The sequence below is a fragment of the Pseudomonas sp. RT4P38 genome, from assembly GCF_054897765.1.
In genome coordinates this window covers 6,053,675-6,165,769 of the sequence record NZ_CM142703.1, presented here as the reverse complement: position 1 = coordinate 6,165,769, position 112,095 = coordinate 6,053,675, and the positions used below count along the sequence as shown (strand labels likewise).

Annotated in this window: 111 protein-coding genes and 2 pseudogenes (2 of these 113 only partly in view); 61 read left to right on the top strand and 52 right to left on the bottom strand. The window is 59.7% G+C overall.

Features of this window, described 5'->3' with window-relative positions; translation table 11 throughout:
• From ACYZT7_RS28695 to exaC, 7 genes are all read right to left on the bottom strand, one after another.
• Positions 1-40, bottom strand: partial view of a M90 family metallopeptidase gene (locus ACYZT7_RS28695; RefSeq protein ID WP_462039130.1) — the 5' end (the start) only. Its footprint begins 773 nt before the window's first position; 40 of the gene's 813 nt are visible here — the first part of the coding sequence; it begins with the start codon at positions 38-40; the stop codon falls past the left edge of the window.
• Between the two features lie 6 nt (positions 41-46).
• The gene (locus ACYZT7_RS28690) at positions 47-703 is read right to left on the bottom strand and encodes a DedA family protein (RefSeq protein WP_462039129.1); all 657 of its coding nucleotides are present in this window, start codon (positions 701-703) and stop codon (positions 47-49) included.
• Positions 704-997: 294 nt separating this feature from the next.
• A complete protein-coding gene (locus ACYZT7_RS28685) occupies positions 998-1,459 on the bottom strand; it encodes a GNAT family N-acetyltransferase (protein WP_095130795.1) in 462 nt (153 codons plus the stop codon).
• Between the two features lie 118 nt (positions 1,460-1,577).
• Entirely contained in the window at positions 1,578-2,402 is an 825-nt protein-coding gene (gene eutC, locus ACYZT7_RS28680) for an ethanolamine ammonia-lyase subunit EutC (protein WP_462039128.1), read from the bottom strand.
• Between the two features lie 8 nt (positions 2,403-2,410).
• A complete protein-coding gene (locus tag ACYZT7_RS28675) occupies positions 2,411-3,805 on the bottom strand; it encodes an ethanolamine ammonia-lyase subunit EutB (protein WP_462039127.1) in 1,395 nt (464 codons plus the stop codon).
• A 51-nt stretch (positions 3,806-3,856) separates the two neighbouring features.
• Positions 3,857-5,305 carry an ethanolamine permease gene (gene eat / locus ACYZT7_RS28670; RefSeq protein WP_462039126.1) on the bottom strand — a complete coding sequence of 483 codons (1,449 nt, stop codon included), beginning with the start codon at positions 5,303-5,305 and terminating at the stop codon, positions 3,857-3,859.
• A 117-nt stretch (positions 5,306-5,422) separates the two neighbouring features.
• Positions 5,423-6,943 (bottom strand): acetaldehyde dehydrogenase ExaC, encoded by a 1,521-nt coding sequence (gene exaC / locus ACYZT7_RS28665; RefSeq protein ID WP_059402117.1) that lies wholly within the window; start codon positions 6,941-6,943, stop codon positions 5,423-5,425.
• 302 nt (positions 6,944-7,245) lie between these two features.
• On the opposite strand from exaC, the gene ACYZT7_RS28660 reads away from it, so the two are divergent.
• The 4 genes from ACYZT7_RS28660 (at position 7,246) to ACYZT7_RS28645 (ending at position 11,683) form a co-directional block, all read left to right on the top strand.
• Entirely contained in the window at positions 7,246-9,159 is a 1,914-nt protein-coding gene (locus ACYZT7_RS28660) for a sigma-54-dependent Fis family transcriptional regulator (protein ID WP_462039125.1), read from the top strand.
• 268 nt (positions 9,160-9,427) lie between these two features.
• Positions 9,428-10,777, top strand: a complete 1,350-nt coding sequence (mpl, locus tag ACYZT7_RS28655) for a UDP-N-acetylmuramate:L-alanyl-gamma-D-glutamyl-meso-diaminopimelate ligase (protein ID WP_462039124.1) — start codon at positions 9,428-9,430, stop codon at positions 10,775-10,777.
• Positions 10,774-11,406, top strand: coding sequence for a flavin prenyltransferase UbiX (gene ubiX / locus ACYZT7_RS28650; RefSeq protein ID WP_462039123.1), 633 nt, complete (start codon positions 10,774-10,776; stop codon positions 11,404-11,406). Before mpl ends, ubiX begins: the two co-directional genes overlap by 4 nt.
• Positions 11,399-11,683 (top strand): YceK/YidQ family lipoprotein, encoded by a 285-nt coding sequence (locus ACYZT7_RS28645; protein ID WP_282379122.1) that lies wholly within the window; start codon positions 11,399-11,401, stop codon positions 11,681-11,683. Before ubiX ends, ACYZT7_RS28645 begins: the two co-directional genes overlap by 8 nt.
• Before the next feature lie 122 nt (positions 11,684-11,805).
• On the opposite strand, the gene ACYZT7_RS28640 is transcribed toward ACYZT7_RS28645, so the two are convergent.
• From ACYZT7_RS28640 to ACYZT7_RS28630, 3 genes are all read right to left on the bottom strand, one after another.
• Positions 11,806-12,447 (bottom strand): oxidoreductase, encoded by a 642-nt coding sequence (locus ACYZT7_RS28640; protein WP_462039122.1) that lies wholly within the window; start codon positions 12,445-12,447, stop codon positions 11,806-11,808.
• Positions 12,448-12,474: 27 nt separating this feature from the next.
• Entirely contained in the window at positions 12,475-14,193 is a 1,719-nt protein-coding gene (locus ACYZT7_RS28635) for a C13 family peptidase (RefSeq protein ID WP_462039121.1), read from the bottom strand.
• Between the two features lie 112 nt (positions 14,194-14,305).
• Positions 14,306-14,761, bottom strand: coding sequence for a MaoC family dehydratase (locus tag ACYZT7_RS28630; protein ID WP_084319697.1), 456 nt, complete (start codon positions 14,759-14,761; stop codon positions 14,306-14,308).
• A gap of 195 nt (positions 14,762-14,956) precedes the next feature.
• Here ACYZT7_RS28630 and ACYZT7_RS28625 point away from each other — a divergent pair, with 195 nt between their 5' ends.
• From ACYZT7_RS28625 to ACYZT7_RS28615, 3 genes are read left to right on the top strand one after another with little or no spacing between them, the layout of a single operon-like run.
• Positions 14,957-15,319 (top strand): CidA/LrgA family protein, encoded by a 363-nt coding sequence (locus tag ACYZT7_RS28625; RefSeq protein ID WP_449645711.1) that lies wholly within the window; start codon positions 14,957-14,959, stop codon positions 15,317-15,319.
• Entirely contained in the window at positions 15,316-16,032 is a 717-nt protein-coding gene (locus ACYZT7_RS28620) for an LrgB family protein (protein ID WP_462039120.1), read from the top strand. Before ACYZT7_RS28625 ends, ACYZT7_RS28620 begins: the two co-directional genes overlap by 4 nt.
• Before the next feature lie 10 nt (positions 16,033-16,042).
• On the top strand, positions 16,043-16,633 hold the full coding sequence (locus ACYZT7_RS28615) for an LON peptidase substrate-binding domain-containing protein (protein WP_462039119.1): 591 nt from the start codon (positions 16,043-16,045) through the stop codon (positions 16,631-16,633).
• Here ACYZT7_RS28615 and ACYZT7_RS28610 read toward each other — a convergent pair whose 3' ends face one another.
• Together ACYZT7_RS28610 and ACYZT7_RS28605 are read right to left on the bottom strand one after the other, a co-directional pair.
• Positions 16,634-17,950, bottom strand: coding sequence for a bifunctional DedA family/phosphatase PAP2 family protein (locus tag ACYZT7_RS28610; RefSeq protein WP_462039118.1), 1,317 nt, complete (start codon positions 17,948-17,950; stop codon positions 16,634-16,636).
• A 103-nt stretch (positions 17,951-18,053) separates the two neighbouring features.
• The gene (locus ACYZT7_RS28605; protein ID WP_462039117.1) at positions 18,054-18,749 is read right to left on the bottom strand and encodes a DNA-3-methyladenine glycosylase; all 696 of its coding nucleotides are present in this window, start codon (positions 18,747-18,749) and stop codon (positions 18,054-18,056) included.
• Between the two features lie 189 nt (positions 18,750-18,938).
• Between ACYZT7_RS28605 and ACYZT7_RS28600 the strand changes: the two genes are divergently transcribed.
• From ACYZT7_RS28600 to ACYZT7_RS28540, 13 genes are all read left to right on the top strand, one after another.
• Positions 18,939-20,210, top strand: coding sequence for a glutamate-5-semialdehyde dehydrogenase (locus tag ACYZT7_RS28600; RefSeq protein ID WP_462039116.1), 1,272 nt, complete (start codon positions 18,939-18,941; stop codon positions 20,208-20,210).
• A 1-nt stretch (position 20,211) separates the two neighbouring features.
• On the top strand, positions 20,212-20,901 hold the full coding sequence (nadD, locus tag ACYZT7_RS28595; RefSeq protein ID WP_462039115.1) for a nicotinate-nucleotide adenylyltransferase: 690 nt from the start codon (positions 20,212-20,214) through the stop codon (positions 20,899-20,901).
• 71 nt (positions 20,902-20,972) lie between these two features.
• On the top strand, positions 20,973-21,467 hold the full coding sequence (rsfS, locus tag ACYZT7_RS28590) for a ribosome silencing factor (RefSeq protein WP_449645717.1): 495 nt from the start codon (positions 20,973-20,975) through the stop codon (positions 21,465-21,467).
• Between the two features lie 9 nt (positions 21,468-21,476).
• The gene (gene rlmH, locus ACYZT7_RS28585; protein ID WP_007937439.1) at positions 21,477-21,944 is read left to right on the top strand and encodes a 23S rRNA (pseudouridine(1915)-N(3))-methyltransferase RlmH; all 468 of its coding nucleotides are present in this window, start codon (positions 21,477-21,479) and stop codon (positions 21,942-21,944) included.
• Positions 21,945-21,954: 10 nt separating this feature from the next.
• Positions 21,955-23,850: a penicillin-binding protein 2 gene (mrdA, locus tag ACYZT7_RS28580; RefSeq protein WP_462039114.1), complete on the top strand. Its 1,896-nt coding sequence runs from the start codon at positions 21,955-21,957 to the stop codon at positions 23,848-23,850.
• A gap of 31 nt (positions 23,851-23,881) precedes the next feature.
• Entirely contained in the window at positions 23,882-24,985 is a 1,104-nt protein-coding gene (rodA, locus tag ACYZT7_RS28575) for a rod shape-determining protein RodA (RefSeq protein ID WP_282379335.1), read from the top strand.
• Positions 24,986-25,002: 17 nt separating this feature from the next.
• On the top strand, positions 25,003-26,013 hold the full coding sequence (gene mltB / locus ACYZT7_RS28570; RefSeq protein WP_462039113.1) for a lytic murein transglycosylase B: 1,011 nt from the start codon (positions 25,003-25,005) through the stop codon (positions 26,011-26,013).
• Complete coding sequence (locus ACYZT7_RS28565) at positions 26,013-27,023, top strand: septal ring lytic transglycosylase RlpA family protein (protein WP_462039112.1); 1,011 nt, start codon at positions 26,013-26,015, stop codon at positions 27,021-27,023. Before mltB ends, ACYZT7_RS28565 begins: the two co-directional genes overlap by 1 nt.
• Before the next feature lie 182 nt (positions 27,024-27,205).
• Positions 27,206-28,363 (top strand): D-alanyl-D-alanine carboxypeptidase family protein, encoded by a 1,158-nt coding sequence (locus ACYZT7_RS28560; protein WP_283181799.1) that lies wholly within the window; start codon positions 27,206-27,208, stop codon positions 28,361-28,363.
• Between the two features lie 80 nt (positions 28,364-28,443).
• On the top strand, positions 28,444-28,719 hold the full coding sequence (locus ACYZT7_RS28555; RefSeq protein ID WP_462039111.1) for a DUF493 domain-containing protein: 276 nt from the start codon (positions 28,444-28,446) through the stop codon (positions 28,717-28,719).
• Complete coding sequence (gene lipB, locus ACYZT7_RS28550; RefSeq protein WP_462039110.1) at positions 28,719-29,366, top strand: lipoyl(octanoyl) transferase LipB; 648 nt, start codon at positions 28,719-28,721, stop codon at positions 29,364-29,366. The genes ACYZT7_RS28555 and lipB overlap by 1 nt, the downstream gene beginning before the upstream one ends.
• A 1-nt stretch (position 29,367) precedes the next feature.
• Positions 29,368-30,393: a lipoyl synthase gene (gene lipA / locus ACYZT7_RS28545; protein ID WP_462039109.1), complete on the top strand. Its 1,026-nt coding sequence runs from the start codon at positions 29,368-29,370 to the stop codon at positions 30,391-30,393.
• Between the two features lie 162 nt (positions 30,394-30,555).
• Complete coding sequence (locus ACYZT7_RS28540) at positions 30,556-31,506, top strand: S66 peptidase family protein (RefSeq protein ID WP_462039108.1); 951 nt, start codon at positions 30,556-30,558, stop codon at positions 31,504-31,506.
• Between the two features lie 124 nt (positions 31,507-31,630).
• Here ACYZT7_RS28540 and ACYZT7_RS28535 read toward each other — a convergent pair whose 3' ends face one another.
• The 5 genes from ACYZT7_RS28535 to leuS form a co-directional block, all read right to left on the bottom strand.
• Positions 31,631-32,953 (bottom strand): lytic murein transglycosylase, encoded by a 1,323-nt coding sequence (locus tag ACYZT7_RS28535; protein ID WP_462039107.1) that lies wholly within the window; start codon positions 32,951-32,953, stop codon positions 31,631-31,633.
• Positions 32,954-33,015: 62 nt separating this feature from the next.
• Positions 33,016-33,180, bottom strand: coding sequence for an alternative ribosome rescue factor ArfA (gene arfA, locus ACYZT7_RS28530; RefSeq protein ID WP_056744572.1), 165 nt, complete (start codon positions 33,178-33,180; stop codon positions 33,016-33,018).
• A 104-nt stretch (positions 33,181-33,284) separates the two neighbouring features.
• Positions 33,285-34,322, bottom strand: coding sequence for a DNA polymerase III subunit delta (holA, locus tag ACYZT7_RS28525; protein WP_462039106.1), 1,038 nt, complete (start codon positions 34,320-34,322; stop codon positions 33,285-33,287).
• A gap of 39 nt (positions 34,323-34,361) precedes the next feature.
• Positions 34,362-34,967, bottom strand: coding sequence for an LPS-assembly lipoprotein LptE (locus tag ACYZT7_RS28520; RefSeq protein WP_462039105.1), 606 nt, complete (start codon positions 34,965-34,967; stop codon positions 34,362-34,364).
• An 87-nt stretch (positions 34,968-35,054) separates the two neighbouring features.
• Positions 35,055-37,661 carry a leucine--tRNA ligase gene (leuS, locus tag ACYZT7_RS28515; protein WP_462039104.1) on the bottom strand — a complete coding sequence of 869 codons (2,607 nt, stop codon included), beginning with the start codon at positions 37,659-37,661 and terminating at the stop codon, positions 35,055-35,057.
• A 279-nt stretch (positions 37,662-37,940) separates the two neighbouring features.
• On the opposite strand from leuS, the gene ACYZT7_RS28510 reads away from it, so the two are divergent.
• Positions 37,941-38,261: a hypothetical protein gene (locus ACYZT7_RS28510; protein ID WP_449645728.1), complete on the top strand. Its 321-nt coding sequence runs from the start codon at positions 37,941-37,943 to the stop codon at positions 38,259-38,261.
• A 107-nt stretch (positions 38,262-38,368) separates the two neighbouring features.
• Positions 38,369-39,130, top strand: a complete 762-nt coding sequence (locus ACYZT7_RS28505; RefSeq protein WP_462039103.1) for a YdcF family protein — start codon at positions 38,369-38,371, stop codon at positions 39,128-39,130.
• A 103-nt stretch (positions 39,131-39,233) separates the two neighbouring features.
• Here the strand turns inward: ACYZT7_RS28505 and lnt are convergent, their stop codons facing one another.
• The 5 genes from lnt to miaB all read right to left on the bottom strand — a co-directional run bounded on the left by lnt (position 39,234) and on the right by miaB (position 44,612).
• Positions 39,234-40,757 carry an apolipoprotein N-acyltransferase gene (gene lnt, locus ACYZT7_RS28500; RefSeq protein WP_462039102.1) on the bottom strand — a complete coding sequence of 508 codons (1,524 nt, stop codon included), beginning with the start codon at positions 40,755-40,757 and terminating at the stop codon, positions 39,234-39,236.
• 8 nt (positions 40,758-40,765) lie between these two features.
• Positions 40,766-41,605 (bottom strand): HlyC/CorC family transporter, encoded by an 840-nt coding sequence (locus tag ACYZT7_RS28495; protein WP_462039101.1) that lies wholly within the window; start codon positions 41,603-41,605, stop codon positions 40,766-40,768.
• Between the two features lie 5 nt (positions 41,606-41,610).
• Positions 41,611-42,105, bottom strand: coding sequence for an rRNA maturation RNase YbeY (ybeY, locus tag ACYZT7_RS28490; RefSeq protein WP_462039100.1), 495 nt, complete (start codon positions 42,103-42,105; stop codon positions 41,611-41,613).
• A complete protein-coding gene (locus tag ACYZT7_RS28485; protein ID WP_283181791.1) occupies positions 42,098-43,102 on the bottom strand; it encodes a PhoH family protein in 1,005 nt (334 codons plus the stop codon). Before ACYZT7_RS28485 ends, ybeY begins: the two co-directional genes overlap by 8 nt.
• A 184-nt stretch (positions 43,103-43,286) precedes the next feature.
• The gene (gene miaB, locus ACYZT7_RS28480) at positions 43,287-44,612 is read right to left on the bottom strand and encodes a tRNA (N6-isopentenyl adenosine(37)-C2)-methylthiotransferase MiaB (protein ID WP_282381347.1); all 1,326 of its coding nucleotides are present in this window, start codon (positions 44,610-44,612) and stop codon (positions 43,287-43,289) included.
• Positions 44,613-44,747: 135 nt separating this feature from the next.
• Between miaB and ACYZT7_RS28475 the strand changes: the two genes are divergently transcribed.
• Entirely contained in the window at positions 44,748-45,077 is a 330-nt protein-coding gene (locus ACYZT7_RS28475) for a DUF1820 family protein (protein WP_007894425.1), read from the top strand.
• A gap of 155 nt (positions 45,078-45,232) precedes the next feature.
• Here ACYZT7_RS28475 and ACYZT7_RS28470 read toward each other — a convergent pair whose 3' ends face one another.
• From ACYZT7_RS28470 to ACYZT7_RS28455, 4 genes are all read right to left on the bottom strand, one after another.
• Complete coding sequence (locus ACYZT7_RS28470; protein ID WP_056744588.1) at positions 45,233-45,787, bottom strand: tetratricopeptide repeat protein; 555 nt, start codon at positions 45,785-45,787, stop codon at positions 45,233-45,235.
• A gap of 224 nt (positions 45,788-46,011) precedes the next feature.
• Positions 46,012-47,295 (bottom strand): glutamate-1-semialdehyde 2,1-aminomutase, encoded by a 1,284-nt coding sequence (gene hemL, locus ACYZT7_RS28465; protein WP_462039099.1) that lies wholly within the window; start codon positions 47,293-47,295, stop codon positions 46,012-46,014.
• Between the two features lie 29 nt (positions 47,296-47,324).
• On the bottom strand, positions 47,325-47,948 hold the full coding sequence (thiE, locus tag ACYZT7_RS28460) for a thiamine phosphate synthase (RefSeq protein ID WP_462039098.1): 624 nt from the start codon (positions 47,946-47,948) through the stop codon (positions 47,325-47,327).
• Positions 47,949-47,980: 32 nt separating this feature from the next.
• Positions 47,981-48,778 (bottom strand): hydroxymethylpyrimidine/phosphomethylpyrimidine kinase, encoded by a 798-nt coding sequence (locus ACYZT7_RS28455; RefSeq protein ID WP_449645737.1) that lies wholly within the window; start codon positions 48,776-48,778, stop codon positions 47,981-47,983.
• Positions 48,779-49,081: 303 nt separating this feature from the next.
• On the opposite strand from ACYZT7_RS28455, the gene ACYZT7_RS28450 reads away from it, so the two are divergent.
• From ACYZT7_RS28450 to ACYZT7_RS28435, 4 genes are all read left to right on the top strand, one after another.
• Positions 49,082-51,466, top strand: a complete 2,385-nt coding sequence (locus tag ACYZT7_RS28450) for a 7TM diverse intracellular signaling domain-containing protein (RefSeq protein WP_462039097.1) — start codon at positions 49,082-49,084, stop codon at positions 51,464-51,466.
• A 74-nt stretch (positions 51,467-51,540) separates the two neighbouring features.
• Entirely contained in the window at positions 51,541-53,187 is a 1,647-nt protein-coding gene (locus ACYZT7_RS28445) for an acyl-CoA dehydrogenase family protein (RefSeq protein WP_462039096.1), read from the top strand.
• Between the two features lie 175 nt (positions 53,188-53,362).
• Entirely contained in the window at positions 53,363-54,862 is a 1,500-nt protein-coding gene (amn, locus tag ACYZT7_RS28440; RefSeq protein ID WP_282381334.1) for an AMP nucleosidase, read from the top strand.
• A 72-nt stretch (positions 54,863-54,934) separates the two neighbouring features.
• On the top strand, positions 54,935-55,570 hold the full coding sequence (locus ACYZT7_RS28435) for a pseudouridine synthase (RefSeq protein WP_462039095.1): 636 nt from the start codon (positions 54,935-54,937) through the stop codon (positions 55,568-55,570).
• Here the strand turns inward: ACYZT7_RS28435 and ACYZT7_RS28430 are convergent.
• A complete protein-coding gene (locus tag ACYZT7_RS28430) occupies positions 55,565-55,774 on the bottom strand; it encodes a DUF2788 domain-containing protein (RefSeq protein ID WP_283181783.1) in 210 nt (69 codons plus the stop codon). The genes ACYZT7_RS28435 and ACYZT7_RS28430 overlap by 6 nt on opposite strands.
• Before the next feature lie 199 nt (positions 55,775-55,973).
• Positions 55,974-56,453 carry an Lrp/AsnC family transcriptional regulator gene (locus ACYZT7_RS28425; RefSeq protein WP_054052470.1) on the bottom strand — a complete coding sequence of 160 codons (480 nt, stop codon included), beginning with the start codon at positions 56,451-56,453 and terminating at the stop codon, positions 55,974-55,976.
• Positions 56,454-56,888: 435 nt separating this feature from the next.
• Here ACYZT7_RS28425 and ACYZT7_RS28420 point away from each other — a divergent pair, with 435 nt between their 5' ends.
• Positions 56,889-57,923 carry a DUF6515 family protein gene (locus tag ACYZT7_RS28420; protein ID WP_462039094.1) on the top strand — a complete coding sequence of 345 codons (1,035 nt, stop codon included), beginning with the start codon at positions 56,889-56,891 and terminating at the stop codon, positions 57,921-57,923.
• Here ACYZT7_RS28420 and ACYZT7_RS28415 read toward each other — a convergent pair.
• Positions 57,908-58,813, bottom strand: coding sequence for a cation diffusion facilitator family transporter (locus ACYZT7_RS28415; protein ID WP_462039093.1), 906 nt, complete (start codon positions 58,811-58,813; stop codon positions 57,908-57,910). The two genes, ACYZT7_RS28420 and ACYZT7_RS28415, sit on opposite strands and share 16 nt — an antisense overlap.
• A 41-nt stretch (positions 58,814-58,854) precedes the next feature.
• Positions 58,855-59,274: a polyribonucleotide nucleotidyltransferase gene (locus ACYZT7_RS28410; protein ID WP_462039092.1), complete on the bottom strand. Its 420-nt coding sequence runs from the start codon at positions 59,272-59,274 to the stop codon at positions 58,855-58,857.
• Between the two features lie 109 nt (positions 59,275-59,383).
• On the opposite strand from ACYZT7_RS28410, the pseudogene ACYZT7_RS28405 reads away from it, so the two are divergent.
• The 4 genes and pseudogenes from ACYZT7_RS28405 to hrpB form a co-directional block, all read left to right on the top strand.
• Positions 59,384-59,455: pseudogene (locus ACYZT7_RS28405) on the top strand (DEAD/DEAH box helicase); the annotation flags it as partial.
• A gap of 95 nt (positions 59,456-59,550) precedes the next feature.
• A complete protein-coding gene (locus ACYZT7_RS28400) occupies positions 59,551-60,552 on the top strand; it encodes a hypothetical protein (protein WP_462039091.1) in 1,002 nt (333 codons plus the stop codon).
• A complete protein-coding gene (locus ACYZT7_RS28395) occupies positions 60,546-61,298 on the top strand; it encodes a hypothetical protein (protein ID WP_462039090.1) in 753 nt (250 codons plus the stop codon). The genes ACYZT7_RS28400 and ACYZT7_RS28395 overlap by 7 nt, the downstream gene beginning before the upstream one ends.
• Before the next feature lie 70 nt (positions 61,299-61,368).
• Positions 61,369-63,885: an ATP-dependent helicase HrpB gene (gene hrpB, locus ACYZT7_RS28390; protein ID WP_462039089.1), complete on the top strand. Its 2,517-nt coding sequence runs from the start codon at positions 61,369-61,371 to the stop codon at positions 63,883-63,885.
• Between the two features lie 3 nt (positions 63,886-63,888).
• On the opposite strand, the gene ACYZT7_RS28385 is transcribed toward hrpB, so the two are convergent.
• The gene (locus ACYZT7_RS28385; protein ID WP_282381354.1) at positions 63,889-64,809 is read right to left on the bottom strand and encodes a LysR substrate-binding domain-containing protein; all 921 of its coding nucleotides are present in this window, start codon (positions 64,807-64,809) and stop codon (positions 63,889-63,891) included.
• Between the two features lie 225 nt (positions 64,810-65,034).
• Between ACYZT7_RS28385 and ACYZT7_RS28380 the strand changes: the two genes are divergently transcribed.
• The 5 genes from ACYZT7_RS28380 to ACYZT7_RS28360 all read left to right on the top strand — a co-directional run bounded on the left by ACYZT7_RS28380 (position 65,035) and on the right by ACYZT7_RS28360 (position 70,934).
• Positions 65,035-66,528, top strand: coding sequence for an aldehyde dehydrogenase (locus tag ACYZT7_RS28380; protein WP_462041876.1), 1,494 nt, complete (start codon positions 65,035-65,037; stop codon positions 66,526-66,528).
• 31 nt (positions 66,529-66,559) lie between these two features.
• Complete coding sequence (locus ACYZT7_RS28375) at positions 66,560-67,930, top strand: aspartate aminotransferase family protein (protein WP_462039088.1); 1,371 nt, start codon at positions 66,560-66,562, stop codon at positions 67,928-67,930.
• A gap of 380 nt (positions 67,931-68,310) precedes the next feature.
• Positions 68,311-69,297 (top strand): ABC transporter substrate-binding protein, encoded by a 987-nt coding sequence (locus tag ACYZT7_RS28370; RefSeq protein WP_462039087.1) that lies wholly within the window; start codon positions 68,311-68,313, stop codon positions 69,295-69,297.
• A gap of 9 nt (positions 69,298-69,306) precedes the next feature.
• Complete coding sequence (locus ACYZT7_RS28365; protein ID WP_462039086.1) at positions 69,307-70,110, top strand: ABC transporter permease; 804 nt, start codon at positions 69,307-69,309, stop codon at positions 70,108-70,110.
• Entirely contained in the window at positions 70,098-70,934 is an 837-nt protein-coding gene (locus ACYZT7_RS28360; protein ID WP_462039085.1) for an ABC transporter ATP-binding protein, read from the top strand. The genes ACYZT7_RS28365 and ACYZT7_RS28360 overlap by 13 nt, the downstream gene beginning before the upstream one ends.
• Positions 70,935-70,941: 7 nt before the next feature.
• Here the strand turns inward: ACYZT7_RS28360 and ACYZT7_RS28355 are convergent, their stop codons facing one another.
• Positions 70,942-72,021 carry an endonuclease/exonuclease/phosphatase family protein gene (locus ACYZT7_RS28355; RefSeq protein ID WP_462039084.1) on the bottom strand — a complete coding sequence of 360 codons (1,080 nt, stop codon included), beginning with the start codon at positions 72,019-72,021 and terminating at the stop codon, positions 70,942-70,944.
• A gap of 75 nt (positions 72,022-72,096) precedes the next feature.
• Entirely contained in the window at positions 72,097-72,771 is a 675-nt protein-coding gene (locus ACYZT7_RS28350; RefSeq protein WP_462039083.1) for a YciC family protein, read from the bottom strand.
• A 175-nt stretch (positions 72,772-72,946) separates the two neighbouring features.
• Here ACYZT7_RS28350 and ACYZT7_RS28345 point away from each other — a divergent pair, with 175 nt between their 5' ends.
• The 3 genes from ACYZT7_RS28345 to ACYZT7_RS28335 all read left to right on the top strand — a co-directional run bounded on the left by ACYZT7_RS28345 (position 72,947) and on the right by ACYZT7_RS28335 (position 74,913).
• The gene (locus ACYZT7_RS28345) at positions 72,947-73,669 is read left to right on the top strand and encodes a DUF2076 domain-containing protein (protein WP_462039082.1); all 723 of its coding nucleotides are present in this window, start codon (positions 72,947-72,949) and stop codon (positions 73,667-73,669) included.
• A gap of 130 nt (positions 73,670-73,799) precedes the next feature.
• The gene (locus ACYZT7_RS28340) at positions 73,800-74,279 is read left to right on the top strand and encodes a LabA-like NYN domain-containing protein (RefSeq protein WP_236483033.1); all 480 of its coding nucleotides are present in this window, start codon (positions 73,800-73,802) and stop codon (positions 74,277-74,279) included.
• A gap of 22 nt (positions 74,280-74,301) precedes the next feature.
• Positions 74,302-74,913 carry a 3'-5' exonuclease gene (locus ACYZT7_RS28335; protein WP_449645752.1) on the top strand — a complete coding sequence of 204 codons (612 nt, stop codon included), beginning with the start codon at positions 74,302-74,304 and terminating at the stop codon, positions 74,911-74,913.
• A gap of 57 nt (positions 74,914-74,970) precedes the next feature.
• On the opposite strand, the gene ACYZT7_RS28330 is transcribed toward ACYZT7_RS28335, so the two are convergent.
• Complete coding sequence (locus tag ACYZT7_RS28330) at positions 74,971-75,423, bottom strand: Lrp/AsnC family transcriptional regulator (RefSeq protein ID WP_462039081.1); 453 nt, start codon at positions 75,421-75,423, stop codon at positions 74,971-74,973.
• 163 nt (positions 75,424-75,586) lie between these two features.
• Between ACYZT7_RS28330 and yedA the strand changes: the two genes are divergently transcribed.
• Both yedA and ACYZT7_RS28320 read left to right on the top strand, forming a co-directional pair.
• Positions 75,587-76,513 (top strand): drug/metabolite exporter YedA, encoded by a 927-nt coding sequence (yedA, locus tag ACYZT7_RS28325; RefSeq protein WP_462039080.1) that lies wholly within the window; start codon positions 75,587-75,589, stop codon positions 76,511-76,513.
• Positions 76,514-76,591: 78 nt separating this feature from the next.
• Positions 76,592-77,926, top strand: coding sequence for a DEAD/DEAH box helicase (locus tag ACYZT7_RS28320; protein WP_462039079.1), 1,335 nt, complete (start codon positions 76,592-76,594; stop codon positions 77,924-77,926).
• A gap of 221 nt (positions 77,927-78,147) precedes the next feature.
• On the opposite strand, the gene ACYZT7_RS28315 is transcribed toward ACYZT7_RS28320, so the two are convergent.
• Both ACYZT7_RS28315 and ACYZT7_RS28310 read right to left on the bottom strand, forming a co-directional pair.
• On the bottom strand, positions 78,148-79,389 hold the full coding sequence (locus tag ACYZT7_RS28315) for a TIGR03862 family flavoprotein (protein ID WP_462039078.1): 1,242 nt from the start codon (positions 79,387-79,389) through the stop codon (positions 78,148-78,150).
• Positions 79,390-79,608: 219 nt separating this feature from the next.
• Positions 79,609-80,529: a histone deacetylase family protein gene (locus ACYZT7_RS28310; protein ID WP_462039077.1), complete on the bottom strand. Its 921-nt coding sequence runs from the start codon at positions 80,527-80,529 to the stop codon at positions 79,609-79,611.
• Positions 80,530-80,602: 73 nt separating this feature from the next.
• On the opposite strand from ACYZT7_RS28310, the gene ACYZT7_RS28305 reads away from it, so the two are divergent.
• The 3 genes from ACYZT7_RS28305 to ACYZT7_RS28295 all read left to right on the top strand — a co-directional run bounded on the left by ACYZT7_RS28305 (position 80,603) and on the right by ACYZT7_RS28295 (position 82,735).
• A complete protein-coding gene (locus tag ACYZT7_RS28305; protein ID WP_462039076.1) occupies positions 80,603-81,172 on the top strand; it encodes a GNAT family N-acetyltransferase in 570 nt (189 codons plus the stop codon).
• A gap of 103 nt (positions 81,173-81,275) precedes the next feature.
• Positions 81,276-82,145, top strand: coding sequence for an acyl-CoA thioesterase II (gene tesB, locus ACYZT7_RS28300; RefSeq protein ID WP_462031017.1), 870 nt, complete (start codon positions 81,276-81,278; stop codon positions 82,143-82,145).
• Positions 82,142-82,735 (top strand): HAD family hydrolase, encoded by a 594-nt coding sequence (locus tag ACYZT7_RS28295; RefSeq protein WP_462039075.1) that lies wholly within the window; start codon positions 82,142-82,144, stop codon positions 82,733-82,735. Before tesB ends, ACYZT7_RS28295 begins: the two co-directional genes overlap by 4 nt.
• 108 nt (positions 82,736-82,843) lie before the next feature.
• Here ACYZT7_RS28295 and ACYZT7_RS28290 read toward each other — a convergent pair whose 3' ends face one another.
• Positions 82,844-83,803: an alpha/beta hydrolase gene (locus ACYZT7_RS28290; protein ID WP_462039074.1), complete on the bottom strand. Its 960-nt coding sequence runs from the start codon at positions 83,801-83,803 to the stop codon at positions 82,844-82,846.
• Positions 83,804-84,697 carry a KPN_02809 family neutral zinc metallopeptidase gene (ypfJ, locus tag ACYZT7_RS28285; RefSeq protein WP_462039073.1) on the bottom strand — a complete coding sequence of 298 codons (894 nt, stop codon included), beginning with the start codon at positions 84,695-84,697 and terminating at the stop codon, positions 83,804-83,806.
• Positions 84,698-84,949: 252 nt separating this feature from the next.
• On the opposite strand from ypfJ, the gene ACYZT7_RS28280 reads away from it, so the two are divergent.
• Together ACYZT7_RS28280 and ACYZT7_RS28275 are read left to right on the top strand one after the other, a co-directional pair.
• Positions 84,950-85,726: an IclR family transcriptional regulator gene (locus ACYZT7_RS28280; RefSeq protein ID WP_462039072.1), complete on the top strand. Its 777-nt coding sequence runs from the start codon at positions 84,950-84,952 to the stop codon at positions 85,724-85,726.
• Positions 85,727-85,890: 164 nt separating this feature from the next.
• Complete coding sequence (locus tag ACYZT7_RS28275) at positions 85,891-86,769, top strand: DMT family transporter (protein ID WP_462039071.1); 879 nt, start codon at positions 85,891-85,893, stop codon at positions 86,767-86,769.
• Between the two features lie 46 nt (positions 86,770-86,815).
• Here the strand turns inward: ACYZT7_RS28275 and ACYZT7_RS28270 are convergent, their stop codons facing one another.
• A complete protein-coding gene (locus ACYZT7_RS28270; RefSeq protein WP_462039070.1) occupies positions 86,816-88,132 on the bottom strand; it encodes an MFS transporter in 1,317 nt (438 codons plus the stop codon).
• Positions 88,133-88,425: 293 nt separating this feature from the next.
• On the opposite strand from ACYZT7_RS28270, the gene quiC reads away from it, so the two are divergent.
• Together quiC and ACYZT7_RS28260 are read left to right on the top strand one after the other, a co-directional pair.
• Positions 88,426-90,327, top strand: coding sequence for a 3-dehydroshikimate dehydratase QuiC (gene quiC / locus ACYZT7_RS28265; protein ID WP_462039069.1), 1,902 nt, complete (start codon positions 88,426-88,428; stop codon positions 90,325-90,327).
• A gap of 102 nt (positions 90,328-90,429) precedes the next feature.
• On the top strand, positions 90,430-91,107 hold the full coding sequence (locus tag ACYZT7_RS28260) for a TetR/AcrR family transcriptional regulator (RefSeq protein ID WP_462039068.1): 678 nt from the start codon (positions 90,430-90,432) through the stop codon (positions 91,105-91,107).
• A gap of 36 nt (positions 91,108-91,143) precedes the next feature.
• Here ACYZT7_RS28260 and ACYZT7_RS28255 read toward each other — a convergent pair whose 3' ends face one another.
• From ACYZT7_RS28255 to ACYZT7_RS28245, 3 genes are all read right to left on the bottom strand, one after another.
• On the bottom strand, positions 91,144-91,998 hold the full coding sequence (locus ACYZT7_RS28255; protein ID WP_462039067.1) for a shikimate dehydrogenase: 855 nt from the start codon (positions 91,996-91,998) through the stop codon (positions 91,144-91,146).
• 5 nt (positions 91,999-92,003) lie between these two features.
• A complete protein-coding gene (gene aroQ, locus ACYZT7_RS28250) occupies positions 92,004-92,444 on the bottom strand; it encodes a type II 3-dehydroquinate dehydratase (protein WP_462039066.1) in 441 nt (146 codons plus the stop codon).
• 141 nt (positions 92,445-92,585) lie between these two features.
• Positions 92,586-93,497 (bottom strand): LysR family transcriptional regulator, encoded by a 912-nt coding sequence (locus ACYZT7_RS28245; protein WP_462039065.1) that lies wholly within the window; start codon positions 93,495-93,497, stop codon positions 92,586-92,588.
• 276 nt (positions 93,498-93,773) lie between these two features.
• Here ACYZT7_RS28245 and ACYZT7_RS28240 point away from each other — a divergent pair, with 276 nt between their 5' ends.
• Both ACYZT7_RS28240 and ACYZT7_RS28235 read left to right on the top strand, forming a co-directional pair.
• Entirely contained in the window at positions 93,774-94,202 is a 429-nt protein-coding gene (locus ACYZT7_RS28240; RefSeq protein ID WP_056744643.1) for a hypothetical protein, read from the top strand.
• Complete coding sequence (locus tag ACYZT7_RS28235; protein ID WP_462039064.1) at positions 94,199-94,645, top strand: DUF2442 domain-containing protein; 447 nt, start codon at positions 94,199-94,201, stop codon at positions 94,643-94,645. The genes ACYZT7_RS28240 and ACYZT7_RS28235 overlap by 4 nt, the downstream gene beginning before the upstream one ends.
• Positions 94,646-94,699: 54 nt before the next feature.
• On the opposite strand, the gene trmA is transcribed toward ACYZT7_RS28235, so the two are convergent.
• A complete protein-coding gene (gene trmA, locus ACYZT7_RS28230; protein ID WP_462039063.1) occupies positions 94,700-95,779 on the bottom strand; it encodes a tRNA (uridine(54)-C5)-methyltransferase TrmA in 1,080 nt (359 codons plus the stop codon).
• Positions 95,776-97,071, bottom strand: coding sequence for an NCS2 family permease (locus ACYZT7_RS28225; protein ID WP_462039062.1), 1,296 nt, complete (start codon positions 97,069-97,071; stop codon positions 95,776-95,778). Before ACYZT7_RS28225 ends, trmA begins: the two co-directional genes overlap by 4 nt.
• Positions 97,072-97,285: 214 nt before the next feature.
• Here ACYZT7_RS28225 and ACYZT7_RS28220 point away from each other — a divergent pair, with 214 nt between their 5' ends.
• Together ACYZT7_RS28220 and ACYZT7_RS28215 are read left to right on the top strand one after the other, a co-directional pair.
• Positions 97,286-97,741, top strand: a complete 456-nt coding sequence (locus ACYZT7_RS28220; RefSeq protein ID WP_462039061.1) for a DUF4879 domain-containing protein — start codon at positions 97,286-97,288, stop codon at positions 97,739-97,741.
• A gap of 66 nt (positions 97,742-97,807) precedes the next feature.
• A complete protein-coding gene (locus ACYZT7_RS28215) occupies positions 97,808-98,359 on the top strand; it encodes a DJ-1 family glyoxalase III (protein ID WP_462039060.1) in 552 nt (183 codons plus the stop codon).
• Between the two features lie 6 nt (positions 98,360-98,365).
• Here ACYZT7_RS28215 and ACYZT7_RS28210 read toward each other — a convergent pair whose 3' ends face one another.
• The 3 genes and pseudogenes from ACYZT7_RS28210 to ACYZT7_RS28200 all read right to left on the bottom strand — a co-directional run.
• The gene (locus ACYZT7_RS28210; RefSeq protein WP_462039059.1) at positions 98,366-98,653 is read right to left on the bottom strand and encodes a HigA family addiction module antitoxin; all 288 of its coding nucleotides are present in this window, start codon (positions 98,651-98,653) and stop codon (positions 98,366-98,368) included.
• A 13-nt stretch (positions 98,654-98,666) separates the two neighbouring features.
• The gene (locus tag ACYZT7_RS28205) at positions 98,667-98,945 is read right to left on the bottom strand and encodes a type II toxin-antitoxin system RelE/ParE family toxin (protein WP_462039058.1); all 279 of its coding nucleotides are present in this window, start codon (positions 98,943-98,945) and stop codon (positions 98,667-98,669) included.
• A gap of 84 nt (positions 98,946-99,029) precedes the next feature.
• Positions 99,030-99,161 (bottom strand): annotated as a pseudogene (locus ACYZT7_RS28200) (MFS transporter); the annotation flags it as partial.
• A gap of 408 nt (positions 99,162-99,569) precedes the next feature.
• Between ACYZT7_RS28200 and ACYZT7_RS28195 the strand changes: the two are divergent.
• From ACYZT7_RS28195 to ACYZT7_RS28185, 3 genes are read left to right on the top strand one after another with little or no spacing between them, the layout of a single operon-like run.
• Positions 99,570-101,009: a cytochrome ubiquinol oxidase subunit I gene (locus tag ACYZT7_RS28195; RefSeq protein ID WP_462039057.1), complete on the top strand. Its 1,440-nt coding sequence runs from the start codon at positions 99,570-99,572 to the stop codon at positions 101,007-101,009.
• Positions 101,010-101,012: 3 nt separating this feature from the next.
• On the top strand, positions 101,013-102,020 hold the full coding sequence (gene cydB, locus ACYZT7_RS28190; protein ID WP_462039056.1) for a cytochrome d ubiquinol oxidase subunit II: 1,008 nt from the start codon (positions 101,013-101,015) through the stop codon (positions 102,018-102,020).
• A gap of 57 nt (positions 102,021-102,077) precedes the next feature.
• Positions 102,078-102,245 carry a DUF2474 domain-containing protein gene (locus tag ACYZT7_RS28185; RefSeq protein ID WP_074880353.1) on the top strand — a complete coding sequence of 56 codons (168 nt, stop codon included), beginning with the start codon at positions 102,078-102,080 and terminating at the stop codon, positions 102,243-102,245.
• 77 nt (positions 102,246-102,322) lie between these two features.
• Here ACYZT7_RS28185 and ACYZT7_RS28180 read toward each other — a convergent pair whose 3' ends face one another.
• Complete coding sequence (locus ACYZT7_RS28180; protein ID WP_462039055.1) at positions 102,323-103,447, bottom strand: methyltransferase; 1,125 nt, start codon at positions 103,445-103,447, stop codon at positions 102,323-102,325.
• Between the two features lie 175 nt (positions 103,448-103,622).
• Complete coding sequence (locus ACYZT7_RS28175) at positions 103,623-104,354, bottom strand: helix-turn-helix transcriptional regulator (protein ID WP_462039054.1); 732 nt, start codon at positions 104,352-104,354, stop codon at positions 103,623-103,625.
• Positions 104,355-104,699: 345 nt separating this feature from the next.
• Between ACYZT7_RS28175 and ACYZT7_RS28170 the strand changes: the two genes are divergently transcribed.
• On the top strand, positions 104,700-105,476 hold the full coding sequence (locus ACYZT7_RS28170) for a ferredoxin--NADP reductase (RefSeq protein ID WP_462039053.1): 777 nt from the start codon (positions 104,700-104,702) through the stop codon (positions 105,474-105,476).
• Positions 105,477-105,518: 42 nt separating this feature from the next.
• Here ACYZT7_RS28170 and mscL read toward each other — a convergent pair whose 3' ends face one another.
• The gene (gene mscL, locus ACYZT7_RS28165) at positions 105,519-105,932 is read right to left on the bottom strand and encodes a large-conductance mechanosensitive channel protein MscL (protein WP_462039052.1); all 414 of its coding nucleotides are present in this window, start codon (positions 105,930-105,932) and stop codon (positions 105,519-105,521) included.
• A gap of 465 nt (positions 105,933-106,397) precedes the next feature.
• Here mscL and radA point away from each other — a divergent pair, with 465 nt between their 5' ends.
• Positions 106,398-107,765, top strand: a complete 1,368-nt coding sequence (gene radA, locus ACYZT7_RS28160) for a DNA repair protein RadA (protein WP_033054257.1) — start codon at positions 106,398-106,400, stop codon at positions 107,763-107,765.
• 63 nt (positions 107,766-107,828) lie between these two features.
• Here the strand turns inward: radA and ACYZT7_RS28155 are convergent, their stop codons facing one another.
• A complete protein-coding gene (locus ACYZT7_RS28155; protein ID WP_462039051.1) occupies positions 107,829-108,197 on the bottom strand; it encodes a PilZ domain-containing protein in 369 nt (122 codons plus the stop codon).
• Between the two features lie 158 nt (positions 108,198-108,355).
• Between ACYZT7_RS28155 and ACYZT7_RS28150 the strand changes: the two genes are divergently transcribed.
• The 3 genes from ACYZT7_RS28150 to yjiA all read left to right on the top strand — a co-directional run bounded on the left by ACYZT7_RS28150 (position 108,356) and on the right by yjiA (position 111,774).
• A complete protein-coding gene (locus ACYZT7_RS28150; RefSeq protein WP_462039050.1) occupies positions 108,356-110,422 on the top strand; it encodes a carbon starvation CstA family protein in 2,067 nt (688 codons plus the stop codon).
• Positions 110,423-110,436: 14 nt separating this feature from the next.
• Positions 110,437-110,634, top strand: coding sequence for a YbdD/YjiX family protein (locus tag ACYZT7_RS28145; protein WP_007895266.1), 198 nt, complete (start codon positions 110,437-110,439; stop codon positions 110,632-110,634).
• Positions 110,635-110,805: 171 nt separating this feature from the next.
• Complete coding sequence (gene yjiA / locus ACYZT7_RS28140; protein ID WP_462039049.1) at positions 110,806-111,774, top strand: GTPase; 969 nt, start codon at positions 110,806-110,808, stop codon at positions 111,772-111,774.
• A 13-nt stretch (positions 111,775-111,787) separates the two neighbouring features.
• On the opposite strand, the gene ACYZT7_RS28135 is transcribed toward yjiA, so the two are convergent.
• Positions 111,788-112,095, bottom strand: partial view of a hypothetical protein gene (locus ACYZT7_RS28135; RefSeq protein ID WP_462039048.1) — the final stretch only. The gene runs 352 nt beyond the window's last position; 308 of the gene's 660 nt are visible here — the last part of the coding sequence; the start codon falls outside the window, past its right edge; it ends in the stop codon at positions 111,788-111,790.

Sequence of the window (112,095 nt, the reverse complement as noted above, 5' to 3'; positions counted from 1 at the left end):
CCAAGGTGCGCCGGCGACGCCAGGCGCTAAGGGACCACATGGTGAATCAGCGCGATTGGGCTTTGGACGCGGCGTTGCCGAAGCGGCTGCGGATGATGCCGATGATCATCGGTACCAACGACAGCAGGATGATGCCCACGACCAGCAGCGACAGGTTTTGCTTGATGAACGGTACGTTGCCGAAGAAATAACCGAGGGTCACCAGGCCTCCGACCCACAGGATGGTGCCGAGGACGCTGAAGGCGAAGAAACGCGGGTAAGGCATTTTGGCGACACCGGCGACGAACGGTGCAAAGGTGCGGATAATGGGCAGGAAGCGCGCCAGGGTTACGGTTTTGCCGCCGTGTTTGTCGTAGAAATCGTGGGTTTGCTGCAGGTAGTCGCGGCGGAAGATTTTCGAGTTCGGGTTACTGAATAAACGCTCACCCGCCGTTCGTCCGATCACATAGTTGGTGCTGTCGCCAAGGATCGCCGCCATCATCAGCAGGCCGCCCAGCAGCACCGGGTCCATGCCGCCGCCGGCCGCAACGGCACCCGCGATGAACAGCAGGGAGTCGCCCGGTAGAAACGGCATCACCACCAGACCGGTTTCGCAGAAGATTACAAGGAACAGAATGGCGTAAATCCATGGCCCGTAGTTGTTTACCAGCAAATCGAGATAAACATCGAGATGCAGGATAAGGTCGAGCGGGTTGAAATCCATGGAAAGCACCTGAGGTGGCGGCCCGACTCGGCAGGCCTGTGCGGATGACTTCGCGAAAGGCTACAGACGGGTGTAGTTTTTCTTACAAGCCGGAAAGGTCTGCATTATACGGGCTGAGAGGTGAAAAGCGCGTTGAGTTTGTAGCGGGGGATGTCTAGGGATCCTCACCGGTTGGAGTGGTGCAATCGATTCCTGTGGGAGCGAGCTTGCTCGCGATTCAGGCACCTCGGTGTATCAGTCATACCGAGGAGAAGCTATCGCGAGCAAGCTCGTTCCCACAATGTTCGATGCGGATCAGAGCTCGTCGCTGATCGGCAGCACGTAGTTCTTGAACTCGGTGTCTTCCTTGAATCCGATGGACTCGTAGGTTTTCTGCGCGACTTCGTTGTTGCTGCTGGTGGAAACGCGCATGCGCACAGCGTTGGTTTCCTTGGCCATTTTCTTCGCGGTGCGGATGAGGTTGTCGGCCACCAACTGGCGGCGGGCCTCTTCGGCGACGTAGATGTCGTTGAGGATCCACACGCGCTTCAGCGAAAGGGACGAAAAGCTCGGATACAACTGACAAAAACCCATCAGTTTGTTGCTGTCGTCATCGGCCAGGGCCAGGTAGATCACCGACTCCTTGCGACGCAGGCGCTTTTCAAGGAACGCTCGGGACGAGTCCGGATAAGCCAGGGAGCCATAAAACTCGCGATATTTGACGAACAACGGGGTCAACAGGTCCAGGTGTTCGAGGGTCGCTTGAATAATCCGCATGGTAGGTCTCGTCTTCAAGTGGCTGTCTTCACGTACTGTGACGGCGAACGGTTCTCACTCGGGCGGCCGTGTTTCGATCCTGCCTGAAACTGGATCAGAAACGCAATGCGGAAACGGTTCAGGCATCCGACGAACTCAGTAGGAAATTACCTTTCATGTCCGCTCCTGCGTCCGACTCTAGTGTCAGAATCTGGGCTTCGTCCTTCAAATTGACCCCTGACAACTGCCGTCGGCAGGCTTCGCGCATCAAATACAGCAAACGGTGTGCCGCCATGCCGTAACTCAGGCCTTCGAGTCGGACGTTGGAGATACAGTTGCGATAGGCATCCGTCAGCCCGACCTTTGGATTGTAGGTGAAATACAGCCCCAGGCTGTCCGGGGAACTGAGGCCAGGGCGTTCGCCGATCAGGATTACCACCATTTTTGCACCCAGCAGTTCACCGATCTCGTCGGCTACGGCGACCCGACCCTGTTCCACCAGAATGACCGGTGAGACGGACCAGCCATCACTCACAATCTGATCTTCCATCCGCGCCAGAAACGGCAGGGTATGGCGATGAACGGCCAGCGCCGACAACCCATCGGCAACGACAATTGCCAGATCGACACCGCCGGGATTGGCCAATGCGTAATCGCGCAGTGCCTGAGCCGACTCATCACTCAGCTTTCGCCCCAAATCGGGGCGTTGCAAATAACTGTTCCGGTCCGTAGCGGCGCTGTGTAGCAGCAAACTGGCACGCCCGCGTTCAGCCAGTTGTGAGCTGAGCCCCGCATGGTCGAACGGCAAGTGCACCGCATCCCGCGCCTGAGCGTGGGCGTACTGGAAATCCAGCTGCGCGCTGGTCGGCATGCTGGTGCCAGTTCTACCCAAAGCGATCCGCGCCGGGGTCAGGCGACGCAGTTCCAGCAACGGGTTCTGTGGATCAACGGGTGGTTTATCCATTTCAACACTCATCCCAGTTGCGCCATCGCTTGGCGGAAAGCCGGCGGCAGGCTGTCGCCGAAGTGAATCTTGCCATCCGCCTGGGTGAAGATGCCCATTTTTGCCAGCCATTGTTCGAATTCCGGCGCCGGTTTCAGGCCCAGCGTCTGGCGGGCGTAAAGAGCGTCGTGGAACGAGGTGGTCTGGTAGTTGAGCATGATGTCGTCGGAGCCGGGGATGCCCATGATGAAGTTGATCCCGGCCACGCCCAGCAGGGTCAGCAGGGTGTCCATGTCGTCCTGGTCGGCTTCGGCGTGGTTGGTGTAACAGATGTCGCACCCCATGGGCACGCCCAGAAGCTTGCCGCAGAAGTGGTCTTCGAGGCCGGCGCGGATGATCTGTTTACCGTTGTAGAGGTATTCCGGGCCGATAAACCCTACAACCGTGTTCACCAGAAACGGTTTGAAATGGCGCGCCACAGCGTAGGCGCGGGTTTCGCAGGTCTGTTGATCGATGCCGTGGTGGGCGTTGGCTGACAGGGCGCTGCCCTGACCCGTTTCGAAATACATCAGATTTTGGCCCAGCGTGCCGCGATTCAGGCTCAAACCGGCGTCGTAGCCTTCCTGCAGCACGTTCAGGTTGATACCGAAACTGGCGTTGGCCGCCTCGGTGCCGGCGATCGACTGGAACACCAGGTCCAGCGGAACGCCGCGATTTATTGCCTCAATGGACGTGGTGACATGCGTCAGCACGCAGGCCTGGGTCGGAATCTCGTAGCGTTGGATAATTGCATCGAGCATTTCCAGCATGGCGCAGATCGAGGCGATGCTGTCGGTGGCCGGGTTGATGCCGATCATCGCGTCGCCGTTACCGTACAGCAGGCCGTCGAGAATGCTCGCGGCGATACCGGCCGGTTCGTCGGTGGGGTGATTGGGTTGCAGGCGGGTGGATAGCCGACCGCGCAGGCCTATCGTGCCGCGGAACTGGGTGACCACGCGGATTTTCTGCGCCACCAGCACCAGATCCTGCACGCGCATGATCTTCGACACGGCGGCGGCCATTTCCGGGGTCAGGCCTGGCGCGAGGGCGCGCAGGCTCTGTTCGTCGGCGGCATCGCTGAGCAGCCAGTCGCGAAAACCGCCGACGGTGAGGTGGCTGACAGTCGCGAAGGCTTGTTTGTCGTGAGTGTCGATGATCAGTCGGGTGACTTCATCGGCCTCGTAAGGAATGAGTACTTCTTGCAGGAAGTGGCTGAGCGGGATGTTGGCGAGGGCCATCTGCGCAGCCACACGTTCGCCATCGTTGAGGGCGGCGACGCCGGCCAGAAAGTCCCCGGATCGCGCCGGACTGGCCTTGGCCATGACGTCCTTGAGGCTCTCGAAGCGATAGGTCTGGGCGCCGACCGTGTGAGCAAAACTTGCCATACAGATTCTCCGTGACGGCGCAGACAGGGCCTGCGCCGTGATTTCTGGCCGTTAGTGCAGGGCTTTTTCAGCGTTCTGAATGGCCGCGAATTCTTCTTCGGGCGTGCCTGCTACCAAGTGATGCCGACTGTAGAAAGCAAAGTAAGCAATTAACACTCCATAGATGATCGCAGCGCCAATCACCACGCGTGGGTCTACCAGAAAACCCGCCACCACGGCGATGCAAGCCAGCACCAACGCTACACCCGAGGTGAAGATACCGCCCGGCGTGCGGTATGGCCGATCCATTTTGGGGCGTCGAATGCGCAGTGTGATGTGCGCCGCCATCATCAGGACGTAGGAAATGGTCGCGCCGAACACTGCCACCAGAATCAGCAAGTCACCCTGACCGGTCAGCGACAAGCCGAATCCGATGATGCCGGGAATAATCAGTGCCAATACGGGAGCCTTGCTTTTGTTGGTTTCTGACAGTTTGCGCGGCAGGTAGCCGGCGCGGGACAGCGCAAAGATCTGCCGCGAGTAGGCGTAGATGATCGAGAAGAAACTGGCGATCAGCCCGGCCAGGCCTACCAGATTGACAAAGTGGCCCATCCAGGTCGAGCCGCCATAGGCCTTGCTTAATGCTTCGACCAACGGATTACCCGATGTCAGCAGTGCATTGGCGCCCGCACCGCCCGGGCCGATTACCAGAATCAGCAGGGCAAAGGTCACCAGCACCAGCATTGCGCCAATCAGTCCACGGGGCAGGTCGCGTTTCGGATTTTTGGTTTCTTCCGCCGCCAGTGGCACTCCTTCGACAGCCAGGAAAAACCAGATCGCGTAGGGAATGGCCGCCCACACGCCGACGTAACCGAACGGCAGGAAGCTGCTGGCGCCCTTGGCCTCAGTCACCGGGATGTCGAGCAGGTTGGCGACGCTGAAGTGCGGCACCATCGCCACCAGAAACACTCCCAGCGCCAGGGCGGCGACGGCGGTGATGACGAACATCAGTTTCAGGGCTTCGCCGACCCCGAAAATGTGGATGGCGATAAAAATGATGTAGAACGCCAGGTAAATCATCCAGCCACCGATGCCGAACAGCGACTCGCAATAGGCACCGATAAACACCGCAATCGCTGCTGGTGCGATGGCATATTCGATCAGGATTGCGGTTCCGGTCAGGAACCCGCCCCAAGGGCCGAACGCACTGCGGGCAAAACCGTAGCCGCCACCGGCGGTAGGGATCATTGACGACAGTTCCGCCAAGGAAAAGCACATACACAGGTACATGGTCGCCATCAGCAACGTGGCGAGAAACATGCCGCCCCAGCCACCTTGGGCCAGGCCGAAGTTCCAACCCGCGTAATCGCCGGAGATGACGTACGCCACGCCCAGACCCACCAGCAGGACCCAGCCTGCTGCACCTTTTTTTAGTTCCCGTTGCTGGAAATAGTCGGAGCCGACTTTTTCAAAGTCGACCGAGGAGGTAGCCGGCTGCACGCTGGCTTGATCGCTAGGCATAGGGGTTCACCTGTTCTTATTGTTTTTGACCGGCGTGGTTGCCGGGATGGCGCGAAGGCGCAATGTGCAAGCAAGCTCACTCCCACAAGGAGAGTGGCTTGCCTGCGACAGACGCTTTTAGAAGAAGCCCAACGGATTGATGTCGTAGCTCACCAGCAGGTTTTTGGTCTGCTGATAGTGGTCGAGCATCATTTTGTGGGTTTCACGACCGACGCCGGATTTTTTGTAACCGCCGAACGCGGCGTGCGCCGGGTACAGGTGGTAGCAGTTGGTCCACACACGACCGGCCTTGATGGCGCGGCCCATGCGATAGGCGCGGTTGATGTCGCGGGTCCAGAGACCGGCACCGAGGCCGAACTCGGTGTCGTTGGCAATCGCCAAGGCTTCGGCTTCGTCCTTGAAGGTGGTGATGCTCACTACCGGGCCAAAGATTTCTTCCTGGAACACACGCATTTTGTTGGTGCCCTTGAGCAGGGTCGGCTGGATGTAATACCCGGTCGCCAGGTTGCCCTCGAGTTTTTCCACCTTGCCGCCGGTCAGCAGCTCGGCGCCTTCGCCCTTGGCGATTTCCAGGTACGAAAGGATTTTGTCGAATTGCTGCTCGGACGCCTGGGCGCCGACCATGGTGTCGGTGTCCAGCGGGTCGCCACGTTTGATCGACAGGACTTTTTTCATCACGACTTTCATGAAGTCGTCGTAGATCGACTCTTGCACCAGCGCGCGGGATGGGCAGGTGCAGACTTCGCCTTGGTTGAAGAACGCCAGCACCAGGCCTTCGGCGGCTTTTTCGATGAAGGTTTCTTCGGCTTGCATGATGTCGGCGAAGAAGATGTTCGGCGACTTGCCACCCAGCTCCACGGTGGACGGAATGATGTTTTCGGCGGCGCATTTCATGATGTGCGAGCCGACCGGGGTCGAGCCGGTGAAGGCGATCTTGGCAATGCGTTTGCTGGTGGCCAGCGCTTCGCCGGCTTCTTTGCCGAAGCCTTGCACGACGTTCAGCACGCCCGGCGGCAGCAGGTCGCCGATCAGCTCCATCAGCACGGTAATGCCCAGTGGCGTTTGTTCGGCAGGCTTGAGCACCACGCAGTTACCGGCCGCCAGGGCCGGGGCGAGTTTCCAGGCGGCCATCAGGATCGGGAAGTTCCACGGGATGATCTGCCCGACCACGCCCAGCGGTTCATGGATGTGATAGGCCACAGTGTTGCCATCGATCTCGGCGGCACTGCCTTCCTGGGCGCGGATGCAACCGGCGAAGTAGCGGAAGTGGTCGGCTGCCAGCGGGATGTCGGCGTTGAGGGTTTCACGCACCGCTTTGCCGTTGTCCCAGGATTCGGTGATTGCCAGGACTTCCAGGTTCTGTTCGATGCGGTCGGCGATTTTCAGCAGCACCAGCGAGCGAGCCTGGACGGACGTGGCGCCCCAGGCATCGGCGGCGGCGTGGGCAGCGTCCAGAGCTTTGTCGATGTCTTCGGCCGTGGAGCGCGGGAATTCGGCAATCGGTTGGCCATTCACTGGCGAGGTATTGGTGAAGTACTGACCTTTAACAGGCGCGACGAACTCGCCGCCGATGTAGTTACCGTATTTGCTCTTGAACGAAACGATAGCGCCTTCAGTACCGGGGTGAGCGTAACGCATGGTGATTTCTCCTTGGCTTTTGTGCTTATAAGGGAGAGCGCATGTGCGCTTGCTATAAGCGTAGAGCAAAGGTCGGGCCACTGCCTTGCAGGTCAGGTAAATCAAAGCCTTGCGCGATTTTTGTCGGACAGGCGGACGCTGCCTGTGACGCTTTCGGTACAGCCCACGTGACACTTTGTACCGCTTGTGACACAGCCTGTGACTGGCCAGTCTCGCCAGCATTGCAATGCGTCGATGGCTGGAGGATGCTGGGCGTCACCTCACGCACGGGTCGCTGAACCCCCGGGGAGAACAATAAGAAAATGCACGACAACCATTTGAGTCGCCATGCCCAGCAGGTCCTGACCGTCACTCAGGGGAAATCCCATCTGCGCGGTCCCGGCAGCGATCCGTCGATTGCCCGTTCCTGGCTGCGTTGTCTTGAGGATTATCACCTCGACCCGGCCCTGACCATGGCGCCGACGGTGCTGGAACATGGCCGCGTCCTGGAAAGTCGCGAGCGCTTGCAGCAAGTGCTGCACATCGCCGGCAGCGAAATGACCAGCCTTCATCAGCAACTCTCCGGTGCCGGCCACGCGGTCCTGCTGACCGACGCCCGCGGCGTGATCCTCAATTGCGTCACCGCGCCGGCCGAACGGAAAATATTCGAACGCGCCGGCCTCTGGCTCGGCGCTGACTGGAGTGAAGCGTGCGAAGGCACGAACGGCATCGGCACCTGTCTGGTGGAGCGTCAGTCCCTGACCATCCATCAAGACGAGCACTTTCGCGGCCGTCACACCGGGCTGACCTGCTCGGCGAGCCCGGTGTTCGACCCTCACGGCGAACTGCTGGCGGTGCTCGACGTGTCCTCGGCGCGCCACGAGGTCTCTCGTCAAAGTCAGTTCCACACCATGGCCCTGGTCAATCTTTCGGCGAAGATGATCGAGAGCTGCTATTTCCTGCGTTATTTCGACAATCAATGGCTGCTGCGTTTTCACCTTCAGGCCGAATCCGTCGGGTTGTTCAGCGAAGGGTTGCTGGCGTTTGACGGGGAGGGGCGGATCAGCGCGGTCAACCAAAGTGCGCTGAACCTGCTGGGGCATATTCGCGGTGGGTTGCTGGGCAAACCGGTGGAGGCGTTTTTCGACTGCTCGCTGGATGAGTTGCTCGGCCGCGCCAGCGTCAATGCCAGCGCCAGTTGGCCGTTGCGCACGCGCGACGGGCGGAGTCTGTTTGCCGTGTTGCGTGGGCAGCCGCGCAGCATTCCTGTGCCGGTGGTGCAAAGCCCGGTGATCGTCGAACCTCCGCGCTTGGCGGGCATTTGTCTGGGCGACACCGGGTTGCAGGAAGACTTCCGCAAATCCTTGCGTGTGTTCGAACGGGACGTACCGCTACTGATCAACGGCGAAACCGGATCCGGCAAAGAAGCGTTTGCCAAAGCTGTCCACCAGGCCAGCCTGCGAGCAGAAAAAGCCTTCGTCGCGCTTAACTGCGCCGCCATCCCTGAAAGTCTGATCGAGAGCGAACTGTTTGGCTATCGCGGCGGCAGCTTTACCGGTGCTCGCAAGGAAGGCATGCGCGGCAAGTTGCAGCAGGCCGATGGCGGGACCTTGTTTCTCGATGAAATCGGCGACATGCCCCTGGCCTTGCAGACCCGGCTATTAAGGGTGCTGGAAGATCGACAGGTGGTGCCGATCGGCGGCGAGCCGGAATCGGTCAATGTGCGGATTATCAGCGCTACTCACCGTGATTTGCTGGGGCGGGTGCAGGACGGGAGCTTCCGCGAAGATTTGTATTACCGGCTCAATGGGCTGGAAGTTGCTTTACCGGCGTTGCGTGATCGCAGTGATAAGTCCCAGTTGCTCGACTTTTTGTTGGCCGAAGAGGCGGGCGGGGAAACTGTATTGATCGACGGTCCGGCACGCCAGGCGTTGCTGGCCTTCGCCTGGCCGGGGAACGTGCGGCAGTTGCGCAATGTGCTGCGTACGTTAGCGGCGTTGTGCGACGGTGGGCGGATTGGGTTGGAGGATTTGCCGGTGATGATTCGTCAGGTCCGGCCGGTTCCGGTTGTTGCCGTTGAAGAGCCGTCGGACTATCCGCTGGATGACGCTGAGCGGCTGGCGTTGCTGAATGCGCTGGAACAGACGCGCTGGCATATGACTCATACGGCTGAACAACTTGGCGTCAGCCGTAACACCCTTTACAGAAAACTGCGTAAACACGGGATTGAGCGGTAGGCAGGTAAATCCAACCCTCACCCTAACCCTCCCGAAACGTCGGACCGCCCGTAGGGAGAGGGGGCTAACCGAGTTGTTTGGCCGAGGCATTGCGACCTGAGATTCCGCGTCGAACTCAGGTTCTGAAAAGCACGGAGATCGGCTCCCTTTCCCCCTCTCCCCCGTGGGGAGAGGGCTGGGGTGAGGGGTGGATCTCAAGCCATCAGCTAAAGAGTGCGATTTTCCCCACCCTACGCTAACCTGCGGCCATGTTTTACGAGGTCGACTAATGCACATTCATATTCTTGGTATCTGCGGCACTTTCATGGGTTCGATGGCGGTTCTGGCCAAAGAGCTGGGCCATCACGTGACGGGCTCCGATGCCAACGTCTATCCGCCGATGAGCACTCAGCTTGAGGCTCAGGGCATTGAGTTGACCCAAGGCTACGACCCGGTGCAGCTCGATCCGGCACCGGATCTGGTGGTGATCGGCAATGCAATGTCCCGCGGCAACCCGGCTGTCGAATACGTGCTGAATAAAGGCCTGCCGTACGTCTCCGGCCCGCAATGGCTGTCAGATCACGTGCTGCAAGGTCGTTGGGTGCTGGCCGTCGCCGGTACTCACGGCAAAACCACCACCAGCAGCATGCTCGCCTGGGTGCTCGAGCACGCGGGCATGAGCCCGGGTTTCCTGATCGGCGGCGTGCCGCAAAACTTCTCGGTGTCCGCTCGCTTGGGCGACACACCGTTCTTCGTGATCGAAGCCGACGAGTACGACAGCGCGTTCTTCGACAAGCGTTCCAAGTTCGTTCACTACCGCCCGCGCACGGCTATCCTGAACAATCTGGAATACGATCACGCCGACATCTTCCCCGATCTGCCAGCCATTGAGCGCCAATTCCACCATTTGGTGCGGACCATCCCGAGCGAAGGCCTGGTGATCCATCCGACCACCGAGCCTGCATTGCAGCGAGTGATCGAGATGGGCTGCTGGACCCCGGTGCAAACCACCGGTGCCGGCGGTCAATGGCAGGTCAAACTGCACAGCGAAGACGGTTCGAAGTTCGAAGTGATGTTCGAAGGTGTTGCCCAAGGTGTGGTCGAGTGGGACATGACCGGTCAGCACAACGTCGCCAACGCCTTGGCCACATTGGCTGCCGCCCGCCATGTCGGCGTGGTGCCGTCCATGGGCATCGCTGCTCTGAGCGCATTCAAAAGCGTCAAGCGTCGGATGGAGAAAGTCGCGGAGGTCCGTGGCATTACCATTTACGACGACTTCGCTCACCATCCGACGGCTATTGCGACGACCCTCGATGGCCTGCGCAAGCGCATCGGCGATGCACCGCTGATTGCGATCATCGAGCCGCGCTCCAACTCCATGAAACTCGGTGCTCACCGCGACGGCTTGCCGGAAAGCGTGGTCGATGCCGATCAGGTGATCTGGTACGCGCCGGCCAACCTGGGTTGGGATCTGGGGGCTACCGCCACGTTGTGCACGGTACCGTCGATCGTCAGCGATTCGCTGGAAGGCATCATCGAGCGTGTGAAGAGCCAGGCCCAGCCCGGCACTCACGTGGTGATCATGAGCAATGGCGGCTTCGGCGGCCTGCACGGCAAACTGGCCGAGGCGCTGCAATGAACAACAGCCCGGAACGCATCACGCTGGCGATGACCGGCGCTTCCGGCGCTCAATATGGTTTGCGCCTGCTGGACTGTCTGGTACGCGAAGACCGCGAGGTGCATTTCCTGATCTCCAAGGCTGCGCAACTGGTGATGGCCACCGAGACGGATGTTACGTTGCCGCCGAAAACCCAAATGATGCAGGCCTTCCTCACCGAGTACACCGGCGCTGCCGCCGGGCAGATTCGCGTGTATGGCAAGGAAGACTGGATGTCACCGGTAGCCTCGGGCTCCGGCTCGCCGGCGGCGATGGTGGTGGTGCCGTGTTCAACGGGGACCTTGTCGGCCATCGCGACGGGAGCCTGCAATAACCTGATCGAGCGTGCTGCCGACGTCACCTTGAAGGAGCGCCGTCAGCTGATTCTGGTGCCGCGGGAGGCGCCGTATTCAAGCATCCATCTGGAGAACATGCTCAAGCTGTCGAACATGGGTGTGACGATTTTGCCGGCGTCGCCAGGTTTTTATCATCAGCCGCAAACCATCGACGACCTGATCGATTTCGTCGTGGCGCGAATTCTTAATCTGCTGAACATTCCCCAGGACATGCTGCCGCGTTGGGGCGAACACCATCTGACCAGCGATGAATAAGCTGTTGACGATTGTGCTGGCGTTGCAATTGGCTGGCTGCGCCACGGCGCGAACGCTTGATGCCGCCAAGCCTGGGGCGCCAGTGGTGTATTCGGGGACGCGTCTGGATTTGTATGCCATGAATGGCGGCTGCTGCGCCATGGACCGCTTCGGTGCCGAAGCCCCGAGCTATCCGGGTATCGACCTGCCGGCCAGTGCGTTGCTCGACACGCTGCTGTTGCCGCTGTCGGTGCTGACGGTGATCGGGGTGAGTTTTCAGGCGACGGGTGGGTTGTAGCATTTGATCGTTCCCACGCTCCGCGTGGGAATGCCTCAATGGACGCTCTGCGTCCGCATTGGGACGCGGAGCGTCCCGGGCTGCATTCCCACGCAGAGCGTGGGAACGATCTTTGTAGGGCGTTATTTACCTAACTTGCGCAACTCATCCGACTCGACAATCCGCACCCCATCCTGCTCTTCCAGTGCCAGTCGCCACATCGCCCGCGCCAGTTGGCAGGCTTCTATGCCGCGGTATTTGCCGGGGATCAAGCGCGACAATGGCCCGGCGAATTGCTCGGCCATGCGCGGTTCGAGTCGCTCGCCCAGCAGCAACGAAGGTCGGCAAATGGTCAGCTGCGGCCAATCCTGTGCGCGCAGTGCGTATTCCATCTCGCCTTTGACCCTGTTGTAGAAAATCGAGGATCTCCGATCGGCCCCCAAGGCACTGATCACGATCAAGTGCCGTGCGCCCATCTCTCGTGCACGTTTGGCGAACGCCACCACCATGTCCAGGTCCACCGCGCGAAACGCCTGCTCCGAACCGGCCTGCTTGAGGGTGGTGCCGAGGCAGCAGTAGGCGATGTCGACGCGGCCGTTCAATTGCGGCAGGAACACCGCCGGGTCGCCGACAGGGTTATCAAGATGGGGGTGTTCGGCCAATGGCCGGCGTGAGGGGGCCAATACCCTTGAAATCGTTGGCTCATTGAGCAGACGATCAAGCAAATGTTCACCGGTTAACCCGGTAGCTCCGGCAAGCAATACGTGCTGAGGCGTCAAGTACATAGTGTTTCCCCCCTGATACTGTTCAGCTTAGTTGCTCTTCGCATCCTTGCTGCTGATAGAGACACTTTGTAGTGCTTTTCGTGCCTGCTGTTTGCGTAACAGCTGCCAGTGGGAGAGGACGGTTTTCGGTGCCCAGATCTGCGGCTCGGAGGCTTCGAAGCTGTCCGCGAGTTCGCGCTCGGCGACGGTGGCCCTGGCCAGTTTGAAGGCTTGCTCCAGATCGTCGGTCTGGTTCAGTGCCTGGGCGAACAGCGCGTCGCCGAAGTAGGTGAAGTTGGCTTCTTCCGAGCAGCCGAAGGACACACGGTCAGCGCGCGAGGCAGTCATGATCAGCGTGCGTTCATCCTTGAGAGCGGGGATGAAACCACCGGAGTAGCAGGACGAAATCACGATGATCTTGTCGCGGTTTTTCAGCGGAGAGAGCACCGCGGCGAGTTCGTCGGCCGGCAGGTCGGACAGTTCCATGCGCGGCTGGTCGAGCACCAGTTCGTGTTCGCTGGTGCCGTGACTGGTCATGTAGATGAAGATCAAATCTTCCGGGCCGCTGCGTTCGGCCAGGGTGGCGGCGGCGCGGCGCAGGTTTTCCCGGGTGGCCATCGGTCGGTCGACGAGGTGGTCGCGATGGTTCACCAGACGGAGCTGGCCAAATGCACCAAAGCGGCTGCTGAGCATGTTGCTGACATAATCGGATTCGCGCAGGAACACGCTTTGCTTGCCGTCACCGCCGAGTGTCAGGGTGTACAACTCGACTGCCGGGGTCGAAGCCGGCACGTTGGACAGTGCATCGTCGAGCAAACGGCCCTGGGCCAGCAAACCGAGTTCCAGGCTGTCGGGCAGCAGCTTGCCATCGGCATCGCGAACACGCTGGCCATTGATCCACGTACCGTTTTGCACCGTGCCGTCAGTCAGCACCAGGGTGCCGTGCCCCGAGTAACTGTCACTGTCGAATTGGCCGATGTAGAAGCTGCCGTCGGACAGGTTCAATCGACCTTGGCCGGTGAAGCGCCAGTCGCTGAACTGGCCGATGTAATGGCTGCCGTCGGCGCCGATCAACTCGCCCTTGCCGTTCAGCGATCCTTCCTTGAACTGACCGAGCCAGACATCACCGTCGGCGTTCTCGTAGCGGCCCTTGCCGTGCAGTTGGTTGTTCTTGAAGCCGCCGACATAGATATCGCCGTCGGCGCTGTTGAACGTCCCATTGCCTTCGAGCTGACCGTCGACGAAATGCCCGGTGAACTGATTGCCGCTGGCGTCGCCGCGCTGGCCTTCGCCATTGGGTTTGCCGTGGGCAAACTGGCCCTGATATGAGCTGCCGTCTTCGAGTTCGAGACGACCGAGCCCTGAATATTGATCGGCCTTGAATTCACCGCGGTAGGTCATACCGTTTTCTTTGAGGGTGCCTTCGCCGTCCCGTCGACCGGCTTTGAAGCCGCCGGTAAAGCTGCTGCCGCTGGTGGTCAGTGTGCCCTTGCCGTCGAACAGCCCTTGATTGAATTCCCCGCGATAGACTTCGCCGTTGCTGCCGTGCCACTCACCCTGGCCATGCCATTGGCCCTTGTCGAAGTCGCCGGCGTACCAGCTGCCGTTCGGGTAGTCGATACGGCCCTGGCCTTGCAGCAATCCGTTGACCAGTTCACCGCGATAGCGTCCGCCGTCCGGCAATCGGGCGTCGGGGGGCAATAGCGATTCGCCGTCGCCGCAAGCGGTGAGCAATAGGGTCAGAGCGAGGAGTGCAAGTGAGCGCATAGCGGGATCCGGGCAATTAAGCGAGCGAGTATGCCGCAGCTCTATAACCTTATATAGCCGGAAAACAGGAGAGGGCGCGAAACAGCGTGAGCTGCTTCGCATCCGGGATGGTTTACACGAAGCAGAGGGACAGTGGCTCGGCGATGTAGGCCGGTTTGTCCGAGCCTTCGATCTCAAGCGTGGCGGTGGCTTTGAGCAGCCATTGGCCGGGTTTCTTCTCGGTGACTTCGTTCATGTCGACCTTGAGTCGAACCCTGGAGTTGACCTTCACTGGCTGGATGAAACGTACGCTGTCCAAGCCATAGTTGACCACCATCTTCGCCCCTTCAGGCAGGATGAGGATGTCTTCCATCAGTTTGGGGATCAGCGACAGCGACAGGAAACCGTGTGCAATGGTGCTGCCAAATGGCGTTTGCGCGGCTTTGACCGGGTCGACGTGGATGAACTGATAATCCCCTGTGGCTTCGGCGAACAGGTTGATGCGCTCCTGATCGATGGTGAGCCATTCGGAACGTCCGAGTTCCTTGCCGACATAATCTTTGAGCTCTGCAACGGGAACATAGGGCATTGAGCATCTCCTTGGGTTCATCGGTTTTATAGTTTTGAGGTGGGGGGATTTGACCTCCCGGATTACCACTTTAGATCAACATGGCAAAAGGCTCCGGTCAACTGACCATGCTTTTGGCGAATGCCGGTCTATAGCGTTGGCGTGCTTATAATGGTCGGCCCGCTTGTGCGGGATGATATTGGCGGGAGATGACGGATGTTGTTACGTGGCCTGACCTGGCTGGTGCTGTTCCAATTGCTGGGCACAGCCATCAACCACTTGTTTTTGCCGGTGCTGCCGGGGCCGATTGTCGGCCTGCTGTTACTGCTGGTGTTCCTGATCAGCCGTGGTCAGGTCGGCGAACCGCTGAACCTCGCGGCCAGCAGTCTGCTGCGTTACCTGCCATTGCTGCTGGTGCCGCCCGCCGTGGGTGTGATGGTTTACGCCAAAGACATTGCCGCGGATTTCTGGGCTATCGTCGGCGCGCTGGTGTTGTCACTGTTGCTGTCCATGGCCTTCGCCGGCGTGCTGATGCAGCGCATGGTCAAACGTCACGCTCATCGTGAGGACGGCCAATGATTTTCGATTGGCACGGCGCCTGGGTGTCGGTGATTCATCATCCGTTATTCGGCATCGGCATTACGCTGGGTGCTTATCAGCTGGTGCTGGCGGCGTTCGAGAAAACCCGCTGGATCTTTCTGCAACCGGTGCTGGTCTCGATGCTGCTGGTGATCGCCGTACTGGTGGGCTGCGGCCTGACCTATGCCGAGTACCGCAAGAGCACCGAGATCCTCAGCATCTTGCTCGGGCCTGCGACCGTGGCGCTGGCAGTGCCGCTGTACCTCAATCTGCGACGCATTCGGCAGTTGTTCTGGCCGATATTTACTACGCTGGTGATAGGTGGCGTCGTCGCCACCGGCATGGGCGTATTGCTGGGCTGGTCGTTTGGTGCCGAACACATGATCCTGATGACCATGGCGCCGAAGTCGGTGACGTCGCCGATTGCCATGCTGGTGGCAGAGCAGATCGGTGGCGTCGCGGCGCTGGCGGCCGTATTCGTATTGATCACCGGGGTGATCGGGGCGATCTTCGGGCCGAGTCTTTTGACCCGGCTTGGTGTTCACAGTCCCGAGGCACGCGGTATGGCGCTGGGCATGACCGCCCACGCGGTCGGCACGGCGGTGGCGATGCAGGAAAGTGAAGAGTGCGGCGCCTTCGCGGCGCTGGCGATGAGTCTGATGGGCGTGGCCACGGCAGTTTTCCTGCCGTTGGCGGTGTCGATGGTGGTGTAAGGAAATGTCTATGAGCTTGCCGCTTTTTCCGCTGAACACGGTGCTGTTTCCGGGCTGCACCCTCGATTTGCAGATTTTCGAGGCGCGCTATCTGGACATGATCAGTCGCTGCATGAAACAGGGCGGCGGCTTCGGCGTGGTGTGCATCCTCGACGGCGAAGAAGTCGGCATCGCCCCGGCGGGCTATGCGCTAGTCGGGTGCGAGGCGCTGATCACCGATTTCAAACAGCAGGACAACGGGTTGTTGGGCATCCGGGTGCGGGGCGGACGGCGTTTCAATGTGTTGCGCACCGAGATTCAGCGCGATCATCTGACCGTCGCCGAGGTCGAGTGGCTGGAAGACGAACCTGAGCAACCGCTGCAGGATGAGGACGCCGACCTGGTTGCGCTGCTTAAAGCCTTGGCCGAACACCCGATGGTCGAAGCGTTGAACATGGGCACCGAAGCGACCGGGCAGCAATCGCTGGCCAATCAGTTGGCGTATCTGTTGCCGTTTGCCGAAGTGGACAAGATCGACCTGCTGCAACTCGATGATCCGCAGCAGCGACTGGATGCGATTCAAGCGTTGCTGGATGAGTTGCAGGGTGAGTTGTTTGCCTGATCAGTAGGCATACCGCAGCATCGCAAGCGGTAAATGCCGCAAAGCAAAGAATCCGAACAACGCCACCAGCGCCGGCAACACCAGCCACCAGACCTTCGGTGGCATGGCGTTGAGCGGTGCCTGACGCTGATTCAGCCACAAGCTCGCCGCACATACGCACGCCGCCAGCATGGCGCCGGCCACCACATCCGTAGGCCAGTGCGCGCCCAGGTACACCCGCGACAGGGCAATCGCCAGCGCCGGCAAGCAACCCAGCAGCAGCCAGGTCAGACGCATCCGCGGTGGTTGTCCGCGGCCGGCCAGCACGGCTAGCGTCAGAAACAGCGCAAAGGAGCCTGAGGCATGTCCGCTGGGCATGCTGTAGCTGGTCAGAGGATCACTCAGCACTTCCGGGCGCACGCGGGCGAAAAAAAGTTTGGTCACGGTGTTGCCCAGCGCGGTGCAAAGCATAGTGCTGCCGGCGAAGACTGCTTGTCGCCATTGTCGGGTGAGCAACAATAAGCCGGTCAGCAGGGCGCTGAAGATCAGCATGTTGCGGAACTCGCCGATCAGCGTGAACGTCACCGCCACCTCATCGAGCAACGGGCTGCGATGTTCCTGCACCAGGGTCATCACGCCCTGATCGAGGGCGGTCAGGTGCGGATAGCCGATAAACAGTCCCGCCAGAATCAGAAAGCTCATTCCGGTAATCAGCATCGTCGCTTTGCGATGACGGCGCATGCTGCTGGTGATGCTCAAGCCCACCATGAGGGCGATGCTGCCAGCGACGATGCCGGCCTCAGGCCAGAAGCCCTCCGGCAAAGGCAGGCGAATCGCCGCACCCGTGGCCCAGCCGGGCAGTAGATAGGCAACGGTCCAGCCAGCGGCAGCCAGCAGACTGACGGCGGCGAAGCGCGGGAAGGGCATGTCGAACATCCCCGCGACCATCGGCAACATCGGTCGCAGCGGACCGATGAAGCGCCCGACCAGCAGGCTGGCGATGCCGTAACGCTGGAAATATGCCTCGGCCCCGGCGATCCATTCCGGATGATGGCGTAACCCTGGCAAGCGCCGGATGTTCTGATGGAAATGTCGCCCGAGGAAGTACGAAATGATGTCGCCCAGCACGCCGCCGAGGAACCCCAGCAACAGCGTTTCGCCCAGCGACAGCGCACCGCTACCGGCCAGTACCGCCACGGCAAACAGAAGCACCGTGCCGGGCACGATCAGCCCGGCAATCGCCAGGCATTCCACACAGGCCACTATGAACACCGCCGCGGCCAGCCATTGCGGGTTGACCGTCAACCATCCGGTCACGCTATCGAGCCATGGGCCCATAAAAACAACTCCATCATTTTTTATTGACCTGTAGGGGCTGCCGAAGGCTGCGATCTTTAAAGATCAAAAGATCGCAGCCTTCGGCAGCTCCAGGGGATTGTGTTTACAGCAAAAAATAATCGCGACCTTCGACCTGCCCCCGCCGCAGCGGGTTCCGCGTGCAATACGGCGCGTAAGCCGCATCGACGAAACGGTACATCAAATGCTCATCGCGGCCGTGGGGAATGCCCAAGCGCGTGGTTTGTATGATGTGAACGGGCGCCGGGCCGACATCTTCCACCAGCAGCACTTCATGGTCGAAGCGCCTGGCGTCCCAGACCGGCACCTTCAGGCCCAGCGCCTTACAGAGCAACGTCTGTCCGGCGCAAAGCTTTTGCGAGGGGCGAGGGCGACCTTGGGCATCGGGATTGTTCAACAGCATCTGCGCCAGGCTCGCCGGCCCGCTCAAATCATCGACCCACGGATAGGCGGATTTGATCAGCACTGCATTGCCCGGACCTTGGGCGCTGAAGTTCAGGGAATCGCCGCCCCGGGCGTAGTACATATAAATATGGCCGCCATCCAGAAACAAAGCCTTACGTTTTTCTGTGTAGCCGAGAGAGGCGTGGCTGCCTTTCTCTTCGAAGTAATAGGCCTCAGTCTCGATAATCCGGGCACTGAGCCACAGATCATCGACCCGGTGACGGATGACTTTGCCAAGTAAATCCCGGGCCAGCGTTTGGGCATCTCTGTCGAAAAAAGCATCCGCGAGCCCCTTGGGCAGGCTCGTAGCGGACGTGCGAACAGTCAGGTTGGACATGATGAACGGCGTTAATCAGGGCTGATTGAGTCGCGATGATAACAATTTGCAGCTTAATCACGGCTGAACGTCGGCAAATTGCCCTCCATTTCGACCATCCGCCCGTCACCGCTGTTAGTCCCGAGACGCGACAGCTATAATCTGCCGCTTTACTCTTTACCAAGACCTTAGCAAAGACCACTCCAGACCATGACTGAGTCCGTTCTTGACTACATGACCCGATTGGGTCGCGCTGCCCGCGAAGCTTCTCGCGTCATCGGCCGTGCCAGCACCGCGCAGAAAAACCGCGCCTTGCAGGCTGCTGCCAATGCGTTGGACGCTGCTCGCGCCGAGCTGACGGCTGCCAATGAACTGGATTTGGCCGCTGGCCGTGCCAATGGTCTTGAGCCAGCATTGCTTGAACGTCTGGCGCTGACCCCGGAACGCATCGACGGCATGATCGTCGGTTTGCGTCAGGTAGCGGCTCTGCCGGACCCGGTCGGCGCGATCCGCGACATGAGCTATCGGCCTTCGGGCATTCAGGTCGGCAAGATGCGCGTGCCGTTGGGCGTGATCGGGATCATCTACGAATCTCGGCCGAACGTGACCATCGATGCCGCCAGCCTGTGCCTGAAGTCCGGCAACGCGACCATCCTGCGTGGCGGTTCCGAGGCGATAAATTCCAATCGCGCCATCGCTGCCTGCATTCAACGTGGTCTGGCCGAGGCAGAATTGCCCGCCGCCGTGGTGCAAGTAGTCGAAACCACTGACCGTGCCGCCGTTGGTGCGCTGATCACCATGCCTGAATACGTCGACGTTATCGTGCCCCGTGGCGGCCGTGGCCTGATCGAGCGCGTTAGCCGTGACGCCCGCGTGCCGGTTATCAAGCATCTGGACGGCATCTGTCACGTTTACGTCAGTGCTCACGCCGACCTGCCGAAAGCCCAGCGCATCGCGTTCAATGCCAAGACTTACCGCTATGGTATCTGCGGCGCCATGGAGACCCTGCTGGTGGACCAATCGGTCGCCAAGGATTTCCTGCCATCGATGGCTGCACAGTTCCGCGAAAAAGGCGTCGAGCTGCGCGGCTGCGAACGCACCCGGGCGATCATCGATGCGGTGGCGGCCACTGAAGAAGACTGGAACACCGAATACCTGGCGCCGATTCTCTCGATCCGTGTGGTCGACGGGCTGGACCAGGCCATTGAACACATTAATAAGTACGGCTCCCATCACACCGATTCGATCGTCAGCGAAAACCTTGCGGACACCCGGCGTTTCGTCGCGGAAGTCGATTCGTCGTCGGTAATGATCAACACCCCGACGTGCTTCGCCGATGGCTTCGAATACGGATTGGGTGCCGAGATTGGCATTTCTACTGATAAGCTGCACGCCCGCGGCCCGGTGGGCCTCGAAGGGCTGACCTGCGAGAAGTACATCGTGGTCGGTGATGGCCAGTTGCGCGGCCAGGCGTCGGTCTGACTTGGGCGACCTCAAAGCATCAGCCCCGGAAACCGCCAGCGAGCCTGCGCCTCGACGCATTGGCGTGTTGGGCGGGACCTTCGACCCGGTGCATATCGGCCATTTGCGCGGTGCGCTGGAAGTTGCCGAATCGCTGGCGCTCGACGAGTTGCGTCTGACACCCAGTGCCAGACCGCCGCATCGCGGTACGCCGCAGGTGTCGGCAAAAGATCGTCTGGCGATGGTCGAGTGCGCGGTGGCCGGCGTGGCACCGTTGGTGGTGGACGCCCGCGAATTGCAGCGGGACAAGCCGTCCTACACCATCGACACCCTGGAACTGATGCGCGCTGAATTGGCCGCTGAAGACCAGGTTTTTCTACTTTTGGGCTGGGACGCATTTTGCGGCCTGCCCACTTGGCACCGCTGGGAAGAGTTGCTCCAGCATTGCCACATCCTGGTGCTGCAACGCCCGGATGCCGACAGCGAACCGCCGGATGCCTTGCGCAATCTGCTGGCAGCGCGCTCGGTAAGCGACCCGCTGGTCCTCAAGGGGCCGAGCGGACAGATTGCATTCGTCTGGCAGACACCGCTCGCGGTATCCGCCACCCAGATCCGTCAACTGCTGGCCAGCGGTAAGTCGGTACGTTTCCTGGTGCCCGACGCGGTCCTGGCCTACATCGATGCGCACGGACTTTACCGTGCGTCGAACTGAAAAGGGCGCGCTTCAAGGCACGTGATCACGTGTAACGAAGCGCCCGAACATACGAGCAAAACGAGTTTTATATGACGAACAAAGACGTAACTAAAGTAAAGCGCAAAGGCACGTTCAAGAGCGCCCCGCTGCCAGTAGAGGCTCCAACCGGGCCGGAGCTGCGCGGCGAAGAGCTGGTCAAGGTTGCCGTAGCAGCCCTGGAAGACGTGAAAGGCCAGGACATCCAGGTCATCGACGTTCGTGAAAAGCAGAGCATCACTGACTTCATGATCATCGCCACCGGTACTTCGAACCGTCAGATCGGCGCGATGCTCGACAAGGTCCGCGAAGCGGTCAAAGCCCTGGGCGTCAAGCCACTGGGTGAAGAAGGCAAGGGCGACAGCGACTGGGTGCTGCTGGATATGGACGATGTCATCGTGCACATGATGACCGCCTCGGCTCGTCAGTTTTACGACCTGGAGCGTCTGTGGTCCGGTGCAGAACAGAGCCGTGCTCTGAACGCGGCTCACCACAGCCCGGAAAACACCCATGAGCACTTCGTCAAGCTCAACAAAGACCAGCAGTAAGGGACCGCTGTGCGACTGCGACTGATCGCCGTCGGTTCACGCATGCCCAAGTGGGTGGAAGAAGGCTGGCATGAATATGCCAAGCGTCTTCCGTCCGAGCTGGCGCTGGAACTGGTGGAAATACCGCTCAACACCCGTGGCAAGAACGCCGACGTGGCACGCTTCATCCGTCAGGAAGGCGAAGCCATGCTGGCCAAGGTCGGGCCGAACGAGCGCGTTGTGACCCTCGAAGTCCACGGCAAGCCCTGGAGCACCGAGCAGCTGGCGGTCGAGCTCGATCGCTGGCGGCTGGACTCGCGCACGGTGAATTTCATGGTTGGCGGCCCCGAAGGGCTGGCGCCGGAAGTCTGTGCCCGGGCCGATCAGCGCTGGTCGCTCTCGCCATTGACGTTGCCGCACCCGCTGGTGCGAATTCTGATCGGCGAACAGCTGTATCGTGCCTGGACAGTCCTGTCCGGCCACCCTTACCACAAGTAGTTCTGCCCTCATGCCCCAGCCGATCCGCATCAAGGACCACGAAAAAGACGCCCGTCTGGTGCGTGGCCGCGTCGTGTTCGGGGCAATTGCGGTGGTGGTGTTGATCTGTGTGCTGATCGCGCGGCTGTATTTCCTCCAGGTGATTCAGTACGAGTACCACTCGACCCTGTCGGAAAACAACCGTGTCCATGTGCAACCGATTCCACCGACTCGCGGATTGATCTTCGATCGCAATGGTGTGGTGGTGGCCGATAACCGGCCCAGCTTCAGTCTGAGCATGACCCGCGAGCGCTCGGGCGACTGGCAGCAAGTGCTCGACGTGATCGTCGAAGTGCTGGAGCTGACGCCCGAGGATCGGGTGATCTTCGAGAAGCGCATGCGCCAGGGGCGCCGGCCGTTCGAGCCGGTGCCGATCCTGTTCGAGCTGACCGAAGAGCAGATCGCCCGCATCGCGGTGAATCAGTTTCGTCTGCCGGGTGTGGAAGTGGTCGCGCAGCTGGTGCGTCACTATCCGCAGGGCGCGCATTTTGCGCACTCGGTGGGTTACATGGGGCGGATCAACGAGAAAGAGCTGAAGTCGCTCGATCCGGTCAATTACAGTGGCACCCACCACATCGGCAAGACCGGTATCGAGCGCTTTTATGAGCCCGAGCTGCACGGTCAGGTGGGTTACGAAGAAGTCGAGACCAACGCTCGAGGCCGCGTATTACGTGTGCTCAAGCGTACCGATCCGATTCCCGGCAAGGACATCGTCCTGAGCCTGGACATCAAATTGCAGGAAGCGGCCGAAGCTGCACTCGGCGGTCGTCGTGGCGCGGTGGTGGCGCTGGACCCGAAAACCGGCGAAGTCCTGGCGATGGTCAGTCAGCCGAGTTTCGACCCGAACCTGTTCGTCACCGGCATCGGCTTCAAAGCCTATGCCGAGCTGCGCGATTCCATCGACCGGCCACTGTTCAACCGCGTGCTGCGCGGCCTCTACCCGCCGGGCTCGACCATCAAGCCGGCGGTGGCGATTGCCGGGCTGGATGCTGGTGTCGTGACTGCGTCGAGTCGGGTCTACGATCCCGGCTATTACCAGTTGCCCAATTACGACCACAAATACCGTAACTGGAACCGTACCGGCGACGGCTACGTCGATCTGGACACGGCGATCATGCGTTCCAACGACACCTACTTCTACGACCTGGCCCACAAGCTGGGGATCGATCGGTTGTCGGCTTACATGGGCAAGTTCGGCATCGGCCAGAAGGTCTCGCTGGACATGTTCGAAGAGTCACCGGGGCTGATGCCGACACGGGAATGGAAGCGTGCAACCCGACGTCAGGCCTGGTACCCGGGAGAAACACTGATTCTCGGGATTGGGCAGGGCTACATGCAGTCCACGCCGTTGCAGCTGGCCCAGGCCACCGCGCTGGTCGCCAACAAAGGTGTCTGGAACCGACCGCACCTGGCCAAGACCGTCGAGGGCGAGAAGCCGAAGGACGAAAACCCGATGCCGGACATCGTCCTGCGTGACCCCTCCGACTGGACCAAGGTCAATCACGGGATGCAGCAGGTCATGCACGGTGCCCGCGGTACGGCACGCAAAGCGGCGATCGGTTCGCAATACCGCATTGCGGGTAAAAGTGGTACGGCCCAGGTCGTCGCGATCAAGCAGGGCGAGAAGTACGACCGCTCCAAGGTTCAGGAACGCCATCGCGACCACGCCTTGTTCGTCGGTTTCGCGCCGGCCGACGACCCGAAAATCGTGGTGTCGGTGATGGTCGAGAACGGTGAATCCGGCTCCGGTGTCGCCGCGCCGGTGGTGCGGCAAATCATGGACGCCTGGCTTCTGGACCAGGACGGTCGGTTGAAGGCCGAATACGCCAGCCCTATTAGTGCGGAGGCTACGGCCCGTGAAGAGTAATTTCGATCGCATCCTCTCCAGCGAGGATGTGATGCGTCGCCGTGCGACGCTGTTGCAACGCATGCACATCGACGGCCCGTTGCTGATCCTGCTGCTGACCCTCGCTGCTGGCAGCCTGTTCGTGCTGTATTCGGCCAGCGGCAAGAGCTGGGATCTGCTGGCCAAACAAGCCACTTCGTTCGGCATCGGCCTGGTGTCAATGATCGTCATTGCTCAGTTCGAACCACGCTTCATGGCCCGTTGGGTGCCAGTCGGTTATGTGCTCGGCGTGCTCTTGCTGGTGGTGGTGGACGTCATGGGCCACAACGCCATGGGTGCCACGCGCTGGATCAACATTCCCGGGGTGATCCGCTTTCAGCCCTCGGAGTTCATGAAGATCCTGATGCCGGCGACCATCGCCTGGTACCTGTCCAAGCGCACCTTGCCGCCGCAGCTCAAGCATGTGGGCGTCAGTCTGTTTCTGATCGGGTTGCCGTTCATCCTGATCGTGCGCCAGCCCGACCTTGGCACTTCGTTGCTGATCCTCGCCGGCGGCGCATTCGTGTTGTTCATGGGCGGCCTGCGCTGGCGCTGGATCCTCAGCGTGCTCGCCGCGGCTGTGCCGGTGGCAGTCGCCATGTGGTACTTCGTCATGCACGATTACCAGAAGCAGCGAGTCCTGACCTTCCTCGACCCGGAGAGCGATCCGCTGGGCACCGGCTGGAACATTATTCAGTCGAAAGCCGCCATCGGTTCCGGCGGTGTGTTTGGCAAGGGCTGGCTGCTCGGTACTCAGTCGCACCTGGACTTCCTGCCGGAAAGCCACACCGACTTCATTATTGCGGTCATGGGCGAAGAATTCGGCTTGGTGGGTATTTGTGCACTGCTGCTGATTTACTTGTTGTTGATCGGTCGCGGACTGGTGATTACTGCGCAGGCCCAGACATTGTTCGGCAAATTGCTCGCGGGCAGCCTGACCATGACGTTTTTTGTTTACGTTTTCGTCAACATCGGTATGGTCAGTGGCCTGTTGCCGGTTGTAGGGGTGCCGTTGCCGTTCATTAGCTACGGAGGAACTTCGCTGGTGACGCTGCTGTCAGCGTTTGGGGTTTTGATGTCGATCCATACCCATCGTAAGTGGATCGCTCAGGTTTGAATAAGGTGAAGATTTCAATGCAAGTAATGCGTGGCTGGGCGACTCGATATGCGCCATGGGTCGGCCTGGTAAGCATCCTTGGCACAGCGCAGGATGCGTTGGCCGGCGATTACGAAGGCTCACCCCAGGTGGCTGAATTCGTCGGTGAAATGACCCGCGACTACGGTTTTGCCGGTGAACAACTGATGGGCGTGTTCCGCGATGCAGAACGCAAGCAGTCGATTCTGGACGCTATCTCGAAACCTGCCGAGCGGGTCAAGCAGTGGAACGAGTATCGGCCGATGTTCATCACCGACGCGCGCATCGCCCGTGGTGTCGACTTCTGGCGTCAGCACGAGGCGGTACTGGCCCGTGCCGAACAGGAATACGGCGTGCCGGCGCAGGTTATTGTTTCGATCATTGGTGTTGAGACCTTTTTCGGCCGAAATACCGGTAATTTCCGGGTGGTCGATGCCTTGTCGACCCTGGGTTTCGACTATCCTCCCCGTGCCGAATTCTTCCGCAAGGAATTGCGTGAGTTCCTGTTGCTGGCCCGGGAAGAGCAGGTCGATCCGCTGACCCTCAAGGGTTCTTACGCCGGAGCAATGGGTTTGCCGCAGTTCATGCCGAGCAGCTTTCGCGCCTATGCGGTGGACTTCGACGGTGATGGCCACATCAATATCTGGACCAACCCGGACGATGCCATTGGCAGCGTCGCCAGTTATTTCAAGCGTCACGGCTGGGTCGCCGGCGAACCGGTGGTCAGCCGCGCCGATGTTCGAGGCGATCAGGTGGACGAAGGTTTGACCACCGGCATCGAGCCGACTAAAACCGTCGGGGAGTTGCGGGCGCTAGGGTGGTCAAGTCATGATGCGCTGCGCGATGATATGCCGGTCACGGCTTTCCGCCTGGAAGGTGACCATGGCCCCGAATACTGGATGGGCCTGACGAATTTTTACGCAATCACGCGTTATAACCGCAGCGTGATGTACGCCATGGCCGTACATCAACTGTCTGAACAGCTGGTACAAGCACGGGGCGTCAAGTAATGCGGGCATTGCCTATGAATAAACCCCTGAAGCTGATGGCATTTGCCGCATTGGCGGTGCTGGTCGCCAGTTGTTCGACCAGCCGTGCGCCGACCCAAAAGTCTTCCACCGCCGTGCGCGCAACGCCAGGCCTGGACATCAACCGCGCGCACAAGGATGGCGCGCCATGGTGGGATGTCGACGTCTCGCGCATCCCGGATGCCACGCCGACCCTGCATTCCGGTCCTTATAAAGCCAACCCGTACACCGTGCTGGGCAAGACTTACTTCCCGCAGCAGGAATCCAAGTCCTACGTCGCCTCCGGCACGGCTTCCTGGTATGGCACCAAGTTCCACGGTCAGAACACCGCCAACGGCGAGGTGTATGACCTGTACGGCATGAGTGCCGCTCACAAGACATTGCCATTGCCAAGTTACGTTCGGGTGACCAACCTGGACAACAACAAGAGCGTGATCCTGCGTGTCAACGACCGCGGGCCGTTCTACTCGGACCGGATCATCGACTTGTCCTATGCGGCCGCCAAGAAGCTCGGCTATGCCGAAACCGGTACCGCGCGGGTCAAGGTCGAAGGCATTGACCCGCAGCAATGGTGGGCAGCCAAAGGCCGTCCGGCGCCTTTGATGCTCAACGAGCCGCAAGTCGCGCAGAATAGCGCCCCGGTGATTACCGCTTCGGCCGGCACTGTCGAGCAATGGACTCCACCGCCGCAGCAACACGCCGCGGCTGTTGTACCCGTGCCGATCGATGCAAAAAAAAACGCTTCTGTACCAGCCTCTGGCCAGTATCTGCAGGTGGGCGCGTTCGCCAACCCGGACGCTGCAGAACTCCTGAGATCGAAGCTCAGCGGGATGGTGAGCGCTCCGGTGTTCATCAGCTCGATCGTGCGCAATCAACAGACGCTGCATCGGGTACGCCTGGGGCCAATCGGTTCGCCGGGTGAAATCCAGCAAGTGCAGAACAGCGTGCGAATGGCCAATCTCGGTTCGCCGAGCCTGGTCACTGCCGAGTAATACGTAGTACTTGATTGACGGTTCGCTCGCGGTCTGGGGGGCGAACCGGGTTGTTGGCTCGTTGAAGAACAAAAGCCCGGCAAGGGTTACAGAGTGAGCAACTGAACACGCGACAGCTCGTTAGAAAGCTGTCTGATTAGTTTTGCCTTCGGGCAGTTTCCATTAGCGATTTCGAGAGACGGATGAACATCACCACCTTTGCCAAACGCCTGTGCCTGCTAGTCCCGCTGCTCCTCTCGCCTGCCGCTTTCGCGGTCGAGATGATGCCGTCGCCACCGCAACTGGCCGCCAAAGCCTACGTACTCATGGATGCCAGCAGCGGCAACGTGCTGGTAGAGAACAACGGTGACCAGCGTCTGCCTCCGGCCAGCCTGACCAAGCTGATGACCGCGTACATCGCGACCCTGGAAATCCGTCGTGGTCAGATCGGTGAAAACGATCCGGTAACCGTCAGCGAAAACGCCTGGCGTACCGGCGGTTCGCGGATGTTCATTAAAGTCGGCTCGCAGGTGACTGTCAGCGACCTGCTGCACGGCATCATCATTCAGTCGGGTAACGACGCCAGTGTTGCGCTCTCCGAGCACATCGCCGGCAGCGAAGACGCCTTCGCTGACATGATGAACAAAACCGTGGCCGACCTGGGCATGACCAATAGCCACTTCATGAACCCGACCGGTCTGCCGAACCCTGAGCACTACTCGTCGGCTCACGACATGGCCGTGCTGGCTCGCGCGATCATCCACGAAGACCCGGCTCACTATGCGATCTACTCGCAGAAAGAGTTCTTCTGGAACGGCATCAAGCAGCCTAACCGTAACCTGCTGCTGTGGCGCGACAAGACTGTCGATGGCCTGAAAACCGGTCACACCGACGAAGCCGGCTACTGCATGGTGTCTTCGGCCGTGCGTGACGGCATGCGCCTGATCGCCGTGGTGTTCGGCACCAACAGCGAAGTGGCTCGTGCGTCTGAAACCCAGAAGCTGCTGACTTACGGTTTCCGTTTCTTCGAAACCCAGACCTTCTATCAGAAAGGCGCCGAGCTGGCTCAGGCTCCTGTCTGGAAAGGCACCACCAATCAAGTCAAAGCCGGCTTGGCCCAAGACCTGACCATGACCCTGCCGAAAGGCCAGCTGAAAAAGCTCGCCGCCAGCATGACCATGAACCCGCAACTGATTGCGCCAATCGCCAAGGGCGACGTGATCGGTAAAGTCGAAGTGAAACTGGACGACAAGGTCGTGCACAGCGCTGATCTGATCGCTCTGGACGCGGTCGACGAGGGTGGTATCTTCCGTCGCATGTGGGATAGCATCCGTCTATTCTTCTACGGCTTGTTCAACTGAATTAGTGTGGACTTGCATGGCCCTGTTCCAATCCGGAGCGGGGCCATGTCCGTTGCCACGGCTTACGAGGCCGTTACGCCATGACAGACACCGAAGTAAAGGCACCAAAGATCGAATTCCCCTGCGCGGATTACCCTATCAAGGTGATCGGCGACACAGGCGTGGGTTTCAAGGACAAGATCATCGCGATCCTTGAGAAACACGCGACCGTTGACCACAAGACCCTGGCCGAGCGCCAGAGCACCAACGGCAAGTACACGACCATCCAGCTGCACATCATCGCCACCGGTCAAGACCAGCTGTACGACATCAACAGCGATTTGCGGGCTACCGGTTTCGTGCACATGGTGCTGTGATGTCTGCCGCGGTGGGCTTTCGCGAGCTCGGCCAGATGGCTTACGAGCCGGTTTGGCATGCCATGCAACGCTTCACCAACGAACGTGGCAGCGATGCCGCCGACGAGATCTGGCTGGTCGAGCACCCACCGGTGTTTACCCAAGGGCAGGCCGGCAAGGCCGAGCACGTGTTGGTGCCAGGGGATATTCCGGTGGTGAAGGTGGATCGCGGTGGTCAGGTGACTTATCACGGTCCCGGCCAATTGGTGGCCTACCTGTTGCTCGATGTGCGCAAGCTGGGTTTCGGCGTGCGTGACCTGGTCAGCCGCATGGAACAATGCCTGATCGCGTTGCTGGCCAGCTACGGCGTCACTGCCGTGGCCAAGCCGGATGCTCCGGGTGTCTACGTCAATGGGGCGAAAATCGCTTCTCTGGGTCTGCGGATCCGCCACGGTTGCTCCTTTCATGGCCTGGCCCTGAATGTGGACATGAACCTGGAACCGTTTCGACGGATTAATCCCTGCGGCTACGCCGGGCTGGCGATGACCCAGCTGAGCGATCACGCAGGATCGATTGAATTTGCCGAGGTAAGTGCCCGGCTGCGCGCGCAGCTCGTCAAACACCTCGACTATGCTGAGCAGACGACCCTAGCGGGCGGAATCGACTGATATGACTACTGATGCAGTGCAAACCATGATCCCGACGCTGGATGTCACCGAGCGTCCGGCCCCGCGTGCCAAGGTTGAAGCCGGCGTCAAGCTGCGCGGCGCCGAGAAGGTTGCACGTATCCCGGTGAAGATCATTCCGACCACCGAACTGCCGAAGAAACCTGACTGGATTCGCGTGCGTATCCCGGTTTCCCCGGAAGTCGACCGTATCAAGGCCCTGCTGCGCAAACACAAGCTGCACAGCGTTTGCGAAGAAGCATCCTGCCCGAACCTGGGCGAATGCTTCTCCGGCGGCACCGCGACCTTCATGATCATGGGTGACATCTGCACCCGTCGCTGCCCGTTCTGCGACGTGGGTCACGGTCGTCCGAAGCCACTGGACGTCAACGAGCCGGAAAGCCTGGCCATCGCCATTGCCGACCTGAAACTCAAGTACGTGGTGATCACCTCGGTAGACCGCGACGACCTGCGTGACGGCGGTGCCCAGCACTTTGCCGACTGCATCCGCGAGATCCGCAAGCTGTCGCCGAACGTACAGCTCGAAACCCTGGTTCCGGACTACCGCGGCCGTATGGATGTAGCGCTGGAAATCACCGCTGCCGAGCCGCCGGATGTGTTCAACCACAACCTGGAAACCGTGCCGCGCCTGTACAAGGCTGCGCGTCCGGGCTCGGATTACCAGTGGTCGCTGACTCTGCTGCAACGCTTCAAGCACATGATGCCGCACATTCCGACCAAGTCCGGCCTGATGCTGGGTCTGGGCGAAACCGACGAAGAAGTCATCGAAGTCATGAAGCGCATGCGCGAGCACGACATCGACATGCTGACCCTGGGCCAGTACCTGCAACCGTCCCGCAGCCACTTGCCGGTGCAGCGTTTTGTGCACCCGGACACCTTCGCCTGGTTCGCCGAGGAAGGTTACAAGATGGGCTTCAAGAACGTCGCTTCCGGCCCGCTGGTACGTTCCTCGTACCACGCCGACGAGCAGGCGAAGCTGGTTAAAGCTGAATTGATGTCGTCCTTATAACAAAGCGCCCGCAAGGCTTTTCAGCCTTGCGGGCGTTTTTGTTGGCCGTGCCTACGGCCACTACAGTCTTTTCCTGCAACCTGCGGGGCGACTGACCCTCTTCTGTTTGTCCCCGTTCCTGACTACTGTGTGCTTGACGCTTTCACGCAGGGAGATTCATGGATGACCGTTCGACCGACCCACACGCTTTGCCCTCACACACCCGTTCCGGCCTTGCCGTCGCAAGGGCTGATTGGCGTCATCGCGCCCGCCGGCCCCGCACCGCTGGACACCGATAAAGCCTTCGGCTGGATGCGCGCTCGCGGATATTCGCTGCGGGTTTTCCCCAGCGTGTACGAGAAAGAGGACTATCTGGCCGGCAGTGATGATGTACGGCTCAATGATCTGCACGGGGCGTTCGTTGACAGTGAGGTCGACGCAATCATCTGTCTGCGCGGTGGTTACGGTACGCCGCGATTGCTTGACCGTATTGATTTCGAATTGCTGCGCAACAATGCCAAGCCGTTCATCGGCTACAGTGACGTCACCGCGCTGCACTTGGCGATCAGCCGTTATGCGGGTTTCGTGACCTTTCATGGCCCGATGCTCAACGCCGACCTGCTCGGTGACAAGCAAAAACCTACCGAGTCTTCGTTCTTCAACATGCTGAGAGGACAAGTGAAGGCCGGCAGCGTGCTGACGCACCCGGCAGCCTACCCGCTGACCACGATTGGGCCTGGCATCGCTCACGGGCGTTTGCTTGGGGGTAATTTGTCGATGATCGCTGCGACCATGGGTACGCCTTACGAAATGGATGCCGAGGGCGTCATTCTGTTCATCGAGGACATCAACGAGCCGTTGTATCGAATCGACCGGCTGCTGACCCATCTGCGCCTGGCGGGCACGTTGAACAAACTGCGCGGGGTTCTGGTGGGGGATGTGGCTGGGGTAGATGTGTCTGCGCTGGAGCGTTTGCTCAAGCAGACCTTTGAACCGTTGCGCATCCCGGTGCTGGCCGGGTGGCGCAGCGGGCATTGCGATCCGAACCTCACGTTGCCGATGGGTGCACTGGTGAGGCTGGATGCGGGGAACAAGGAGTTGGTGTTGGAGCAGGATGTGGTTGTCAGACGCTAGAGTGTGGTCGCCTGTTAGTCAGTCATCGCGAGCAAGCTCGCTCCCACATTGGATTTAGGTCGAACACAGATCCAGATGTGGGAGCGAGCTTGCTCGCGATATAGGTAGTCCGCCATACGGCTGACTATCGGTTACGAAGGCCTTCAAGCAGCTTGCGCGTCGGATACCCATCCGCCGGCCAGCCAAACGACTGCTGGGCGCTGCGGATCGCTTTGCGCGTGTTGGCGCCGATGATGCCATCGGCGTTGCCCGCGTCATAATTCTGCGCGCTCAGCAAGCTTTGCAGTTCAATCCGCTCGGTACGGCTCAACGGCAAATCATCTTTAGGCCATGTGCCGTTGATCAGACCCGCACCGGTGAAACGCTCGGACAACAGACTCACGGCCAATGCGTAGGACGACGAGTTGTTGTACTTGAGGATCGCGCGGAAGTTGTCGAGGACCAGGAACGCTGGGCCACGGTAACCGGCCGGCAGCAGCAGGGCGGCTGACAGGTGCTCGGAACCTGCCGGAACCTGACCGCCATTGGGCAGGGTGACGCCCAGTTGCAGCCATTCAGCGACGCTCTTGCGAGTCGTGCCATCGGCCAGGACGTAGTTGAAGCCACTCGCCAGTTGCACTTCGAAGCCCCACGGCTGGCCTTTCTGCCAGCCGGAGCTTTGCAGGTAGTGCGCAGTCGAGGCCAACGCGTCGGCCGGGCTGCCCCAGATGTCGCGGCGACCATCGCCATCGAAGTCCACGGCGTGGGTGTTGTAGGTGGTCGGGATGAATTGGGTCTGGCCCATGGCGCCAGCCCAGGAACCGAGCATTTTCTCAGGATCGATATCGCCTTGTTGCAGGATCTGCAGGGCGGCGATCAGTTGTGCGTGGGCAAATCCGGGACGTCGGCCTTCATAGGCCAGGGTCGCCAGGGAATTGATCACCGACTTGTTGCCCTGGAACTGCCCGAAGTTACTTTCCATACCCCACACCGAGACCAGCGCCTGACGGTCGACGCCGTAGCGCTGTTCGATGCTTTGCAGGATGTCGGCGTACTGGCCGACCAGCGCCTGACCATTGCGTACCCGCAGCGGCGAAAGGGCGCCGTCGAGGTATTCCCAGACCGGGCGGGAGAATTCCGGCTGGCTGCGGTCGGCACGGATCACGCTGGTGTCCAGGCTGACATTGGCGAAGGCGCGATCGAACAGGTCGGCGCGGATGCCGGCGGCCAGCGCATCCTTGCGGAAACCCGCCTGCCATTCGGCGAAGGTCTGGGTTGGCTGGATGTCGAGGTTTTCACCGGTCGGAACCACGGGCGGAATGACCCCAGGGGCTGTCGCGACGGGAAGGGTCTGAAGCGGCTTGGCGTCGGCTGCGGTGGGTTTTTCCGCGCAGGCAACAAGCAAAATGAGGCTGGAGGCAGCTATCAGTTGGCGCAGGGGCCAACGACGGGAAATACAAAGGGGCATGCACGGGTCCAGGGAGTACGAATCAGGTGCAGACCTTAACATGTTGAGCGAACGCTTGCCTTTCAGGCCGCCAGAAAGTAAGAAGCCTCCCAGCTATTAGACTGGAAGGCTTCGCGGCGGTAGCTGCCTTTGCCCTTGCCGGCGGGTTCCTGACGGCTGCGGAACAGTGGCTGGGCGATGATGGATTTGGCCTTGTTGGGGCCATGCTTCGATGGCTTTTTGCTCATGATGATTTCTCGCAAGTGCGTGGGTTTTGCGGTGCAAATCATCGGGCAGAGTGGGGCTTGTGTCTATAGGGCAAATGCAGGTGTGTTGTGTAGGAAGGACGATCTTATTCGGCAGGCAACGTCAGCCGTTGGCCGGCCATCAACAACGACAACCGACTCAAACTCATCCACGGTGAGCCGGCGGCCTGGCCTTTGATCTGTGCGTCGATGCGCTGCGCTTCCAGCAATAACTGCGCCCAGCGTTGCGCCGAGTAGCGTTGCAGGGCTTTGCTCATCAGCGGTTTGCGTTTGTCCCAGACCGGCGGTCGGGCAGAGCTGAAGGCTTTGTCCAGCGGCACACCCTGGCTGTATTGCAGCGACAAGTTGGCCAGAAGACGCAGCTCACGGGCCAGCGCCCAGAGAATCACGGGTGGTTCGACTCCTTCACCGCGCAGCCCTTCGAGCATACGCAGGGCATGGGCCGCTTCACCGTTGAGAATCGCATCGGTCAGGCCGAAGACATCGAAGCGCGCACTGTCGGCCACTGCCGCTTGCACGGTTTCAACGGTGATCTGACCGTCTTCGGCCATCAGTTTGAGCTTTTCGATTTCCTGGGCGGCAGCCAGCAAATTGCCCTCGACCCGTGCGGCGATCAATTCGACGGCGTCCTGGCTGGCGGAAAGCCCGGCCTGGGACAGCCGTTGACGGATCCAGCTCGGCAGCTGGTTGGCCTCTACCGGCCAGATTTGCACGAACTGGGTCTGCTGACCTTCGATCAGCGCCTTGCCCCACTTGGTTTTCTGCGCACTGCCATCAAGCTTGGGCAGGCTGATCAGCAACACCGTGTCTTCGGCCGGTCGCGAGCAGTACTCGATGAACGCGGCGGCACCTTTGTCACCAGGTTTGCCGGACGGCAGACGCAGTTCCAGCAGACGCTTTTCGGCGAACAGCGACATGCTCGCGCCGGCCTGCAGCAGCGTACCCCAGTCGAAACTGGCGTCGGCGGCGAAGACCTGGCGCTCGTCGAATCCCTGTTGGCGGGCGGCGGCACGAATGGCGTCGGCGGCTTCCTGACACAGCAGTGGGTCATCGCCACTGATGATGTAGACCGGCGCGAGGGCACCTTGCAGGTGTTTGGCGAGTTGGGCGGGGGCGAGTTTCATAGGAGAGGGCGAACGGGGCGCCTGAGCGCCCCGTAAGTCTTACTGCTGCGGCAGTTCGATAGGCGACTGGCGCGGGGTTGCCGCTTCAGCCTTCTGCGCCGCTTCCAGTGCATCGGCTTCAGCCTTGGCTTTGGCGTTAGCGGTCTGTTGCAGCTGATCCAGCTGAGCCGGAGTGAGCTGTTGCAGGCGCAGCATCATCCGTTGAACCAGTTCACGACGGGTTTCCTTGCGGGCGTCGTTGGCTTCCTGGTCGGAACCCACCAGGTTGCTGCCGTCGTGGATAAAGATTTTTTGCACTTCGAGTTTGTCGCTCAGCAGCGTCAGGTTGCTCTCACCACGGATGTCGTAGTTCAGCACTGTGCTCACCTGATACTCGCCAGTACGGCCGGCACCGGCATAGCTCAAGATGCGCTGGCTTTCCTGCTCGTCGGTCAACACCAGCTTGTAAGGTGCGCCGCTGTAGACCTTGACGCCGCTGCTTTGCAGCACCTGACGCAGTTGCGTCACGATTTCACCGTAGGCATTGCGGGCACTCAGGTCGAGTTCCTTGATCGCCAGTTCAGTGGTGCCGGTGCCGCGTAGCTGGAAACCGCAGGCGCTCAACAGGACCGCAAGGCCCATCACCAGCAAATTGCGTTTGATCATCTTGTTGCTCCCCTTGAAACCAGGTGGGCCGATCATGCGGCCCGAAAGGTTTTACGCGGCGCCAGGCTCACCTGGCGCCTGATCCAATTAGCTGGCGACGATATTGACCAGTTTCCCGGGCACTACGATCACTTTACGAATAGTCAGACCGTCGACAAAGCGCAGTACGTTCTCGTTGGCCCGTGCAGCGGTTTCGACTTCTTCGCGGCTGGCGCTGGCCGGCATTTCGATGTGGCCGCGCAGCTTGCCGTTGACCTGAATCACCAGTTGCAGACTGTCTTGCACCAGAGCGCTCTCGTCCAGCACCGGCCAGCCAGCATCGATCACCGGTTCGGCGTGACCCAGTTGATGCCACAGTTCATGGCTGATGTGCGGGGTGATCGGTGCCAGCAGCAGGGCCACGGTTTCCAGACCTTCGTGAATCAGTGCGCGATCCTGCGCGGTGCCTTGCGGGGCTTTTTCCAGCACGTTCATCAGCGTCATCACCTGGGCGATGGCGGTGTTGAATTTGTGATGCTGGCCGACGTCCTGGCTGGCTTGCCTGATGGCCAGGTGGATCGAGCGACGAGTGGCTTTCTGTTCGTCGTTCAGCGAGGCGATGTCCAGTTCGCCCGGCAAGCCCTGGCCGACGTGGGCTTGCGCCAGACGCCAGACGCGCTTGAGGAAGCGGTGCGACCCTTCGACGCCGGAGTCGGACCATTCCAGGCTCATGTCAGGCGGCGAGGCGAACATCATGAACAGGCGGCAGGTGTCTGCACCGTACTGATCGATCATCGACTGCGGGTCAACGCCGTTGTTCTTGGACTTGGCCATTTTCTCGGTGCCACCGATTTCCACCGGCAGGCCGTCGGAAATCAGTTTGGCGCCAATGATCTTGGCCTTGCTGTCGCGCTCGAGTTCGACGTCCGCCGGGTTGAACCAGGTGTAACTGCCGTTGGCTTCGCGACGGTAGTAGGTCTCGGCGATCACCATGCCTTGGGTCAGCAGGTTCTTGAACGGCTCGTTGGAGCTCACCAGGCCTTCGTCGCGCATCAGCTTGTGGAAGAAGCGCGCGTAGAGCAGGTGAAGAATGGCGTGTTCGATACCGCCGATGTACTGATCCACCGGCAGCCAGTGGTCGGCCGCGGCTTTTTCCACCAGGCCGCCTTCATAGTGCGGCGAGGCGTAACGGGCGTAGTACCACGAGGACTCGACGAAGGTGTCCATGGTGTCGGTTTCACGCTTGGCAGGCTGACCGCATTTCGGGCAGGTGCACTCGTAGAACTCAGGCATGCGCGCCAGCGGCGAACCGGCGCCGTCCGGTACGACGTCTTCGGGCAGTACGACGGGCAGTTGATCTTCCGGGACCGGCACATCACCGCAGGTGTCGCAGTGGATGATCGGGATCGGGCAGCCCCAGTAGCGCTGGCGGCTGATGCCCCAGTCGCGCAGGCGGAACTGAGTGCGCGAGGCGCCAAGGTTCTTCTTGATCAGCGCGACTTCGATGGCGTCGAAGGCACCTTCGAAGTCGAGGCCGTCGAACTCGCCGGAATTGATCAGCGTGCCGTGCTCGCCGTAGGCGTCCTGCCATGGCGACGGGTTAGTGCCGCCGGAGCTGGTACGCACTACCGATTTGATCGGCAGGTTGTACTGGGTGGCGAACTCGAAATCACGTTCGTCGTGCGCCGGGACGGCCATTACCGCGCCATCGCCGTAGTGCATCAGCACATAGTTGGCGACCCACACCGGGAGTTTCTCACCGGTCAGCGGGTGCTCGACGAACAGCGAGGTCGGCAGGCCTTTTTTCTCTTGAGTGGCGACGTCGGCTTCGGCAACGCTGCCGCCCTTGCATTCAGCGATGAACGCCTGCAGCTCAGGGTTGTTCTGCGCGGCCAGGGTCGCCAAATGGTGTTCGGCGGCTACCGCGACGTAGGTCGCGCCCATCAGGGTATCCGGGCGGGTCGTGAAGACTTTCAGTACGCCGGCTTCGCCGATGGAATCGACGTTGTATGGGAACTGCACTTCCATGCCGCGGGACTTGCCGATCCAGTTGCGCTGCATGGTCTTGACCTGTTCAGGCCAGCCAGTCAGTTCGTCGAGGCTTTCCAGCAGCTCATCCGCGTAAGCGGTGATCTTGAAGTAGTACATCGGAATTTCGCGTTTTTCGATCAGCGCGCCGGAACGCCAGCCGCGACCGTCGATCACCTGTTCGTTGGCCAGAACGGTCTGATCGACCGGGTCCCAGTTCACGGTGCCGTTTTTACGGTAGATCACACCTTTTTCGAACAGGCGAGTGAACAGCCATTGTTCCCAGCGGTAGTAATCAGGCTTGCAGGTGGTGACTTCGCGGGACCAGTCCACCGCCAGGCCCAGGCTGCGCAACTGGGTTTTCATGTAGGCGATGTTTTCGTAGGTCCACTTGGCGGGCGCTACGTTGTTCTTCATCGCGGCGTTTTCCGCCGGCATGCCGAAGGCGTCCCAACCCATGGGTTGCAGGACGTTTTTGCCTTGCATGCGCTGGTAGCGGGAGATCACGTCGCCGATGGTGTAGTTGCGCACGTGCCCCATGTGTAGCTTGCCGCTGGGGTAAGGGAACATCGACAGGCAGTAGAAAGTCTCTTTGCCTGGCTGTTCACTGACTTCAAAGGACTTTTGCTCGTCCCAGAACGACTGGGCGGCGGCTTCGATTTCACGGGGCTGATATTGTTCGTGCATGGCTACTTTTGAACTGAATAGGGGTGGCCTAATCCTCTTCAATGCAACGCCGGACGGTGATCACGCCAAATCGGCGTTTCGGTGTCCAGGCGAGCTGGAAGTGGAGTTACAGGAAGCGCCGTAGCATACATGACCGCGCTCTACCGAGGGAAACCCTGATTACGGCTGCGGGTCGCCCAAAACCCGCTGCGAGGGCCGTTGGTCGCAGCGCTCAGCCGGTTTGTTCATGGAAGCTAAGCTCTAAATGGGGAGTGAGTCTTATCTTCAATGAGGTGAGGGATGGTTGAGTCACGGCAAAAAGTTACAAAACCGGAGCTGTACGAAAGATTGATCGATCGTCTGGGAATGGCCCTGGACGCGGCAAAAACCGCTGACCGGTTACGCGATGAGCGTCCGCTGGAACTGGAATTGCGTGGCTTGAGCCCCGCAGAGTTTGCACTGGTCAAGGCGTATCTCGATCGCAGCGAACGTGAGACACACGGATGCTTGTCAGAAGCAGTGAAGCAACTCGACGCACCACGTTCGGCCAAGATCATCTGGCTCAAGGACAAAACACCCGGCAGGGACGCGGTAAAGGTCCGGTCTCTGCAATTCAAGTAAGGGTACTTGAAGCCATGACGTATGGTTTTTTGAAGCATAGTCCTTCCGCATTTGTTGTCGCATTGCGTCAACCCACTTAGGCTTCGGGCATCTTTTGGAGATGCTCGATGCCTTTTCGATATTTCGTTAAACAACTTCTGTTGCCTCCTGGCATTCTTTTGCTGCTGTTGGTGCTTGCCTGGTGGTTGCGTCACTCAAGACCGCGCCTTGCCGGATTGTGCTTTGCGCTGGGCGTGGGCGGCTTCTGGCTGATGAGCCTGCCGGTGGTGGTGCAGTGGGGCGCCAAGGCGCTGGAGCGAGAAGCGCCGTTGGCTCGCGACGAATGGGCGACGTTGGCTCAGCACGCCGACGCGATTGTAGTGCTGGGTGCGGGGCGTGAACGTGGCGACCTGGCTTGGGGCGGCGACCAGCCGACGGGTGTGGCGCTGCAGCGCGAGCGCTATACGGCGCGGCTGGCCAGGGCATCGGGCTTACCGGTCCTGACCAGTGGCGGCCTGCATTACGGCACGCCGCCGACTGAAGCCAGGTTGATGGCCGACTCGTTGCAAGATGATTTCGGCGTGACCGTGCGTTGGCAGGAAGGGCGCAGCCGCACCACTTGGGAGAACGCGCAGTTCAGCGCCGAGGTGCTGTTGCCGGAAGGCATCAAGCGCGTGGTCGTCGTGACTCAGGCCTGGCACATGCCGAGAGCGGTCTGGAGTTTCAAAAAGGCAGGATTTGAAGTGGTGCCTGCGCCGATGGGGTTTTTAGGCGTGGACAACGCTCGGCCACTGGGCGGCTGGATGCCGGAATTCAAGGCGATCTGGCAGAGCGGGCAGTTGATGAATGAGGCGGTGGGGCAGATCGGGTATTCACTGTTTTACCGATGACCTGTGGCGAGGGGATTTATCCCCGTTGGACTGCGCAGCAGGCCCATTTTCAGGACTGCTCCGCAGCCCAACGGGGATAAATCCCCTCGCCACAAAAGCTGACTTAAACAGTCTTGGCCATCCGGCTCGCGATCAGCGCCCAGCCAAACAACAACACACACACAATAATCAGCGGCCACGAACGCCATTCCAGATAAGGCGTCAGGTTGTGCATGGGCACCACTTCACCGTACAAAATGCCGCGTTCGAACTGCGGGATCTGCACGGTGATCTGGCCGAACGGGTTGATCAAACCGGTCACGCCGTTGTTGGTGGCGCGGATCATCCAGCGACCGGCCTCAAGCGCGCGCATCTGCGCCATCTGCAAGTGTTGCAGCGGGCCGATGGAGGTGCCGAACCAGGTGTCATTGCTGATGGTCAGCAGCAAATCGCTACGCGCCGCGAGGCTGGCGGCGAATTCCGGGTAAACCACTTCGTAGCAGATGAATGGCGCGATCTGATAGCCCTTGGCTTGCAGCATCGGCTGATCGGCAGGGCCACGGGCAAAGTCCGACATCGGCAGATCGAAGAAAGCGATCAGCCCCCGTAACACTTCCTGCAACGGAACGTATTCGCCAAACGGCACCAGTTTCTGCTTGAGGTAAGTGCCATCGCCTTCACCCGCCACGGTAATACCGTTGAAGAAGCGCTTCTCGTGATGGACTTCCTGGCGAATCGGTACGCCGGTGATCAGCGCGGACTTACGCTCTGCGGCGAAGTTTCCCATCATGTTCAGGTAGCCCTCGGCGGACTCCTTGAGCACCGGGATGGCCGTTTCCGGCCAGATCAGCAGGTCGACCGGTTTCGAGCTGAAGCTCATGTCGCGGTACAACGCCAGCTGTGCGTTGAGCTGCGTCGGGTCCCACTTCATGCTCTGTTCGATGTTGCCCTGAATCGCCGCGACACTCAGCGGTGCGCCCGCCGGGCTGGTCCAGGCATGCTCCTTGAGCGCCACGCCGGCCACCCAAGGGCCGACCAGCAGCAAAACGCCTGCGGCGATGAAACCTTTGCGCCCCGTGCGGACCAGGCGCAAGGCGTTATAGATCAGCGCGGCCGTCAGGGCCAGGATGAAGGAAATCAGCCACATTCCGCCGACTGGCGCGAGACCGGCCAGCGGGCCATCGAGCTGGCTGTAACCGGAATAGAGCCAAGGGAAACCGGTCAGGAACCAGCCGCGAAAGGCTTCCTGACCGACCCATAACGCCGCGAACGCCAAGGCATCGGCCAGCGGTGCTTCGTTACGGCGCAGCCAGCGCGCCCAGATCCAGGCGGGCAGGGCGAAGAACCAGGCAATCGCCGCCGTGAAGATCAGCATCAGGAAACCGGCCAGCAGCACTGAAGCGCCGCCGAAGTGGTGGATGCTGTAGTAGATCCAGCTGGTGCCGGCGCCAAACAGACCGAAACCGAAGCACCAGCCACGGCCCAGGGCCTGGCGGGGGTTCAGTTCACGCAAGCCGGCATAGAAGAAGCCGACCGCCAGCAACGCCAACGGCCAGATATCGAACGGCGCCAGGGCCAGAGTGGTGATTGCACCGGCCGCCACGGCCAGCAGATTACCGGGCCAGCCGGGGCGGGTTACGCGGAGCATGTCAATCCTTAACGGGCAATTGGAGTCAGGCGCAGCAAATGGATTCGACGGCTATCCGCATTGAGGATACGGAAGCGATAAGGGCCGATTTCAGTGATTTCGTTGCGTTTTGGCAAGTGTCCGAACGCGCCCATCACCAGACCGCCGACGGTGTCGAATTCGTCGTCGGAGAATTGGCTGTCGAAGAACTCGTTGAAGTTCTCGATCGGCGTCAGGGCCTTGATCAGGAAGTCACCGCTGGGCAGCGGCTTGATGTAGCTGTCTTCTTCGACGTCATGCTCGTCCTCGATGTCGCCGACGATTTGTTCCAGCACGTCTTCGATAGTCACCAGACCCGCCACACCGCCGTATTCGTCAATGACGATGGCCATGTGGTTGTGGTTGGCACGGAACTCGCGCAGCAGCACATTCAGGCGCTTGGATTCGGGCACGAAAGTGGCCGGGCGCAGCAGGTCCTTGATGTTGAAGCTGTCGCCGTTCTCCTTGAGGATCAACGGCAGCAAGTCCTTGGCCAGCAACACGCCCATCACGTCATCGTGGCTTTCGCCGATCACCGGGTAGCGGGAGTGGGCCGAGTCGACCACGGCAGGCAGGAACTCGCGGGGTGTCTGGGTCGCCTTGATGCTGATCATCTGCGAGCGCGGGACCATGATGTCCCGTACTTGCAGGTCAGCAACCTGGATAGCGCCTTCGACGATGGCCAGCGCTTCGCTGTCCAGCAACTTGTTTTGGTGTGCATCGCGCAGCAGCTCCAGCAGCTCCTGGCGGTTCTTCGGCTCGTGGGCAAAAGCCTGGGTGAGCTTACCCAGCCATGACTTTTGCCCGTTGCTCGATCGATCTTCGCTCATAGCGATTACTCTGAATCCTTTGTTGTAACGATAGGGGATGTGTCTGTTTCGTCGTCCGCATACGGGTCGGGATAGCCCAACTCTGCAAGCAAAGTTCGTTCCAGTGCTTCCATTTCTTCGGCTTCGTCGTCATCTATGTGGTCGTAACCCAGCAGATGCAAGCAGCCGTGAATCACCAGATGCGCCCAATGGGCCTTGAGTGCCTTGCCTTGTTCGGCGGCTTCACGCTCGACCACCGCCACGCAGATCACCAGATCGCCCAGCAGCGGGATATCCAGAAATTCGTCCGGGACGTCGGCAGGGAACGAAAGAACGTTAGTGGCGTAATCCTTTTGCCGCCAGGTGTGGTTCAGCTCGCGACCTTCCTCTTCATCGACCAAACGGATGGTCATTTCGGAATCAGCTGTGCGCTGACGCAGGGCCAGTTCGCACCATTGGCGGAACTCGGCTTCGCTTGGGGCAGACGCTTCGGTAGCCAGTTGCAGATCAAGCTCAAGCATCGCGGCGGCTATCCTTCGGGGCTTCATCGGCCACGCGATTTTCGAAGCGCTCATAGGCTTCGACGATGCGTTGCACCAGTGGATGGCGCACAACGTCCTTGGGCTTGAAGTGGGTGAAGCTGATGCCCGGCACGTCTTTAAGTACCTCGATCACATGGTGCAGCCCGGACTTGGTGCCTTTCGGCAGGTCGACCTGGGTGATGTCACCGGTGATGACCGCCGTGGAGCCGAAGCCGATCCGGGTCAGGAACATCTTCATTTGCTCGACGGTGGTGTTCTGGCTTTCGTCGAGGATGATGAAACTGTTGTTCAAGGTGCGACCGCGCATGTAGGCCAGCGGCGCAACTTCGATCACTTGACGCTCGATCAACTTGGCGACGTGTTCGAAGCCGAGCATTTCGTAGAGGGCGTCGTAGAGCGGGCGCAGGTATGGGTCGATCTTCTGCGACAGGTCGCCGGGCAGGAAGCCGAGCTTTTCGCCCGCTTCAACCGCCGGACGCACCAGCAGGATGCGGCGAATCTGCTCGCGTTCCAGCGCGTCTACCGCGCAGGCAACGGCCAGATAGGTCTTGCCGGTACCGGCCGGGCCGATGCCGAAGTTGATGTCGTTGCCGAGGATTTCCTTCACGTAGCGCAACTGATTCAAGCCGCGAGGGCGAATCATGCCTTTTTTGGTGCGCAGGGCCACGGAGGGTTCGCCGGGGGAGACGTTGTCCAGCTCTTCGACGGCCGATTCCTGCAGGAACAGGTGAACGATGTCCGGCGACAGCTCAGTACCCTTGGTTTCCCGGTACAGGCGGCGCAGGAGGTTTTCCGCGGAGGTGGTGTGTTTGGGTTCACCGATCAGTTCGAACTGGTTTCCGCGGTTGCGGATCTCGATGGTCAGGCGCTGTTCGATCAAGCGCAGATGCTCGTCGAATTGCCCGCACAGATTGGCGAAGCGGCGAGCCTCAAAGGGCTCGAGGATAAAACGATGTGGTTCTATGGGTGCGTTCAAGGTCGTATTTAGCCGCCCTGGGGCAATTAAGATGAAATCAAGGATAACGCCAGTGGCCTGGGTGCGAAAGCTCTTAAATATCCCAATGTCGATCACAGTCCAAGGAGCGATGCTTGCTCGCGAAGAACGATAACGCGATCCGTCAAACAGATAGCGGCGCGGCCTTCGCGAGCAAGCATCGCTCCTACAACAGCGAGCCCCGCAGCGAGTGCGGCTGGGCGGCGTCGATGTGCACGTCGGCAAACTGGCCAATCAGCGTGGGATTGTCGCAGCGGAAGTTGACGATACGGTTATTCTCGGTCCGGCCTTGCAGTTCGCCGGGGTCTTTTTTCGAATAATCGGTCACCAGGATCCGCTGGATCGAACCGACCATTTGTCGGCTGATCTCGAAACCTTGCTGGTTCAGGCGATGTTGCAGCGCATTCAGACGCTCTTTCTTCAACGCTTCCGGCGTTTCGTCGGCCAGGTCGGCAGCCGGAGTGCCCGGGCGCTGGCTGTAGACGAACGAGTAGGAGAAGTCGAAACCGACGTCTTCGATCAGCTTCATGGTCTGTTCGAAGTCTTTTTCGGTCTCGCCCGGGAAGCCGACGATGAAGTCCGAACTGATGCAGATCCCCGGCACGGCGGCACGCAGCTTGCGCAGTTTGGATTTGTATTCCAGCGCGGTGTGGTTGCGCTTCATCGCCGCCAGGATTCGGTCCGAGCCCGACTGCACCGGCAAGTGCAGATGCTTGACCAGTTCCGGCACGTCGGCGTGGGCCTGGATCAGGCTATCGGAGAATTCCAGCGGGTGTGAGGTGGTGTAGCGGATGCGGTCAATGCCATCGACGGCGGCCACCACGCGGATCAGCTCGGCGAGATCCGCCAGGCGGCCATCGTGAGTGGTCCCGCGATAGCCATTGACGTTCTGCCCCAGCAGGGTCACTTCGCGCACGCCGTTTTCGGCCAGGTGGATGACCTCGGCGATCACGTCATCGAACGGTCGGCTGACTTCTTCACCACGTGTGTAAGGCACCACGCAGAAAGTACAGTACTTGCTGCAGCCTTCCATGACCGACACGTAGGCGCTTGGGCCATCGATGCGCGGCTCGGGCAAGTGGTCGAATTTTTCGATTTCCGGGAACGAGACATCGACTTGCGGCAGTTTGGTCGCGCGCGCGGCGTCGATCATTTCCGGCAGGCGGTGCAGGGTCTGCGGGCCGAACACGACGTCGACATACGGAGCACGGTCGCGGATGGCCGCGCCTTCCTGGCTGGCCACGCAACCGCCGACGGCGATGACCATGTCCGGGTTTGCGAGTTTCAGTTCGCGCCAGCGGCCGAGTTGTGAGTACACGCGGTCCTGGGCGCGTTCGCGGATCGAACAGGTATTGAGCAGGATCACGTCGGCATCTTCAGCGCGAGCGGTGACTTCCAGGGCCTGATGTTCACCCAGCAGATCGACCATGCGCGAGCTGTCGTACTCGTTCATCTGGCAACCGTGGGTTTCGATGTAAAGCTTCTTGGCCATGGACCCCAGTCTCACGTGATTCAAAGAACCGCGCATTATAGGGAACATGTCTCAAGGTTCCTACCGCTGTGCGTCCGGCGGCTATGCTATAGTTCGCGCCCTCATTTTTATCCCCCGATGTGTTGCCCGCCCACCATGACCAAACGTGAAGCCCCAATCTACAAGGTGATTTTCCTCAACCAGGGCCAGGTGTACGAAATGTATGCCAAGCAGATCTATCAAAGTGATCTGTGGGGCTTCCTGGAAGTGGAAGAGTTCGTCTTTGGCGAGCGCACGCAAGTGGTCGTCGATCCGAGCGAAGAGAAGCTCAAGGCTCAGTTCGAAGGCGTTGTGCGCAGTTTTGTACCGATGCATTCGATCGTGCGGATCGACGAGGTGGAGCGCCTCGGCACGCCGAAAATCAGCGAAGCCCGCGGTGCGGTCGGCAATGTCATGCCGTTTCCGATGCCGATGCCTGAGAAGTAAGCCTCAAGACCTAGTCGCCCCCAATCGTCGGAACGCCGCCCGGAGCAAGCTCGCTCCCACAGTTAATCTCTGGCGTTCACAAAATTTGTGTTCACAGAAGATCAAATGTGGGAGCGAGCTTGCTCGCGATGGGGTCAGTCAGAACAACAGAGAGTTCAAGGCAGTGGCGAAAAAGGCGTACGCCCATCGGCGCTCTGCAATTCCATCAGATACTTGCGGAAGATTTGCCCCAGCACCTGGGTAGCTACTTCCAGTTCTTCGCGGGGCATTTTCTCGGCGACTTCGTCGGCGGTGTCCAACGCTTCTTCAGCGCCATTGACCGCAGCCATTTTCAGCACGATATACGCCTGAACGTTATTGGCCGGTACGCCTTCGCCGTGGAAGAACATGGTGCCAAGTTTGAATTGCGCCTGGGCGTGGCCTTGCAACGAGGCCTTTTCGAAGTAGCCCAAGGCTTTTTTGAGGTCGCGCGGCGTGTTTTTGCCGTCGTAGTAGAACTCACCCAACTCGTATTGCGCTTGCGCATCCCCTTCATCCGACGCTTTCTGGCAGGCGGCGAGAGCCTGCGCCAGGTCTTGCGGCTGAGTATTGAGGGTGCAACGACCCATCGCTGGGATTAACAACGAGTTGCCGCCTGCTTGTGCGAGCGCGAGCAGGGGCTGAAGGAGCAACAGGCAGCCCAATGCAAGGGCGCGGCCGGTGCGGTTCATGGGAATCGACTTACCTCTGAAGGGCGCGCGGATCCATCGAGGGATCCAATAAGCGCGCATTATGAAATAAGCAGGGCCAACCTTACAAAGTCTTTACTCGTTTTTCTGCTGCGCGGGGAATATATCGCCCACTTTGCTGGGAATATTGAGCAGAAGCGTAGGAAAAAGGGCGTAAAGGTAGGGGAAAGCTGACGCTGGCAATCGCCATCGTCAGCGGCACAGCGTTATTTCAATCCGGCAAATGCACGCTCGGCGGCATCGAGCGTCAGTTTCAGCTCGGTTTCACCATGGGCGATCGAGGTGAAGCCGGCTTCGAAGGCGCTCGGCGCCAGGTACACGCCGCCCTCGAGCATCAGGTGGAAGAAGCGCCCAAACAGGGCAGCGTCGCTGGCCATCACGTCATCGAAGGTCACGATATCGTCGGCGCCGCTGAAGTACAGACCGAACATGCCACCGGCCTGTGTGGTCACGAACGGAATGCCCGCCGCATCGGCGCGCTGTTGCAGGCCATCGAGCAGGCGACTGGTGTAGTCGCTCAGCTCGGCGTGGAAACCCGGGCGGCTGATCAGTCGCAGGGTCGTCAGACCGGCAGCCATGGCCAGCGGGTTACCCGACAAGGTACCCGCCTGATAGACCGGGCCCAATGGCGCGATGTGCGACATGATTTCGCGCTTGCCACCGAAGCAGCCAACCGGCATGCCGCCACCGATGATCTTGCCGAAGGTGGTCAGGTCAGGCGCCACGCCGTAGTGGGCTTGGGCGCCGCCGAGGGCGACACGGAAACCGGTCATCACTTCGTCGAAAATCAGCACCACGCCATGCTTGTCGCACAGGGTCCGCAGGCCTTCGAGGAAACCCGGCGCCGGGGGCACGCAGTTCATGTTGCCAGCCACTGGCTCGACGATGATGCACGCCACTTCCGGGCCGACTTCGGCGAGCAGGGTTGCTACGGCGTCGATGTCGTTGAACGGCAGGGTCAGGGTGTGTTTGGCGAAGGCCGCCGGCACACCGGCCGAGCTCGGCACGCCTTGGGTCAGGGCGCCGGAGCCGGCCTTGACCAGCAGGCTGTCGGAGTGACCGTGGTAGCAGCCTTCGAACTTGATGATGCTGTCGCGGCCGGTGAAACCACGGGCCAGGCGGATTGCGCTCATGGTCGCTTCGGTGCCGGAGCTGACCATGCGCACCATTTCCATCGACGGTACGATCGAGCAGACCAGATCAGCCATCTGGGTTTCCATTTCGGTCGGCGCGCCGTAGGACAATCCGTGCTCAAGCTGTTTGCGTACCGCGTCCAGCACGTCCGGATGACTGTGACCGAGAATCATCGGACCCCAGGAACCGACGTAATCCACATAACGCTTGTCGTCTTCGTCAGTGACGTAGGCGCCTTCAGCGTGCTTGAAGAACAACGGCGTGCCGCCGACGCTTTTGAACGCGCGAACAGGCGAGTTCACGCCACCGGGAATGTGTTTCTGGGCATTGGCAAACAGCGTTTCGGAACGAGACATGATTTGGCTCTCAAAGTCAGACTAGCTTTCTAAATATGAAGCAATTCGTTAAAGGCGCGGGCGCGGCGCGTTACTTCAGCCGTGCTCTCAGCGCCAAACAGGCCATGGACTACCGCCAGCAGATCGACCCCATGGGCCACCAGCGGGGCGGCGTTTTCCAGGGTGATGCCGCCAATCGCGCAGATCGGCAGGTGCAGTTTGCTGCGGGCCTGGTCGAGCAGTTCGAGACTGCAGGTCGGTGCGCCGGGTTTGGTGTTGGAGTTGAAGAAGCGGCCGAACGCGACATAGCTGGCGCCTTCTTTCGCCGCTTGCTCGGCGAGTTCGAGCTGCGCGTGGCAGGTCGAGCCGATGATCGCTTGGCGACCGAGCAACGCGCGGGCCGGGGTCAACGGGCCATCAGTCTGGCCCAGGTGCACGCCGACGTTCAGGCGCGCGGCCAGTTCGGCATCGTCGTTAATGATCAGCTGGGTCTTGTAGCGATCGCACAGATCGCGCAGCGTTTCGGCCTCGCGCAGGCGGCGAGCTTCGTCGCTGCTCTTGTCGCGGTATTGCAGCAGGGTGACGCCGCCTTCCAGCGCCGCCTCCACGTACGAAAGAAATTTACCCGCCAGCAGCTGGCTATCAGTAATGGCGTACAGGCCACGTAGTTTCATCGGACAAGCCTCACCGCATTGCTAATAGAAAGTTACGAACAGAAATCCAGCGGCAGGCGGCGCGGCACGAACTGGCCTTTGCCTAGCTGCTCCGCGTCACGCAGGGTACGCCAAGTGTAGTTAAGTGCCGACTGTACGGCGCTGGCGAGGTTTTCACCCAAGGCCAGACGCCCCGCCAGGGCGCTGGCCAAGGTGCAACCGGAACCGTGATAACTGCCGGGCAGACGTTGGCAGGTGAAGGTTTCGCGGTGACCGTCGCGGCTGTACAGGCGATTGTGGATTTCGTGTTCATCGCCATGGCCGCCAGTGATCAGCAGGTGTTTGACGAACGGCAGGAGTTTTTCAGCGCACTCGTCCGCGGTGCCTTCGGGCAGTTCGGCGAGGATGCGGGCTTCGGGAAGATTAGGGGTGGCGATGATCGACAGGGGCAGCAGGCGTTCGCGCATGGCGTAGCCGACTTCGTCCTTGCCCAGGCGTCCGCCGCCGCCAGCGCGCAGCACCGGGTCGCAGACCACCGGCAAATGCGGGTGCGCCGACAGCAGTTCGACCACGGTGTCGACCATTTCCAGGGAACCGAGCATGCCCAGTTTGACCGCTGCTACCGTCGAGTCGTTGAGCACGGCATTGGCCTGGGCCAACACCCACTCACGGTCGAGGACGCGGAAGTCAGTGACGTTGACCGTGTCTTGCACGGTCAGGGCGGTGACGGCCGGGGCCGCATGACAACCCTGAGCGAGCAGGGCTTCGATATCTGCCTGCAAGCCGGCGCCACCACTTGGGTCGTGGCCGGAGAGACAGAGGACAACGGGGCGAGAGCTGTAGATATTCATGGTGCGCGAGCTTACCACCAAACATCTTTTTTCGGGTGTTGACCAATAAGCCGTGGAACGAGAAAAGGCGGGCGCCCTCAGGCCATTGCCACACGCTGACCGGGTAAACAGCTCTATCTCAACTCATGGAGCTGGAACGCCCGTGCTAGAGCCTTTACAGGAAAAATTTTAATAGTGTTCAATGGCCATCAATGGCTATGCTAGAGTGGATCCAAACCAATAACAGGTAATACCGGTTTTACGTCTACTCAAAAGGAATGAGGGGCTTCCTGAGATAACCGGACAGGCCACGCTGGGGCTTAAATGCGCTATTTGCTGATGTTGCTGTTGTGCTTGCCCCTCATGGCGAGTGCCGTCGAGTTCGATGAATTCACTCAAAGCCTTCCCCTGGGCCGAACCCTGCAAGTGTTCGAAGATGCGGGCGGTCAGGCGACTATCGCCGATGTCCGTGCGCAAGCCGCGGGCGGAAACTTCAAACCCCACGACAAAGCCACCCTCAACGCCGGTTACTCGCGTTCAGCGTTCTGGTTGAAAATTGACCTGCATTACCGCCCGACCACTCCTGCGGTGCAACGCACCTGGCTGCTGGAACTGGCCTATCCGCCCCTTGATCGCCTTGATCTGTATTTGCCCGATGCTGCTGGTGGCTATCAGTTGGCCCGACAGACCGGTGATGCCTTACCGTTCGCCACTCGCGAGATCCGCCAGAACAACTACCTGTTCAATTTGAACTTCACCGCTGATCAAGCGCAAACCGTGTACCTGCGCTTGCAGAGTGAAGGGTCGATCCAGGCACCCGTCACCTTGTGGTCGAGCACGGCTTTCCTCGAAGAACAACCGGTCCGACTCTATGTGTTGGGGCTGATCTACGGCGTGTTGCTGGGCATGCTGGTCTACAACCTGTTCATCTACCTCAGCGTGCGCGATACCAGTTACCTCTATTACATCTTCTACATCGCTTCGTTCGGCCTGTATCAGCTGTCGGTAAACGGCGCAGCCGTGGAATATTTCTGGCCGGACAACCCGTGGTGGGCCAACGCCGCCACGCCGTTTTTCATCGGTTGCTCGGGGCTCTTCGGCAGCCAGTTCGCCCGTAGTTTCTTGCAGATCACAACGTACAGCCGTTGGCTCGACCGCTTGCTGTTGGCATTGATTGCGTTCAGCGCGGTGGTGGTCGGGTTGTCATTGATGGCCAGTTACGCCCTGGCCTTGCGTCTGGCGACAGCGCTGGCACTGACCTTCACCATAGTGATTTTTGCCGCAGGGATTTTCGCCTGGTTGCGTGGCCTGCGAGTGGCGCGGTATTTCATCATCGCCTGGTCGGCCTTCCTGCTCGGCGGCATCGTCAACACCCTGATGGTGCTGGGTTACCTGCCGAACGTGTTCCTGACCATGTATTCCAGCCAGATCGGCTCGGCGATTGAAGTGGCGCTGCTGTCCCTGGCACTGGCCGATCGCATCAATGCCATGCGCGAGCAACAGGCGCAGACCCTGTTCGATGCCGGTCAAAAGCTCGAAGTGCTGAACCAGCAACTGGCTCACAGTAACAAGCTCAAGGACGAGTTCCTCGCCACCCTGACCCACGAACTGCGCACGCCCATGAATGGCGTGATCGGTTCGCTGGAACTGATGCAGACCGTCGAGATGGGCCTGGAGTTGGAGCAATACCAGCAAACAGCCGCAGGTTCGGCGCGAGACATGATGCGCATGGTCAACGGCATCCTGACCCTGACCGAGTTGCAGGCCGGCAAACTCAAGGCGTATCCGGCCACCTTCAGTTTGCGCAGCGTGGTTGAGGCTTTGCGCCTGCAGTTCGAGGGCAACGCTCTGAGCAAGTCGCTGGACTTCAAAGTCGACGTGACGGTGGGGCTGCCGGATCGCTTGCACGGCGACAGCGCCAAGTTGGCGCAGTGCCTGGAATGCCTGCTGGATAACGCGATCAAGTTCACTCGAACTGGCGGGTTAGCGCTGCGGGTGACGGGTAAACCGGTGGGGCCCAACCGACTGGCACTGTCCTTTGCGGTGATCGACACCGGCATTGGCTTCACCGATTTGGGGGAGGCGACCCTTTATCAGCGGTTCTTCCAGCTCGACGGCTCAATGACCCGAGAATACGGCGGTCTGGGCGTCGGCCTGGCGATCTGTCGGCAACTGGTCGAATTACTCGGCGGGCGCCTGACTCACCGCTCCGAGCCTGGCCGGGGCAGCCGCTTTCAGCTCGACGTCGAGTTCGAACTGCCCATGGTGGAACGGCCGTCAGTGCCCTTGATGACCCGGGAATTTCCTCGCCTGCGACTGCCTCAGGACTGCACGGTGCTGCTGGTCGATGACAACAGCATCAATCAATTGGTGATGCGCGGGATGTTGCTCAAGCTGGGGTTCCGGGTGCGCACCGCCGACAATGGGGCTACCGCGCTCGATCACTTGCAGCGCGAAACCTTTGAGGCGGTATTGCTCGATTGCCAGCTAACACCTCTGGACGGCGCGTCCCTCTGTTGCCAGATCCGCGCGTTGCCGGGCTGCAGCGAATTGCCGGTATTCGTAATTGCCTTGAGCATTGATCGGGAACGCTGCCCTACCGGAGCCTTGATCGATTACCTGAACAAACCGGTGAAGTTCGAGGACCTGCAGGCAGCGCTTTACCGTCGCGTGCTGTGTCCAAAGCAAGGCGAAAGCGCCGACAGTTAGGCAGATATGACACTTTGTTCAGCCAAGGGGCGGTGCTTAACTGAAGTCCCTTGGCTGACCAAAGGAGCCCCGTCATGAACCTGCATCAGTTCGCCGAAACCCACGAAGTCACCAACCAGCCACCGTCGCTGGACGGCATCAACCTGTATCGCATCGACCTGCCGTTGCAGGAGTGGTCACGGCGTTTCGGGGCCGGGTGGGCCGAGTCGCGGATCGACGTTTACGGCGCGCTGGCCGGCGGGCCGCTGATGGAAGCGGGGTTCCTGGCCAATCAGCACAAGCCGGTTTTCAGCAGTCATGACCGTTACGGCCATCGCATCGACCTGGTGGAATTTCACCCGGCCTATCACGAACTGATGCGCACGGCGGTCGAGCACGGTTTGACCTCGTTGCCCTGGGCGCATCCGCAATCCGGCGCCCACGTCGCCCGCGCCGCCATGACCTACCTGCACAGCCAGGCCGAAGCGGGTAGTGGTTGCCCGCTGACCATGACCTTCGCCAGCGTCCCGGCGATGCGTTTGCAAGCGGATCTGGCCAAGCAATGGCTGCCGAAAATCCTCTCCACCGAATACGACCCGCGCAACGTCGGCATGGCCCACAAGGCCGGGGTCACGATCGGTATGGCGATGACCGAGAAACAGGGCGGCACCGACGTGCGGGCCAACACCACCAAGGCTTTTCCGGTCGGCGCCAGTGGTCCGGGCCAGGCGTATGAGCTGGTGGGCCACAAGTGGTTCTGTTCGGCACCGATGTGCGATGCCTTCCTGACCCTGGCCCAGACTGACAAGGGGTTGACCTGTTTCCTGCTGCCGCGCCATCGCCCGGACGACACACGCAATCAGTTCTACATACAGCGTCTGAAGAACAAACTCGGCAATTGTTCCAACGCTTCCAGCGAAGTGGAGTTCCGTGGTGCGTTGGCATGGATGGTCGGCGAGGAGGGGCGGGGCGTTCCGACCATCATCGAAATGGTCGCCATGACCCGCTTCGATTGCATGGTCGGCTCCAGCTCGTTGATGCGCCAGGCCCTGACCCAGGCCAGCCATCACTGCGCTCACCGCAGGGTTGGCGGCAAGTTGCTCAGCGAACAACCCTTGATGCAGAACGTACTGGCCGACCTAGCCCTGGAAAGCGAAGCCGCCCTGGCTTTGAGCCTGCGCATGGGCCGGGCGCTCGATCATCTGGATGACGACCATGAAGGCAAATTCGCTCGGCTGGTCACGGCGGTAGGCAAGTACTGGATCTGCAAACGCGCGCCCGGAATGATCAATGAAGCCGCCGAATGCATGGGCGGTGCCGGTTATGTCGAAGACAGCATCTTGCCGCGGTTGTACCGTGAGGCACCGGTCAATTCGACGTGGGAAGGTTCCGGCAACGTGCAATGCCTCGACGTTTTGCGAGCGTTGTCGAAGGAGCCGGGTGTGCTCGACGCATTGTTCAGCGAATTGGGCGATGGTCATGGCGACAAGCGCCTGGCCGCACATATCAGCCAATTACAGGCCGCCTTCAAGGACACCAGCGATGTTCAATACCGCGCCCGCCAGCTCTGCGAAGATATTGCCTTGGGTCTTCAGGCCAAGCTGTTGCTGGAGGCTGGCAACGCCGCCGTGAGTGACGCTTTCATTGCGAGCCGCCTCGGTTCGGCCGGTCGGGTGTATGGCGCGTTGCCACGAGGGCTGGATGTGGAAGCGATTGTCGCGAGGTCGACACCGCTTCTATGATCGACACCGATCAAATGTGGGAGCGAGCTTGCTCGCGATAGCGGTCTGTCAGGCGACATAACTGTTGAATGTTGAACCGTCATCGCGAGCAAGCTCGCTCCCACACTGGATCTGTGGTGATCAAGGCATTTGTATCAGCATGCCACTGTTCCCGTCAGACGATGATGCAGGCAAGATGAAGGTCTGCAAGTCAGAACACAGGATGCTGATCGTGACCGAAGCTTTTATTGTCGTTCAAACCGCCGAGCAAGCCGTGGATCGGCTTGCGCTCTTGCACAATCGTGCAACCACCGCGCTGAACCAGGCGCTCAAGCGTTACCTCAAGGATCGTGTCGAACCGGACGCCGAACAGCGTGCGATGTTTCGTTATCCCGAACTGCGCCTGACCTACCTCTGCCAAGGTGAAGTCCCACAGACCACGCGCGCCTATGCCAAGGTTCAATTGCCGGGGACCTACAGCGTCACCGTCACCCATCCAGCGGCGTTCCGTAAGTACCTGCTGGAACAGCTGGTGCCGTTGATGCACGACTTCACCGTGACGGTGGAAGTCGGTATCAGCCAGCAAAACATTCCTTATCCGTACGTGGTTGAGCAGGGCGATGAACTGGCCGGCTCCGGCGTCACCGCAGCGACGCTGGCGCGGGTGTTCCCGAGTACCGACCTGTCCGCCGCCACCGACGGCATCGCCGATGGTTTGTACGATTGGGAAAACACTGACCCGTTGCCGTTGGCCTTGTTCGACGCCGCGCGGGTGGATTTCTCCCTGCGCCGCCTGGTGCATTACACCGGCAGCGACTGGCGCCATGTGCAACCGTGGATTTTGCTGACCAACTACCACCGCTATGTTGACCAGTTCATCGTCCATGGTCTGGAGCAGTTGCGCAGCGATCCGCGTTTCGTGCGCATGGTTTTGCCGGGCAACGTGATCATCGAAAAGAGCATGGACCACGGCGAAGCCTCGGCGATTGCCGCGGGCGTGGTCTGGCACCGTTATCAGATGCCGGCCTATCACCTGATCGCCACCGACGGCCATGGCGTGACCCTGGTCAACATCGGCGTCGGCCCGTCCAACGCCAAGAACATCACTGACCACCTGGCGGTGCTGCGTCCGCATTGCTGGCTGATGATCGGTCACTGTGGCGGCTTGCGTCAGTCGCAGACCATTGGCGATTACGTGCTGGCGCACGCTTACATGCGTCGCGACGGGATTCTCGATCGGGTCGTGCCGCCAAATATTCCGATTCCGGCCCTGGCCGAAGTGCAGATGGCGTTGCAACAAGCGGCGGCCAACATCACCGGTGAGAAGGGCGACGAGCTGAAAAAACGCCTGCGCACTGGCACCGTACTGACCTACGACGACCGTAACTGGGAATTGCGCTGGGCTCAGGAACGTCCGCTGATCAACCTGTCTCGCGCCGTGGCGGTGGACATGGAAAGCGGCACCATCGCCGCGCAAGGTTATCGCTTGCGGGTCCCGTATGGCACGTTGCTCTGTGTCTCGGACAAACCGTTGCACAGCGAAATCAAGCTGCCGGGTTCGGCCAACGCTTTCTATGAGCGCGCGGTCAGCCAGCACTTGAAGATCGGGATCGAGGCGGTGGACCTGTTGCGCACCGAGCTCAACTCGCTGCACTCACGCAAACTGCGCAGCTTCGACGAGCCGCCGTTCCGCTAACGGTTTGTCGTGGTCATTTGGCGGTCAGGGCACTAGCATTAGCAGCCCTGACCGTTAGATGTTGTTTTTCCCATGTCCCGTCCCCCGCGTCCCCCTTCCCGCCATCCAGGTGCGAAGCCAGCTCCTTCAGCCCCGCGTCGTGTCGCCAAAGCGCCGCCGGTTGAGCCGAAGCTGATTTTGTTCAACAAACCGTTCGATGTGCTGACGCAATTCAGCGACGGCGAAGGGCGGGCGACGCTCAAGGATTTCATCGGGATTCCCGGGATTTACCCGGCAGGACGGCTCGACCGTGACAGCGAAGGTTTGCTGTTGCTGACCAACGATGGCCAGCTTCAGGCGCGGATCGCCGATCCGAAACACAAACTGGCCAAGACCTATTGGGTGCAAGTGGAAGGCGAGCCGAGTGCCGAGCAATTGCAGCGTTTACGCGATGGCGTCGAGCTGAATGATGGCATGACCTTGCCAGCCGAGGCGCGACAGTTGGAAGAGCCCAAGCTGTGGCCACGCAATCCGCCGGTGCGGTTTCGCAAAAGTGTGCCGACCAGCTGGCTGGAGCTGGTGATTCGCGAAGGTCGTAACCGTCAGGTGCGGCGCATGACCGCGGCGGTGGGGTTGCCGACATTGCGCCTGGTGCGGGTCAGAATTGGCGACTGGACCATCGAAGGACTTGATCAGGGCCAGTGGAAGGAAGTGCCGGCGCGTTTATAACGAGCCGGATTCGATCAGGCCGATCACCACGCTTTTGATCACGAACGCGGCCACGCCCAGGCCGAGTACGGAAAACAGAATGAACGAGCCAAAGCGCCCGGCCTTGGACTTCTTCGCCAGGTCCCAAACGATGAAACCCATGAAAATGATCAGGATGCTGACCAGGCCGGTCATCATCCACTCTTCGAATACTGCAGGATCCATCGAACATCTCCAGCGCAGGCGGGGCTAAAAGGGCGGGGCGAGTATACGCCAAGGGGGATTGGCGGGGCATTGACCTGCGTCGGTGTGCCGCAGTCATTCGTCGCCTGTGCCAGCCCCATCGCGAGCAAGCTCGCTCCCACATTGGATCTTCAGTGCATGTGAGATCCCTGTGGGAGCGAGCTTGCTCGCGATGGCGTCCTCAGCCACGCAGATGAGTCAACGGCAACTCGGTACTATTGAGCACCTGGTTCAACACAAAACTCGACCGCACACTCGTCACCCCTTCAATCCGTGTGAGATGCCCCAGCAGCAGTTTCTGATAATGGTCCATGTCCGGCACCACCACCTTGAGCTGATAGTCGGCATCCATTCCGGTCACCAAACTGCATTCCAGCACTTGCGGCAAGGTGCGAATGGCCGCTTCGAAGTTTTCGAAACGCTCCGGTGTGTGTCGGTCCATGCCGATCAACACGTAAGCCGTCAGGCTCAGGCCGAGCATCTTGCGGTCCAGCAGGGCCACCTGACGGGAGATGTAACCGTCGTCTTCCAGCTGCTTGACCCGTCGTGAGCATGGCGAAGGGGAAAGGCCGATGCGTTCGGCCAGCTCCTGGTTGGAGATGCGCGCGTCACGCTGCAATTCCGCCAAAATGCTCAGGTCGTATCGGTCGAGTTTGCTCATCAATCAGGCCTTTGTCATAACTATTGCGGTGGATTATCTATCCAGGGTTAAAAATTGCGCAAGTGATGTTTATTTGAGCAATCTTCGCAATCCTCTGCTGGCGCCGCGAGCCTATTCTTATCACCAGAATCACTGCTCGGACAAACAGTCCACAGCGGCTCGCCCAATCAGGCCAGCCGCGGTCGCCACCCCCACAGGGGATGTGCCGGCCCCCGAGCTACACACTGTCCAGAAGACGGCGTGAGGTGAGCCGACGTCAAAAGCGTTGAGCACGGACGAAGTTCTCAAAGGGAGGCCGACGGGTCTCCCTTTTCTTTTGCCCGGAATTTGGTGACGGCGATCAATAAATAAGTTGCGCGACTGATAACCTGTTGCAGAACCGGCCGTCGGTTTCCCAGTCTTACGTACAGGCCCTAACCCGCAGTGAGGAAAAGCATGAAGTCGCGCATCTGGCGGTTGGCCGGTGTTGGTTTGCTGTGTATCAGTGTCACTGCGCAATCGCTGGCCGATGAGCCGCAAAACCGGGGTCCCGATGGTGGACAACGTGGCTCGGACGGCCATCAGGGAAACAATCAGGGCCATGGCGGCGATAATCAGCCACGCCCGCAGAACAACCCACAACAGAATCAATCGCGTCCGCAGAACAACGACATCATTCGTGGCGACAACAGCCGCCAGTTCGAGCAGAACGGCCAGAATCAGCAGAACCGTCAGCCGCACGACTACAACAGTCCGGTTCGACCACCACCTCCGCCGCCGCAACTACCGGCCAATGACCTGCCGATCCAGGGCCGGCCCGACACTGTGCGCCAGACCCAGCAACCGCAGCGTGGTTACTACCAAGACGTGCCGCGGCGCATCGATAACAATCAGCATTGGCAGAACAGCGGTCCGCGTCCCAATGACCATCGTTGGGCCGGTCGCCCGGATGGGCACGGTAATGGCTGGGGCTCCGGCCCGCAGTACCGCCCCGGTCATGTGATCGATCGCTTCCCGGACCGGGATTACCGCGTGCCGTATCGTGGTCAGGATTACTTCTACTCCGGCGGCTACTGGTATCGCCCGCTCGGCCCGCGTTATGTGGTGGTGCAGCCGCCACGCGGGATTCGCGTCAGCTACTTGCCCGACTACGCGCGTGAAGTGTGGATCGGCGGTGCGCTGTTGTTCCTGGCGGCCGGTTCTTATTACGCCTATCAGGACAGCACTCAGGATTACGTCGTGGTCGAGCCGCCCGTGCAATCGCAGCCGCAACCGGTCAGCAATGGATATGACGTGGTGGCGTATCCGGCCAGCGGTCAGTCGCCGGAGCAGGTCAACCAGGACGGTTACGAGTGCTATCAATACGCGGTGCAGCAGAGTGGCTTCGATCCGCGAACGGCCACCTACCAGCCGACCCCGTCGGTGGTACAAGCCTACCGTCAGGTCCAGGGCAACTGCCTGAGCAGTCGCGGCTATCAGGTTTCTTTCTGAGCCCTGCCTGCCAGTACCACTTCCTGCGGGTCGGCGTGCACCAGCACTTCGGCTCGCGGGTAAGCGGCGTGAATGGCATCGGCGGCTTGGTCGCTGATGCCGTGAGCGACTGACAGGGTCAAATCCCCCGGCAATTCCAGGTGCAACTGCACGAACCACTGGTTGCCGGAAACTCGCGTACGCAGGTCGTGCGCCCCCAATACTCCCGGTACGCTGCAGGCCAGTTCGAGCATGTGCTGGCTGACGTCCGATGGCAGTTCTTCATCCATCAGCACCGTAAAACTTTCCCGGGCGATATGAATCGCGCTCCAGAGAATGTAGGCGGCAATCCCCAAACCGAACCAAGGGTCGACCTGATGCCAACCGAACCCGGCGAGCACCAGCGCCACCAGAATGCTGCCGTTGAGCAGCATGTCCGAGCGGTAATGCAGAGAGTCGGCGCGCACAGCGTTGGAGCCGGTCGCCTTGACGACCCGATGTTGCAACATCAGCAGGGCCAAGGTCAGCGCCAGAGAAAACACAATCACCCCGATGCTGATCCATGGCGCCCCCACCGGTTCCGGGTGTTTGAGTCGATCGATCGCCTGCCAGCCAATCAGCACCGCACTGCCGCCAATGAACAGCGCCTGAGCCATGCCCGCCAGCGACTCGGCCTTGCCGTGCCCGTACCGATGATCATCGTCGGCCGGGCGCAAGGCGTAATGCACAGCGAGCAGGTTGAGCAGCGACGTGACGCCGTCGAGGGCTGAGTCGGTCAGCCCGGCGAGCATGCTCACCGAACCGCTCAACCACCAGGCGATGGCTTTGGCGACGATCAGCGTACACGCCACCGCCACCGAGGCACGGGTCGCCAGCCGCAACAGGCGGGCGTGTTCGGAGCTTGCGATCATAGGGGCGGCGCTTCCTTTGAGTGATCCTTCACAGGCACGGACTATGCGGCAGGTTGCAGGCCAAGCATAGCCAGTTGCTGGGTGCTGCCCTTGTGCTGAATCAGACGCGGGTCGTCCAGCGGGAAGCTGCGTCCCAGTTCGGTTTCGAGAATAGTCTGCAACTTGTGGTTATCGACCTTGCCGTCGGAGCCGATGGCTTCCTTGAGTTTTTCCGGGGCCACTTGGGTGGTCTTGCCGGGCTCGAAGTAAATCGCGCCAGTGGCGAAGTCCACGGCAAACGCGATCAGGCCGGGAATGATGTAGAACAGAAGGCCCACGGCATCGAGCGCGGCGATGGCCGGGTCGATCTTGCCGTCTATCTGACCACGACGGTCAGGGTAGAAAATCGATCCGCAAGCGGTCACCTGGGTCAGCAACGTCGCGATCAATACACCGCCAATCAAGCGAAAGGGAACACGCATATGAAATCTCCTGGGTAATTTCAAAACGAAAGGACGCCTGTATGAATTAGGACCGTCATTAACGCCGAGCAGTTCGCCGTTATACTCGCGCCTCTGTTTGGGAGCCAGCATGATTTCTTTGCCGATTGATGAAGTTTTACCCGCCCTGCGTGAAGCCTTGGCTACACGCCACGAAGCCGTGTACATATCGCGCGGATGTTAGAGGTCTGTAACACGATTATTGCACAGTAACATTGCTCCTGTTACTGTGCGGAAATTGTGTTATCGGACGCCGAAGTGAAAACCAGCAGGCAAGAAATCCAAGATTACTTCGAATCGATTTTTGGGATTAAGCCCGAGATCAGGCGCTGGGTGAAGACTAAAGGTTTGCCCTTTTACCTCTTGGACGAATACGCCTTCGACGTCGTGACGCTCTTTGATCGCCAATGCCTCGTACTGCTTGCTCACGAACCCTTCGAAAACGCCGCGAAGGTCCGTAAACACATCGACGTTCTGAAAAAAATGCTGGATCAGCCGATCCTCTATGCAACCGGCGCACTCAAATCATACGAGCGCAAACGCCTCATCGAGTCCGGGGTTCAGTTTGTTGTGCCTGGCAATCAACTCTTCGCCCCACAGCTTGGAATGGATCTGCGTGAGTTTTATCGCAGCAGGCAAGCCGATAAAGAAGCCATGAGCCCAGCAAGCCAGGCATTGCTGATCGCAGCCATCATCCGGGGATGGGATGAGGATTATATCTTTCGAGGTGCAGACCTGGTTGATGGAGACCAGTACTCCAAAATGACGACGTCCAGGGCGATAAAAGAATTTCAGTCGTTCGGACTAATAGAGCCAGCCTCTAATGAAAAGTCACCTCGCTGGCACTTTGTCGCAGTGCCTAAAACCATCTGGGAAAAAGCCCTGCCGGTGATGCAGAACCCGGTGAAGCGTGTGGTTTATTCTGATTGGCACCCTCAGCTACAGCGAGCTGCTGGTCTGTCGGCGCTCAGTAAAGTTTCCATGCTTGGGGAGCCGTCGATACCCGTTATCGCGTTCACCAAAGAAGGGTGGGACGCGGAGGTCAAACGCTCGGGCCGCACAGAAGTCGGCCAATTCAATGACCCGGTCTTTGAAGTCGAAATCTGGAGTTACTCTCCTGATCACATTATTGGCAAAACCTGTGTTCCAGTGTCGAGAGAAAGTGTGGACCCCCTGTCTCTCTATCTCAGCTTAAGAGACGACGTTGACGACAGAGTCCAGATTAGCCTTGATGAAATGATGGAGAAGATCGAATGGTAAAAGGATTGGATACCTTTCGCGGAGCCTTTGCCGGCCATGCGGATCGATATGTGCTGATCGGCGGCGTTGCAGCCAGCCTGACCCTTGAAGAAGCAGGCATCGAATTCCGGGCGACCCGTGATCTGGATATCGTTCTCATCATCGAAGCGTTGGATGACGTGTTCGGTGCCGAATTCTGGGAGTTCGTAAGGCGTGGAGGTTACACGGAACGTCAGGCACTTGATGGGCCGACAAGGCGCTACAGATTCGGCAATCCCACCGATGACAGCTACCCCGTACTTTTGGAATTATTCTCAAGGGCACCTGAAGGCTTATCACTGCCAGAAGGTGCTCATCTGACACCTGTGCCTGTAGACGGAGAAATCTCCGATCTGTCTGCAATTCTGCTCGACGAGGCTTACTACGCGTTCATCGTAACGGGTCGCAACGACACTGAGGATCTTTCCTATATTGGTGTAGACCGACTGATCCCGCTTAAAGCACAGGCTTGGACTAACCTCAGCCGCCTGGAGTGTGAAGAACCGAACGCTGGCCGCAAGAGCAGTAAACACCTGAAGGACATTGTTGTTCTGTCTCGCCTTCTTTCAGTTGATCCCGAATTTGATCTGCCCGAAAGCATCGCACAGGATCTGCGGCAATTTCTGGACGTCATGCCCGCGCTGGAAGTCGACATGAAAGCCACCGGGTTGCGTGGAGTTACTATGGCTGAAGTGGCGGGGCGCATACGGACTGCATTCAAAATCTAGTTTCTGAACACCTGGCTGCATTGGGCCGGGTGCTTCGCCGTTATACTTCCCGGCTTGTCTGGGAGCCAGCATGATTTCTTTGCCGATTGATGAAGTTTTACCCGCCCTGCGTGAAGCCTTGGCTACGCGCCACGAAGCCGTGCTCGAAGCACCGCCCGGCGCCGGTAAAACCACCCGCGTGCCGTTGGCCTTGCTCAACGAGCCTTGGTTGGCCGGGCAGACCATTCTGATGCTCGAACCGCGCCGGCTGGCGGCGCGGGCGGCGGCGGAGCGCTTGGCCAGTGAACTGGGCGAGAAGGTCGGTGAAACCGTCGGTTATCGTATTCGTCTCGACAGCAAAGTCGGCCCCAAAACCCGGATCGAAGTGGTCACCGAAGGCATCCTCACCCGGCGTTTGCAGGACGACCCGGCGCTCGAAGGCGTTGGCCTGCTGATCTTCGATGAGTTCCATGAGCGCAGCCTCGACGCCGACCTGGCGTTGGCCTTGAGCCTGAATGGCCGCGAGCTGTTTCGTGATGATCAAGCGCTGAAAATCCTGTTGATGTCGGCAACCCTTGAAGGCGAACGACTGGCCGGGTTGCTGGACGACGCGCCGATCTTGCGCAGCGAAGGTCGCATGTATCCGGTGGCGATGCGCTGGGGCCGACCGTTCCAGCCCGGTGAATTCATCGAGCCACGTCTGGTACAGACCATCCTTGAAGCCTTGAATGATGAAACCGGCAGCGTGCTGGTGTTCCTGCCGGGGCAGGCGGAAATCCGTCGGGTGCATCAGCAACTCGCCGATGCGCTGGGCGCGAGCACACCGGTTTTGCTCTGCCCGTTGCACGGTGAACTGGACTTGGCGGCGCAACGCGCGGCGATCGATCCGGCACCGGCAGGCTTTCGCAAAGTGGTGCTGGCGACCAACATCGCCGAGACCAGCCTGACCATCGACGGCGTGCGCGTGGTGATCGATGCCGGGTTGGCGCGAGTGCCGCGGTTCGATCCCGGTAGCGGCATGACCCGCCTCGATACCCAACGTATTTCTCGCGCCAGCGCCACTCAGCGTGCGGGTCGGGCAGGGCGCTTGGAACCGGGCGTGTGTTATCGGTTGTGGTCGCAGGATCAGCACGAACAATTGGCGGCCTACGCCAGCGCGGAAATCCTTTCGGCGGACCTCGCCGGCCTGGCGTTGCAACTCGGTCGCTGGGGCGTTACGCCGGGGCAGTTGGTTTGGCTCGACGTACCGCCCGCGGCGGCTTATGCGCAGGCTCAAGATCTGCTGGAGCGCTTGGGTGCATTGGACGGTGAAGCATTGACCCGGCACGGTCAGGCCATGGCCGAACTGCCGGCTCATCCGCGCATCGCGCATTTGTTGTTGCGCGGTCAGGCACTCGGCTTGGCAGACATGGCGTGCGATGTTGCGGCCTTGCTCGGTGAGCGGGATATTTTGCGTGGTGCCGGCGCGGATCTGCACAGCCGATTGGTGTTGTTGTCCGGCGAAGAGCGGGCCGCACGCGGCGCTCAGGGTGGCGTGCAAAGGGCGCGGCAATTGGCTCGGCAGTACCGCGGTTACCTGCGGGGTAAAGCATCGGAGCCGGTCAGCGATCCGGATCATCCGCGTTGGCTCGGTGCGTTGTTGGCACTGGCCTATCCGGATCGGGTTGCCCAACAGCGAAGGGCCGGTGGTGCGGAATATCGCTTGGCCAACGGTCGTGCAGCGCTGTTTGCCGAAGCCGACAGTTTGATGAAGCAACCCTGGCTGGTGATCGCCGACCTCGGCAGTCGTCAGGGCCAGCGTGAAGAACGAATTTATCTGGCCGCGGATTTCGATCCGGCGCTGTTCGATTCGGTGCTGGCCGAACAGGTGCGCTGCGTCGATCAACTGGATTGGGACGAGCGTGAAGGCGTGTTGCGGGCCGAGCGTCAGCGCAAGGTTGGTGAATTGATCCTCAGCCGCGAACCCCTGACCGGCCTCGATGAAACGGCCCGCAGTCAGGCGCTGGTCAATTTGGTGCGCCGCAAAGGTCTGGAGCTGTTGCCGTGGACGCCAGAACTGCGTCAATGGCAGGCGCGGGTGGCGTTGTTGCGGCAGCTGGATCTCGGCAGCAAGGAGCTGAGTGAATGGCCGGATGTCAGCGATGCTGCATTGCTCAAAAGCCTCGAACAGTGGCTGATGCCGTACCTGGGCAAAGTTTCGCGGCTCAGTCACTTCGCCAATCTGGACCTGTCGAGCATTGTTCATAACCTGTTGCCATGGCCGCTGCCGCAACGGCTCGATGAGCTGGCGCCGCATCATTTGAGCGTGCCGTCGGGTTCGTCGATTCGTCTGGATTACAGCGAGCAGCCGCCGATTCTGGCGGTGCGGTTGCAGGAGCTGTTCGGCCTGGCCGAAACCCCGCGAATTGCCGGTGGCCGGCAGGTGGTCAAACTGCATTTGCTGTCCCCGGCGCGACGGCCGGTGCAGGTGACTCAGGACCTGGCGAACTTCTGGCGCAGCACGTATGCCGAGGTGAAGAAGGATTTGAAGGGTCGGTATCCGAAGCACTACTGGCCGGATGATCCGTTGGTGGCTGAAGCAACGGCGCGAATCAAGCCCCGTAAATAATCGCTAAGGCCTGGCCCCGGCCTTGGCGGTGAGTTGCTCCCGACAATAATCAGCAAACAACTGCGCCGGTTTGGTCAGTTGCCCGCGCTTGAGCCACGCCGCCACCAGCCCTGAGCCGGTGACGTCTTCGACGATGTCCACGCACACCACTTTCTGGCCGTCATAGGTGCATTCCGAATGCGGCCGGGTGACCAGGATCGAGAAACCGAACCCTTGCCCGACCATCCCCCGCACCATCTCGATCGACGGTGAGCTGAAGGCAATGTTCGGCGTCAGCCCCAACTCTTCGAACAAACTGACGAAGTAGGTCCGGCTCGGTTGCACGTCCAACAGAATCATCGGCTCCAGGCACAGATCGCGCAGCGACACCTGCTTGAGTTGGGCAAAGCGATGATCCGCCGGCAGCAACGCATAAGGCCGTTGCGCCGGCATCAGCGGTTCGGTCTGGATGGTGGCGTCGAGGTCGTGTTCATACAGGATCGCCAGGTCGAAGGTGCCCGACGTCAGGCCTTGCACCAGCTCTTGCTGCTCGCCGTCGCGGATGCGGATTTTCACTCCCGGATACAGCGCCGAGAATCCGGCAATCAACTGCGGCAGGTACAGCGGCGCGACCGTTTCGAAGCAACCGATATCGATTTGCCCGGCCACCACGTCGTTGTCGGCGAGGGCGTTCTGTTCGAACTCCTTGGCCATGCGCAGCAGATCCTGGGCCTTGCGATAAAAGCGCGCGCCGCTCGGGGTCAAGGACACGCCCTGGGCATGATGACGGATCAGCAGTTGCACGCCGAAGCTGTCCTCCAGGCCTTTGATCGCCGTGGAGATCGCCGGCTGGGCGATGTACAGCTTGCGCGAAGCCTCGGCGACACTGCCGCAATCAACGGTGGTGATGAAGTACTTCAATTGACGCAGGTTGTAGGCAGCCACGGCAAACCTCGGGGTGGATGGACTCGACATCCAGGCAATTTTTGCGCCGACTGCATCCGTTCTGACGACGGTGTTGTTATGCCTGAACAATAACCACATACCGCGCCACCGGGGAGATTGGCTGCCCAGTTTTTTCATGGTCTGCGAAGATATTTTTACTATTTTTCCTGGACACGGGCCTGGGCCACCATCCAGACACAAGAAAAGTCCATGGAGCATCTGAACGTGTTCGAGCTTGCATATTGGCAAAGTAAAGCCGCCGCGCTGCGGTTACCCGACCAGGCCGTCATCGACGGCAAACCCCGCTCGGCGCAGTCGGGCCAGACTTTCGCCGCGATCAACCCGGCCACCGGCCAGTGCCTGGCGAATGTGACTGCGTGCGGCGATGAAGAGGTAAACGCCGCGGTCAGCAATGCGCGGCAAGTGTTCGAGGCCGGGACCTGGTCGGCGCGATCGCCGGGCGAGCGCAAGCAAGTGCTGCTGCGCCTCGCCGACCTGATCATGGTCCATCGCGAAGAACTGGCGCTGCTCGACTCGCTGAACATGGGCAAACCGGTGATGGACGCCTACAACATCGACGTCCCGGGCGCCGCTGGGGTGTTTCGCTGGTACGCCGAAAGCCTCGACAAACTCTACGACCAGATCGCCCCCAGTGCGCAAAACGTGTTGGCCACCATCACCCGAGAGGCGCTGGGAGTGGTCGCTGCGGTGGTGCCGTGGAATTTCCCGTTGGACATGGCCGCCTGGAAACTCGCACCCGCGTTGGCGGTGGGCAATTCGGTGATCCTCAAACCCGCCGAGCAGTCACCGTTTTCCGCCCTGCGTTTGGCCGAGCTGGCGCTGGACGCCGGCCTGCCAGCCGGCGTGCTGAACGTGCTGCCGGGGCTCGGCGAGCAGACCGGCAAAGCCCTCGGTTTGCACCCGGACGTCGATTGCCTGGTGTTCACCGGCTCCACCGAAGTCGGCAAGTATTTCATGCAGTACTCCGCGCAATCGAACCTGAAACAGGTGTGGCTGGAGTGCGGCGGCAAGAGCGCCAATCTGGTGTTCGCCGATTGCCAGGACCTCGATCTGGCCGCGCAGAAAGCCGCGTTCGGGATCTTCTTCAATCAGGGTGAAGTGTGTTCGGCCAACTCGCGGTTGCTGGTGGAGCGTTCGATCCATGATGAGTTCGTCGAGCGCCTCAAGGCGCAGGCCGAATGCTGGCAGCCGGGTGATCCGCTGGACCCGTCGAGCCGCGCCGGGGCGATTGTCGACAGCCGTCAGACTGCACGCATCATGAAGTTCATCCAGCAGGCCGAAAGCCAAGGCGCGACGAAATTGTGCGGTGGTCTGCAGTCGATTTTCAACGGTTCCGACAACTTCATTCAGCCGACGATTTTCACCGGTGTGAGCCCGGACATGCCGCTGTTTCGCGATGAAGTGTTCGGCCCGGTGCTGGCGGTCACGGCGTTCGATGACGAGGCTCACGCCTTGCAGCTGGCCAACGACAGCGTCTACGGATTGGCGGCCTCGCTGTGGACCGATGATCTCAATCGCGCCCACCGCGTGGCGCGGCAATTGCGAGCGGGCACGGTGTCGGTCAACAGCGTCGATGCGCTGGACGTGACCGTCCCTTTCGGCGGCGGTAAACAATCCGGTTTCGGCCGCGACCTGTCGCTGCATTCATTCGATAAATACACCCAGTTGAAAACCACCTGGTTTCAGCTGCGCTCATAACAGCCGCTAATAACAAAACGGAGAACTGGCGATGACCACACCACGTGAAACCCGCGACTACCAGGCCGCCGACGCTGCGCACCACATCCACGCGTTCGTCGATCAAAAAGCGCTCAACGAGGAAGGACCCCGGGTGATGGTCCGTGGTGAGCGCCTGCACCTGTGGGACAACGATGGTCGGCGTTACCTCGACGGCATGTCCGGGCTGTGGTGCACCAACCTCGGTTACGGCCGCAAGGACCTGGCTGCCGCCGCGTCCCGGCAACTGGAACAGTTGCCGTACTACAACATGTTTTTCCACACCACTCACCCGCAGGTGATCGAGCTTTCGGAGTTGCTGTTCAGCCTTTTGCCGGGGCACTACAGCCACGCGATCTACACCAACTCCGGCTCCGAAGCCAACGAAGTGCTGATCCGTACCGTGCGCCGTTACTGGACGATCCTCGGCAAGCCCGAGAAGAAAATCATGATCGGTCGCTGGAACGGATACCACGGCTCGACCCTGGCGGCGACGGCGCTCGGCGGCATGAAGTTCATGCACGAAATGGGCGGCATGCTCCCCGATATCGAACACATCGATGAGCCGTACTTTTTCGCCCACGAGGGCAACCTGACCCCGGCTGAATTTGGCCTGCGCGCGGCGCAGCAACTGGAAGCGAAGATTCTCGAACTGGGTGCGGACAAGGTCGCCGGGTTTATCGCCGAACCGTTCCAGGGCGCTGGCGGGATGATCTTTCCGCCAGAGAGTTACTGGCCGGAGATTCAACGAATCTGCCGTCAGTACGACGTGCTGTTGTGCGCCGATGAAGTGATCGGTGGCTTTGGTCGCACCGGTGAATGGTTCGCCCACGAGCACTTCGGTTTCGAGCCGGACACCTTGTCCATAGCCAAGGGTTTGACCTCCGGTTACATCCCCATGGGCGGTCTGATTCTGTCGAAAAAAATGGCTCAGGTGCTGGTGGAGCAGGGCGGGGTGTTTGCCCACGGCTTGACCTATTCCGGGCACCCGGTGGCGGCGGCGGTGGCCATCGCCAACCTCAAGGCCTTGCGTGATGAAGGGGTGGTGACGCGGGTCAAGGATGACATCGGCCCGTACCTGCAACAGTGCTTGCGCGAGGTGTTCGGCAATCACCCGTTGGTGGGCGATATTCAGGGTGTCGGCATGGTTGCGGCGCTGCAGTTGGCGGAGGACAAAACCAGTCGCAAGCGCTTCGCCAATGAGAACGACATTGCCTGGCGTTGCCGCACGATCGGCTTCGAAGAAGGGGTGATTATTCGCTCGACGCTGGGGCGGATGATCATGGCGCCGGCGTTGATTGCCAGTCGCCAAGAGGTTGATGAGTTGGTTGGCAAAACCTTGAAAGCGGTTGATCGTACGGCGCAGGAATTCGGCCGACTTTAAGATTGCTGGAGGGGCCTTCGGCCCCTATCGCGAGCAAGCTCGCTCCCACAGGGGTTCTGTGTCGAACACAAATCCAATGTGGGAGCGAGCTTGCTCGCGATAGCTATTGCACATTCAACCCATTTCCCAATTCTTGCACCCACCCCGGGCATCCCCGCCCACGGCGCCCTTTCGCAGTGCGAGCTACCCAGTTTTTTCATCGCTCGCAGCGACATATTTCCTAATTTTCCTAATCCCTGCCTTGGGCCAACATCGACCTCGCCAGTCAGCCAAACGCTGACCACCGAAAGGTCCATCAGAGACCTCAGGTTGCTTCTGCTCCAAGGCCGCTGGCCGTACTGCCCATGACAAAACTAAATCAACAGCTTTGGGAGTGCTCCATGATCAAGTCCTTGCTTACCCGCTTCGCTCATCCACTGGCGGTCACCGCCATCGCCGCGACGGTCGCCACCAGCGCCCAGGCCGGCACCCTGTCCATCGGCCACACCACGTGGGTCGGATATGGCACGCTCTACCTGGCCCGGGATCTGGGCTACTTCAAGGAAAACGGTCTGACCGTCGAATTGCCCGTCGTCGAGGAGGCTTCGATGTACATGGCTGCGCAAGCCTCGGGAGAGTTATCGGGCTCGGCGTCGACCATCGACGAAGTGCTCAAGTACCGCCCGCAGTTCTGCTTCAAGGCGGTGGCCGCACTCGATGACAGCCACGGTGGCGACGGCGTGCTGGTGGGCAAGGAGGTCAAAAGCCTGCAAGAACTGAAGGGCAAAGCCGTGGCGGTGAACGAAGGTTCGACCTCGCAGTTCTGGCTGTCGTACTTGCTGAAAAAACACGGCATGAAAATGAGCGACATCACCGTGCAGAACATGACCGCCGACGATGCCGCCACCGCGTTCATCGCCGGTCGCGTGCCGGCCGCCGTGACCTGGGAACCGCATCTGTCGATGGTCCGCAACAAGCAACAAGGCAAGGTGCTGATCGACAGCAGCAGCACACCGGGAGTGATTGTCGACGTGGTTGCGCTCAACTGCACGGTCATCGAGAAGCAGCCGGAAGACGTCAAGGCGTTGGTGGCCGGTTTGTACAAGGCAGTCCAGTACACCAAGGATCATCCGGAAGAAGCCTACAAAATCATGGCCAAAGGCGTCGGCGGTTACCTGGCCGATCCGAAGGAACTGGCCGCTGCCGCGCAAGGCGTGCGCTTCTACGATCAGGCCATGAGCGAAAAACTCTTCGGCTCGCCAGGCAAGCCGGGCGACAGCGCACCGCTGATCAAACTGGCCAACGAAACCGCCAGTGAATTGCAGGGCAAACCGTACAACGTCAGCAATGACGACTTGATCGACAACCGCTTCGTCAGCCCGCTCTAGGAGGTTTGCATGTTCAAGCGCAATTCATGGCTGAGCCGCTGCATCACGCCCAAGACCGGCCTGCCGGTTTCGGTGATTTGGAGCGCGAGCGGTCTGGCCTGGGTGTTGTTGATCGGCCTGTGGGCCGGGTTGTCTTATGGCGGTGTGGTGCCGGGCATGTTCCTGCCGACACCGGGCGCGGTGGTCGATGCCGCCGTGCGCCTGAGCCGCGACGGCACCCTCGGCCTGCATGTATGGGCCAGCCTCGAAGTGGTGATGGTCGGTTTCATCGTCTCGTCGTTGGTGGCGGTGCCGCTGGGGTTGCTGATGGGCAGCTTTCGCATCGTCCAGGCGTTCCTTGAGCCGATGGTGAATTTCATCCGCTACCTGCCGGTAACTTCGTTTGTGCCGTTGTTCATTCTGTGGATCGGCATCGGTCTGGAGCAGCGGGTCTCGGTGATCATCTTCGGCGTGTTTTTCCAGCAACTGGTGATGATCGCGGACGTGTCCAAAGGTATCTCCAAGGACCTAATCAACGCGTCTTACACCTTGGGTTCGAACCGTCGCGATGCGGTGCTGCATGTGATCGCCCCGGCGTCGTTGCCGGGTGTGCTCGACACCTTGCGCGTGACCATGGGCTGGGCCTGGACTTACCTGGTGGTCGCCGAGCTGGTCGCGGCCTCCAGCGGTCTGGGTTACCTGAGCCTTAAAGCCATGCGCGGCTTTCAAGTGGATGTGATCTTTCTAGCCATCGCGATCATCGGCCTGTTGGGCCTGGTCACCGATCAACTGTTCCGTTTCCTACGTCTGAGGATCGCCGCATGGGCTCAGTAAGCGCCGTCAACCCTCGTTTCGTCACGCCACAGGCCGCCCCGGTGCACGCCGCGCCACGGCTGCAAGTGGACAAGGTCAGCCTTCGCTATCAAAAGCCCGATGGTGGAGTGTTCACCGCGTTGGATCAGGTGTCGTTCGAAGTGCCGGATCAGCAATTCGCCGTGCTGGTGGGGCCTTCGGGCTGCGGCAAGTCGAGTCTGCTGTACCTCACGGCGGGTTTGAATGAGCCCACGGAAGGCGAGATCTACGTCGGTGGCCAGCAAGTGCAGGGCCCGGGCGCGGATCGCGGCATGGTGTTCCAGAGCTATACGCTGTTCCCGTGGCTGACCGTGCGCCAGAACGTCGAGTTTGGCCTCAAGCGTCGCGGCATGGCGGCCGCCCAGCGCAAGGACATCGTCGACTACTACGTCAACGAAGTGGGTCTGACCGGGTTCGCCGATAACTACGCCAAGCAGCTTTCCGGCGGCATGATGCAGCGCGTCGCCATTGCTCGGGCGCTGGCCAACGACCCGCAGATCTTGCTGATGGATGAGCCCTTCGGTGCACTCGACAGCCAGACGCGCCTGCAAATGCAGCAGCTGTTGTTGCGGGTCTGGGGCAACAGCAAGAAGACGGTGTTGTTCGTGACCCACGATATCGACGAGGCGATTCTGCTGGGTGACCGGGTCTACGTGATGGGGGCCAGGCCTGGGCGGATCAAGCAGATTCTGGACGTACCGATCGAGCGCCCACGGACCCTAGACATGGTCATGGAGCGCTCGTTCATCGACATGAAGCGCAAGATCTTCGGGTTACTGCATGATGAGCTGGAGGAGGAACATTGATTCAGCCCTAGGGCGCCGCAGGCAAGAGGAACCTTGCGATCACTGGCAAGTGATCGGAAATGCGCAAGGTGTCGTCCTGCCTCACCGTCGCTTCGACCCGTTTGATCCGCGGACTGTAGAACAGGTAGTCGACCGTCCGGTCCGGGCCGTTCAAGCCCGGATCGTTCGGGTAATGGGTCAGCCACCGCGCCCGATCAATGCCGCTGGCTTCGTTGTTGGTCGGGATCATCGGGTATTTGTCCCACAGCACATGCAGCGCGCTGTCGGCGGAGTAGGGCGTGCGTTGCTCATTGGGCAGGCGTTGATATTGCCCCAGCGGCAAGAGGTTGAAGTCCCCGCCGATCAACCACGGCGTGCCGCGGCTTTCGAACTTGTCGAGGACTTTGGCCACGGCCGTCACCTGGGCTTGCAGCGTTTCGTCGGGCTGGGTAACGCGGTCCAGATGGGTGTTGAGCACCGCTACCTGACCGCCGTCGCTCAACGGCAGATACGTGACCAACAAGGCGTTTTTCGGTTTGAACTGGCGGGTGACGAAGTTGGCCGGCGCGACCGGTAATTGAAGGCGTTCGGCGTGCTCGATCTGATAGCGGCTGAGGGTGGTCAGTTGCCGACCGACGCTGCCAAAGATGTGCGGCTCAGGCACGAAGTCGGCTTTCCAGTCGAATGCGTGAGTGCTGCACGGATACAGGTCCGCGACCCGCTCCTGAAGCAGCTTGAACTGGTTTTGGTAAGCGCTGGCCTTGGCGCCGTCATCGAGCTCCTGCAACAGCACGACGTCCGGCTGTTCGTCGCGGATCACCCGCGCCACTTCATCGAGGCTGAAGGCCATGTCTTCGGACGTGGGTTTTTCGTCATTGCCGGCCGCCAGGTCATTCCAGAACACGTAGCGTTTTCCCGCCAGGTACTGGACGTTCCAGGTCATCACCTTCAGCGCCTGACCGGGCACCAGCGTCGGTGCGTGGGCGTTGCAACTGACCGGTAAGGCTTCCTTGGCTTCGGGGCGCCAGGTCAGGCTGTAGATCAGCAAGGCAATCAGGCCGGTCACGATCAACAGGCCCAGCAGGGTGTAGCGCAGTAGACGGGTCATGGCTCGGCTTATAGCGTTACAAAAGTTGAGCCCGAGCATAACTGACAGACGGGCTTAAGCCCACGGGTAGAGCGGTCAGAGCGGCCCGTCAATTTTCTCAGGCACATCGCTGATCAGCATGAACAAGCGGAACAGCACCACGCTGGTGAACAGTTGCAGAAAGCTGTGAGCACTGTCGATCAGCAGAGAAAACACCGGGTTCTGCGGCTCCGGGTAAACCGCGAGGGTCGCGCCCTTGAGCACCCACAACGGGGCCATCACGCACAAAATGCACACCAGAATGCGCAGGAAGTGGCCGCGAGTCAGGCGCAGGCTTTCCTTCATCGCCGCCAGCGGGGCCAGGCCACGCAGCACCAGCAGGTACTCACCGAACGCCAGGGTCACCATCAGCCAGATGCCCGGCAGGAAATACAGCGACAGGCCGATCAGGATCAGCAGGGTATTGAGGGCGGTGAGCAGGGCGAAGCGTGGCCACAGGGTCGCGGACATCGCCAGCAGGTCGCGATTGCGCGGCGATTCGCCACGGCTGCGGGCATCGAGAAACAGGATCAGCGCGCCGGTGTACAGCGGATAAACCAGCAAACCGACCATCACGCTGATACCAGGAAAACTGTCCGGCTTGGTGGAGTGGTCGACCACCAGTTGCAACAGCGCCTCGAAGATCACCAGCGGCAGGCACAGCCGAACGATCTGGCCCAGATTGCGTTTGAAGAAATACAGAGAGTCACGCAGTACATCGAACGAATTCATCAGTCGGTATCGCAGGTTGGAAGCAGTGGCACACTTTAACCGATGAAGCGCTTTGGGGCGCAAACGTAAACGTTCGGTAAAGACCATTGAAACATCCTGCATCAACCTCCATTAGAGGGGTGTCCCTTATCCACAGTGGATAGGGCAGATATTCCCGGCAATCTACGAGGTCGCCATGAACAGCGAAGAACAAACCCTGATCGATGGACTGTTTTCCCGGCTGCAACAGGCCGAAACGGACTCAGCCCCGCGCGACGCCCAGGCCGAGGCGCAGATCAAGGAACACCTGACTCGCCAGCCAGCGGCAGGCTATTTCATGACCCAGGCGATTCTGGTGCAAGAGGCTGCCCTCAAGAGCCTCGACGAACAGAACAAGCAGCTCGCCCAGCAAGTCCAGCAATTGCAGGCCGAACTGCAGAAGGCCAAAGCTCAACCGGCGGCTCCGGCAACCAGCGGCGGCTTTCTATCGAGCATATTCGGTGGCGGTTCCCGTGATTCGCAATCTGCGCCAACCCAAAGCCCACCCGCATCGAACGGTGGCGGCTGGCGTGAACCGGCGCGGCCGTCGTTCAATTCGCCGCCGCCACAACAGAACTTCGGCTCAGCGCCTCCTCAGCAGAATTACGCTGCGCAACAGCCTGCCGGCAGCGGTTTCCTCGGTGGTGCGCTGAAAACCGCAGCCGGTGTGGCCGGTGGCGTGATGCTGGCGCAAGGCATCAGCAGCCTGTTCCACCACAATCAGCAGCCGGAAGTGGCTGAAGTCATCAAGGAAGAACCGGCTCAGGTCAATGATCAGCGTGTGGCTGACAACTCCAGTGATCAGGGCGGCTTTACCGACGCCGACTATAGCGATGACAGCTCATCATTCTTCGGCGGCGACGACGATTCCTTCGTCTGATACGCCATTCGTCCGGAGCGCTCTGGCGCTTCGGACCGATTATTCGCGGAACAATCCTTCGGGCTGGCATACTGGACCACTTTTCGGGCCTGGTGCCTGATCTTGCCTGCCCGCCAAGAGAGGATGCACGGTGAAAAAAATCGCAGTGTTCGCCGATGTCCAGAACCTCTATTACACCGTGCGTCAGGCTTATGGTTGCCACTTCAACTATGCCGCCCTGTGGGCTGACATCAGCAAACAGGGGCAGATCGTCGAGGCCTATGCCTACGCGATCGATCGTGGCGACAGCAAACAGCAGCAATTCCAGCAGATCCTGCGCAACCTCGGTTTCACCGTGAAGCTCAAGCCCTACATCCAGCGCAGCGATGGCTCGGCCAAGGGCGACTGGGACGTGGGCATCACCCTCGATATCATGGACGCCGCCGATCATGTCGACGAAGTGGTGCTGGCCTCCGGTGACGGTGATTTCGACATGCTGCTGGAGCGCATCATCACTAAACACGGGGTGCAAGCAGTGGCCTACGGCGTGCCGGGCCTGACGGCCAACTCGCTGATCCGCGCCGCCAGCCGCTACGTGCCGATCGAAGGCGCGTTGCTGCTCAAGAATTGATTTTTACGGAGTTGAAACAGGTTTGGAACGCATAGCAGTCATCGACTTTGAAACCACCGGGATCTCCCCGAGCAGCAGCTGCCGGGCCACGGAAATTGCCGTGGTGATCCTTGAACAGGGGCGCATCGTCGAGCGTTACCAGAGCCTGATGAATGCCGGCGTGCGTGTGCCGGCCTTTATCGAACAACTCACCGGCATCAGCAACGCCATGCTGCGCACCGCGCCGTCGGCCGAGCAGGTGATGAACGAAGTCAACGAGTTCGTCGGCATCACACCGCTGCTGGCGCACAACGCCGCGTTCGACCAGAAGTTCTGGGACTTTGAACTCGGTCGCATCAAACGCACGCGCTTGCAGAACTTTGCCTGCTCGCTGCTGCTCGCCCGCCGGTTGATGCCCGCCGCGCCGAACCACAAACTCGGTACCCTCACCACGTTTGCCTGCCTGCCCAACACCGGCAAGGCTCACCGGGCCATGGCCGATGCCGAGATGGCGGCCAACCTGACGGCGCACCTGGCCCAGGAACTGCGGCAGAAGCACGGGTTGCGCGAGTTGTCGCATGATCTGCTCGTCAGCTTGCAGAAAGTGCCGGCGGCGAAGATCAATGAGCATCTCAAGCGCCATCGCGGGTTCTAAAAACACCGCAAATCCCCTGTGGGAGCAAGCTCGCTCCCACAGGGGTATCTGTCGACGTTATATCGGTTTTCCTTCCAACTGCCCCAGCGGCACGCGCTTCTCTATCGCGCTCGACAACACAATCGACGTCTTGCTGAACCCGAACTTGGCAATCTGGTTGATCAACTCTTCCAGCTCCGGCATCGAACCCACCGCCGCTTGCATGATCACGCACGGATCACCCGTCACCCGGTGGCATTCGGTCAGTTGTGGGATTTTGACCAGATCATCGTAGGCCTTCTGGTTGCCGTGCTGGTTCAGCCGCAGTTCGATCACGCACTGGATCGGCAATCCAAGCTTGGCCATGTCGACTTTCGCCTGGTACCCGGTGATCACCCCGCAGGCTTCGAGTTTGGCCACGCGCTCGGCCACGGCCGGGGCGGACAGGTTCACTTTGCGCGCCAGGTCGGCGTAGGACGCACGACCGTTTTCCAACAGGGCGCTGAGGAGCATGCGGTCGTATTTATCCATCGTCGGACTCCTGAAAAATGACTGACTTTCGAAAACACGGTTTATAGCGGTGATCTCCGTGTTTTAAAAAGTGTACCGGCGCTATAAACAGGTTTTGTAACTTATTTTACGCCGCTGGCCTTTCTAGAATAGCTGTTCACTTGTCTTGCCTCCGAGCTGCCCCATGCCTGGCCTACGCCGTTTTCCCTTACCGTTGATCGCTGCCTTTTTCGCGTTGTACGTGATTTGGGGCTCGACCTACCTGGTGATTCGCATCGGCGTTGAGTACTGGCCGCCGTTGCTGCTCGCCGGTATTCGTTTCGTGATCGCCGGGACGTTGATGTACGCGTTCCTGCGTTGGCGCGGGGCGCCGGCACCGACCTGGGCGCAGTGGAAGGCCGCCGGGTTCATCGGGATCTTGCTGCTGACGTGCGGCAACGGTGCGGTCAGTGTCGCCGAACACACGGGTGTCGCTTCCGGCGTTGCCGCGCTGGCGGTGGCGACAGTGCCGCTGTTTACCTTGCTCTGCGGATATTTCTGGGGTGCGCGTAATACCCGTCTCGAATGGGCCGGGATTATGCTCGGGCTGATCGGCATTGCCATGCTCAACCTCGGCTCCAACTTGCAATCGAGCCCGCTGGGCGCCGCATTGCTGATATTCGCGGCAGCTTCCTGGGCCTTCGGTTCGGTGTGGAGCAAACATTTGCCGTTGCCCCAGGGCGCGATGGCCAGTGCCGTGGAAATGCTGGTGGGCGGCGTGGCGTTGTTGATCGGCAGCGTCGTGAGTGGCGAGCATCTGGAAAGTCTGCCGCCAATTGAAGGCTGGGCAGCCTTGGCCTACCTGACGGTCTTCGGTTCGATCATCGCTTTCAACGCCTACATGTACCTGTTGAAAAACGTGCGTCCGGCGGCGGCCACCAGTTATGCCTATGTCAACCCGGCGGTGGCGGTGTTGCTGGGGATCGTGTTTGTCGGTGAGACCATTGGTATTGAAGAAGGGCTGGCGATGCTGGTGATCATCAGTGCCGTGGTGTTGATCGGGTTGCCACAGTGGCGTCGAACTCCCGTTCGACCTGCCGTAGCGGTGCCGACAGAATCCCGTGTGAATTAGGGTAAACTGCGCGCCATTGCATCTCGTTTTGCACACTTGTTTTGAAAAACCCGCGCTGAATTTTCCTACGGTAATCCCATGACTTTCGCCTCCCTTGGCCTGATCGAACCCTTGCTGCGCTCTCTCGAGACGCTCGGCTACCAGACCCCGACGCCGGTTCAGGCGCAAGCCATTCCGGCGGTGCTGGCCGGTCGCGACCTGATGGCTGCGGCCCAGACCGGCACCGGCAAGACCGCCGGTTTCGCGCTGCCGTTGCTGCAGTTGCTGGCCATGGAAGGGCCGAAAGTTGCCTCCAATTCGGTGCGCGCGCTGATCCTGGTGCCGACCCGCGAACTGGCAGAACAGGTTCACGAAGCCGTGCGTCAGTATGCCGAGAACCTGCCGTTGAGCACTTACGCGGTGTACGGCGGCGTCAGCATCAACCCGCAAATGATGAAGCTGCGCAAAGGTGTCGACGTGCTGGTGGCGACCCCGGGTCGCTTGCTCGACCTGTATCGCCAGAAGGCCCTCAAGTTCAATCAGCTGCAAACCCTGATTCTTGACGAAGCCGACCGCATGCTCGATCTGGGTTTTTCCGAGGAGCTGGGGAATATTTACCGCGTGCTGCCGAAGCAACGTCAGACGTTGTTGTTTTCCGCGACCTTCTCCGACGCGATCCGTTTGCTGGCTGGACAAATGCTCAACGATCCGTTGAGCATCGAAGTCAGCCCGCGCAACGTCGCTGCCAACACCGTCAAGCAATGGGTTGTGGTGGTGGACAAGAAGCGCAAGCCGGAGCTGTTCATCCATTTGCTGCGCAAGGGCAAGTGGAAGCAGGTGCTGGTGTTCGCCAAGACTCGCAATGGCGTGGACGCGCTGGTGGAAAAACTCCAGGGCCTGGGCATCAACGCCGACGGCATCCACGGCGACAAACCGCAGGCGACTCGTCAGCGTGCGCTGGATCGGTTCAAGGCCAGTGAAGTGCAGATTCTTGTGGCCACCGACGTCGCGGCCCGTGGTCTGGATATCGAAGATTTGCCATTGGTGGTCAACTTCGACCTGCCGATCGTGGCTGAGGACTACATCCACCGGATCGGTCGTACCGGTCGCGCGGGTGCAACCGGGCAGGCTATATCGCTGGTCTGCGCCGATGAAGTGAATCTGCTGTCGGCCATCGAGACGTTGACCCGTCAGACATTGCCTCGCCAGATGGAGCATGACTTCGAGCCTGAGCACCGGGTGCCGGATACCGATGCCAGCGGTCAGGTGGTCAAGAAGCCGAAAAAACCGAAGAAGCCGAAGACTTCCGGTGGTGGTAAACGCAATCTGGGTAAATGGGTTGAGAGTGGGGATGCTTCGGCGCCGGAGTCTTCGATCAAGCCTGTGCGGAAGGTGCCGGTGTTTAATACTGGGCCGCGTAAGAAGAAGCCTTGATTGTTGGATCGGCTTGAGAACCTTCCCCTCACCCTAACCCTCTCCCCAGGGGGCGAGGGACTGACCGAGTTGTTCTTAGAGCTACATCGACCTGAGAAATCGAGTCGAACTCAGGATTTGAAAGACTTGGAGATCTGCTCCCTTTTCCCTCTCCCCTCTGGGGAGAGGGCTGGGGTGAGGGGTGGGTCTTGAAGGCTGTAGAAGTACGTGTGGCCAACGAATCACGCCCCCCGTTTCAACCACTCCACCATCCCCAACCCCGCCGCTCGCCCACTGGCGAAACACGCGGTCAGCAGATAGCCGCCCGTCGGCGCTTCCCAATCGAGCATTTCACCCGCGCAGAACACGCCAGGCAGTTGCTTGAGCATCAATCGTTCATCCATCGATTCGAACATCACGCCACCGGCGCTGCTGATGGCTTCATCCAGCGGACGGGTTTTCACCAACGTCAGTGGCAACGCCTTGATCGCTTTGGCCAGCAGCGCCGGATCAGCGAAGCATTCGGCCGGAGTGAGTTCGCGCAGCAACGCCGCTTTCACACCATCGATCCCCAGCTGGCTGTGCAGATGTTTTGACATTGAACGAGACCCGTGCGGTTTGCTCAGCGCAGCCTGCACTTTATCCGCAGGCCTGCCCGGCAACAGGTCGAGATGAAGGGTCGCCGAGCCGTGCTGATTGATGGCTTCGCGGATCGGCGCCGACAAGGCGTAGATCAAACTGCCTTCAATCCCGGTCGCCGTGATCACACATTCGCCGAGCCGTGGGACGTCGTCATTGAGGCCAATGGCGATGTTTTTCAGCGGTGCGCCGGCGAATTTGCTGACCATCAACTCGCTCCAGGCCTGCACCTCGAAGCCGCAATTACTCGGTTGCAGCGGCGCAAGTCCTACGCCGCGTTGTTCCAGTGGCAGCATCCAGGCGCCGTCCGAACCGAGGCGCGACCAGCTGCCGCCGCCGAGGGCCAGCAAGGTTGCGTCGGGTCGAACGGTTTTTTCGCCGTCGGGGCTATCAATGCGCAAACCACCGCTGTCATCCCAACCAAGCCAGCGGTGGCGGGTGTGGATAACTACGCCAGCGTCTCGCAGTCGTTTGAGCCAGGCGCGTAACAGCGGGGCGGCTTTCATGTCTGTGGGAAAAACCCGGCCGGAACTGCCGACAAAGGTTTCAATGCCCAGGTCATGAATCCATTGGCACAGCGCATCGACCCCGAAACCTCGCAACAGTGGCGCAATCTGCGGCGCGCGTTCGGCGTAGCGCGAGAGAAACGCCGGGTAGGCTTCGGAATGGGTGATGTTCATGCCGCCGACACCGGCCAACAGGAATTTTCGCCCCACCGAAGGCATGCCGTCGTACAGATCAACCTTGATCCCGGCCAGGCTCAGCACTTCAGCCGCCATCAAACCGGCGGGGCCGCCACCGATGATGGCAACGTGAGAAGAGGAGGAGGGCGAGGGCTGGGTCATGGCGAGAGCTGCGGCGTGGCGGAATAAGCCGCGCATTCTACCAGCACGAATCAATGTGGGAGCGAGCAAGCTCGCTCCCACATTGGAACTGTGTCGTTTCAAATGGCTGGTTAAAAAACAACCACCACTTTGCAGGCTATATGCAGCATGGCCTGTAGGAGCTTTCACTCAGGTTATCCACAGGCAGTTCCACAGGCATTGTGGGTAAAGACCCACACCTCAATGACAACCTGATGACTGCCAGACCCGTTGCGCACTGTGATGGAGGATTCCATGACGGCGCGCCAACGCCTTGCGGTCCTTGCTGTAGCCGCCGCCGATCACGCCGACCACCGGAATATCGCGGCCCAGGCAATGACGCATCACACTTTCATCGCGAGCGGCGACACCTTCGTCGGTCAGTTTCAGGTAGCCGAGTGCGTCATCTTTATGCACATCGACGCCGGCGTCGTACAGCACGAGGTCAGGTTGGTAGAGCGGCAGCAAATAGCTGAGCGCATCGTCCACCACCTTCAGGTAATCGGCATCGCCCATTCCCATGGGCAGTGGAATGTCCCAGTCACTTTCGGCCTTGCGTGCAGGAAAATTCTTTTCGCAGTGTAGGGAAACCGTCACCGCGTCCGGGGTGTTGTGCAGAATCCGTGCAGTCCCGTCGCCCTGATGCACATCGCAGTCGAAGATCAACACCCGATTCACACGGCCGCTTTCCAGCAAGAAATGGCTGATCACTGCCAGGTCATTGAAGATGCAAAACCCGGCAGGATGGTCGTAGTGAGCGTGATGGGTGCCGCCCGCCAAGTGACAGGCCAAGCCATGTTCCAGCGCCTGCTCGGCGGCCAGAAGCGAGCCGCCAACTGCCCGCACCGTGCGCCGGGCCAGGGCTTCGCTCCACGGCAGGCCGAGGCGCCGCTGGTCTTCGCGGGACAACTCGCCACTCATGTAGCGTTCGATATACGCAGAGTCATGAGCGAGGGCGAGAATCTCTGGCGGGCAGAGGTCGGGGCGCAGCAGGTCGGCGTCCCGGGTCAGGCCACTGTCCACCAGGTGATCGCGCAGCAGGCGAAACTTTTCCATGGGGAAGCGGTGATCCGCCGGGAACTCGGGACTGTAGTCTTCGTGGTAGATCAGGGGCAGCGGCATGACGAATTCAGTTCGGAATGAAGGAAGGATCCTACCAGCGATGTAGACTTGCGGCATGGAAACGGGGGGCACGATGGAGCCGATACTGGAACTCGAGAGCGCGCGACTGCTGTTACGGCAGTGGCGCGATGAGGATTTGCCGGAGTTTGCGGCGATGTGCGCCGATCCACAGGTGATGCGATATTTTCCGGCGCCTTTGAGTCGACTGGAAAGTGCTTCGCTGATCGGACGGGTTCGTGGCCATTTTGCCGAGCATGGCTTCGGACTCTGGGCGCTGGAGCGCAAGGATACCGGGGCATTTATCGGGTTTACCGGGCTTGGAGTGGTCGGTTTCGACGCGCCTTTCACCCCGGCCACCGAAATTGGCTGGCGTCTGGCCCGCGAGCACTGGGGCCTTGGCTACGCCAGTGAAGCGGCGTGGACCGCTCTGCGCTGCGGGTTTGACCGGTTGGCGCTGAAAGAAGTGGTGTCCTTCACCACCGAAACCAACACGCCGTCGCAGAAAGTCATGCAGGCAATCGGCATGCACCATGATTCAGCCGATGATTTCGACCACCCGATGCTCGCGGCCGATCATCCCCTGCGTCACCATGCGCTGTACCGCATCACCCGTGAACAATGGCTGCAAACCTTGCATGGATAAGCCGGCACGGACGTTTACAATGGCTCCCATGGGCCCTGGCCAGAAATTGAATCGACCGTCGCAGCCAAGACTGCGCGGCATGCGTTGTGTGAGGAGAGTCTGAATGAGCCAAGTGTTGGATGATCTGGTTGACCTGCTGACCCTGGAACCGATTGAAGAAAACCTGTTCCGTGGCCGCAGCCAGGACCTGGGTTTTCGTCAGCTGTTCGGCGGTCAGGTGATCGGTCAGTCCCTGTCGGCGGCCAGTCAGACGGTCGAAGAAGCGCGTCATGTGCATTCGATGCACGGCTATTTCCTGCGTCCCGGCGATTCCGCGTTGCCCGTGGTTTATCAGGTCGATCGGGTACGCGACGGCGGCAGCTTCAGTACGCGTCGGGTGACCGCGATTCAGAAAGGCAACCCAATCTTCACCTGCAGCGCCTCCTTCCAGTACGACGAAGAAGGCTTCCAGCACCAAGCCGAGATGCCGATTGTGGTCGGCCCGGAAAACCTGCCGTCGGAACTGGAACTCACCCAGCAGCGTGCGCACCTGATTCCCGAGCACATGCGCGAAAAATTTCTGTGCCCCAAACCGATCGAGTTTCGACCGATCACCGAGAAAGATCCTTACAACCCGCAACCGTCCGATCCGATCAAGTACGTTTGGTTTCGCGCCGACGGCGCCTTGGCCGATTCCCCAGCGTTGCATAAATACCTGCTGGCCTACGCCTCGGATTTCGGTCTGCTGACCACGTCAATGCAGCCTCACGGCAAGTCGGTCTGGCAGAAAGACATGCAGGTCGCCAGCCTCGATCATTCGCTGTGGTTTCACGCCGATCTGCGCGCCGATGACTGGCTGCTGTATGCGATGGACAGCCCGTGGGCCGGCAATTCCCGTGGCTTCTCCCGCGGCAGCGTGTTCAACCGCGCCGGGCAACTGGTGGCCTCGGTCACGCAGGAAGGCCTGATTCGCCACCGCAAGGATTGGGCATGAGCCTGGCCGAGGTGCGGCACTGGGTGTTCGACATGGACGGCACCCTGACGGTGGCTGTGCATGATTTCGCGGCAATTCGCGTGGCGCTGGCGATCCCGGCCGAAGACGACATCCTGACCCACCTCGCCGCGCTGCCGGCCGATGAAGCCGCGGCCAAACATGCGTGGTTGCTGGAACACGAACGAGACCTGGCGTTGGGTTCGACAGCGGCACCGGGCGCGGTGGAACTGGTGCGTGAGTTGGCCGGACGCGGTTATCGCCTGGGCATTCTCACCCGCAATGCTCGCGAACTGGCGCATGTGACGCTGGAGGCAATCGGTCTGGCCGACTGCTTCGCGGTGGAAGATGTGCTGGGTCGTGATGAAGCGCCGCCGAAACCGCACCCGGGTGGTTTGTTGAAGTTGGCACAGGCCTGGGATGTACCGGCCAGTGAAATGGTGATGGTCGGTGATTACCGCTTTGATCTGGATTGCGGTCGGGCGGCAGGGGCGCGGACGGTGTTGGTGAACCTGCCGGATAATCCCTGGCCGGAGTTGACTGATTGGCATGCCGCCGATTGCGTGGCGTTGCGGGAAATGTTGTCGGCTTGAGGGCCCCATCGCGAGCAAGCTCGCTCCCACAGGGGATCTTCAGTGTTCACAAAACCAATGTGGGAGCGAGCTTGCTCGCGATGGCATCAGATCAGGCACCACAAAAACTCACTGACCGAACAACGCCTTCTGCCCCTGCGGCGAGTTAAACATCCCATCCTCGTCATGCCCGACCCCGGGTACTTCAATCAGTTGCTGACTCAAACCTTGAGGATGCAGCCGCTTCAGATATGCAAAATAATTGCGCCCTCGAGCCAATCGATTGGCTCCCTGGGCTTGGGCCTCACAGCTTTTATCCAACGCCGGCTGCTTCGGGTCGCTGTCCTGCTGCCCGAGTAGATAAACGACATCGCGTTTGACGTAGTTTTCCTTCAACTGCTTGGCGGTTTGCCCTTCGGCATAGGCGGGTAAATCCGCCAGTCCATATTTCCAGCGATTGAAATTCGGGCAACCGGCGTGGCTGAACGCCACCGGCCGTCGTTCATCGAAGTAAGCATAAGAAGACGAGTTGGCAATGACGTAACGCACCTGTATGTCGGCCGCCTTGAGCGCTGGCTGATCGTGGCCCAGCAATGCATATCGCTGCACCACCTGAGCGCCACCGGAGTGACCGGCGATGACGATTTGCTTCACGTCCGGAAACTGTCGGCGATCGCCGATTCGGGCGATGATTTCGTCGAGCGCCGCGTAGGAACTCATGGAAAACGGAGCGCTGGATAAACCGCCCGCCATCCAGTCATTGCCCTGCCAGCGCAATACGCTGTCAGCCACGGGATGGCGCGTGACGTCGGTTTCATTGAGAAATTGCGGGGCGATCACCAAGGTGCTCGCGCTTTGCCCGGCCTGTTCGGCCGCGCGCACGGCGCTCTGGCGATAGGTGTCGGCATTGCGCAATCGACCATGGATGATGATCAGCACGCGTTCGATTTTCGTCGGCGCCGGGCCGATGCCCACCGCGATTTCACCTGAAGTCAACAGCAGGCGTCCGGGGCTGACCTCCTTGACCGCATGCTCGGCAGCCTGGGTGCTTGCGCAGGTGATCAGTAGAGCTAACAGCCACTTATTCATTTATAGGTTTTTCGCTGCAAAGGTATCGCACTGGCCGACCTGGCCTTGCGCGAATCCGGTTTTGAACCAGCGCACCCTTTGCGCCGACGTACCATGAGTAAACGAGTCCGGGACCACGCGCCCCTGTCCTTGCTGCTGCAAACGGTCATCGCCGATGGCGTTGGCGGCGTTCAAGGCTTCTTCGATGTCACCGGGTTCCAGCCAGTTCAGACGTTTCTGCGCATTGTTGGCCCAGACCCCGGCCAGGCAATCGGCTTGAAGTTCCTGGCGCACCAGCAATCCATTGTCACCTTCCATTGGCCGGCCCTGTTGGCGAGCGGTCTGAATCTTCGCTGAAACGCCGAGCAAGGTCTGAACGTGGTGTCCGACTTCGTGAGCGATGACGTAGGCCTGCGCGAAGTCACCCGCTGCGGAAAAGCGTTGGGACATTTCCTGGAAGAAACTCGTGTCCAGATAGACCTTCTGGTCCGTCGGGCAGTAGAACGGACCGGTCGCCGACGTCGCCAGGCCGCACGCCGAGTTGACGCGATTGCTGAACAGCACCAGGGTCGGGTTCTTATACTGCCGACCGGCCTGCTGGAAGATCTGGCCCCAAGTGTCTTCGGTATCGCCGAGGATCGAGCGCACGAATTCGGCGCCTTCATCATTGGCCGGCGGTGCCTTGCGGGTTTCGGTCGGTGCGGGTGCCGATTGCTCGCTCATCTGCCCGGTCAGTTGCCCGAGGATTTGCATCGGGTCCTGGCCGGTGATCCAGCCGATCCCGACGATCAATATAATCGCCGTCAGGCTCAGGCCCTTGCCGCCACCGAAGCGCATCCCGCCACCACCACCGCCGACATCATCTCCACGGGCATCGACCACGTTGTCGCTGCGTCGGCCTTTTTTCCATAGCATGTGGGAATCCTCTGATTGTCCGTGGTGATGAGTGTTGCTGGTGTGTGGGGGCGGCGCCAGTCCGGCTGTCCGGCTTTTTCGCGCGGCCGGTAGCTTTGCAGACTGTAGGAACATGGATCACCCATCGAATTCCGTCAGGGGACGGGTTTTTATCGAGTAGGCAAGTCGCTGCGTCTATCGAGCATCGGGTTCCAGATTTCGCATTACTCTGTTCGTCTTCTAGAATCAGGCAAATTGTATTCGGAACCTCCCATGGCCGGCAGTCAGATCGAACGTGTCTTCAACGTGCTCGAAAGCCTCACCAGTGATCCTCGCGGCCTGCCGATGCAGATGCTCGCGGAGCAGCTGGACATCCCTAAAAGCGCCACTCACCGTCTGCTCGCGGAACTGATCCGGCTGGGTTATGTGCGGCAGAATCCGGAGAATCTGCGGTATCACTTGTCCACCAAACTGGTGGCAATGGGTTTTCGTTACCTATCGGGCAGCGGTGCCGATATCGTTCAGCCCGTGCTGGATCGCCTGGCCCAGGAAAGCGGGGAGCTGGTACGTCTTGGGGTGATTGAAGGCGAGCGGCAAATCTGGATCGCCAAGTCTCAGGGGGCTCGTTCCGGCCTGCGTTACGACCCGGAAATGGGCCGCGATGCGCCATTGTTCTATACCGCGTCGGGCCATGCGTGGCTGGCGTGCATGAGTGATGCCGAGGCGTTGTCGCTGGTGGAACGCCAGGGCGGCGAGCGGCCTAAAGACCTCGGGCCGAATGCACCGCGTTCCAACATTGAACTGCTCGAGCGTTTGCGTCTTGCGCGGGAGCAGGGCTACGCCTGGGTCGAGGAAAGTTCGGCGGTGGGCACCTCGGCGATTGCTGCGGTCGTGCGACATCCGCGTGACGGTCGCGTCATCGGTGTGCTGAGCATCGCCGGGCCCAGTGCGCGGATGCCGGGCGCGCGGCTGCATGAGTTGGCGCCGCTGCTGTTGAGGTATACCGAGGAATTGTCGGCGGCGAGTCTGGCATCGGAGTTGTTCAGTTAACCCTGATGCGCCGCCAGCCCGCTCCCACATTTGATTTTTTGTCGACTGTAAAACTGTGCGGTGTCCGAACACATTCGGCCTATGCTGGTATAGGAATATGGAACCAGGTTCTAAATTATTGGAACTCGCCGTCCGCGACACGTTTCACTTCGCAAGGGATACCCATGACAGCAAGCACTCCGCTTTCCGGCGTAAACCAACCCTTCAAAGGGATTCTGCTGATCGTCGTTGCGACCTTCCTGTTTTCCAGTCACGACGCCTTGTCGAAATACCTCTCAGGGTTCTACCCGATCGTTATGGTGGTCTGGGCCCGTTATCTGGTTCACACCTTACTGATGGCCGGGATTTTCCTGCCGCAATCCGGGCTGGGTGTCCTACGAACCAAACGGCCGTTACTTCAGCTGTTGCGGGCGTTGTGCCTGCTGGGCACCAGTCTGTTTTTCACCACCGGCTTACAGTACATCCCATTGGCCGAAGCCACGGCGGTCAACTTCCTTGCGCCGGTTTTGGTGACTGCGCTGTCGGTTCCGCTGCTGGGTGAGCACGTCACTCGTGGCCAGTGGATTGCGGTGATTTGCGGATTCATCGGCGTGTTGATCATCGTCCATCCCGGCGGAGAACTCTTTACCCCTGCGGTGTTGCTGCCGCTCTGCTCGGCGCTGTTTTTCTGCTTCTATCAGTTGCTCACCCGCAAGCTCAGCAACATCGACAGCCCGACCACCAGCAACTTCTTCGCCGGCCTGTGCAACACCCTGGTGATGAGCGCGCTGGTGCCATTCTTCTGGCAAGTCCCCAGCCTGGGCCATGGATTTATGATGGTGGCGCTGGGCGCTTGCGGGATGACGGCTCACCTGTTTCTGACGCAAGCCTTCCGCCACGCCGCCCCTGCATTGTTGGCGCCGTTCGGTTATTGCCAGATTGTCTTTGCCGGTTTGCTGGGCTGGTTGCTGTTTTCTCACACGCCGACCCTGACCACGGTGGTCGGGATCGCGGTGATTTGCTGCAGCGGGTTGGCAGCAGCATGGCAGCAAAGCCGTCGGTGAGAGAAGCAAGGCAGGCCTGGAATCAGGCCTGCCGGGGGAGGGGGTTTTACGGGGTGACGGTCGGAATCTTGCGCGGCGCCATGAAGTACATCCAGATCAGCGCGATGAAGTACATCACCGGAATCATGGTGAACAGCACGGTGTAGTTGTTGTTGGTGACCGTCAGGATATGGCCGACCAACTGGGTCATGAACATCCCGCCGATGGCGGCGCACATGCCGCCGAAACCGAATACCGTACTCATCATGTGCTTGGGCGTGTAGTCCATCACCAGGCTCCAGATGTTCGCCGTCCAGGCCTGGTGTGCACCGATGGCCAGGGAGATGGCGGCCACTGCCACCCACAGATTGCTCGAACCCGCAGCCATGACCACGCCGATGATGCAGCAGGCGAACAGGAACATGGACATCAGCCGCGCCTTGATCGGGTTGACCCCGCGGCCGATCAGGAACGAGGACAGGATCCCGCCGCCGACGCTGCCGAAATCGGCAGTGAGGTAGATGATGATCAGCGGGATACCCATCTGGGTCACGTTGATCCCCAGGTTGTATTGCTGATTGAGGAACGGTGGTAGCCAGTAGAGGTAGAACCAGAACACCGGCGCGGTGATCGCGTAAGCCAGGGCGAAGGCCCAGGTGCCACGCATGCGCAGGATTTTCGAGAACGGTACGCGGGATTGTTCCGGTTCGACTTCCTTCTGGATGTAGTCCAGTTCCGACTGCTTAACGCTCGGGTGCTCTTCCGGGTTGTAGTACTTCAAACCCCAGAACACCAACCAGATCCCGCCCAGTGACGCCATGCACAGGAACGCGGCCTGCCAGCCCCAGACGTGGAGTATCAGTGGCAGCAGCATTGGCGTGAACATCGCACCGACGTTGGTCCCGGCGTTGAAGATGCCGGTGGCCACGGCGCGTTCGCCGGCCGGGAACCACAATCGGGTGGTTTTCACGCAGGCCGGGTAGTTGGCGGCTTCAGTCAGACCCAGTATGAATCGGCAGACCATGAAGCCAACGGCCGAAGTGGCCAGGCCATGAGCGCCGGTCGCCAGGCTCCAGAGCAGCACCGCAAAGAAGAACACGCGCTTGACGCCGACCCGATCGATCAACCGGCCTTGCAGCACGAAACCGATGGCGTAGCCGACCTGGAACCAGAAGTTGATGTTGGCGTAGTCCATCGCCGTCCAGCTCATTTCCTTGGCGAGGATAGGCTGCATGACGCCGAGGGCGGCGCGGTCGATGTAGTTCAGGGTGGTGGCGAAGAACACCAGCGCCAGCATGCCCCAACGGGTTTTGCCGACCGCCATGGCGCCGCGGATCTTGTCGCCAACGCCGCCGGAGGCAGGAGTCATGGAGGAACGCTCCATGGAAGAGCTTCGAGAAGGAGTCATTTAGGGCACCGATTATTTTTATGTGGTGTTCTGGGTCTTTGGTAACCAAGCCCAGTGGTTCATGACCGGACTCAATGTGATGTCGATGTTGCGCAGTGGACGAAAAATCGTCAATTCGCCAACGGCCATTGTGTTCGATAATCGCACGCAAAACTAACTGGGTAGTACACTTTGGATTGCTCATTAAACAACCCGGCCCAATAATTCGCTCATTCTTTTAAAAGCGGCGCAAATTCCCTGTAGCCGAAGCCTCCACCGGGAGTCGAAATATGCAGCGTTCCATTGCCACCGTGTCCTTGAGCGGTACCCTGCCGGAAAAACTTGAAGCCATCGCCGCCGCCGGTTTCGACGGGGTAGAGATTTTTGAGAACGACCTTCTCTACTACGACGGCAGCCCGCGGGAAATTAAACAGATGTGCGCCGATCTCGGGATCGCGATCACGCTGTTTCAACCTTTCCGGGACTTCGAAGGTTGCCGCCGCGACCGCTTGCCGCGCAACCTGGAGCGGGCCGAGCGCAAGTTTGACCTGATGCAGGAGCTGGGCACGGACCTGGTGCTGGTGTGCAGCAACGCCTCGGCAGACTCCATTGGAGATGAACAAATCCTCATCGACGACTTGCGCCTGCTGGCCGAACGCGCCGGTGCTCGTGGCCTGCGCATCGGCTACGAAGCGCTGGCCTGGGGCCGGCACGTAAACACTTATCAACAGGTGTGGAACATCGTTCGCCAGGCTGATCATGCGAGCCTTGGCGTGTTGCTGGACAGCTTTCACACGCTGTCGCTCAAGGGCGATCCGAGTGCTATCGCCGAGATTCCCGGCGACAAGATTTTCTTCGTGCAAATGGCTGACGCACCCATTTTGGCCATGGACGTGCTGGAGTGGAGCCGGCATTTCCGCTGTTTCCCGGGTCAGGGTGAATTCGATCTGCCGGGTTTCCTCGCACCGATCATCAAGAGTGGTTACACCGGGCCGTTGTCGCTTGAGATTTTCAACGACGGCTTCCGCGCCGCGCCGCCACGGGCCAATGCCGCCGATGGTTTGCGCTCGTTGCTGTACCTGGAAGAGAAAACCCGCGAACGTCTGGCGCAGGAAGCCAAGCCACCGGCCTCTGTCGACATTCTGTTCGAGACGCCCAAGGCCAGCGAGTACAACGGCATCGAGTTTCTTGAATTCGCAGTGGATGAAAGCCTTGGCGCCAAGCTCTCTCATTGGCTGGAGCGACTGGGTTTCGTCAAGGCAGGGCACCATCGCTCCAAGAGCGTCAGCCTACTGCGTCAGGGTGACATCAACCTGATCCTTAACTCCGAACCCTATTCCTTCGCCCACAGTTTTTTCGAAGCTCACGGCCCATCGCTGTGCGCCACCGCCGTGCGGGTCAAGGACAGCGCCAGTGCGCTGGCGCGGGCCGTGGCTTATAAAGGTCAGCCGTATCGCGGGCTGGTTGGCCCCAATGAACTGGAACTGGCCGCGGTGCGCGCGCCGGATGGCAGTCTGATTTATCTGGTGGACCAGGACGCCGATGTCTACGGCACGGACTTCAACCTGCAACCCACCGCCATGGCCAGCGGCGGCCTCAAGCGCATTGACCACATGGCGATAGCGTTGCCGGCCGACAGCCTCGACAGTTGGGTGCTGTTCTATAAAAGCCTGCTGGATTTCGAGGCCGACGATGAAGTGGTGCTCCCCGATCCGTATGGCTTGGTGAAGAGCCGGGCGCTGCGCAGCCGTTGCAGTTCGATCCGCTTGCCGCTGAACATTTCCGAGAACCGCAACACTGCGATCTCACATGCGCTGTCGAGTTATCGCGGCTCCGGTGTGCATCACATCGCCTTTGATTGCGACGACATCTTTGCCGAAGTCAGCCGGGCCAAAGAGGCAGGCGTACCGTTGTTGGATATTCCGCTCAATTACTACGATGACCTCGCCGCGCGGTTCGATTTCGACGACGAGTTCCTCAGCGAGCTGGCCTATTACAACGTGCTCTACGACCGCGATTCCCCGGGTGGCGAACTGTTTCACGTGTACACCGAGCCGTTTGAAGGGCGGTTCTTCTTTGAAATTATCCAGCGCAAGAATGGCTACGCGGGATACGGTGCGGCCAACGTGGCGGTGCGACTGGCGGCCATGGCCAAATCCCGCAGTGGTGCCATACGTCAGGCAAAGTTGTAGGGAAATCGTAAACACGGGTACAAACCGCTGCCGCGCGGCTTCCTTCACTGTGCGGCGCGCCCCATAATCGCCAGCCTGTGCAGTGATGGCCGTGAGCCCGCAATGACAATAATTTCAGAACTCTCCCCAGCGCCCGACGAACCCATGGCCGAGCCCCGCAAGAGTCGCAAGAACAACCCGGAAAAGACCCGCGAGAACATCCTTCAAGAAGCCATTGTCGAGTTCGTCCAGCAGGGGCTTTCCGGCGCTCGCGTCGATGCGATCGCCGAACGTATCCACACCTCCAAACGCATGATCTATTACTACTTCGGCAGTAAGGAGCAGCTCTACGTCGAGGTGCTGGAGAAGCTCTACGGCGATATCCGCAGCACCGAAAACCGTTTGCACCTGACCGAACTGGCGCCGGTGGAAGCGATTCGGCGGCTGGTGGAATTCACCTTCGACCACCATGATCGCAACGTCGACTTTGTGCGGATTGTCAGCATCGAGAACATTCACAACGCTGAGTACGTGAAACGTTCCGATGCGATCAAGGCGATGAACAACACGATTCTCGATTCACTGGGCGAGATTTTGCGTCGCGGTGCTGAGGAAGGTGTGTTCCGATCCGGGCTCGAGCCGTTGGATGTGCACCTGCTGATCAGCTCGTTCTGCTTCTATCGCGTGTCGAACCGCCATACATTCAGTGAGATTTTTCAGATCGACTTGCCGGACGAAAGCATCACGCAGCGTCATCGCGAGATGATCTGCGAGTCGGTTTTGCGGTATTTGCAGGCCTGATGTGGGGTGAGGGGATTAACCCCTCCCCACATCCGTTCAGCCATTCATGCTCTGAAAATGTTCCAACATCCGCTGCGCATCCGGCACCACGCCGCTAAACAATTCAAACGCCTTCACCGCCTGAAACACCGCCATGTTGCCGCCATCCACCGTTCGGCAACCCAACGCGCGGGCATTGCGCAGCAGTTCGGTTTCCAGTGGAAAGTAAACGATCTCCGCCACCCACAATTCACCTCGAAGCAGTTCCACCGGCACTGGCATGCCCGGCAGTTTTTTCATGCCCATGGGTGTGGTGTTCACCAGACCATCAGCCTGGACCAGGGTGCTCGGCAAATCATGACCTGCCACGGCCCGGCCAGCACCGAAATGCTGATTGAGGTTGTTCGCCAGCGACTGAGCGCGGCTGATCTCCACATCGAAAATGCACAGCTGCTGTACGCCTTCGCTCAATAGCGCGTGGGCCACTGCCGCGCCAGCGCCACCGGCACCCATTTGCACGACGCGCTCAAGGGCAACGCCCTTCAAGCCACGACGAAAACCCTCGGCGAACCCCAGGCAATCGGTGTTGTGGCCGATGCGTTTACCGTCCTTCAACACCACCGTATTGACCGCACCAATGCCTCGGGCTTCCGGTGACAGTTCGTCGAGCAGCGGGATGATCGTCTGCTTGCACGGAAAGGTGATGTTCAGGCCGGTGAAGTTCATGCGTTCAGCGGCCATCAACAGGTCGGGCAGGGCGCCGCTGTCGAGTTTCAACTGATCCAGATCGATCAGCCGATAGAGGTAACGCAAACCCTGTGCATCGCCTTCATGCTCGTGCAGCGCCGGGGTGCGAGAAGCCTGGATGCCGGCGCCGATCAATCCGGCCAATACTGCGTTGTTCTGAGTCACCGCCTTCACCCCTTCAAACGTTGGCTGAAGTGCTCCAGCGCCAGGCGATAGCCATGGCTGCCGAAACCGGCCATCACCGCGGTGGCGATGGCCGAAACAAAAGAATGGTGGCGGAATGGCTCGCGGGCATGAACGTTGGACAGGTGGACTTCGATCACCGGCAATTCGCTGGCGACCAACGCATCGCGGATCGCGACCGAGGTGTGGGTCCAGGCAGCCGGGTTGATGACGATCCCGGCGCAACGGCCGCGGGCGGCGTGAATCCAATCGAGCAATTCACCTTCATGGTTGGTCTGGCGAAATTCCACCGTCAGGCCGAACTCTACGGCGGCACGTGCGCACAAGGTTGAGAGGTCTGCCAGGGTCTCGTGGCCGTAAGTCGCCGGTTCACGGGTGCCGAGCAGGTTCAGATTCGGGCCGTTGAGCACCAGAACGATAGGGGGCATCGGGGTTTCTCCACTTATTATTTTTGGCATGGGCCGAGGGTTTCAGCCTGTGGAGATAAATTGTACTAGATGGTTAATTTGGTCAATTGAAGAGGCGGTTCATAGGGTTATTGTGTGCGGTGATCGGACGGTTTTGGTTCTTCAGCGCGGCAGATGTTCAACCAGAAAGTCGATAAACGCCCTCAACCGCAGCGGCATATGGCGAGTTTGCGGATAGAGCAGAGTGAACGGCCGCGAGCGACCGCCATAGGGCTTGAGTACTTCCACCAGCGAGCCATCTGCCAGTTCTTTTTCGACAATGAAGCGATAAGTCTGAAACAACCCTGCTCCATGTTTTGCCAGGGTCACACCCCCTAGCACATCGTCGGAACAACTGAGATTGCCCTCGGCCAGAATCTCCCGGTGCACGCCATTGTCGTTAAACAGCCAGGCAATCCGCCGACCGCTGCTGGGCAATTCGTACTGGATGCACTCGTGCTGTTTGAGATCGTCCAGCGTTTGTGGAACGCCAGCGCGCTCCAGGTAGTCGGGACTGGCAATCATCACCAATGCCGCATCCTCAAGCTGCCGGGCGATCAGGCCGGAATCCGGAATCGCCCGCACGCGGATCGCCATGTCATAGCCCTCGCCGACAAAATCGATATTGCGATTGCTGATGTGCGACTCGACCTTCACCGCGGGAAAGCGTGCTCGAAAAGCCGGCAGCAATGGCAGGATTCGGTGATGGGCATAGGTGGTGGGAATGCTGATGCGCAAAGTGCCGGAAGGCTGTTGCTGCTGGCCCATGACCTCGCGCTGGGCCTCGACCAGTTGCGCCAGCGCCTGGCGGCATTCCTCGTAATACCGCCGACCACTGTCGGTCAGATTGACGCTGCGGGTGGTGCGGGCGAACAACCGCACGCCCAGGCGCTCTTCCATGCGCGACACCGAGCGGCTCACAGCTGCCGGCGTCACGCCAGCCACCAGCGCGGCGGCGGTAAAGCTGCCCGCCTCGGCGGCCAGACAAAACAGTTCGATGCTGCCCAGTTGAAGATCGTCGAATTGTCGCTGCATGATTGATTACACCGCGGATCAAATGAGGGACTGAATTTCGCCACTGTAGATGAAATTGTCAAAGCGGTGCATTACTTGATCCGTGCCGATTTCACCACCATTTTTGTGGAGGCGGTGAAAGGATTGCTTACCAATTTGCGCCGTCATCCGCCGGCCTTATGAAGGCTTGAACGCTAGGCTCAATGACGGATGACTGATCGAGTGCTCAGCGCCAGTTATCGGATTTTCCAGGGAATGTCGGGTCTTCGGGCTCATTAACCTAACGGATGGGTTAGCATGAGATTATTCAGCTACAAAGGGTTTTCAATGGTGATCATGTTGCGCGATGAGCATTGCCCGCCGCATGCACATGTGGATGCCGGAACCTGGAGTGCGCGCTTCAAATTCAGCTTCTGGCACAACAGTGTCGAGCTGTGGGACGTGGTTCCTCATTCTCGCAGGCCACCTGTGGCGGTGCTGGAAGGGTTGCGTCACGCGCTCGGACAACCCGCTCATTTGCGCCGCGCTCGGTGTATCTGGTGGGACAAGCTGCACACGGTCTGCCTCGATCATCAGATATGGGACTGGCAAACCAGCGAAGTCGTGGTGGTAAAAAGGGTCGCCAGTACGACCTGCATGATTGGCTCGGCTTGCTATGAGCCCGAGACGAACAAGACCCTACTGGCGCTGATGGGCGTTCCGGAGGGCGTGGAGATCGAACTATGAAAACGATAACAGCAAAAATGTTGGTGGATCGGCCCGTAACCGAAGCCGTGCTGGATGAAGCCATCCAGCGTGGGCAAGTGCGCCACAAACGTGGTCTGCAGGCGACTTCGGTGACCTTTGTCGAACCGTGCCTGGCGGTCGGTTTCATTGATGGCAGTGGCGTGCTGTTGCCCGTGCAGCACTATCCGGAATTCGATGATTTCGACGTCGAGGATTTCGCAGACCTTAAAGTCGGCTTTTCCGGGACAGCCCTTTGCCACGAGGGCAAGGATCTGCAGGTCTCCATCGCCGGGATGGTTTCGGCCAGCAAGCCGCTAATGGATATGGCCGCGTCGGTCATCGCCTCGCGTAATGGTCGCCAAAGCAGCGCCGCCAAAGCAGAGGCTGCGCGGGCGAATGGCCGTAAGGGCGGGCGTCCGCGCAAGGCAGATGTCATCCTTTAAGCACGCACAAAAAAGCCGTCGTTATGACGGCTGATTTGTATTCGGCATCTGTAATCAACGGCGGGTCAACAACACCCCGGATTCCATGTGATGGGTCCACGGAAACTGGTCGAACATTGCGCATCGGGCGATGCGGTGGGTGTCGTGCAGTTGGGCGATGTTGGCCGCCAGGGTTTCCGGGTTGCAGGAAATATAGAGGATGTTGTCGAAGCGACGGGTCAACTCGCAGGTGTCCGGGTCCATGCCGGCGCGAGGCGGATCGACGAAGACACTACCGAACTCGTAGCTCTTCAGATCGATACCGTGCAGACGACGGAACGGACGCACTTCGTTCAGGGCTTCGGTCAGCTCCTCGGCGGACAAACGCACCAACGTGACGTTATCCACAGCGTTTTCGCTGAGATTGCTCAACGCCGCGTTAACCGAGGCCTTGCTGATTTCGGTGGCCAGCACTTTGCGTACGCGCGTCGCGAGCGGCAGGGTGAAGTTGCCATTACCGCAATACAGCTCCAGCAAATCGTCGGAGCGATCACCGAGTGCGTCGTAAGCCCAGTTGAGCATCTTCTGGTTCACCGTGCCGTTGGGCTGGGTGAACGCGCCTTCCGGCTGGCGGTAGCTGAAGGTGCGACCGCCGACGTCCATCTGCTCGACCACGTAATCGTGACCAATCACTTCGCGTTTTCCCTTGGAACGGCCGATGATGCTGACGTTCAGGTCGGCGGCCAGTTTCGAGGCCGCCGCGTGCCAGTGCTCATCCAGCGGGCGGTGATAGCACAGCGTGATCATCGCATCACCGGCCAGCGTGGTCAGGAACTCCACCTGAAACAGCTTGTGGCTCAAGGCCGCACTCGCTTGCCACGCCGCCTTCAGCTGCGGCATCAACTCATTGATACGCGCGCTTGCGATCGGGAACGCTTCGATCAGGATCGGTGTGCGTTTATCTTCCTGGGAAAACATCGCGTAGTGGCGCTCGCCGGCCTCGCGCCACAAGCGGAATTCGGCGCGCAGGCGGAAATTTTGCAGCGGTGAGTCGAACACTGCAGGTTCTGGCGCACCGAACGGGGCCAGCAGGTCACGCAGGCGCGTGACCTTTTCTTCGAGCTGAACGGCGTAAGCCTGGGAATCAAATGTCATGCGTTGAACCAACCCAACTTGATCACGAACAGAATCGACAGAATCACCAGCGCCGAGTTGAGCTCACGGGCGCGGCCGGACAGCAACTTGATCGCGGTCCAGGAGATGAAACCGAAGGCGATGCCGTTGGCGATGGAATAAGTGAACGGCATGGCCAGGGCGGTGACCACGACCGGTGCGGCGACGGTGATGTCGTCCCAGTCTATTTCGGCCAGGCCGGATGTCATCAATACCGCGACGAACAGCAGTGCAGGCGCGGTAGCAAAGGCTGGAACGCTGGCCGCCAATGGCGAGAAAAACAGCGCCAACAGGAACAGAATCGCTACGACAACGGCGGTCAGGCCGGTGCGGCCACCGGCACTCACGCCGGCTGCGGATTCGATGTAACTGGTGGTGGTCGAGGTGCCCAGCAGCGAACCGGCCATGGCCGCGGTACTGTCTGCGATCAGGGCGCGGCCCATTTTCGGCATATGACCGTCCTTGCCCATCAGGCCGGCGCGCTTGGCGACGCCGATCAGGGTGCCGGAGTTGTCGAACAGATCGACGAACAGAAAGGCGAAAATCACGCTGACCAGCCCGATGTCCAGGGCACCTTTGATGTCCAGTTGCAGGAACGTCGGGGCCAGGGACGGCGGCATCGACATCACGCCGCCAAACGGGGTGAAGCCCATCGCGATCGAAACGATGGTCACTGCCAGAATGCCGATCAGTACCGCGCCGCGCACTTTCAGTGCTTCAAGTGCCACGATCAGGGCAAAGCCGAGGGTCGCGAGGATCGGGGCCGGTTGTTTCAAATCGCCGAGGCCGACCATGGTGGCCGGATTGCTAACCACTATACCCGCGTTATGCAGGGCGATCAGGGCCAGGAACAGGCCGATACCGGCGGCAATCGCCGAGCGTAGCGCCAGCGGGATGCTGTTGATGATCCATTCGCGGATGCGGAAGATCGACAACAGGAAAAACATCACCGCCGAGATGAACACCGCACCCAGCGCTACTTGCCAGGTATGGCCCATGTGCAGGACCACGGTGTAGGTGAAGAAGGCGTTCAGGCCCATGCCCGGTGCGAGGGCGATCGGGTAATTGGCGATCAGGCCCATGGTCGTCGAGCCGATGGCGGCTGCCAGACACGTGGCGACGAACACCGCGCCCTTGTCCATGCCGGTCTCGCCGAGAATGCTCGGGTTGACGAACAGAATGTAGGCCATGGCCAAAAAGGTCGTGACACCCGCCAGAATCTCGGTTCGCACGTTGGTGTTGTGTGCCTTGAGTTGAAACAGCCTTTCCAGCATGTCTGCTCCCCGTGGCGCGCCCGGCGCCGTGAATGTATCGACCTCAACAGCAAAGCACAGACCGCTGCAGGCGCCTGGTAATTTTCTGTGGGTCGGAAAAAGCCGCGCATCATACCAGCAGCGTGGGGCTATGGCTGCTTATGGCTGCGATCGTCGTCGATGTTTTGCGCTAAAGCGAAGTGAGCCATACTGCGCGCTGGTTTTGGGGGTACTTATGTATTGCATGAATAGACGTCTGATTGCCGTATGCGCAGTGTCGATCGCCTTGTTCCTGGGGGCACACACCGCCTCGGCTGCATCGGCGGCACCGTTGAGTCAGGTGAAGGTACTCAAGGTCGAGTCGCCGGGCTGCGGCTTTGAAGACATCGCGCAGGGGCAAGAGCAAACCCGCTGCAATCACAGCGGACCGAACATCAAGGTCTACGTGCTGGAAGTCGGTTACGGTCGTAGCGCGCATGTCGGGCTGGATGGTTTTGAGGTGAACGGCACCCGGACCCCGGTCTGTGCTTTTGATAATGGCAACCTGACTGAGTGCACCGTCGGGAAAAAAACCGTCGGCTATTTGTATGTCTTCGATCTGGCCGGCAAGCAGGAAGGCACCTTCACCTTCAGCAACACGTCGACCAACGCGCCAGGCAATACGCTGTCGACGCAGCTTTACATCAAGTAACGGCGGGCTCGAACAAGGGGCAGGAAAGCTGACTACGCTTTAAAGATCATCCTGTGGACTGCGCCCATGACCTTTAGAGCTCTGATTACCCTCGCCGAGGGCATCGATGACCTGCAATCAGTCACCCTGATTGATGTGTTGCGCCGCGCCAAGGTTGAACTGGTGGTGGCCAGCATCGAGCGGCGGCGCATGCTCACCTGCGCGCGCGGCACCCGTGTGACGTCCGATGCGATGCTGGTGGACGTGCTGGCCCAGGCGTTCGACCTGATTGTCCTGCCCGGCGGTGCCGTGGGGGCGCAACATCTGGCGGCCCATCAACCCCTGCAACAATTGCTCAAGGATCAGGCCGCGGCCGGGCGTCTGTTCGCCGGCATCGCCGAGGCCCCGGCGCTGGCGCTGCAAGCCTTTGGCGTACTGCGTCAGCGGCGCATGACCTGCCTGCCATCGGCCAGCCATCACTTGTTGGGCTGCAACTTCGTCGATCAACCGGTGGTGGTCGATGGCAACTGCATCACCGCGCAGGGTTCAGGGGCAGTGTTGCAATTCGCCCTGACGCTGGTGGAGCAACTCTGCGGTAAGGCCACGCGAGCGGCGGTGGCGGGAGAGATGGTGGTCTAGAGAGTGTCAGGCGTGGACGGCAATGGGTTCGATGATCGGTTGCTCACGTTGCTCCGCTTGCCAAAGATCGTAGTCGGTCTGAACACCTAGCCACATTCTGGCCTTACCAATTCCAGCCCGCTCCAGGCGTACCGCCAAATCAGGACTGATCGGCGCGTGGCCATGCAGCACTCGCGATAGATGCGGGCGCGCAAATCGCAGGTGCCGGGCCAGCTCTGTGACGCTGATGCCAAGTTCAGGCAATGCATCCATCAAAAGGGTTTCGCCAGGGTGTGGCGGGTTGTGCATGGGCATGTCCTGCCTCCTGTCAGTGGTAGTCCAGATAGTCGACCCGTTCGATATCTGAACCGATAAAACGAAAAATAATCGCCAGTTCTCCCGGAACGCTCAGTGACCAATATTCGGCCAGCTCTCCCCTGAGTGGATGTAATCGCCATCCCGGTAGGTCTAGGTCGCCAGGTAGCGTTGCGCGGTCCATGAACTGAAGCATTCGAGACAGACGCTTCGCATGGTCTGCGCGGATCCCACGAGTCGAACCTGTTTCATAGAAGCCACGACGGCCTTTGTGCTGAAAGGATTTGATCATGGGACAAGTGTAAGGCGATACATTACACCAGCTGCACTATCTATGTAGTGCACCTGCTCGGCAAAAGTGTGATCGACAACTGCTTCAGGCCTTCACTTCTTCCACCGGCACATGCATGCGGTCGCGGTCGGCCAGGGTCGGGAACAGCTTGATCCAGGCTCCGGTGACCACCAGCGTGCCGATGCCGCCCATGACCACCGCCGGCACGGTGCCGAACGCTCCACGGCTCATCTCGCCAGGTACAGCGACATCAGCAGCGCCCCGACAGTTGGGCGAGTTTGAATCCGGCTTGACCGCCCATCACCAAGCTGTAACCAAAAGTTGCAGCGCTGGGAAATTTCGTTAGCTAGACACCGATATGCCTGGCCCGCATCGGTGAGGCAACCTGTCACGCGGCAAAAGACCACACCGTCCATCGTCAAAAATGGGACTACTCTTTTAACGTTGCTTGATCCAGATCAAGACCGTTCGTGGAAATTGATCCGGCGGCCAGATGGCCAGACTCCCTACGTTGTGATGTTTGTAAAAAAAGAACGAATTCAAATTCGCCACACTCCATATCCGTGGGGGCAGTGGGTGTAGGCCACAAGCCTTCAGCCGGTATTACCTGACAGAGGAAGACTTATGTTCGGTTTGGAGGCACTTGATCTCGCCCGGATTCAGTTCGCGTTCACCATTTCGTTTCACATTCTATTTCCCGCCATCACCATTGGCCTGGCGAGTTACCTGGCGGTGCTTGAAGGTCTGTGGCTGAAAACGCATAACGACACGTACCGCGATCTGTACCACTTCTGGTCGAAGATCTTTGCCGTCAACTTCGGCATGGGCGTGGTCTCCGGACTCGTCATGGCCTATCAGTTCGGCACCAACTGGAGCCGTTTCTCGGACTTCGCCGGTTCCGTGACCGGGCCGTTGCTGACGTATGAAGTACTCACCGCTTTCTTCCTCGAAGCCGGTTTCCTCGGCGTCATGCTGTTCGGTTGGAACAAGGTCGGGCGCAATCTGCACTTCTTCGCCACGGTCATGGTGGCCATCGGCACCCTGATCTCGACCTTCTGGATTCTCGCCTCCAACAGCTGGATGCAGACCCCGCAGGGCTACGAAATTGTCAACGGCCAGGTCATTCCGGTGGACTGGCTGGCGGTGATCTTCAACCCGTCGTTTCCTTACCGTCTGTTGCACATGTCGACGGCGGCGTTCGTCGCGACCGCCTTCTTCGTCGGTTCCTCGGCGGCCTGGCATTTGCTGCGCGGAAAGGACAACCCGGCGATCCGCACCATGCTCTCGATGGCCATGTGGATGGCGTTGATCGTGGCGCCGATTCAGGCCGTCATCGGTGACTTCCATGGCCTCAATACGCTCAAGCATCAACCGGCAAAAATCGCCGCTATCGAAGGTCACTGGCAGAACCACGGTGATGAACCGACCCCACTGATCCTGTTCGGCTGGCCGGACATGAAAGCCGAGAAGACCAGATTCGCCGTCGAGATTCCGTACTTGGGCAGCCTGATCCTCACGCACTCGCTGGACAAACAGGTGCCGGCGCTCAAGGACTTCCCGCCTGAAGACCGGCCGAATTCGACCATCGTGTTCTGGTCGTTCCGGGTCATGGTCGGCCTGGGTTTCCTGATGATTTTCACCGGTTTGTGGAGCCTGTGGCTGCGCAAACGCGACAAGCTCTATACCTCTCGGCCATTCCTGTACCTGGCGTTGTGGATGGGCCCGTCTGGCCTGATCGCGATTCTCGCCGGTTGGTTCACCACTGAAATCGGTCGTCAGCCATGGGTGGTGTACGGCTTGATGCGCACGGCGGATGCGTCTTCCAATCACAGCTTCATGCAGATGAGCATCACGTTGATCATGTTCGTCGTGGTCTATTTCGCGCTGTTCGGTGCCGGTCTGGGCTACATGATGCGCCTGGTGCGCAAAGGGCCGAAGATCGACGAAGGCAAGGGAACCAATGAGGGTGGTCCTGGCCAGAAACGCACGCCAGCCCGTCCGCTGTCCGCCGCCGATGACAACGGTGACAGCGACCACAGCCCCAGCCTGACCAAGGAGATTTGACTCATGGGTATTGATCTTCCGCTGATCTGGGCCGTGATCATCATCTTCGGCATCATGATGTACGTGGTCATGGACGGTTTCGATTTGGGGATCGGGATTCTCTTCCCGTTCATTCCAGGCAAGACCGATCGTGACGTGATGATGAACACCGTCGCGCCGGTCTGGGACGGTAACGAAACCTGGTTGGTGCTGGGCGGCGCAGCGTTGTTCGGTGCCTTTCCGCTGGCCTATTCGGTGGTGCTCTCGGCGTTGTACCTGCCGTTGATTTTTATGCTGATCGGGCTGATCTTCCGCGGCGTGGCGTTCGAGTTCCGCTTCAAGGCCAGGGACGACAAGCGCCATCTCTGGGACAAGGCGTTCATCGGTGGCTCGATCGCCGCCACCTTTTTCCAGGGCGTTGCGTTGGGTGCGTTCATTGATGGATTGCCGGTGGTCAATCGCCAATTTGCCGGTGGCTCACTGGACTGGTTGACGCCGTTCACGATGTTCTGCGGCGCGGCGCTGGTGGTGGCTTATGCGCTGCTCGGATGTACCTGGCTGATCATGAAAACCGAAGGCAAGTTGCAGGAGCAGATGCATGACCTGGCTCGGCCACTGGCTTTCGTGGTGCTGGCCGTGATCGGTATCGTCAGCATCTGGACCCCGCTGGCCCACGCCGAGATTGCCGCTCGCTGGTTCACCCTGCCGAACCTGTTCTGGTTCCTGCCGGTACCGATTCTGGTGCTGGTGACCATGTACGGTCTGATCCGCGCTGTGGCTCGCAATGCACACTACACGCCATTCCTGCTGACCCTGGTGCTGATCTTCCTCGGCTACAGTGGTCTGGGTATCAGCCTGTGGCCAAACATCGTGCCGCCGTCGATCTCGATCTGGGACGCCGCCGCACCGCCGCAAAGTCAGGGCTTCATGCTGGTGGGCACGTTGTTCATCATCCCGTTCATCCTGGGTTACACCTTCTGGAGCTACTACGTGTTCCGCGGCAAGGTCACCCACGAAGATGGTTACCACTAAAACACGCGACAGCGGCGCAGTGCTGATACCTGCGCCCTTTCAGAGGAGATTGCGATGATGGCGGGTAAACATTCCTTGCAGGAAATCGAAGCAGCAGAGAAAAAGCCGCTCTGGCAGCGACTTGGCTGGCTGGCGATGATCTGGACCGGCAGCGTTGTGGCGCTGTTCATCGTAGCCAGCCTGATGCGCATGTTCATGAATGCCGCGGGCCTGACGACCCACTGATTTTTTGACACCTGATCCCATCCCGTTGCCTTGCGGCACGGATTTACAACCCTCCAGATGGAGGGTTTTTTTACCCGTCATTTGCGGGCTTTAAGGATCACGAACTTGGGTGTGGCCGCCACTTGCTCGACGCCACGGAACAACCGCGCGAGCTTGCTGTGATAACCCAGATGACGGTTGCCGACGATGTACAGCGCGCCGCCTACCACCAGAGCCTCTCGGGCCTGCTGGAACATGCGCCAGGCCAGGAAGTCGCCGACGACTTGTTGTTGGTGAAACGGTGGATTGCACAGCACCACGTCCAGGGACTGAGGCTCCTGACCCGCCAATCCATCGTCGGCACGTACAACCACTTCCCGGTCACCCAGCGCCGCGCGCCAGTTTTCGGCGGCCGATTGCACGGCCATGAACGACTCGTCCACCATCGTGTAATGGGCCTCAGGGTTTTGCAAAGCGCTGGCGATGGCCAAAACCCCGTTACCGCAACCGAGGTCGGCGACCCGCGCCGAACCGAGGTTCTTTGGCAGGTGCGGCAAAAACGCTCGCGTGCCGATATCCAGCCCTTCGCGGCAGAACACATTGGCGTAATTGAGCAGTTCGATCTCAGGCGAGTCGAGTCGATAACGAGTCGGGTAGGGGGACACGACGGGCGCTTTGACTTCAGCGGTCGCGATCAATAGCCGAGCCTTCTTCACCGCCAACGAGGCTTGCACCGGGCCGATGTAGCGTTCCAGCAGATCGCCCGCGGCTCGGGGTAAATGCTTGACCATCGCGGCAGCAATCACCTGAGCACCCGGCGCGAGTTGGCCCTGTAGGCGAATCAATTGCTCTTCCTGCAAGGCGAGGGTTTTCGGGACCCGGATCAGTACCCGGTCAAAGGGGCCTGAAAAGGCTTCGCTGGCCGGTACGCTCGGCACCGCATCAAACGCCTGGCCGTTGCGGATCAGATTCTTTTCCAGGCCCTGAAAGGCCAGGAACGAGTCGCCGCTGCTGGTCACTTGAACCTTGCCCACCAGGCTGGCGGCCAATGCGCCAAAACTGTCGTTGAGCACCAAAACCCGAGTGTCGGCCGAGGGCTGTTGGTCAGCCAGATGGTTGAGCAGGTACTCGTCTGCGGCATCAAACGCCTGCAGCGGTTCGTTCTGCTGGTCGGGCTGGCGGATCAGGTCGAGGCGGGCGAAGGGTGTTTCGAGCAAGGGCATGAGGCGGGCTCTGGGTAATCAACAGGGGGCATCAACGGGTGTCCCGCGCCCCGGGGGCGTTGTAGCGGGCGTGACCGTCCGAGTGCACTGCGTCGTGAAGGTTCACACGTCAACACTCAAGAAGGACCGCAAATGGTACGTTTTTTTCTTTTGGATTACTTGCAGGTTTTTTGGGTCAGCGTATCGCGCTGGTGTTGAGGAAGCCTTCCTTGGTGGCGGCGAGCACTGCCGAAATCTTGTTAAAGACCCCCAGTTTCAGAATTGCGCTTTGCACATGGAAATTGACCGTGCGAGCACTGAGGTTGAGGATTATCGCACTTTCATACGCAGTCTTACCCACAGCCGCCAGTTTCAATACATCGATTTCGCGGGGCGTCAAATGCGGTGCGCAGGGCTTCGCAGCTTTCTTGGGCAGTGTCTGCGCGATCAACGCATGAAGATGGCGCCCGATGAACACTGAAAAACCGAGATTTTCATACAGCTCAAACGCAGTGATCGGGCAATGGCTTCTGGCCAGGCTCAGAATGCTGCAATGATCGCTTTCCTCGTCATGGATGGATTGTGACCAGCCGTGCTGCAATCCTTGTTTTTCGAGCGCGTCCCATAACCACGGGGTTTTGGAAAACAGTTCTTCACTCCAAAGAATAGGTAATCTGGAGTGATTGCAGTGAGCCACTACTGGATCTATCGCGCTGAATTTTTTTTGTTCATATTCAATGTTCCAGTCGGTAGGGTAGTTGTTGAGTTGAACAGTATTAAACTGGTCAGTTTTTGTTTGATATGTTGTTGAAAAAGCGAAAAATTTAAACCCTATATTTTTCGCGAATCCAAGTGAAATCCGGTAGGCAATATCAATCTCAGTTGCACGCGATAACTGGTTGAGTTGTGATTCCTTCCACCTTTCCATCTTAATTCTCCAATGTAAAGTCTCATGGGGGTGTTGCGTTGGATCCAATGTCTGGCAAGCCCCGAGTGTAGGATAATTCCTACGTGCGTGTTGAGAATTTTCGGTGTTGCTTACATTTTTAAAACACGTTTCTGATTCTAGCTTCTGGTGTTTATGGGGGTAAATAACGAGAGGCGAGTTTTATTTAATACTCATTGAACTTATGAGTTAATTAAGTTGTCGGCTTTAGATTTTTCTATAAAGTTAATGCGATTGAGAGTGCCTGGCGAAAGCCACTACAAATCACCGGTGTTTAAGCTGCCCGCTTTGCGGGACACTGTGGCTATCTGTTGAATGGAGCACCCCATGACCGCCAGTGCAGAAAAATTCACTCGCCAGACCTTGCTCGACGTCCAGTCGCTGACCCCCAGTCTGTTCACCCTGAGGACCACCCGGGATCCGGGCTTTCGTTTTCGTGCAGGTCAATTCGCCCGGCTGGGCGTTACCAAGGCTGACGGCAGCACCGTATGGCGCGCCTATTCCATGGTGTCGTCGCCCTATGACGAGTTCCTCGAATTCTTTTCCATTGTGGTGCCAGGGGGGGAGTTCACCAGTGAGCTGAGTCGGCTGGGAGTCGGCGATACGCTGCTGGTCGAGCGTCAGGCCTTTGGTTACCTGACGCTGGATCGCTTTGTCGACGGCCGTGATCTCTGGCTGTTATCCACAGGCACCGGCCTGGCGCCGTTTCTGTCGATCCTGCAGGACTTCGAGGTCTGGGAGAAATTCGAGCGGATCATCTTGGTCTACAGCGTGCGCGAAGCCCGGGAGCTGGCGTATCAGGAACTCATCAGCGGGTTGGCGCAGCGCGACTATTTAGCGGAGTTTGCGCACAAGCTGCAGTTCATCACTACCGTCACTCGCGAGCAGCATCCTGGGTCCAAGAGTGACCGGATCACGACGCTGATCGAAAGTGGCGAGCTGGAGCGGGCGGCAGACTTGACGCTGACGGCCAAGTATTCGAGGGTCATGCTCTGCGGTAATCCGCAGATGATCGATGACACGCGCAAATTGCTCAAACAGCGCCACATGCACTTGAGCCTCAGTCGACGGCCCGGGCAAGTGGCGGTGGAAAACTACTGGTAAAAAAAACGGCGCCTCGAGGGCGCCGTTATTTCACTAAAGCGTTCAAGGCCGATTGTTCTGGGCCTTGAGCAGATCGCGGATCTCTTCCAACAGCTCTTCTTCTTTGGTCGGAACCGGCGGCAGCGTTGGCGCAACGGCCTCTTCGCGTTTCAGACGGTTGATGGCTTTTACACCCATGAAGATCGCGAAGGCGACGATGATGAAGTCAATCATGCTCTGGATGAATTTACCGTACGCCACCATTACCGCCGGGATATCGCCGTTGGCTGCCTTGAGCGTGATGGCCAGGTCGCTGAAATCCACCCCTCCGATCAGCAGGCCGATGGGTGGCATCACCACATCGCCGACAAACGATGAAACGATCTTGCCGAAGGCAGCACCGATGATGATACCGACGGCCATGTCGACCACGTTACCTTTGACCGCGAAGGCCTTGAACTCACTTATCACGCCCATAGGTTATTTCCTTGTTAAAGATGAGGTTGGTGAGCGCAGTGTAAATCAGCAAGATGCATCCTGCTCGAAACAACTGCTTACAGAGCTTGCCTGCTACCGACCGTCTCAACGGTAAAAAGTTTGAAAAAGCCATCATACTTGCTCGGGATAGCCGCTTTGGACTGGGCCTCCAGCGCGCGCCATTAGCTTGGTTGTTCTTATTACAAGGTCGGTTTAATAGTTGGGTTGTACGTTCAGGTTTTAAATGGCAAGGGTTTGTACAGGTTTTGATTTTTGTTTCATTGGGCGAGACTAGTATTTGATTGAATATGTTAGGGCGGGAGGTTGTATAGGGTTTTATGGTTAGTCAGACGGTGAATGTATTCCAAGGGCTGAACAAGTGACTACCAAAGATCCGCTGGGTAACTTCGCCGCGCTGATCCACTCCAGCTGAGCTATCATCGCGTTTTTTTGTCGGGAGTTCAGATGGCCAAGGCCAAGCGCATGTACGGCTGCACCGAGTGCGGCTCAACCTTCCCCAAGTGGGCTGGCCAGTGCGGCGAGTGCGGGGCCTGGAACACGCTGACCGAAACCATGGTCGAGAGCGGTGGCGCTGCGGCTCCCAGCGGTCGCACCGGCTGGACCGGCCAGCAGGCACAGATCAGGACCCTGGCCGAAGTCAGCGTCGAAGAAATCCCGCGTTTTTCCACCGCTTCCAGCGAGCTCGATCGGGTGCTGGGCGGTGGTCTGGTAGACGGCTCGGTGGTGCTGATCGGCGGTGATCCGGGCATCGGCAAATCGACCATTCTGCTGCAAACCTTGTGCAATCTCGCCAAAGTCATGCCAGCACTGTACGTCACTGGCGAAGAATCCCAGCAGCAAGTGGCCATGCGCGCCCGCCGTCTCGGCTTGCCTCAGGATCAACTGCGGGTGATGACCGAAACCTGCATCGAAACCATCATCGCCACCGCCCGGCAGGAAAAACCTAAGGTGATGGTGATCGATTCGATCCAGACGATCTTCACCGAGCAGCTGCAATCGGCACCGGGCGGCGTGTCGCAGGTTCGGGAAAGTGCGGCGTTGCTGGTGCGCTATGCCAAGCAGAGCGGCACAGCGATTTTCCTGGTCGGCCACGTGACCAAAGAAGGCGCATTGGCCGGGCCGCGAGTGCTGGAGCACATGGTTGATACCGTGCTGTATTTCGAAGGCGAGTCCGATGGGCGTTTGCGTCTGCTGCGGGCGGTGAAGAACCGTTTCGGCGCGGTGAACGAGCTGGGTGTGTTCGGCATGACGGACAAGGGGCTGAAAGAAGTCTCCAACCCTTCGGCGATTTTTCTTACGCGTGCGCAGGAAGAAGTGCCGGGCAGTGTGGTCATGGCAACGTGGGAAGGCACTCGGCCGATGTTGGTCGAGGTGCAGGCATTGGTCGATGACAGTCATCTGGCCAATCCACGTCGGGTTACGCTGGGGCTGGATCAGAATCGACTGGCGATGTTGCTGGCGGTGCTGCACCGTCACGGCGGCATTCCGACCCACGATCAGGATGTGTTTCTCAATGTGGTTGGCGGGGTGAAGGTGCTGGAAACGGCCTCCGATCTGGCGCTGATGGCGGCGGTCATGTCCAGTTTGCGCAACCGGCCACTGCCCCATGACTTGCTGGTGTTCGGCGAAGTAGGGTTGTCCGGTGAAGTGCGTCCAGTGCCGAGCGGTCAGGAACGCCTGAAAGAAGCGGCCAAGCACGGCTTCAAGCGCGCCATCGTGCCCAAGGGCAACGCACCGAAAGAAGCGCCGCCGGGGTTGCAGATTATTGCTGTAACGCGTCTGGAACAGGCGTTGGACGCCCTCTTCGAATAACCTTCCAGATAGAACACAAACCCTGTGGGAGCGAGCTCGCTCCCACAGGGTTTGTGTTGGTCTTCAAATATTGATCAAAGCGCCCAATTCACGTTCGAGCTCCTGCGAGTCGCCCAGGTTGAGTTCAACCAACCGCCGCAGGCGTTCGATGGATTCCAGGCTGATGTGTTTGCAGACAAATCCGAGCTGGCCATGGTCATCGTGGGTCAACATCACATCCATCTTGATCTCGACGTCTTCGTTGAGATGAATATCGACCAGGAAATGCCACTCCCGATTCCCCAGCCACGGTTCGGGCTTTTCGATCAACAGTCCCTTCAGTGACAGGTCGATCAGCTTCACCGGCCAGATGAATTCCCCCTGACTCAGCTCAGTTCGGGCATCGAACGCAATTCGTTTGAAGCGGCGGCGATCGGCAGGGTGCTCGCTCATGGCGCAATCCTCGTAAATGTTCGCTGACTATAGACCCGCATTGTCAAAGGCTGCCAGCAAAGTGAAGGCTCAACCAATGTCGGGGTATGGCCTTTGCGGCCGTTAGCGCTAAACTCCGAACGGCTCTCTTTCTTGTCCACTCTGGCTGGAATCATAAAATGAAAAATAATAATAGCCTGCTACGCCACTTACCCTGGCTGCTGCTGGCAATCGTAGGTGCGTGCGCCCTTGGTGTAGTGGCATTGCGCCGAGGTGAGGCGATCAACGCCTTGTGGATTGTGGTCGCTGCCGTGGCCATTTATCTGGTTGCCTATCGTTACTACAGTCTGTTCATCGCTAACAATGTGATGCAACTCGACCCGCGACGGGCCACCCCCGCCGTGCTCAACAATGATGGTCTGGACTACGTCCCCACCAACAAACACATCCTCTTCGGTCACCACTTCGCAGCCATCGCTGGCGCGGGGCCGCTGGTCGGTCCGGTCCTGGCGGCGCAAATGGGCTATTTGCCCGGTACGCTGTGGCTGATTGCCGGCGTGGTGCTGGCCGGTGCCGTTCAGGACTTCATGGTCCTGTTCATGTCCACCCGCCGCAACGGCCGTTCCCTCGGCGACATGGTTCGTGAAGAAATGGGCCGTATCCCCGGGACCATCGCGCTGTTTGGCTGCTTCCTGATCATGATCATCATCCTCGCGGTGCTGGCGCTGATCGTGGTCAAGGCCCTGGCCGAGAGCCCGTGGGGGATTTTCACGGTGATGGCGACCATCCCGATCGCGATGTTCATGGGCATCTACATGCGCTACATCCGCCCGGGCCGCATCGGCGAAATCTCGGTGATTGGCGTATTGCTGTTGCTGGGTTCGATCTGGCTGGGCGGGCAAGTGGCTGCCGATCCGGTGTGGGCCAAAGCGTTCACCTTCACCGGCGTACAAATAACCTGGATGCTGATCGGCTACGGTTTTGTTGCCGCAGTGTTGCCGATCTGGCTGATTCTGGCACCGCGAGATTACCTGTCCACGTTTCTCAAAATCGGTACCATCGTGGCCTTGGCGATCGGCATTCTGATCACCATGCCCGACCTGAAAATGCCGGCACTGACCCAGTTCATCGACGGCACCGGGCCGGTGTGGAAGGGCGGTCTGTTCCCGTTTCTGTTCATCACCATCGCCTGTGGCGCGGTGTCGGGTTTTCACTCGCTGATTGCTTCGGGCACCACACCGAAAATGTTGGATAACGAAGTCAACGCCCGTTACATCGGTTACGGCGGCATGCTGATGGAATCCTTCGTCGCCATCATGGCCATGGTTGCCGCGTCGGTGATCGAGCCAGGCGTGTATTTCGCCATGAACAGCCCGGCGGCCATCGTCGGCAGTGACGTGGTTTCGGTCGCGCAGATGGTCAGCAGTTGGGGCTTTGCAATTACGCCGGAAGCGCTGCAGGCGGTGGCCAAGGACATCGGTGAAACCACGATCCTGGCCCGTGCCGGCGGTGCGCCGACCCTGGCGGTCGGTATTGCGCAGATCCTGCACAGTGTCCTGCCGGGTGAAAACACCATGGCGTTCTGGTACCACTTCGCGATCCTGTTCGAAGCGTTGTTCATCCTGACCGCCGTCGACGCCGGGACCCGTGCCGGCCGTTTCATGCTCCAGGACTTGCTCGGTTCCTTCGTGCCGGCGCTGAAACGCACCGAATCCTGGACCGCCAACCTGATCGCGACTGCTGGTTGCGTGGCGATGTGGGGTTGGTTGCTGTACCAGGGTGTGATTGATCCGCTGGGTGGCATCAACACCTTGTGGCCGCTGTTCGGTATCTCCAACCAGATGCTCGCCGGTATCGCACTGATGTTGGCAACCGTTGTGCTGATCAAAATGAAACGCCAACGCTACGTCTGGGTCACCATGCTGCCAGCGGTGTGGTTGCTGATCTGCACCACCACCGCAGGCTTCATCAAGCTGTTCGACGCCAACCCGGCGATCGGCTTCCTGTCGCTGGCGAAAAAATACAGCGATGCGCTGGCCAACGGTCAGATCCTCGCCCCGGCCAAGGACATCACCCAGATGCAGCACGTGATTTTCAACGCCTACACCAATGCAACGCTGACGGCGCTGTTCCTGTTCGTGGTATTCAGTATCCTGTTCTATGCGCTCAAGGTCGGTATCGCCGCCTGGGGCAGCAAAGAACGTACGGATAAAGAAGCACCGTTCCAGGCGCTGCCGGATGCGTAATCGAGGATTGCAGCATGTTCAATGACCTGAGTCGCCTCGGTAAATACCTCGGTCAGGCCGCGCGCCTGATGGTCGGGATGCCCGACTACGACAATTACGTCGAGCATATGCAAACCAAACACCCGGACAAACCGGTGATGAGCTACGAGATGTTCTTCCGGGAACGCCAGGAAGCTCGTTACGGTGGCAAGGGTGGGCCGAAGTGCTGTTGAACCTCTAACGGCGTGTTATCAGATGTGATGTGGAGCGGTTTTTTGTGGGAGCGAGCTTGCTCGCGATGCAGGCAACTCGGTTTATCGTTAAAACCGTGGTGATGCCATCGCGAGCAAGCTCGCTCCCACAGGACCGCTCCCATTTTTTTGTGTATTAGAAGGAGATCCAGTTTGTCCTCTCCCATTCCCGTCACGATCCTCAGTGGCTTCCTTGGCGCGGGAAAAACCACGCTGTTGCGCCACCTGCTCAAAGCTGAACACGGCCTGAAAATCGCCGTGATCGAGAACGAGTTCAGCGATGCCGGAATCGATACCCAACTATTGGGCGACGAACCGGTGCAAGTGATGACGCTGTCCAACGGTTGCGTCTGCTGCACCATCCACACTGACCTGACCAAGGCTCTGTACTTGCTGCTCGAGCGCCTGGACAGCGGCGAAATCGCCTTCGACCGTCTGGTGATCGAATGCACCGGCCTGGCCGACCCGGCACCGGTGGCTCAGACGTTCTTCATCGATGAAGAGCTGCGCGAGCGTTACATCCTCGACGGCATCATCACCCTCGTCGACGCGGCGCACGCTGACACTCATCTGACTCAAACCATCGCCCAGGCGCAGATCGGTTTCGCCGACCGCTTACTGGTGAGCAAGCGCGATCTGGTGGACGAGGCGACGTTCAACACCCTCAGCGAGCGGCTGATCCGGATCAACCGTCGCGCACCGATTCGCGTGGTCGAGCACGGCAAGATTGACCTGGCCGAATTACTTGACGTGCGCGGTTTCAATCTCAATGCTGACCTTGGCGGCGTCAGCCTGCGCCCGGTCAACAAAGCGCCGTCCATCGACCGTATTTCCAGCCTGGTACTGCGCACCGACAAGCCACTGGATATCGACAAACTCAGCGAGTTCATGAACGAACTGCTGGAAGACCATGGCAAGCAACTGCTGCGCTATAAAGGCGTTTTGAACATCCTTGGTGAGCCGCGGCGCATGGTGTTTCAGGGCGTGTTGAAGTTATACGGATTCGATTGGGACACCGAATGGGCGGACGATGAACCGCGCGAAAGCGTGATCGTGTTCATTGCCGATGATTTGCCGGAAGAGAAAATCCGTGAGGGGTTTGCGCGGGTAGCGGCTGGCTAAATCACCGTTGGCGTCAGGGATGACGCCAACGCGGGCAAGCCCGCTCCCACAGGGTCCTTGGTGGACACAGGAGCCGGTAACACCAAAGATCACTGTGTGAAAATCGATAAATTGGCATGACCGGTCTGGCGATCGCACCGATCAGGAATTCAATGCCACACCTTTTTTTAGAATACTCAAAGCAAAAGTTACCTTTGATTGTTCTTCGGTTTCGGCGAGGTATATATAGCGCGAACCTCTTATTTTGGATCCTCCGACATGTTTTTTTTCCTGACTTGATTGAGATTGGTAGATGGGGCGCGGAAATGTCGTCAAGCGTAA

Coding starts and splice junctions, on each gene's coding strand:
- ACYZT7_RS28690 (WP_462039129.1), bottom strand. CDS start 703: ATGGATTTCAACCCGCTCGACCTTATCCTGCATCTCGATGTTTATCTC.
- ACYZT7_RS28685 (WP_095130795.1), bottom strand. CDS start 1,459: ATGCGGATTATTCAAGCGACCCTCGAACACCTGGACCTGTTGACCCCG.
- eutC (WP_462039128.1), bottom strand. CDS start 2,402: ATGGATAAACCACCCGTTGATCCACAGAACCCGTTGCTGGAACTGCGT.
- ACYZT7_RS28675 (WP_462039127.1), bottom strand. CDS start 3,805: ATGGCAAGTTTTGCTCACACGGTCGGCGCCCAGACCTATCGCTTCGAG.
- eat (WP_462039126.1), bottom strand. CDS start 5,305: ATGCCTAGCGATCAAGCCAGCGTGCAGCCGGCTACCTCCTCGGTCGAC.
- exaC (WP_059402117.1), bottom strand. CDS start 6,943: ATGCGTTACGCTCACCCCGGTACTGAAGGCGCTATCGTTTCGTTCAAG.
- ACYZT7_RS28660 (WP_462039125.1), top strand. CDS start 7,246: ATGCACGACAACCATTTGAGTCGCCATGCCCAGCAGGTCCTGACCGTC.
- mpl (WP_462039124.1), top strand. CDS start 9,428: ATGCACATTCATATTCTTGGTATCTGCGGCACTTTCATGGGTTCGATG.
- ubiX (WP_462039123.1), top strand. CDS start 10,774: ATGAACAACAGCCCGGAACGCATCACGCTGGCGATGACCGGCGCTTCC.
- ACYZT7_RS28645 (WP_282379122.1), top strand. CDS start 11,399: ATGAATAAGCTGTTGACGATTGTGCTGGCGTTGCAATTGGCTGGCTGC.
- ACYZT7_RS28640 (WP_462039122.1), bottom strand. CDS start 12,447: ATGTACTTGACGCCTCAGCACGTATTGCTTGCCGGAGCTACCGGGTTA.
- ACYZT7_RS28635 (WP_462039121.1), bottom strand. CDS start 14,193: ATGCGCTCACTTGCACTCCTCGCTCTGACCCTATTGCTCACCGCTTGC.
- ACYZT7_RS28630 (WP_084319697.1), bottom strand. CDS start 14,761: ATGCCCTATGTTCCCGTTGCAGAGCTCAAAGATTATGTCGGCAAGGAA.
- ACYZT7_RS28625 (WP_449645711.1), top strand. CDS start 14,957: ATGTTGTTACGTGGCCTGACCTGGCTGGTGCTGTTCCAATTGCTGGGC.
- ACYZT7_RS28620 (WP_462039120.1), top strand. CDS start 15,316: ATGATTTTCGATTGGCACGGCGCCTGGGTGTCGGTGATTCATCATCCG.
- ACYZT7_RS28615 (WP_462039119.1), top strand. CDS start 16,043: ATGAGCTTGCCGCTTTTTCCGCTGAACACGGTGCTGTTTCCGGGCTGC.
- ACYZT7_RS28610 (WP_462039118.1), bottom strand. CDS start 17,950: ATGGGCCCATGGCTCGATAGCGTGACCGGATGGTTGACGGTCAACCCG.
- ACYZT7_RS28605 (WP_462039117.1), bottom strand. CDS start 18,749: ATGTCCAACCTGACTGTTCGCACGTCCGCTACGAGCCTGCCCAAGGGG.
- ACYZT7_RS28600 (WP_462039116.1), top strand. CDS start 18,939: ATGACTGAGTCCGTTCTTGACTACATGACCCGATTGGGTCGCGCTGCC.
- rsfS (WP_449645717.1), top strand. CDS start 20,973: ATGACGAACAAAGACGTAACTAAAGTAAAGCGCAAAGGCACGTTCAAG.
- mrdA (WP_462039114.1), top strand. CDS start 21,955: ATGCCCCAGCCGATCCGCATCAAGGACCACGAAAAAGACGCCCGTCTG.
- rodA (WP_282379335.1), top strand. CDS start 23,882: ATGCGTCGCCGTGCGACGCTGTTGCAACGCATGCACATCGACGGCCCG.
- mltB (WP_462039113.1), top strand. CDS start 25,003: ATGCAAGTAATGCGTGGCTGGGCGACTCGATATGCGCCATGGGTCGGC.
- ACYZT7_RS28565 (WP_462039112.1), top strand. CDS start 26,013: ATGCGGGCATTGCCTATGAATAAACCCCTGAAGCTGATGGCATTTGCC.
- ACYZT7_RS28560 (WP_283181799.1), top strand. CDS start 27,206: ATGAACATCACCACCTTTGCCAAACGCCTGTGCCTGCTAGTCCCGCTG.
- ACYZT7_RS28555 (WP_462039111.1), top strand. CDS start 28,444: ATGACAGACACCGAAGTAAAGGCACCAAAGATCGAATTCCCCTGCGCG.
- lipB (WP_462039110.1), top strand. CDS start 28,719: ATGTCTGCCGCGGTGGGCTTTCGCGAGCTCGGCCAGATGGCTTACGAG.
- lipA (WP_462039109.1), top strand. CDS start 29,368: ATGACTACTGATGCAGTGCAAACCATGATCCCGACGCTGGATGTCACC.
- ACYZT7_RS28540 (WP_462039108.1), top strand. CDS start 30,556: ATGACCGTTCGACCGACCCACACGCTTTGCCCTCACACACCCGTTCCG.
- ACYZT7_RS28535 (WP_462039107.1), bottom strand. CDS start 32,953: ATGCCCCTTTGTATTTCCCGTCGTTGGCCCCTGCGCCAACTGATAGCT.
- arfA (WP_056744572.1), bottom strand. CDS start 33,180: ATGAGCAAAAAGCCATCGAAGCATGGCCCCAACAAGGCCAAATCCATC.
- holA (WP_462039106.1), bottom strand. CDS start 34,322: ATGAAACTCGCCCCCGCCCAACTCGCCAAACACCTGCAAGGTGCCCTC.
- ACYZT7_RS28520 (WP_462039105.1), bottom strand. CDS start 34,967: ATGATCAAACGCAATTTGCTGGTGATGGGCCTTGCGGTCCTGTTGAGC.
- leuS (WP_462039104.1), bottom strand. CDS start 37,661: ATGCACGAACAATATCAGCCCCGTGAAATCGAAGCCGCCGCCCAGTCG.
- ACYZT7_RS28510 (WP_449645728.1), top strand. CDS start 37,941: ATGGTTGAGTCACGGCAAAAAGTTACAAAACCGGAGCTGTACGAAAGA.
- ACYZT7_RS28505 (WP_462039103.1), top strand. CDS start 38,369: ATGCCTTTTCGATATTTCGTTAAACAACTTCTGTTGCCTCCTGGCATT.
- lnt (WP_462039102.1), bottom strand. CDS start 40,757: ATGCTCCGCGTAACCCGCCCCGGCTGGCCCGGTAATCTGCTGGCCGTG.
- ACYZT7_RS28495 (WP_462039101.1), bottom strand. CDS start 41,605: ATGAGCGAAGATCGATCGAGCAACGGGCAAAAGTCATGGCTGGGTAAG.
- ybeY (WP_462039100.1), bottom strand. CDS start 42,105: ATGCTTGAGCTTGATCTGCAACTGGCTACCGAAGCGTCTGCCCCAAGC.
- miaB (WP_282381347.1), bottom strand. CDS start 44,612: ATGGCCAAGAAGCTTTACATCGAAACCCACGGTTGCCAGATGAACGAG.
- ACYZT7_RS28475 (WP_007894425.1), top strand. CDS start 44,748: ATGACCAAACGTGAAGCCCCAATCTACAAGGTGATTTTCCTCAACCAG.
- ACYZT7_RS28470 (WP_056744588.1), bottom strand. CDS start 45,787: ATGAACCGCACCGGCCGCGCCCTTGCATTGGGCTGCCTGTTGCTCCTT.
- hemL (WP_462039099.1), bottom strand. CDS start 47,295: ATGTCTCGTTCCGAAACGCTGTTTGCCAATGCCCAGAAACACATTCCC.
- thiE (WP_462039098.1), bottom strand. CDS start 47,948: ATGAAACTACGTGGCCTGTACGCCATTACTGATAGCCAGCTGCTGGCG.
- ACYZT7_RS28455 (WP_449645737.1), bottom strand. CDS start 48,778: ATGAATATCTACAGCTCTCGCCCCGTTGTCCTCTGTCTCTCCGGCCAC.
- ACYZT7_RS28450 (WP_462039097.1), top strand. CDS start 49,082: ATGCGCTATTTGCTGATGTTGCTGTTGTGCTTGCCCCTCATGGCGAGT.
- ACYZT7_RS28445 (WP_462039096.1), top strand. CDS start 51,541: ATGAACCTGCATCAGTTCGCCGAAACCCACGAAGTCACCAACCAGCCA.
- amn (WP_282381334.1), top strand. CDS start 53,363: ATGAAGGTCTGCAAGTCAGAACACAGGATGCTGATCGTGACCGAAGCT.
- ACYZT7_RS28435 (WP_462039095.1), top strand. CDS start 54,935: ATGTCCCGTCCCCCGCGTCCCCCTTCCCGCCATCCAGGTGCGAAGCCA.
- ACYZT7_RS28430 (WP_283181783.1), bottom strand. CDS start 55,774: ATGGATCCTGCAGTATTCGAAGAGTGGATGATGACCGGCCTGGTCAGC.
- ACYZT7_RS28425 (WP_054052470.1), bottom strand. CDS start 56,453: ATGAGCAAACTCGACCGATACGACCTGAGCATTTTGGCGGAATTGCAG.
- ACYZT7_RS28420 (WP_462039094.1), top strand. CDS start 56,889: ATGAAGTCGCGCATCTGGCGGTTGGCCGGTGTTGGTTTGCTGTGTATC.
- ACYZT7_RS28415 (WP_462039093.1), bottom strand. CDS start 58,813: ATGATCGCAAGCTCCGAACACGCCCGCCTGTTGCGGCTGGCGACCCGT.
- ACYZT7_RS28410 (WP_462039092.1), bottom strand. CDS start 59,274: ATGCGTGTTCCCTTTCGCTTGATTGGCGGTGTATTGATCGCGACGTTG.
- ACYZT7_RS28395 (WP_462039090.1), top strand. CDS start 60,546: ATGGTAAAAGGATTGGATACCTTTCGCGGAGCCTTTGCCGGCCATGCG.
- hrpB (WP_462039089.1), top strand. CDS start 61,369: ATGATTTCTTTGCCGATTGATGAAGTTTTACCCGCCCTGCGTGAAGCC.
- ACYZT7_RS28375 (WP_462039088.1), top strand. CDS start 66,560: ATGACCACACCACGTGAAACCCGCGACTACCAGGCCGCCGACGCTGCG.
- ACYZT7_RS28370 (WP_462039087.1), top strand. CDS start 68,311: ATGATCAAGTCCTTGCTTACCCGCTTCGCTCATCCACTGGCGGTCACC.
- ACYZT7_RS28365 (WP_462039086.1), top strand. CDS start 69,307: ATGTTCAAGCGCAATTCATGGCTGAGCCGCTGCATCACGCCCAAGACC.
- ACYZT7_RS28360 (WP_462039085.1), top strand. CDS start 70,098: ATGGGCTCAGTAAGCGCCGTCAACCCTCGTTTCGTCACGCCACAGGCC.
- ACYZT7_RS28355 (WP_462039084.1), bottom strand. CDS start 72,021: ATGACCCGTCTACTGCGCTACACCCTGCTGGGCCTGTTGATCGTGACC.
- ACYZT7_RS28350 (WP_462039083.1), bottom strand. CDS start 72,771: ATGAATTCGTTCGATGTACTGCGTGACTCTCTGTATTTCTTCAAACGC.
- ACYZT7_RS28345 (WP_462039082.1), top strand. CDS start 72,947: ATGAACAGCGAAGAACAAACCCTGATCGATGGACTGTTTTCCCGGCTG.
- ACYZT7_RS28330 (WP_462039081.1), bottom strand. CDS start 75,423: ATGGATAAATACGACCGCATGCTCCTCAGCGCCCTGTTGGAAAACGGT.
- yedA (WP_462039080.1), top strand. CDS start 75,587: ATGCCTGGCCTACGCCGTTTTCCCTTACCGTTGATCGCTGCCTTTTTC.
- ACYZT7_RS28320 (WP_462039079.1), top strand. CDS start 76,592: ATGACTTTCGCCTCCCTTGGCCTGATCGAACCCTTGCTGCGCTCTCTC.
- ACYZT7_RS28315 (WP_462039078.1), bottom strand. CDS start 79,389: ATGACCCAGCCCTCGCCCTCCTCCTCTTCTCACGTTGCCATCATCGGT.
- ACYZT7_RS28310 (WP_462039077.1), bottom strand. CDS start 80,529: ATGCCGCTGCCCCTGATCTACCACGAAGACTACAGTCCCGAGTTCCCG.
- ACYZT7_RS28305 (WP_462039076.1), top strand. CDS start 80,603: ATGGAGCCGATACTGGAACTCGAGAGCGCGCGACTGCTGTTACGGCAG.
- tesB (WP_462031017.1), top strand. CDS start 81,276: ATGAGCCAAGTGTTGGATGATCTGGTTGACCTGCTGACCCTGGAACCG.
- ACYZT7_RS28295 (WP_462039075.1), top strand. CDS start 82,142: ATGAGCCTGGCCGAGGTGCGGCACTGGGTGTTCGACATGGACGGCACC.
- ACYZT7_RS28290 (WP_462039074.1), bottom strand. CDS start 83,803: ATGAATAAGTGGCTGTTAGCTCTACTGATCACCTGCGCAAGCACCCAG.
- ypfJ (WP_462039073.1), bottom strand. CDS start 84,697: ATGCTATGGAAAAAAGGCCGACGCAGCGACAACGTGGTCGATGCCCGT.
- ACYZT7_RS28280 (WP_462039072.1), top strand. CDS start 84,950: ATGGCCGGCAGTCAGATCGAACGTGTCTTCAACGTGCTCGAAAGCCTC.
- ACYZT7_RS28275 (WP_462039071.1), top strand. CDS start 85,891: ATGACAGCAAGCACTCCGCTTTCCGGCGTAAACCAACCCTTCAAAGGG.
- ACYZT7_RS28270 (WP_462039070.1), bottom strand. CDS start 88,132: ATGGAGCGTTCCTCCATGACTCCTGCCTCCGGCGGCGTTGGCGACAAG.
- quiC (WP_462039069.1), top strand. CDS start 88,426: ATGCAGCGTTCCATTGCCACCGTGTCCTTGAGCGGTACCCTGCCGGAA.
- ACYZT7_RS28260 (WP_462039068.1), top strand. CDS start 90,430: ATGACAATAATTTCAGAACTCTCCCCAGCGCCCGACGAACCCATGGCC.
- aroQ (WP_462039066.1), bottom strand. CDS start 92,444: ATGCCCCCTATCGTTCTGGTGCTCAACGGCCCGAATCTGAACCTGCTC.
- ACYZT7_RS28245 (WP_462039065.1), bottom strand. CDS start 93,497: ATGCAGCGACAATTCGACGATCTTCAACTGGGCAGCATCGAACTGTTT.
- ACYZT7_RS28240 (WP_056744643.1), top strand. CDS start 93,774: ATGAGATTATTCAGCTACAAAGGGTTTTCAATGGTGATCATGTTGCGC.
- ACYZT7_RS28235 (WP_462039064.1), top strand. CDS start 94,199: ATGAAAACGATAACAGCAAAAATGTTGGTGGATCGGCCCGTAACCGAA.
- trmA (WP_462039063.1), bottom strand. CDS start 95,779: ATGACATTTGATTCCCAGGCTTACGCCGTTCAGCTCGAAGAAAAGGTC.
- ACYZT7_RS28225 (WP_462039062.1), bottom strand. CDS start 97,071: ATGCTGGAAAGGCTGTTTCAACTCAAGGCACACAACACCAACGTGCGA.
- ACYZT7_RS28220 (WP_462039061.1), top strand. CDS start 97,286: ATGTATTGCATGAATAGACGTCTGATTGCCGTATGCGCAGTGTCGATC.
- ACYZT7_RS28215 (WP_462039060.1), top strand. CDS start 97,808: ATGACCTTTAGAGCTCTGATTACCCTCGCCGAGGGCATCGATGACCTG.
- ACYZT7_RS28210 (WP_462039059.1), bottom strand. CDS start 98,653: ATGCCCATGCACAACCCGCCACACCCTGGCGAAACCCTTTTGATGGAT.
- ACYZT7_RS28205 (WP_462039058.1), bottom strand. CDS start 98,945: ATGATCAAATCCTTTCAGCACAAAGGCCGTCGTGGCTTCTATGAAACA.
- ACYZT7_RS28195 (WP_462039057.1), top strand. CDS start 99,570: ATGTTCGGTTTGGAGGCACTTGATCTCGCCCGGATTCAGTTCGCGTTC.
- cydB (WP_462039056.1), top strand. CDS start 101,013: ATGGGTATTGATCTTCCGCTGATCTGGGCCGTGATCATCATCTTCGGC.
- ACYZT7_RS28185 (WP_074880353.1), top strand. CDS start 102,078: ATGGCGGGTAAACATTCCTTGCAGGAAATCGAAGCAGCAGAGAAAAAG.
- ACYZT7_RS28180 (WP_462039055.1), bottom strand. CDS start 103,447: ATGCCCTTGCTCGAAACACCCTTCGCCCGCCTCGACCTGATCCGCCAG.
- ACYZT7_RS28175 (WP_462039054.1), bottom strand. CDS start 104,354: ATGGAAAGGTGGAAGGAATCACAACTCAACCAGTTATCGCGTGCAACT.
- ACYZT7_RS28170 (WP_462039053.1), top strand. CDS start 104,700: ATGACCGCCAGTGCAGAAAAATTCACTCGCCAGACCTTGCTCGACGTC.
- mscL (WP_462039052.1), bottom strand. CDS start 105,932: ATGGGCGTGATAAGTGAGTTCAAGGCCTTCGCGGTCAAAGGTAACGTG.
- radA (WP_033054257.1), top strand. CDS start 106,398: ATGGCCAAGGCCAAGCGCATGTACGGCTGCACCGAGTGCGGCTCAACC.
- ACYZT7_RS28155 (WP_462039051.1), bottom strand. CDS start 108,197: ATGAGCGAGCACCCTGCCGATCGCCGCCGCTTCAAACGAATTGCGTTC.
- ACYZT7_RS28150 (WP_462039050.1), top strand. CDS start 108,356: ATGAAAAATAATAATAGCCTGCTACGCCACTTACCCTGGCTGCTGCTG.
- ACYZT7_RS28145 (WP_007895266.1), top strand. CDS start 110,437: ATGTTCAATGACCTGAGTCGCCTCGGTAAATACCTCGGTCAGGCCGCG.